This window comes from Paenibacillus taiwanensis DSM 18679 (assembly GCF_000425125.1).
In the GTDB taxonomy this organism is placed as follows: domain Bacteria; phylum Bacillota; class Bacilli; order Paenibacillales; family Paenibacillaceae; genus Paenibacillus_B; species Paenibacillus_B taiwanensis.
This window is the reverse complement of the sequence record NZ_AULE01000024.1, coordinates 1-115,343: the sequence shown is the minus strand read 5'-3', so window position 1 is coordinate 115,343 and position 115,343 is coordinate 1. Positions and strand designations below refer to the sequence as shown.

General features: G+C 44.2%; 96 protein-coding genes and 1 pseudogene (1 of these 97 running past the window's edge). 26 read left to right on the top strand and 71 right to left on the bottom strand.

All coding sequences use genetic code 11. The features are described from left to right. The 7 genes from H509_RS0104990 to adhE form a co-directional block, all read right to left on the bottom strand. Positions 1-990, bottom strand: the 5' portion of a protein-coding gene (locus tag H509_RS0104990; protein ID WP_028544108.1) for a sensor histidine kinase. 936 nt of this gene lie to the left of the window's left edge; 990 of the gene's 1,926 nt are visible here — the first part of the coding sequence; its start codon is at positions 988-990; the stop codon falls past the left edge of the window. 109 nt (positions 991-1,099) lie between these two features. After that, the gene (locus H509_RS0104985; protein WP_036696415.1) at positions 1,100-1,927 is read right to left on the bottom strand and encodes a carbohydrate ABC transporter permease; all 828 of its coding nucleotides are present in this window, start codon (positions 1,925-1,927) and stop codon (positions 1,100-1,102) included. A 2-nt stretch (positions 1,928-1,929) separates the two neighbouring features. Continuing rightward, positions 1,930-2,814 (bottom strand): carbohydrate ABC transporter permease, encoded by an 885-nt coding sequence (locus tag H509_RS0104980; protein ID WP_028544106.1) that lies wholly within the window; start codon positions 2,812-2,814, stop codon positions 1,930-1,932. Positions 2,815-2,925: 111 nt separating this feature from the next. Next, positions 2,926-4,299, bottom strand: a complete 1,374-nt coding sequence (locus H509_RS0104975; protein WP_028544105.1) for an extracellular solute-binding protein — start codon at positions 4,297-4,299, stop codon at positions 2,926-2,928. A 368-nt stretch (positions 4,300-4,667) separates the two neighbouring features. Continuing rightward, on the bottom strand, positions 4,668-5,408 hold the full coding sequence (gene pflA, locus H509_RS0104970) for a pyruvate formate-lyase-activating protein (RefSeq protein WP_036696412.1): 741 nt from the start codon (positions 5,406-5,408) through the stop codon (positions 4,668-4,670). Positions 5,409-5,584: 176 nt separating this feature from the next. Then, complete coding sequence (gene pflB, locus H509_RS0104965) at positions 5,585-7,846, bottom strand: formate C-acetyltransferase (protein ID WP_028544103.1); 2,262 nt, start codon at positions 7,844-7,846, stop codon at positions 5,585-5,587. A 509-nt stretch (positions 7,847-8,355) separates the two neighbouring features. After that, positions 8,356-10,977, bottom strand: coding sequence for a bifunctional acetaldehyde-CoA/alcohol dehydrogenase (gene adhE / locus H509_RS0104960; RefSeq protein ID WP_036696291.1), 2,622 nt, complete (start codon positions 10,975-10,977; stop codon positions 8,356-8,358). A gap of 573 nt (positions 10,978-11,550) precedes the next feature. On the opposite strand from adhE, the gene H509_RS0104955 reads away from it, so the two are divergent. Then, a complete protein-coding gene (locus H509_RS0104955; RefSeq protein WP_036696409.1) occupies positions 11,551-12,261 on the top strand; it encodes a Crp/Fnr family transcriptional regulator in 711 nt (236 codons plus the stop codon). 223 nt (positions 12,262-12,484) lie between these two features. On the opposite strand, the gene H509_RS0104945 is transcribed toward H509_RS0104955, so the two are convergent. From H509_RS0104945 to H509_RS0104895, 11 genes are all read right to left on the bottom strand, one after another. Beyond that, complete coding sequence (locus tag H509_RS0104945) at positions 12,485-13,222, bottom strand: hypothetical protein (RefSeq protein WP_028544100.1); 738 nt, start codon at positions 13,220-13,222, stop codon at positions 12,485-12,487. A gap of 165 nt (positions 13,223-13,387) precedes the next feature. After that, on the bottom strand, positions 13,388-15,334 hold the full coding sequence (locus tag H509_RS0104940; RefSeq protein ID WP_028544099.1) for an FtsX-like permease family protein: 1,947 nt from the start codon (positions 15,332-15,334) through the stop codon (positions 13,388-13,390). After that, positions 15,306-16,088, bottom strand: coding sequence for an ABC transporter ATP-binding protein (locus tag H509_RS0104935; RefSeq protein WP_028544098.1), 783 nt, complete (start codon positions 16,086-16,088; stop codon positions 15,306-15,308). The genes H509_RS0104940 and H509_RS0104935 overlap by 29 nt, the downstream gene beginning before the upstream one ends. 269 nt (positions 16,089-16,357) lie before the next feature. Beyond that, a complete protein-coding gene (locus H509_RS0104930; protein WP_028544097.1) occupies positions 16,358-17,419 on the bottom strand; it encodes a sensor histidine kinase in 1,062 nt (353 codons plus the stop codon). Continuing rightward, positions 17,416-18,132: a response regulator transcription factor gene (locus H509_RS0104925; protein WP_028544096.1), complete on the bottom strand. Its 717-nt coding sequence runs from the start codon at positions 18,130-18,132 to the stop codon at positions 17,416-17,418. The genes H509_RS0104930 and H509_RS0104925 overlap by 4 nt, the downstream gene beginning before the upstream one ends. A 266-nt stretch (positions 18,133-18,398) precedes the next feature. Next, positions 18,399-19,097, bottom strand: a complete 699-nt coding sequence (gene ric, locus H509_RS0104920; protein ID WP_028544095.1) for an iron-sulfur cluster repair di-iron protein — start codon at positions 19,095-19,097, stop codon at positions 18,399-18,401. Positions 19,098-19,229: 132 nt separating this feature from the next. Further along, positions 19,230-20,087, bottom strand: a complete 858-nt coding sequence (locus H509_RS0104915; protein ID WP_028544094.1) for a DegV family protein — start codon at positions 20,085-20,087, stop codon at positions 19,230-19,232. Between the two features lie 163 nt (positions 20,088-20,250). Then, positions 20,251-20,655, bottom strand: coding sequence for a DUF350 domain-containing protein (locus H509_RS0104910; RefSeq protein ID WP_028544093.1), 405 nt, complete (start codon positions 20,653-20,655; stop codon positions 20,251-20,253). After that, entirely contained in the window at positions 20,652-22,100 is a 1,449-nt protein-coding gene (locus H509_RS24315) for a glutathionylspermidine synthase family protein (protein WP_051286825.1), read from the bottom strand. Before H509_RS24315 ends, H509_RS0104910 begins: the two co-directional genes overlap by 4 nt. Before the next feature lie 5 nt (positions 22,101-22,105). Further along, the gene (locus H509_RS0104900; protein WP_028544092.1) at positions 22,106-22,465 is read right to left on the bottom strand and encodes a hypothetical protein; all 360 of its coding nucleotides are present in this window, start codon (positions 22,463-22,465) and stop codon (positions 22,106-22,108) included. Between the two features lie 43 nt (positions 22,466-22,508). Beyond that, on the bottom strand, positions 22,509-23,000 hold the full coding sequence (locus tag H509_RS0104895; RefSeq protein WP_028544091.1) for a hypothetical protein: 492 nt from the start codon (positions 22,998-23,000) through the stop codon (positions 22,509-22,511). Between the two features lie 154 nt (positions 23,001-23,154). Here H509_RS0104895 and H509_RS0104890 point away from each other — a divergent pair, with 154 nt between their 5' ends. Continuing rightward, a complete protein-coding gene (locus tag H509_RS0104890; protein WP_028544090.1) occupies positions 23,155-23,730 on the top strand; it encodes a GNAT family N-acetyltransferase in 576 nt (191 codons plus the stop codon). Between the two features lie 293 nt (positions 23,731-24,023). On the opposite strand, the pseudogene H509_RS0104885 reads toward H509_RS0104890, so the two are convergent. Further along, positions 24,024-24,335: pseudogene (locus tag H509_RS0104885) on the bottom strand (winged helix-turn-helix transcriptional regulator); the annotation flags it as partial. Positions 24,336-24,499: 164 nt separating this feature from the next. Between H509_RS0104885 and rbsK the strand changes: the two are divergent. Together rbsK and H509_RS24310 are read left to right on the top strand one after the other, a co-directional pair. Next, positions 24,500-25,531: a ribokinase gene (rbsK, locus tag H509_RS0104880; protein WP_245595981.1), complete on the top strand. Its 1,032-nt coding sequence runs from the start codon at positions 24,500-24,502 to the stop codon at positions 25,529-25,531. A gap of 193 nt (positions 25,532-25,724) precedes the next feature. Continuing rightward, a complete protein-coding gene (locus tag H509_RS24310; RefSeq protein ID WP_051286824.1) occupies positions 25,725-26,762 on the top strand; it encodes a LacI family DNA-binding transcriptional regulator in 1,038 nt (345 codons plus the stop codon). Positions 26,763-27,325: 563 nt separating this feature from the next. Here H509_RS24310 and H509_RS0104870 read toward each other — a convergent pair. The 5 genes from H509_RS0104870 to H509_RS24305 all read right to left on the bottom strand — a co-directional run bounded on the left by H509_RS0104870 (position 27,326) and on the right by H509_RS24305 (position 34,184). Then, positions 27,326-28,198 (bottom strand): carbohydrate ABC transporter permease, encoded by an 873-nt coding sequence (locus tag H509_RS0104870; RefSeq protein WP_036696289.1) that lies wholly within the window; start codon positions 28,196-28,198, stop codon positions 27,326-27,328. 42 nt (positions 28,199-28,240) lie between these two features. Next, entirely contained in the window at positions 28,241-29,119 is an 879-nt protein-coding gene (locus tag H509_RS0104865; protein ID WP_028544086.1) for a carbohydrate ABC transporter permease, read from the bottom strand. 116 nt (positions 29,120-29,235) lie between these two features. Next, positions 29,236-30,564: an extracellular solute-binding protein gene (locus H509_RS0104860; protein ID WP_028544085.1), complete on the bottom strand. Its 1,329-nt coding sequence runs from the start codon at positions 30,562-30,564 to the stop codon at positions 29,236-29,238. A 124-nt stretch (positions 30,565-30,688) separates the two neighbouring features. Beyond that, complete coding sequence (locus H509_RS0104855) at positions 30,689-32,293, bottom strand: helix-turn-helix domain-containing protein (protein ID WP_028544084.1); 1,605 nt, start codon at positions 32,291-32,293, stop codon at positions 30,689-30,691. Positions 32,294-32,348: 55 nt separating this feature from the next. Further along, positions 32,349-34,184 (bottom strand): sensor histidine kinase, encoded by a 1,836-nt coding sequence (locus H509_RS24305; RefSeq protein WP_036696284.1) that lies wholly within the window; start codon positions 34,182-34,184, stop codon positions 32,349-32,351. Positions 34,185-34,351: 167 nt separating this feature from the next. On the opposite strand from H509_RS24305, the gene H509_RS0104845 reads away from it, so the two are divergent. From H509_RS0104845 to nhaC, 5 genes are all read left to right on the top strand, one after another. Then, a complete protein-coding gene (locus tag H509_RS0104845) occupies positions 34,352-35,005 on the top strand; it encodes a helix-turn-helix transcriptional regulator (RefSeq protein ID WP_028544083.1) in 654 nt (217 codons plus the stop codon). Between the two features lie 4 nt (positions 35,006-35,009). Continuing rightward, positions 35,010-36,164, top strand: a complete 1,155-nt coding sequence (locus tag H509_RS0104840) for an alanine racemase (protein WP_028544082.1) — start codon at positions 35,010-35,012, stop codon at positions 36,162-36,164. A gap of 135 nt (positions 36,165-36,299) precedes the next feature. Further along, positions 36,300-37,943: an N-acyl-D-amino-acid deacylase family protein gene (locus H509_RS24300; protein WP_051286823.1), complete on the top strand. Its 1,644-nt coding sequence runs from the start codon at positions 36,300-36,302 to the stop codon at positions 37,941-37,943. 120 nt (positions 37,944-38,063) lie between these two features. Next, positions 38,064-38,531: a RidA family protein gene (locus tag H509_RS0104830; protein WP_028544081.1), complete on the top strand. Its 468-nt coding sequence runs from the start codon at positions 38,064-38,066 to the stop codon at positions 38,529-38,531. Between the two features lie 295 nt (positions 38,532-38,826). Continuing rightward, the gene (gene nhaC / locus H509_RS0104825) at positions 38,827-40,287 is read left to right on the top strand and encodes a Na+/H+ antiporter NhaC (RefSeq protein WP_342663633.1); all 1,461 of its coding nucleotides are present in this window, start codon (positions 38,827-38,829) and stop codon (positions 40,285-40,287) included. A gap of 149 nt (positions 40,288-40,436) precedes the next feature. On the opposite strand, the gene H509_RS24295 is transcribed toward nhaC, so the two are convergent. Together H509_RS24295 and H509_RS0104815 are read right to left on the bottom strand one after the other, a co-directional pair. Beyond that, positions 40,437-41,306, bottom strand: a complete 870-nt coding sequence (locus H509_RS24295; RefSeq protein WP_051286821.1) for an AraC family transcriptional regulator — start codon at positions 41,304-41,306, stop codon at positions 40,437-40,439. Between the two features lie 260 nt (positions 41,307-41,566). Further along, entirely contained in the window at positions 41,567-42,247 is a 681-nt protein-coding gene (locus tag H509_RS0104815; RefSeq protein WP_028544079.1) for a TerC family protein, read from the bottom strand. Between the two features lie 369 nt (positions 42,248-42,616). Here H509_RS0104815 and msrA point away from each other — a divergent pair, with 369 nt between their 5' ends. Continuing rightward, a complete protein-coding gene (msrA, locus tag H509_RS0104810; RefSeq protein WP_028544078.1) occupies positions 42,617-43,585 on the top strand; it encodes a peptide-methionine (S)-S-oxide reductase MsrA in 969 nt (322 codons plus the stop codon). 95 nt (positions 43,586-43,680) lie between these two features. Here msrA and H509_RS0104805 read toward each other — a convergent pair whose 3' ends face one another. From H509_RS0104805 to H509_RS0104790, 4 genes are all read right to left on the bottom strand, one after another. Further along, entirely contained in the window at positions 43,681-44,148 is a 468-nt protein-coding gene (locus H509_RS0104805) for a MarR family winged helix-turn-helix transcriptional regulator (protein ID WP_028544077.1), read from the bottom strand. 69 nt (positions 44,149-44,217) lie between these two features. After that, positions 44,218-45,174, bottom strand: a complete 957-nt coding sequence (locus tag H509_RS24290) for a protein phosphatase 2C domain-containing protein (RefSeq protein WP_051286820.1) — start codon at positions 45,172-45,174, stop codon at positions 44,218-44,220. After that, entirely contained in the window at positions 45,171-46,199 is a 1,029-nt protein-coding gene (locus H509_RS0104795; RefSeq protein WP_036696281.1) for a Gfo/Idh/MocA family protein, read from the bottom strand. Before H509_RS0104795 ends, H509_RS24290 begins: the two co-directional genes overlap by 4 nt. A gap of 158 nt (positions 46,200-46,357) precedes the next feature. Beyond that, positions 46,358-46,933 carry a hypothetical protein gene (locus H509_RS0104790; RefSeq protein ID WP_036696390.1) on the bottom strand — a complete coding sequence of 192 codons (576 nt, stop codon included), beginning with the start codon at positions 46,931-46,933 and terminating at the stop codon, positions 46,358-46,360. Between the two features lie 217 nt (positions 46,934-47,150). Here H509_RS0104790 and H509_RS0104785 point away from each other — a divergent pair, with 217 nt between their 5' ends. Then, on the top strand, positions 47,151-48,008 hold the full coding sequence (locus H509_RS0104785; protein ID WP_028544074.1) for a DegV family protein: 858 nt from the start codon (positions 47,151-47,153) through the stop codon (positions 48,006-48,008). 96 nt (positions 48,009-48,104) lie between these two features. Here the strand turns inward: H509_RS0104785 and lepB are convergent, their stop codons facing one another. From lepB to H509_RS0104735, 10 genes are all read right to left on the bottom strand, one after another. Continuing rightward, the gene (gene lepB / locus H509_RS0104780) at positions 48,105-48,596 is read right to left on the bottom strand and encodes a signal peptidase I (protein WP_028544073.1); all 492 of its coding nucleotides are present in this window, start codon (positions 48,594-48,596) and stop codon (positions 48,105-48,107) included. Between the two features lie 130 nt (positions 48,597-48,726). Next, positions 48,727-50,499 (bottom strand): cache domain-containing sensor histidine kinase, encoded by a 1,773-nt coding sequence (locus tag H509_RS0104775; protein ID WP_036696278.1) that lies wholly within the window; start codon positions 50,497-50,499, stop codon positions 48,727-48,729. Between the two features lie 15 nt (positions 50,500-50,514). After that, positions 50,515-52,095 (bottom strand): response regulator, encoded by a 1,581-nt coding sequence (locus tag H509_RS0104770; protein WP_028544071.1) that lies wholly within the window; start codon positions 52,093-52,095, stop codon positions 50,515-50,517. Between the two features lie 184 nt (positions 52,096-52,279). Then, a complete protein-coding gene (locus tag H509_RS0104765) occupies positions 52,280-53,950 on the bottom strand; it encodes an extracellular solute-binding protein (RefSeq protein WP_028544070.1) in 1,671 nt (556 codons plus the stop codon). 89 nt (positions 53,951-54,039) lie between these two features. Continuing rightward, the gene (locus H509_RS0104760) at positions 54,040-54,936 is read right to left on the bottom strand and encodes a carbohydrate ABC transporter permease (protein ID WP_028544069.1); all 897 of its coding nucleotides are present in this window, start codon (positions 54,934-54,936) and stop codon (positions 54,040-54,042) included. Positions 54,937-54,966: 30 nt separating this feature from the next. Beyond that, the gene (locus H509_RS0104755; RefSeq protein WP_028544068.1) at positions 54,967-55,935 is read right to left on the bottom strand and encodes an ABC transporter permease; all 969 of its coding nucleotides are present in this window, start codon (positions 55,933-55,935) and stop codon (positions 54,967-54,969) included. Between the two features lie 765 nt (positions 55,936-56,700). Continuing rightward, the gene (locus H509_RS0104750; RefSeq protein WP_028544067.1) at positions 56,701-57,654 is read right to left on the bottom strand and encodes an ABC transporter permease; all 954 of its coding nucleotides are present in this window, start codon (positions 57,652-57,654) and stop codon (positions 56,701-56,703) included. Next, positions 57,629-58,738 (bottom strand): ABC transporter permease, encoded by a 1,110-nt coding sequence (locus tag H509_RS0104745; RefSeq protein WP_157277465.1) that lies wholly within the window; start codon positions 58,736-58,738, stop codon positions 57,629-57,631. The genes H509_RS0104750 and H509_RS0104745 overlap by 26 nt, the downstream gene beginning before the upstream one ends. Further along, positions 58,731-60,269 (bottom strand): ABC transporter ATP-binding protein, encoded by a 1,539-nt coding sequence (locus tag H509_RS0104740; protein ID WP_028544065.1) that lies wholly within the window; start codon positions 60,267-60,269, stop codon positions 58,731-58,733. Before H509_RS0104740 ends, H509_RS0104745 begins: the two co-directional genes overlap by 8 nt. Before the next feature lie 100 nt (positions 60,270-60,369). After that, entirely contained in the window at positions 60,370-61,410 is a 1,041-nt protein-coding gene (locus H509_RS0104735) for a BMP family lipoprotein (RefSeq protein WP_028544064.1), read from the bottom strand. Positions 61,411-61,673: 263 nt separating this feature from the next. Here H509_RS0104735 and H509_RS0104730 point away from each other — a divergent pair, with 263 nt between their 5' ends. Both H509_RS0104730 and deoD read left to right on the top strand, forming a co-directional pair. Further along, entirely contained in the window at positions 61,674-62,414 is a 741-nt protein-coding gene (locus H509_RS0104730) for a Crp/Fnr family transcriptional regulator (RefSeq protein WP_028544063.1), read from the top strand. Between the two features lie 283 nt (positions 62,415-62,697). Continuing rightward, entirely contained in the window at positions 62,698-63,408 is a 711-nt protein-coding gene (deoD, locus tag H509_RS0104725; protein ID WP_028544062.1) for a purine-nucleoside phosphorylase, read from the top strand. A gap of 185 nt (positions 63,409-63,593) precedes the next feature. Here deoD and H509_RS24285 read toward each other — a convergent pair whose 3' ends face one another. After that, complete coding sequence (locus H509_RS24285; protein WP_051286819.1) at positions 63,594-64,859, bottom strand: metallophosphoesterase family protein; 1,266 nt, start codon at positions 64,857-64,859, stop codon at positions 63,594-63,596. A gap of 345 nt (positions 64,860-65,204) precedes the next feature. On the opposite strand from H509_RS24285, the gene H509_RS0104715 reads away from it, so the two are divergent. After that, positions 65,205-67,379 (top strand): HelD family protein, encoded by a 2,175-nt coding sequence (locus H509_RS0104715; protein ID WP_028544061.1) that lies wholly within the window; start codon positions 65,205-65,207, stop codon positions 67,377-67,379. 106 nt (positions 67,380-67,485) lie between these two features. On the opposite strand, the gene H509_RS0104710 is transcribed toward H509_RS0104715, so the two are convergent. After that, positions 67,486-68,298 (bottom strand): aminoglycoside adenylyltransferase domain-containing protein, encoded by an 813-nt coding sequence (locus H509_RS0104710; RefSeq protein WP_028544060.1) that lies wholly within the window; start codon positions 68,296-68,298, stop codon positions 67,486-67,488. Positions 68,299-68,740: 442 nt separating this feature from the next. Here H509_RS0104710 and H509_RS0104705 point away from each other — a divergent pair, with 442 nt between their 5' ends. Further along, on the top strand, positions 68,741-69,211 hold the full coding sequence (locus tag H509_RS0104705) for a copper amine oxidase N-terminal domain-containing protein (RefSeq protein ID WP_028544059.1): 471 nt from the start codon (positions 68,741-68,743) through the stop codon (positions 69,209-69,211). Here H509_RS0104705 and H509_RS27510 read toward each other — a convergent pair whose 3' ends face one another. Beyond that, positions 69,212-69,370, bottom strand: coding sequence for a hypothetical protein (locus tag H509_RS27510; RefSeq protein WP_157277463.1), 159 nt, complete (start codon positions 69,368-69,370; stop codon positions 69,212-69,214). A gap of 353 nt (positions 69,371-69,723) precedes the next feature. Between H509_RS27510 and H509_RS0104700 the strand changes: the two genes are divergently transcribed. From H509_RS0104700 to H509_RS0104680, 5 genes are all read left to right on the top strand, one after another. Then, positions 69,724-71,427, top strand: coding sequence for a peptide ABC transporter substrate-binding protein (locus H509_RS0104700; RefSeq protein ID WP_028544058.1), 1,704 nt, complete (start codon positions 69,724-69,726; stop codon positions 71,425-71,427). Between the two features lie 100 nt (positions 71,428-71,527). Then, positions 71,528-72,466, top strand: a complete 939-nt coding sequence (locus H509_RS0104695; RefSeq protein WP_028544057.1) for an ABC transporter permease — start codon at positions 71,528-71,530, stop codon at positions 72,464-72,466. After that, positions 72,463-73,413: an ABC transporter permease gene (locus H509_RS0104690; protein WP_028544056.1), complete on the top strand. Its 951-nt coding sequence runs from the start codon at positions 72,463-72,465 to the stop codon at positions 73,411-73,413. Before H509_RS0104695 ends, H509_RS0104690 begins: the two co-directional genes overlap by 4 nt. A gap of 12 nt (positions 73,414-73,425) precedes the next feature. Beyond that, complete coding sequence (locus H509_RS0104685; RefSeq protein WP_036696271.1) at positions 73,426-74,430, top strand: ABC transporter ATP-binding protein; 1,005 nt, start codon at positions 73,426-73,428, stop codon at positions 74,428-74,430. Beyond that, positions 74,427-75,389, top strand: a complete 963-nt coding sequence (locus H509_RS0104680; protein ID WP_028544054.1) for an ABC transporter ATP-binding protein — start codon at positions 74,427-74,429, stop codon at positions 75,387-75,389. Before H509_RS0104685 ends, H509_RS0104680 begins: the two co-directional genes overlap by 4 nt. A 15-nt stretch (positions 75,390-75,404) precedes the next feature. Here H509_RS0104680 and H509_RS27505 read toward each other — a convergent pair whose 3' ends face one another. The 8 genes from H509_RS27505 to H509_RS0104645 form a co-directional block, all read right to left on the bottom strand. Then, positions 75,405-75,557 carry a hypothetical protein gene (locus H509_RS27505; protein ID WP_157277461.1) on the bottom strand — a complete coding sequence of 51 codons (153 nt, stop codon included), beginning with the start codon at positions 75,555-75,557 and terminating at the stop codon, positions 75,405-75,407. Next, positions 75,544-75,984 carry a flavodoxin gene (locus H509_RS0104675; RefSeq protein WP_028544053.1) on the bottom strand — a complete coding sequence of 147 codons (441 nt, stop codon included), beginning with the start codon at positions 75,982-75,984 and terminating at the stop codon, positions 75,544-75,546. The genes H509_RS27505 and H509_RS0104675 overlap by 14 nt, the downstream gene beginning before the upstream one ends. A gap of 288 nt (positions 75,985-76,272) precedes the next feature. After that, entirely contained in the window at positions 76,273-77,823 is a 1,551-nt protein-coding gene (locus H509_RS0104670; protein ID WP_028544052.1) for a PH domain-containing protein, read from the bottom strand. Next, the gene (locus H509_RS0104665; protein ID WP_342663632.1) at positions 77,816-78,298 is read right to left on the bottom strand and encodes a PH domain-containing protein; all 483 of its coding nucleotides are present in this window, start codon (positions 78,296-78,298) and stop codon (positions 77,816-77,818) included. The genes H509_RS0104670 and H509_RS0104665 overlap by 8 nt, the downstream gene beginning before the upstream one ends. Positions 78,299-78,437: 139 nt before the next feature. Further along, positions 78,438-78,893, bottom strand: coding sequence for an NUDIX domain-containing protein (locus H509_RS0104660; protein ID WP_028544050.1), 456 nt, complete (start codon positions 78,891-78,893; stop codon positions 78,438-78,440). 158 nt (positions 78,894-79,051) lie between these two features. Continuing rightward, positions 79,052-79,558, bottom strand: coding sequence for a VanZ family protein (locus H509_RS27100; protein WP_211234307.1), 507 nt, complete (start codon positions 79,556-79,558; stop codon positions 79,052-79,054). Positions 79,559-79,900: 342 nt separating this feature from the next. After that, on the bottom strand, positions 79,901-81,448 hold the full coding sequence (pruA, locus tag H509_RS0104650; protein ID WP_028544049.1) for an L-glutamate gamma-semialdehyde dehydrogenase: 1,548 nt from the start codon (positions 81,446-81,448) through the stop codon (positions 79,901-79,903). Between the two features lie 59 nt (positions 81,449-81,507). Next, on the bottom strand, positions 81,508-82,428 hold the full coding sequence (locus H509_RS0104645) for a proline dehydrogenase family protein (RefSeq protein WP_028544048.1): 921 nt from the start codon (positions 82,426-82,428) through the stop codon (positions 81,508-81,510). 201 nt (positions 82,429-82,629) lie between these two features. Between H509_RS0104645 and H509_RS0104640 the strand changes: the two genes are divergently transcribed. Next, entirely contained in the window at positions 82,630-83,946 is a 1,317-nt protein-coding gene (locus tag H509_RS0104640; RefSeq protein WP_051286817.1) for a sigma-54-dependent Fis family transcriptional regulator, read from the top strand. Positions 83,947-84,201: 255 nt separating this feature from the next. Here the strand turns inward: H509_RS0104640 and H509_RS0104635 are convergent, their stop codons facing one another. From H509_RS0104635 to H509_RS0104600, 8 genes are all read right to left on the bottom strand, one after another. Further along, positions 84,202-85,629: a glycosyltransferase family 2 protein gene (locus H509_RS0104635; RefSeq protein WP_028544046.1), complete on the bottom strand. Its 1,428-nt coding sequence runs from the start codon at positions 85,627-85,629 to the stop codon at positions 84,202-84,204. 388 nt (positions 85,630-86,017) lie between these two features. Further along, positions 86,018-86,185 (bottom strand): hypothetical protein, encoded by a 168-nt coding sequence (locus H509_RS27500; protein WP_157277456.1) that lies wholly within the window; start codon positions 86,183-86,185, stop codon positions 86,018-86,020. 356 nt (positions 86,186-86,541) lie between these two features. Continuing rightward, positions 86,542-87,675 (bottom strand): alanine dehydrogenase, encoded by a 1,134-nt coding sequence (gene ald / locus H509_RS0104625; RefSeq protein ID WP_028544045.1) that lies wholly within the window; start codon positions 87,673-87,675, stop codon positions 86,542-86,544. Between the two features lie 129 nt (positions 87,676-87,804). Further along, complete coding sequence (locus H509_RS0104620) at positions 87,805-89,034, bottom strand: PucR family transcriptional regulator (protein WP_028544044.1); 1,230 nt, start codon at positions 89,032-89,034, stop codon at positions 87,805-87,807. A gap of 319 nt (positions 89,035-89,353) precedes the next feature. Further along, on the bottom strand, positions 89,354-89,980 hold the full coding sequence (locus tag H509_RS24275) for a DUF4269 domain-containing protein (RefSeq protein WP_051286816.1): 627 nt from the start codon (positions 89,978-89,980) through the stop codon (positions 89,354-89,356). A 54-nt stretch (positions 89,981-90,034) separates the two neighbouring features. Further along, positions 90,035-90,607 (bottom strand): hypothetical protein, encoded by a 573-nt coding sequence (locus H509_RS0104610; protein WP_028544043.1) that lies wholly within the window; start codon positions 90,605-90,607, stop codon positions 90,035-90,037. A gap of 945 nt (positions 90,608-91,552) precedes the next feature. Next, positions 91,553-92,824 (bottom strand): GTP-binding protein, encoded by a 1,272-nt coding sequence (locus tag H509_RS0104605; protein WP_051286815.1) that lies wholly within the window; start codon positions 92,822-92,824, stop codon positions 91,553-91,555. Positions 92,825-92,957: 133 nt separating this feature from the next. Then, positions 92,958-94,262, bottom strand: a complete 1,305-nt coding sequence (locus tag H509_RS0104600) for a hemolysin family protein (RefSeq protein WP_028544041.1) — start codon at positions 94,260-94,262, stop codon at positions 92,958-92,960. A gap of 310 nt (positions 94,263-94,572) precedes the next feature. Between H509_RS0104600 and H509_RS0104595 the strand changes: the two genes are divergently transcribed. Then, positions 94,573-95,388, top strand: coding sequence for a DUF1836 domain-containing protein (locus H509_RS0104595; RefSeq protein ID WP_028544040.1), 816 nt, complete (start codon positions 94,573-94,575; stop codon positions 95,386-95,388). 128 nt (positions 95,389-95,516) lie between these two features. Here the strand turns inward: H509_RS0104595 and H509_RS0104590 are convergent, their stop codons facing one another. The 3 genes from H509_RS0104590 to H509_RS0104580 form a co-directional block, all read right to left on the bottom strand. Further along, the gene (locus H509_RS0104590; RefSeq protein WP_028544039.1) at positions 95,517-96,455 is read right to left on the bottom strand and encodes an RNA polymerase sigma-70 factor; all 939 of its coding nucleotides are present in this window, start codon (positions 96,453-96,455) and stop codon (positions 95,517-95,519) included. 195 nt (positions 96,456-96,650) lie between these two features. Then, positions 96,651-100,586: a glycosyl hydrolase family 18 protein gene (locus H509_RS0104585; RefSeq protein WP_028544038.1), complete on the bottom strand. Its 3,936-nt coding sequence runs from the start codon at positions 100,584-100,586 to the stop codon at positions 96,651-96,653. Positions 100,587-101,130: 544 nt separating this feature from the next. Beyond that, positions 101,131-101,967, bottom strand: a complete 837-nt coding sequence (locus H509_RS0104580) for a DUF4097 family beta strand repeat-containing protein (protein ID WP_028544037.1) — start codon at positions 101,965-101,967, stop codon at positions 101,131-101,133. 183 nt (positions 101,968-102,150) lie between these two features. On the opposite strand from H509_RS0104580, the gene H509_RS0104575 reads away from it, so the two are divergent. Continuing rightward, on the top strand, positions 102,151-102,492 hold the full coding sequence (locus H509_RS0104575) for a L,D-transpeptidase (RefSeq protein ID WP_036696268.1): 342 nt from the start codon (positions 102,151-102,153) through the stop codon (positions 102,490-102,492). A 73-nt stretch (positions 102,493-102,565) separates the two neighbouring features. Here the strand turns inward: H509_RS0104575 and H509_RS0104570 are convergent, their stop codons facing one another. The 3 genes from H509_RS0104570 to H509_RS0104560 all read right to left on the bottom strand — a co-directional run bounded on the left by H509_RS0104570 (position 102,566) and on the right by H509_RS0104560 (position 104,062). Next, complete coding sequence (locus H509_RS0104570; RefSeq protein WP_028544035.1) at positions 102,566-102,832, bottom strand: YqkE family protein; 267 nt, start codon at positions 102,830-102,832, stop codon at positions 102,566-102,568. A 205-nt stretch (positions 102,833-103,037) separates the two neighbouring features. Continuing rightward, on the bottom strand, positions 103,038-103,355 hold the full coding sequence (locus tag H509_RS0104565; RefSeq protein WP_028544034.1) for an AzlD domain-containing protein: 318 nt from the start codon (positions 103,353-103,355) through the stop codon (positions 103,038-103,040). Continuing rightward, the gene (locus H509_RS0104560; RefSeq protein WP_028544033.1) at positions 103,352-104,062 is read right to left on the bottom strand and encodes an AzlC family ABC transporter permease; all 711 of its coding nucleotides are present in this window, start codon (positions 104,060-104,062) and stop codon (positions 103,352-103,354) included. The genes H509_RS0104565 and H509_RS0104560 overlap by 4 nt, the downstream gene beginning before the upstream one ends. A 151-nt stretch (positions 104,063-104,213) precedes the next feature. Between H509_RS0104560 and H509_RS0104555 the strand changes: the two genes are divergently transcribed. Continuing rightward, the gene (locus H509_RS0104555; protein WP_028544032.1) at positions 104,214-104,792 is read left to right on the top strand and encodes a helix-turn-helix domain-containing protein; all 579 of its coding nucleotides are present in this window, start codon (positions 104,214-104,216) and stop codon (positions 104,790-104,792) included. Between the two features lie 222 nt (positions 104,793-105,014). Here H509_RS0104555 and H509_RS24270 read toward each other — a convergent pair whose 3' ends face one another. From H509_RS24270 to H509_RS0104525, 6 genes are all read right to left on the bottom strand, one after another. Further along, positions 105,015-106,013 carry an ABC transporter ATP-binding protein gene (locus H509_RS24270; protein ID WP_036696264.1) on the bottom strand — a complete coding sequence of 333 codons (999 nt, stop codon included), beginning with the start codon at positions 106,011-106,013 and terminating at the stop codon, positions 105,015-105,017. Continuing rightward, positions 106,010-107,032 (bottom strand): ABC transporter ATP-binding protein, encoded by a 1,023-nt coding sequence (locus H509_RS0104545; RefSeq protein ID WP_028544031.1) that lies wholly within the window; start codon positions 107,030-107,032, stop codon positions 106,010-106,012. The genes H509_RS24270 and H509_RS0104545 overlap by 4 nt, the downstream gene beginning before the upstream one ends. After that, positions 106,999-107,991: an ABC transporter permease gene (locus tag H509_RS0104540; RefSeq protein ID WP_028544030.1), complete on the bottom strand. Its 993-nt coding sequence runs from the start codon at positions 107,989-107,991 to the stop codon at positions 106,999-107,001. Before H509_RS0104540 ends, H509_RS0104545 begins: the two co-directional genes overlap by 34 nt. Beyond that, complete coding sequence (locus H509_RS0104535) at positions 107,988-108,959, bottom strand: ABC transporter permease (protein WP_028544029.1); 972 nt, start codon at positions 108,957-108,959, stop codon at positions 107,988-107,990. The genes H509_RS0104540 and H509_RS0104535 overlap by 4 nt, the downstream gene beginning before the upstream one ends. A 79-nt stretch (positions 108,960-109,038) precedes the next feature. Further along, positions 109,039-110,733, bottom strand: coding sequence for an ABC transporter substrate-binding protein (locus H509_RS0104530; protein WP_028544028.1), 1,695 nt, complete (start codon positions 110,731-110,733; stop codon positions 109,039-109,041). Between the two features lie 597 nt (positions 110,734-111,330). Continuing rightward, complete coding sequence (locus tag H509_RS0104525; protein WP_028544027.1) at positions 111,331-113,232, bottom strand: NBR1-Ig-like domain-containing protein; 1,902 nt, start codon at positions 113,230-113,232, stop codon at positions 111,331-111,333. 107 nt (positions 113,233-113,339) lie between these two features. Here H509_RS0104525 and H509_RS0104520 point away from each other — a divergent pair, with 107 nt between their 5' ends. Both H509_RS0104520 and H509_RS0104515 read left to right on the top strand, forming a co-directional pair. Then, positions 113,340-114,593 (top strand): LamG-like jellyroll fold domain-containing protein, encoded by a 1,254-nt coding sequence (locus H509_RS0104520; protein WP_028544026.1) that lies wholly within the window; start codon positions 113,340-113,342, stop codon positions 114,591-114,593. Positions 114,594-115,132: 539 nt separating this feature from the next. Then, positions 115,133-115,343, top strand: a 211-nt coding sequence (locus H509_RS0104515) for a transposase (RefSeq protein ID WP_028544025.1), incomplete at its 3' end; no start/stop codon positions are given.

Below are 115,343 nucleotides of genomic sequence, written 5' to 3'. Positions count from 1 at the left end.
CTCTTTAGAAATCGAGTTCCAATCTCGCACCGACACTAAATGCCAGTTATACTTCGGCATTTGGTAGATGGATATAACACTTTCATGATCACTAAACTTATCTTTGTAGCTGCTATAACCATCGGCCAGTGAGATCGGCTTCGATAAATACTTAGAAATGTTGCTGCCTGCAATTTTCTTCTCGTTATCATAGAAGACAAGTCCATCATCATTTACGATAAAAAATCGTGTATTGTCCATCTGGCTAGCTGAGTAAAACTTGTTAAAAAACGTATCCAAGTCCCAGTTCTTCATCTGGACCATCGAAATACCTAAGTCTTTCATCGTATTTAAATCTTTGACGACACGTATTTGTGTAAACACTGATTCGTATCCCGTAAGCTCTGGATACTCATTAGGACCAAGCCATAACGGCTCACCCTTCCGGTTTACAACCTCTTCGAATACACGGTGTTCGCGGAACTGTTCGAATGGCATCGCACGGAAATTTTCTTTTGCAAAAATAGGAATAATGCTAGACTCTCCATACCCTCTAAAATTATATAAAAAGGCATAGCCAATCGAGGGATGGTTATAAATAAGCTTTCTAAAATTTTGTTGACGTTCAATCATCCGAATGTAATCTGCGTTGTTATAATCGGACTCCTTCTCGTTATTAGTACCTTCCGTGGAACCCGACAACTTGCTTTTCTCGATACTGTCCAGATTGGTGTCCTTATGAATATCAACTAGATGATGAACGTTATCCTTTGGTAAGTACAAAGCCTGTTGAAATACATTATTAGCAATGCCACTGTCAGTTACTTTATTAATCTCGTCAAAAATATAACCGATGCTATGCCCCATAGCGCGCATAGAAAACTCAGCCTGCTCACTATATTTCTTCTCCAGCAGCTGAAACGTAATAAAAAATGTAATTGTACCTAACAAAAACAAAGGGATTATAATAAGTAGAATAAATCCGCTAAATAATTTATAACGTAAATTCATTCTGCTCATTACCCCTTTGTTTTTGATCCTGCGTGTCATTTCGACTCTATTCATCATATATTCATTTTATCACGTAAGAGCTTACATTTCACTTATAAAGTGGATAATATTATCCTTTAACGCCACCTGCCGTCAATCCTTCAATAATTTGTTCTTGAAGCACTGCGTAAATGACCATAACTGGTACTACACTAAAGACGATACCCGCTGACATCTGTGCATAGTTCGTCTGATAGGCGTCACGGAAGCCGACCATACCAACTGGCAGCGTACGCAGGGCATCTTCCGACAGGAAGTAGTTTGCAAGCAAGTACTCGTTCCAGTTCCCTAAGAAGTTAATAATAAATACAGTAACTAGCGCGGGTACAGTTAACGGGAGCACTACCCTTGCAAAAATACCTGGTGCTCTCAAGCCGTCAACAACGGCCGCCTCTTCAATCTCTCCTGGCAAGGATCGCATAAATGCAGCTAGTATGATGACGGTAAATGGTATGGCATTCGCTATATACGGCACAATCAAAGCCATATGCGTATTCAAGATCCCCATTTTACGAATCAGCAAGTAGATTGGAAGCATTAAAGAGTTGTTAGGAATCAACATCCCTACTGTAATTAGTCCAAAGAAGAATAGGCTTAGCTTCGCGTAGCGCATTCTCGTAATAGCAAAGGAAGCCATTGCACCGATAAAGATGGATACGACCGCACACAATAAAGCGATGTACAAGCTGTTCCAGAAGTACGTGCTAATCTTGGCATTTACCCACGCGTTTACATAGTTATCCCAATAGAACTCTGTTGGAAAACCAAACGGGTTCGATGCAATAGTAACGTTGTCCGCTTTCAGTGAGGAAAAGATGACAAACAAGAACGGATACAAAATGACGAGCATATACGCTAGTAGAATGATATGATTTATACTGCTCTTCCAATTTCTCATCATTAGTACTCAATCCTTTCGCTACGTCTTGCAAGCACCAACTGATACACGAGTGTGATAATTGCAGTAAAGATAAAGATCAACACCGCAATCGTATTACCAAACCCATATTTGAAGTTTGTGATTGCATAACGAATCATGTATGTTGCCATAACGTCTGTCGAACCTGCTGGTCCGCCTTTTGTCATAACAAGCACGATATCAGCAGCTTTCATCGCACCGGCGATCGAAAGCATGATGACAACCGACACGATCGGCATAATAAGCGGAAGTGTAATCTTAAATGCACGTTGAACACCTGTAGCACCGTCAATTGATGCAGCTTCTTCCAGATCTTTAGGAATAGCAAGAATTGCAGCTAACACCATTACGACATAGAATCCGGTCCACTGCCAAGCATTTGTAATCAAAATTGCCCACATTGCATACTTCTGTTCACTTAACCAATAAATCGGATCGATACCAAAAATACCGAGCACCTGATTCATCAGACCGATTTCTGGCTGATAAATAAACGACCACAAAATACCGATTACTGCCGTTGACATAACGGAAGGCATAAAGACAGCTGTCTTATAGAAGCCTCTGAGCTTCTTCACGTTAGCGATCAAGAGCGAGAATAAAATGATCAATGGAACTTGGATAAAGCAAGAGAAGAAAATGAAATAGCCGTTATTTAATACTGATTTCCAAAACGCCTCGTCGCCCAATGCTTTTGTATAGTTTTTAAACCCGATGAACTTCATAGTGCTAGAGACCCCGTCCCAGTTCGTAAAGCTATAATATACCGCTGTAATAGTCGGATATATAAAGAACATCACGAACAAGATTAGGGCAGGCAGCAGGAAGAGCGCGTAGGTGATTGGGTTCCTTAAAGCTTTATTCATGGCTGGCAACCTCCACTAAGTATGACTTACTCCACTCATTTCTACATCCTAGATAAGAATAAAGATGTACCACCCACAGCAGGGTGAATGGTACATCTCCTTTCTTCATCGTTATTGACCGTTTGCTTCGTCTTGTACTTTTTGTACAGCTTCAGCCAATTTCTCTGGTGTTGTTTGGCCGCCGATCAATTTCTGAATTTCGATAGACAATGTTGTATTCACATCTGCTTGAACCAATGCATCAAACGCCGGGAAGGAGGAAGTTGTACCTGCCAACACCGTTGCGATTTCTTTCATAAGCGGATCAGTAACGTTGGCATCAATTTTGGCTTTGTCTACCAACATAGCAGGCAATACGCCATCTTCAACCAAACCGCGGATCTGCATATCTTCTGTGTACAAGTTTTTGATGAAAGATTTAACCGCTGCAAGTTTACGAGGATCTTCAGCTACTTTAGCGGAGAAACCGTAACCATTGTTTGTATCTTGCATCATTGCTGTTTGGTCGCCTTGGCCACCGTCGATAGCTGGTACGTTAAAGAATCCAACTTTACCGATCATCTTCTCACCAATACCGCCGGCTTTGAAGATGGAGGACTGCCATGTACCGTCAAACATCATTGCAGCTTCGCCGGAAACGAATTGAGTTTGCAATTCAGCGTACTCAAAGCCTAGCTCGCCTTTTTTGAAGTATCCTTTGTCAACCCACTCTTTATGTTTTGCAAACGCTTTAACCATTGTTGGATCTGTCCACTTAGCATCGCCAGTAGCGAAGCCTTTAGCGAATTCAGGACCTGCTGTACGGGACCACAATTGGTTTGTTACCATCAATGGAACCCAAGCTGCTTTGGAAGCGCCTGCAAGTGGTGTTTTGCCATCTGCTTTTACATCAGCCAGCAATTTTTCCCACTCAGCCCATGTTGTTGGAACTTTAAAGCCTTTAGCTGTAAAGTATTCTTTGTTGTAGAATACGCCCTCAGCGGAAGCTCCAATTGGCAATCCGTATACTTTACCATCCAAAGTGAATGGTCCCAAGCCTGTGAACTTGTCCTTGATGCCAAGTTCATCAAGAATAGGTGTCAGATCAAGCATTTTGCCTTGTCCAGCATACAATTTAGCGTCTGGGCTACCAAATACGTCGAAAATATCTGGAATGTCGCCAGCAGCCATCTCGCCTCTAAGTTTCTCTTTACGGTTAATATCAGACTCAACGCCGTCAAGCTTGATTGTCAAGCCTTCGTTCTCGCCTTGTGTAGTCTTTACAACCTCTTCCAAGATAGCGAAACGGTTTTTCTTAGCGTCACCTACTTGCGTGTGACGAAGTTTTAACTCAAATGGCTCTGCTTTTTTAGGCTCTTCTGTTTTGGTTTCAGTTCCTTTGTCCGATCCGTTAGCTTGTGTCTCTGTGTTGTTGCTACCGCAACCAGTAAGAGCAGCAGATGCTACAAAAATCAGAGTGAGGAGAAGCGTTAAACTTTTCTTCATCCTTATGACCCTCCCATTTGGTCTTGTTTTGTGGTACATCCTTATTATAGATCGGGACTATGTGTTCCGTAAGGATGTCATTTTTCTAATATGGGGATAAAAATCTCTACTATCCAAAAATAATTGTACAAAATGACCCTCGAACAGGACTTTAGTCGTATATTTTTAACGATTTGTCCCTGTTTAAACCTCTTTTTTAGTCAAACAAATGCTAATGATGTCAAATGTTAGTGTGTGCAGACATAGGCCAGTAACTTGAAGAGACTTGGCTGAGTTCCAAAACAAGATTGCACATATGCCTGTTTTATGCCAAAACAAAAACCAGAACGATGTTAGACACCATTCTGGTTACTATTCCTAATCTATATTCAAGCAAGTTTGCTTAATGTTTGTTGTCTTCCTAATTCAATCAGACGTTTTGCACGTTCTATTTCTTCCTCAGTTGGAGAATCGACACCCTCTAATGGATACTTTTCACCACATGCTTCCCATTTATATACGCCCATCTGATGGTAAGGAAGAAGCTCAAACTTTTCAACACCGTTTAGGCTGCCAATAAATCGACCCAGTTCCAGCAAATCCTCTTCATCGTCATTTTTGGTAGGCACAAATACATGGCGAATCCACATTTTTTTGCCGTGATCAGACAGCCAGCGCGCAGTTTCCAGCGTCCGAAGATTAGGAACACCAACAAGCTCCTGATGCTTTTCGTTATTAATATGCTTAATATCGAGCAGCACTAGATCCGTAAGATCATACAGTTCCTCCAGTTTGGACACTTCATTAAAGCCATTTGTGTCCAACGTCGTATGCAAATTCCAACGTTCTTTAACAGCTTTAAATATTTCTTTCACAAAAGGAGCCTGCAAAGTCGGTTCGCCGCCTGAAATGGTCAATCCTCCACCGGAGGAACGGTAATAGTTCAAATAAGGTTCAATCTCGCTTAATACATCCTCAAGAGACATCTCTTTGCCGCCCATTAAGTTCCATGTATCTCGATTATGGCAATATTGGCATTTTAACGCGCATCCCTGTAAAAATAAAATAAAACGAATGCCTGGGCCATCAACTGTGCCAAATGTTTCAACCGAATGTATACGTCCTATCATAACGATCACAAATCCTTTCCTATCCCTCTGCACGGTTCTGTTTAGTATACACGTAAAGGAAGGGGCGCAACCAGCCGAATAAACGCCCAGCAAGGTTCGTTTGTTCGGGTTGGTCGCGCCCCTGACTATAAATGTGCAGTTACTTGCGAATACTAATGAAATCTAACAAGTCCAAGTTACATCGAACCGTGGAATGTACGGTTGATGACATCAAGTTGTTGTTCACGAGTCAACTTGATAAAGTTAACCGCATAACCCGAGACACGGATCGTTAATTGTGGATAGTTTTCTGGATGGTCCATAGCATCCAACAATTGTTCACGGTCAAATACGTTTACGTTTAAGTGGTGCGCGTTGTTATGGAAATAACCGTCTAACATCGCTACCAAATTGGCTTTACGACCTTCCAAATCTTTACCAAGTGCTTTAGGCACGATAGAGAACGTATTGGAAATACCGTCCAAGCTATGCTCGTATGGCAATTTAGCAACCGAGTTCAAGGAAGCAAGTGCTCCTTTTTTATCACGGCCGTGCATTGGGTTAGCTCCAGGTGCAAATGGTTCGCCGGCTTTACGACCGTCAGGTGTTGTACCTGTTTTCTTACCATACACAACGTTAGAGGTAATCGTCAATACCGATTGTGTCGGTAACGCGTTCCGATACGTTTTGTTTTTACGAATCATGTTCATAAATGTCTCTACAAGCTCAATCGCAATGTTGTCAACACGATCGTCATTGTTACCGTAGCAAGGGAAATCGCCTTCTACTTCAAAGTCAACCGCAATACCTTGCTCGTTGCGAATTGGTTTCACTTTAGCGTACTTAATTGCACTTAACGAATCGGCTGCGACGGACAAACCTGCAATACCACATGCCATCGTGCGGAGAATCTCACGATCGTGAAGGGCCATTTCAATCCGCTCATAGCTGTATTTGTCATGCATGTAATGAATAACGTTCAACGAATTCATGTACAGCTTGGAGAGCCATTGCATCATTTGTTTGAAGCGTTTCATCACTTCATCGTAATCCAGAACATCACTTGTAATCGCAGGAAGCTCTGGACCTACTTGAACGCCCAGCTTCTCATCTATACCACCATTAATCGCGTACAGCAAGCATTTCGCCAAGTTAGCACGAGCGCCGAAGAACTGCATTTGTTTACCGATACGCATTGCAGATACACAACATGCGATACCGTAATCATCGCCAAAGTGTGGACGCATCAGGTCATCGTTCTCATATTGGATCGAGCTTGTTTCGATAGACGCTTTAGCACAATATTTTTTAAATGCATCTGGTAATTTCTCAGACCAGAGCACCGTTAAGTTAGGTTCAGGAGCAGCACCCAAGTTGTACAGTGTGTGCAGGAAGCGGAAGCTATTTTTAGTAACAAGCGTTGTGCCGTCAAGCGCCATACCACCGATGGATTCCGTTACCCATGTAGGGTCGCCGGAGAACAATTCGTTGTAATCAGGTGTACGCAAGAACTTCACAATACGCAATTTCATTACAAAATGGTCAACCAATTCTTGTGCTTGCTCTTCTGTCAACGTACCTTCTTTAAGGTCGCGTTCAATGTAAATGTCCAAGAAGGAAGATACGCGTCCAAGGGACATTGCAGCACCATTTTGTTCTTTGATTGCTGCCAAGTAAGCAAAGTACAACCATTGGAACGCTTCACGAGCGTTAGCTGCTGGTTTAGAAATATCAAAGCCGTGCATTGCAGCAAGCTGCTTTAATTCGCCAAGTGCACGAATTTGTTCGGAGATTTCTTCACGATCGCGAATTACAACTTCATCAATTACGTCTACTTCAAGATCAAGCAGCACTTGTTTCTTTTCTTTAATTAAGAAGTCGATACCATACAACGCAGCGCGACGGTAGTCACCGATAATACGTCCACGACCATATGCATCTGGAAGTCCTGTAATAATACCAGATTTGCGGGCCATACGCATATCGCTTGTATAAGCATCAAAAACACCTTGGTTATGCGTCTTACGAATGTTCATAAAAATGTCGATGACTTCTTGCGGCATTTTGAAGCCATATGCTTCACAAGCATCAATCATCATGCGGATTCCGCCGAAAGGCTGAATAGAACGACGGAACGGTGCATCCGTTTGTACACCAACGACAGCTTCCTTGTCTTTATCCAAATATCCAGGTTTGTGAGAAACGATCGTTGCAGGCGTATTAACGTCTACATCCCATACACCACCACGCTCACGTTCCTCTTTGGACAGTTGGCTGACAATGTCCCACAAATCTTTCGTATTCTGAGTTGGACCAACCAAGAACGACTCATCGTTCAAATAAGGGTTAACGTTTTTTTCAATGAAATTACGAACGTCAACATGATTGTTCCATTTTCCTGCTTGGAATCCACGCCAAGGACTAGTTGCTTCTGATACATTCTTTTCAATAACCGACATCGAAATCCCTCCATTAAGTAGGTTTTCTTTATATATAGATCTTATCCTTGATGCACTTGGTATAACCACTTACGTCTTATCCCTTCAACAAGGTTCGTAGGTAGCAGAACTGACCAAACGATGGTGCCAAGTGCAGCTAAGCAAAGAGTGATGCATCTTCGGAATCTTATCCGCTATCGATAGCGTTAACTTCTTTGCTATGAACTAATTGTACCCCTTTTCACATAGTGGTTATGTGACATTAATCACATTATTTCAATTCAGCATGAGTTTAATCACACCAATTATCTCAATTTTGTGAATTTTGTTACAAACCTCTATTCCTCCTCTATTTTTATAGCAATTTTATCCCCTAACTCATTTGGAAAAAGGGCAGCAGACATAAGTCTGCCGCCTATAAGAAAAGGTGGATGCAACCTGATGGAATGGAATCCTGATCGCGGTATGCTCGCGATCAGGAACCGATACTACCTTAAGGGAAATGAGATGAGATGCTATACACGTGTTACTTAAAATCTGCCGTAGAACGCATTGCGGTATACATCAGCTAATTCAGGTACTAGCGGCATTTTAGGATTGGCAGTCGTACATTGGTCTTCGAATGCACGGTCAGCCAAGTAATCCACACGGGATTCAAAATCTTTAGCATCAAAACCAATTTCCTGGAATGTTTCAGGGATTCCCAATTGACGGTTCAAGTCACGAATTGCATCAATTAAGCTATTCACGCCTTCTTCTGTCGTACGTGCTGGCAATCCCAAGATTCGAGCGATCTCTGCGTAGCGCACATCTGCTACGAAGTGGTCATATTTAGGGAACGAAGCAAACTTCGTCGGTTTTTTCGCATTGTAACGAATGACATGCGGCATCAAGATAGCATTTGTGCGTCCGTGTGCCGTATGGTACTGCGCGCCCCATTTGTGCGCCAAGCTGTGATTGATGCCAAGGAATGCATTAGCAAACGCCATCCCGGCAATTGTCGAAGCATTATGCATTTTCTCACGAGCGAGTGGGCAAGCTTCATTTGCCGATTTAACCAAATGTTCAAACACGAGCTGGATCGCTTTAATGGCCAGTCCATCTGTATAGTCATTGGCCATAACCGATACATACGCTTCGATTGCATGTGTCAGCACGTCCATTCCTGTGTCCGCTACTGCTACGCGAGGCAAGCTGTATACAAACTCTGGATCGATAATGGCTACGTCTGGTGTCAGCTCATAATCAGCCAGCGGATATTTGGTGTTGCCATTTTCCTTATCTGTAATAACCGCAAACGATGTAACCTCGGAACCTGTACCGGAAGTTGTTGGGATCGCCACAAACTTCGCTTTCTGGCCGAGACGCGGATATTTAAAGGTACGCTTGCGAATATCCAAAAACTTCTGCTTCAAGTTGTTGAAATCAGTATCTGGATATTCGTAGAACAGCCACATCGCTTTGGCAGCATCCATAGGGGAACCACCGCCGAGTGCAATGATACAGTCCGGTTTAAAGCTCTTCATCATATCCGTACCACGATTGACCGTTGTTGTGGATGGATCTGGCTCTACATCGTAGAACACTTCAATCGCTACTGGATTACGACGTTGGCGCAAGTAATGCTCCACACGTTCAACGTATCCCAATTTAACCATCATAGGGTCCGTTACGATCATAACGCGCTCGATATCTGGCATTTTCGCCAAGTATTGTGTAGAGCCTTTTTCAAAATACACTTTGTTCGGGACTTTAAACCATTGCATATTCACTGTACGCTTCGCCACCCGTTTGATGTTAATAAGATTAACTGCCGATACGTTGTTCGAAGTCGAGTTGCGGCCATAAGAGCCACAGCCCAGTGTCAAAGATGGAATGTTCGTATTGTACAAATCACCAATTGCTCCGTGTGTTGACGGCGAATTGACGAGAATACGTCCAGTAGGCAGGCGATCACCGAACTTTGCAATCACTTCTTCGTTATTCGAATGAATAACCGAGGAGTGACCCATACCGCCAAAAGCGACGATTTCAGCTGCACGATCGATACCTTCTTGTGCCGTTTTTACTTTGTAGCAAGCAAGCACAGGGCTTAATTTCTCCGCAGACAACGGGAACTTAGGTCCAACACCGTCAAGTTCAGCTACCAGTATTTTCGTGTCAGCAGGTACTTTGATGCCAGCCATTTCAGCGATTTTAGTTGCTGGTTGACCCACAATGTGTGGATTTACTGCACACGTTTCTGCCTTGATTGCCATTGCTTGCAATTTAGCTGTTTCTTCTTTATTAGTAAAGTAGCAGCCATAATACTGCATTAACTTTTTCACTTCGTTGTAAACCGGCTCCTCAATAATAACCGCTTGTTCCGATGCACAAATCATACCGTTGTCGAAAGTTTTGGACAAAATCAAGTCCGTTACGGCCTGATCAAGTTTCGCACTTTTCTCAATGAAGCAAGGTACGTTACCAGGACCTACACCAAGTGCTGGTTTGCCAGCGCTGTATGCTGCTCGAACCATTCCGGAGCCGCCTGTTGCCAAAATAAGCGCCACATCAGGATGATTCATCAAGGCGTTGGTAGCCTCCATCGAAGGCAACTCGATCCATTGGATACAGTGCTCAGGTGCTCCGTATTTCACTGCGGCTTCTGCCAGCACTCTTGCAGCTTCAGCACTGCACTGTTGTGCGGATGGATGGAAAGCAAAGATGATCGGGTTGCGAGTCTTAATGGAAATGAGCGCCTTAAACATCGTCGTAGAAGTCGGATTCGTAACCGGTGTGACACCCATTACTATGCCGACAGGCTCAGCAATTTTGACACAGTTGTCATAATCATTATCTTCAATAACACCAACCGTTTTAGCATATTTAATATGATTATGAATGTATTCCGTTGCAAAAATGTTTTTCGTAATTTTGTCTTCGTATACTCCACGGCCTGTTTCCTCTACTGCGAGCTTGGCAAGATGCATATGTTTGTCAAGACCAGCGAGCGCCATTTGTTGAACAACGATATCAATCTGTTCCTGATTCAGCGACATGAACGCTTCATGGGCTTTCTTCGCCCGTGTAATCAGTTGTTGAATGTGCGCTTCGACGTTTGTTGCTTCCTTCACTTCTACAGTTGGTTTCGCTTCTGCTTTTGCCATCATTCTCCGCCTCCAGTAAGGTTATATTTACCAAACACCGATCTCCGTTCTATTATACCTGTTATCTATCGGATGAGGGTGTTAGATCTAAAATTTATTATGTGAATCATTTCACAACTCAATCATAATACGAAGTTCGCTAAATGGCAAGTGATTTTTTTCACGTAATAAAATAATTTTAAAAATAACGTTTTTAACGTCGTTTACGAGCTGTTCCTCTTGTATAAAAATGCTTGCCTCACACCTGTTTAAAAGGTGGTTTGTTGTTGTACAATACAATGTAAACACCCGTAGCGGATCGATTAAATTTAGAAATTTCATACGTTTAATGGGCCTATTTATCGTTAACTTGCTGCTTCAAAATGAAAAATTTCACTATATATGCACAAAGTTCATCAATTGTTCTCACAAATTCATTTAAATTATAAATTAAATTGACAATAATCACTGGAACGTCCAATATATAAGTAACGTATTAAATAGTGAAACAAGTCACAAGGTTTCTATGAGGTAATTAACAGCTAATTCTAATATTATGAGCCAAGAGACCTACTGGAGGAGAACGGAGTGGAACATATGAGCGAACAATACGGAGACAATTCAAATATTACTTGTTTCTCGGATCAGAACCGAGAACGTATCCTTTCCATTGCAAAGGATCGCACGTACCCCGAAGGCTCTCACCTATTTTGGGAAGGCGACACGGCAGATAAGTTGTTTATGCTAAAGAGCGGGCGTGTCAAAGTAACCAAATCGACAGACGAAGGTAAAGAACTTATTTTATATATGTATCAGGCCGGAGATCTTGTCGGTCAAGTAGACCCCTTCCATAGTACAAAGCACAGCTTTACTGCTGAAGTCATTGAAGAAGGCGAAGTTGGCCTGATCGAGCAGCGTGATCTGGAGGTGCTTATTTGTCAGCACTGCGACTTCTCCATAGATTTTATGAAGTGGATGGGCATTCATCACCGCTTAACGCAGACGAAATTCCGCGATTTAATGATGTATGGCAAGCCAGGCGCATTATGCTCTACATTGATTCGGTTATCAAATACGTACGGAGAAGAGCTGGAGGATGGCGGGAAGCTTATTAATAAGAAGATTACCCATACAGACCTCTCCAATATGATCGGCGCAACTCGCGAAAGTGTAAACCGGATGCTGAGCGATCTGCGTAAAAAGGGCGTATTGGAATATGATAATGGTATGATCGTTATTCGCGAGTTGGAGCATCTGCAAGACGTATGTCATTGTGAGATGTGTCCGAAGGAAATTTGCCGTATTTAGAGATACCGGAAACAATTTGATTTATTCACCCTCCGCTGCTATACACCTCCTCCCTAGTTACGCATAATCGCGCTGCACAAGCTCACCTTGCAGCGCGATTTTTTTGCTTTTGTTTGCTCTCGTGCCATGCTTCAGCTTCGGATATAATACAAGCGGCAGCATCTCCGCATAACAAAAGCCTTGTCCTCACACAGCTTGTTCAACTGCTAAGGAGCAAGGCTACTTATGGGGTCTTGCTATCAATGTCAATCTCAATATGATCATTGGATTGGATCGGAAAAGTAAGCAACTTATCAGAATCAATAAGTTTGTTGTTTACCTTTATACGTGCAACGGTGTCTTTAGGCAGCGGCTTGTCACCGATCTGCTTAATCTCAGTACCGTTATCCGTCATTCTGATGTGTCCGAATTGCTCAAATATATCAGCCAGTGTACAGTTCTCCTGCCACGGAATCGCATACGTATTGGTTAAATGCGGCGCAAGCTTGCCGCCGTCTATGCTCAAGTCTATGCTTGGCGTCGGGACACTGCTCGTATCTACGTCATGCTCTTTCACGAAAATAAGAATCTTATCGTTGTTATTTAGCTCGGCAGACAAATCTGCTGCTGTGCGAAGTTCCGTGTCATTTAAATAAATTCCCCACGACATATTAGGGTCCAGGGATGCGTCACCAATTGAAGCGACACCAGAGCCGTCTTCCTTCAGCTTGATTGTGCCGGTTCCTTTAAGCGCTTCACTAACTTGCAAGCCATTATGCCATTCTATTTGCAACCGCTCTGATAAATTAGGGACATAAGTTCCACCTTCAATTTCGACTGACACAGCTGTGTCAGATACCACGGGAGCTGACTGCCTCATAAGTGGCTGTTCTTTCGGAACCGACGCACACCCCGCAATAAGCAGCAGCCCGATCACGAGAATAATCCCGAATCTGCCGATGCGTAATCGTTGATTGTTCATTCTGTCCACTCACTTTCTTGCATTCCTCTTCGACGGGCATCTACCTTATCCGTTATTATGCACGAATATACAACGATAAAAGTATCAAATCCGTAACAAAACGGAGATAACCGACCAAAATGTAAACAAAGTGTGGCTATCGGATGATAACTTAACCATTTGGAGCTAAATGACGATTTCCTGCATTATTTTCTTCAAATAGGTTCGTCTGGCTGCTAAAAAGTATATGAACTGCATCACAATGAATGCGCAAACAATGGTAGAAGCATACCCCATTATATTTTCTAGCAGCAAATTACTTAGCGTCTTCATGGCAAACATCGTATGGATGCTCCCCACCACACAAGGTAAAAAAAACACTAATCCAACCTGAACGTTTACGACACGACGAATCTCACTTAATGTTAAGCCGATACGAGTCAGAGAACGGAAATAGGCTTGATCTTCTTGCAAATCGCTAAATAACTTAAAGTATATAATGCTGCCGCTTGCAATAAAGAAGAGCAGACTAATAAATATACCAATAAAAAAGATAAGCGAAGTCGTCTGGCTAATTTCATTGCGTTCCTCGATTCGACTTGATACATGGTAAATAGAATCTGCTGCAAGCTGCTTTTTCAAGTTTTGGACTAAAGGAAGTGCTTCGTTGCCGTCTGTCCAATCTATGTTATAAATGATCCGTTTTTCTGCAACAGGTGCTGTGGATTGTAGCTGTTTCATTACGTCGTCTGGGACCACCAACAACAAGTCAGCCGTATACGAAGGTGACATTACAACCTGCTCTATTCGTTCAATCACCTTGGCCGTATAAGATTGTGACACGCCTTCAACCCTGATCGTCACTTTATCGAGCGCAACCGCTTTTTGATAGGAAGAATCTATATATTTGATATACTCACTTTGATCAATCCAGTAAACGCCTGCCGTGATCGGTTTCACTTTTGCAAACTGCTTATTCGCTGCAATCTCGTTGTACTTGGAAACACTAATTGCCGCAGCACCCTTGTTAAAGCTGTACACATCTTTTACATACGCCTGCACGATAGGGGTTGTAATTGCGGCCGTAATCTGATGACCGTGGCTTTCTACCGTTTCTTTGACTTTATTCATCGCCAAAGGACGGCCCTCTCCATCTCTTTGCAGTACCGAAAATTGAAACGGATTAAACGCTTCTGCTTTAATTTGCAGCCCTTTATCCACAACAAAAAACGTAGCTGAAGCTGTCAGCACAACCGCGCTTAATAACGTAATCGTATACAACACACGAGCGTTGTCCCGAATTCGATAGCTTGCTTGGGTCACGTTTAACAAGTTTGTACCGGAATACAAATACCGTTTGTTATAAGAAAGCAGCTTTACAATCGCCGTACTGCCTTGCGTATACAAGAAATAGGTCCCAATAAACGTTAAGCCAATCGTCGGGAAAAAGTTGGCCGCAATATTAAGCAAATCGGTGTTATAGGCCATATAATAACCCGTTCCAATCAAGACAAGCGAGGCGACAAACAACATCCAAGAAAATCTGGGTGGCTTTCTGGTCTGCTTTTCAGCTTTTATAAGTTGAATAATTTGAAGCTTGCCTACCTTGCGTAAGGAGAACAGTGTAATCAGCGTAAACAACACTAGATAAGCAATGATCGTAATTTGAACCGATGATAATGAGATGTAAAAAGGCAGCGGTGTATCAATTCGCAGCAACCGAGACAGAACCATAAGAAAAAGCTTTAACGTGACTGCTCCGGCGGCTATGCCACATGCAATTGCAAGCAATGAAATGATCATATTTTCGTAGATAACCATTCTTCTCATCTGCCACTTGGTCATCCCGAACAATGTAAACAGTCCAAATTCCTTCTTACGGGAACGTAAAAAGGCTGAGCTGGAATACAACACAAAGAAAAACGAGAACATCATAATCATGAACTGACTCATAACGATAAGGCCGCTAATCAATTCTCCACCACTCACCTTACCACTTACAATATCGGGATGATAGATGAAAGAGGAGTACAAGAAAAATACAGTTACTGAAAATACACAGCTTAAAAAATAGGCTGCATAACGGTGCCAGCTCTGTCGAATGTTACTGAAAGCGAGCCGTCGGAATGTCATCAAAATTGCCTCCCAGTAAACTTAAAGTATCCAGTATTTGCTGAAAAAAGGTTTGGCGATTCGTGCCGCGCCGAATTTCTGTAAACAGCTTGCCATCTTTAATAAACAAAATTCGCTTGCAGAAACTAGCGGCAAACGGATCATGTGTAACGATTAAGATCGTGCGGTGCAAATTCTCGTTGAGATCCTGCAAAGCCTTCATTACATCTTTTGCAGCCTTGGAATCCAAATTACCTGTCAATTCATCAGCTAACAACAGGCTCGGCTGATGGATAACTGCTCGTGCGATAGCCGTACGCTGTTTCTGTCCACCAGAAATTTCATAAGGGCGTCTATCCAAAATATGATCGATACCTAGCCATTTGACGGTACTTTCGAGCCTTGCTTCGATCTCTTTGATCGGCAGTCGGTCCAAAGCAAGCGGCAGTATAATATTTTCCTTAATCGTTAACGTGTCAATCAAATTAAAGTCTTGAAATACAAATCCGAGTTCATGTCTGCGAAATTTGGCAATTTTGCGATTGTTTAATTTGTATGGATTTGTACCGTTAATAAATATATGGCCTGATGTTGGCTTGTCTATTGTGGCTAGCAAGTTCAGCAAGGTCGTTTTCCCGCTACCGGAAGGTCCCATAATGCCAACAAACTCCCCTGCTTCCACTTGTAAATGTATATCCTGCAACGCTGTATAGGTCATTTTTCCGCGTGTGCCATATACTTTCGTGATCTGTTCTGCACGCAGCAATGGTTCCATGTCGTACCCTCCAATAATGTAGAGCTGAATCTAATTTGTTTAACACGATTAAAAAAGAAAAAAGGCTGCTTCACCTTTTTATTATATCCATACTACATATAAAAAAGGAAAAACGTCTTTCCGCCAGTTCAAGCAGACAAGACGCTCTTAGATGTACTTTCCTTATCCATAGCAGTTATCCATTCGGCATTTATCCGTCAAGATGGACCGCTGTCATCTCTCACTGTACCCGTCCTACAAATGGGGATATGACCCTCATTCGATAGCAGCTATATTACATCACGCTGCAAGCTATCAGATGCAAACCGAATCGTAAACGTTGTGCCTGCTTGAATCTTGGAAGTCACCGTTATCGTATGTCCTAGGCGAGCACAAACCTGTTTCACCAAATAAAGCCCCATCCCAGTTGCATCCCCTTCTTTGCGGCCATTCTCACCTGTAAAGAAAGGATCAAATACACGTGCAACATCGTGTTCTGCAATTCCAATTCCTTCATCCTTCACGTGCAGCAATATGCCGTATGACGCTTGCTCAATCTCAAACTGTAAAGTTTTCGTTCCGGGTTTGTCTTTTGAATACTTGATCGCATTGGTCACTAACTGCGTAATAATAAATTGCAGCCACTTCTCATCACTCTCTACTTGTACGTCTTCTCCACTAATTTTAGGGAAAATCTGATGGCGAATGAGCGATTTCTTATTCTGGTTAATAACTTGACGAATCGTATGATGAATGGAGATACGCGATACGTGAAGGTCAAGTTCGAACTTCTCCAACCGGGCCGTCGTCAGCATCATTTCCAAACCTCGAGCAAGCCGCTCCACTTCCTCATTTACATTTTGCAGCAAATCTTCCGTTTCAATAATATTCATCGCGGTTGGTGGCTGCTGCGTTAACAAGTGCAGTACGGAGACAGGCGTTTTCATATGATGGACCCATTGATTCGTAAAGTGCATATGCTGCTCACGCTGTTGTCTCATCACAAGCAGTTCATTCATAAAAGAGCTGTACTGCCGATTGATCAGTTCATGCATCAGCTTCTGTTCTTCGGTAACCGGATTTTGCATACAAAGGGTAAAGTCGCTGTCTGACGTATTATCCCAAGCATTGTGCAGCTCCTTATACCAATCACGCTGCCTTAAATAATCATAAACAATGCCTAGTGTTAAAATAATGACACCAAGGACAAACACATACATAAGACTGGGACTTCGAATATATTGACGCCCGATATTCAAGTCAAGGTATATGACGAACAATGACATCAGCAAAGCAAGCAGCCATGCCAAAATCAAAATGGAACGATCTTTCGCGTACTTCCACAAGGTCATGAAGGAGCACCGTCTTCAGTCCAAGTCTGAAGCAGTCGATATCCTTGGCCCCGCACCGTTTCAATGGCTTTCATCACACCGATTTCTTCCATCTTTTTGCGTACACGAGTGACATTTACAGTTAGTGTGTTATCATCTACAAAATCAACGTCATCCCAAAGCGTCTCCAACAACGTTTCGCGAGAAACAATATGGTCAACACGCTCCATCAAGCTGCCAAGCAGCAGTGCTTCATTTTTTGTCAGATCCACACGCTTGCCCTGCCACTCCAATATATTTTTGGATCGGTGCAAAGATAGACCGTGGACAACAATCTCTTCACCGTTGCCAGAACCATTGGCCGCATACTCTCCGTACGAACGACGAAGTACACCCTTAACCTTTGCAAGCAGCACATCAAGATGGAATGGCTTCGTAATAAAATCATCGCCGCCGTTCTCAATGGCCATCACCTGGTCCATCTCACCTGTGCGCGCAGACACAAAAATGATAGGTGCATTTGTTACTGACCGGAACTGCCGACACCAATAAAACCCATCATAGGATGGCAAATGGATGTCTAACAAAATAAGATCTGGTTCAAACTTGACGACCTCTTCCTTTAACAGTTTAAAGTTGGTAGGTCTGTTTACTTCGTAATCATATTTTTCAAGTGACGACTGCAAAATGGATGCAATCTTGTCATCGTCTTCTACAATAAGAATGCGGTACATAAGGTATTCCCCCGTTAATATGTTCATATAGTCTTATTAAATTCAGGTCTTTATGCTTTCCCATCATAGCATAATCTACGTTGCACATTCCATACAGAGCTACCGTGGAAGAAAGGGAGGAAGTGGGACGTTTGCTTGGCAGCAGCATTCCATCTGCTGCTTAAAAAGCAAAGGGCACCTTCCGTACCGACTCAAGCTCGGTGTATCGGAAGGTGCCCTTTTCAGCTTACCTAATATCCTATTATTTTATAACTTAAATCCGATCATCAACTTAAAAGAAATCGCGGAAACAGTACATTATTTTCAAGATGCACATGTTCAAACGTCATCGCTTCCAACTCTTCCAGTCGTGTGTACGTTATTCGATAAGTTGTGCACGCATGCTCAGGGACGGTAAATTCGGACGTAACTTCCCTTATTTGTCTCAACAGCTCCCCTGCTGCGGTATGCTCTGCTTCCAATTTAGCGATCGCTGCTGCCACATGGGCAAACTCTTTGTTCTCATGTGCCATTTCTTCGGCCCGAATGAGTGCCGGAAATTGTTCAGCTTCTTCGTCAGCGGTATGACTTTCAAGCTCTGTTCGAAGCGCCCCAAACAATCGGTACAGTTCCTGCAAATGTGGTTGTTCTGCCCCGTGTACCTGATATACACGTGCCACGTTAGCTGCAATCATAGGCAGCTGTTCTACCAAATAACGATGATGCTTGTTGACGATATAATCAATTAAGGATCTGGAGGACATGTATTTCCAATCCATCCCTGTGTGGAGGGCAGGTGCCTCGTCATACTGTATCTGCAATTGCGCAATAATCGAGGCAGGGTCCAATTGACGTGAAGCTGCTGCCTCAGCTAGCGGGCGATTGCCCCCGCAGCAAAAGTCGATTTTTAACTTTTTAAACATATCACTAGCCGCAGGATACGCAAGCACGATGTCCCGCACCATCATTTGATCATGGAATTTCATAAAAATAGCCTCCTATCGCACTGTTCCTCTAATGTATCTCGTGAAATATCTCACAGATTCAGAATAGAACAATCCGCAGGAGGCCATAGTGATTGTACGCACTTATGATGTGACCAATTCACGAAGGCTAAGTTACTTCAAGTTTGGTTCACCAAAAGCCAACAGAACACCGCCTTCACCGGCGTATGTACCGATTACGGGTCCCATATTAACAAAAAGCACATTTTCAAATGGATATTTCTCTAACAGGGCATTGAGAAATTCCTTTGCGCGCTCTTCACAGTTCGAATGAGCCAACGCGATCCAATTGCGATCAGCATGATGCCATGCCTCACCAACCTTCTCAATCATTCGCTTGAGCACCCGCTGCGTTCCGCGAATCTTCTCCATCGTCTCAATAACTCCGTCTTCATTAGCTCTCATTAATACTTTAATGTTCAGCATAGAGGCAACAGTGCCTTTAAGACGATTCAGGCGACCACCACGAATCGCATTCTCTAATGTATCCAACGTAAAATAAGTCCTTGTCTGCTGTACACACTGCTTAATTGCTTCGTTCAGGTCAGTCAAGCTCTTGCCAGCCTTCGCCATAAGCGCCGCACGGACAGCCAACAACCCTAATCCCATTGAAGCCGTCTTGGTATCGATGACCTCTACTTTGTTCGTATGCCCGTCTTCTTCATACATTGTCTTTGCCATAACAGCATGGTTATACGTACTGCTTAATTGTGAAGTTAAGCACAAAACCAAAATATCTTTGTCAGCATCCAATGATTTGTACATATTATAAAAGTCACCAGGCGATGGGCTTGAAGTCTTAGGTAATTCTTCCTCATTACGCATACGTTCATAAAATGCTTCCGAATCCATGTCTGAAGTATGAATATCCTGCCCAAAGCGAACGTAAAGCGGGACCACATTAATTCCGAATTGTTTGGCGATCTCTGGAGTCAAATCGGAGCTTCCGTCTGTGATGATATGAATGGTCATGTCATTCTCCTGTCTATCTTATTGTTGACTACACCGTCTCTGTCCGTTCTATTATACGGAGCATGTATCCCATTGACAACGGCTAAAAGAAGGCAGACCGAGCTTATTCGACAATAATGTGACATAAGTATGATGAAAACGTCAAAATATAGCCATTCAATACCTATATAAGCATCGTACCCACTACAATCGATACCCCGATAATTATTGAACGCAGCAATTGTGCGACAGCCATATTCCCCTTCTCAATTTCCTCGCATACGCGAAATTGAGGTAATAACAAATCCACAAGCACATATAACAGACATAAAATAACAATCCCGATGGCCGACCATAACAGCATCATGAGCCAAGAACTTGTACTAAAGGAAACCATCGCAACGATAATACATAAACCTAACAGTTTACTCCCCATATACATGCCTGCTGCTTCATTTCCTTTACGAATTTCCTGCTGATCGTTAAACTTTGTTAATTTGCTGAACACAAATGCACCGACAAGTAAAATCACTGCAATGACTGCGATGCCAATGCCAACGTGTCCTAAATCTACTAATAATGACTTCAACTTGACTCCCCCTCATCTATCTGTTCCTTATTTATCGTCCAATGGACATCGTGCTGGATGGCAGCTGGACAAAATCTAGCCAGATCACCCGTTATGCGTCCGCCAACTCTTGGCAGCAATCCACCGTATGTCCCGCCAGGCACATATACCCCCGTTAACAAATAACCGCTCAACTGGTTTCCCGTCGACGCCATATGTACGGCCTCCATCGGCACATATGCTTGATAAATTTTGGGCTGAGCTGCGTAATAGCGCTGGTCATCAGCATCCTCCATGTCAGCTTCTGATGGAATAAAGGGCTGCTTCTCCTTCTCTTTTGTTACAGGTTCGTTCATACCTTCCTCGCATACGCCATTTGTATCATATATTGTGGTGCCTTTCCCTTCTCTGCCCCAGATGCTCTTCGCTACATAGGGACGGCCTGTAGCTTTAAATGGCTCTGGGTTCAAATAAGTTGGCGGAATATATCGTTTAATTATTTCCCGCTCCCCTGATGTCAAAATAGGGGCGGACATCGTGCTGCTTAATTCGTCGTGATGCTCATGAATTGCCCAAATGAGCGCCATCATCGCTTTACTTTGAAGTAGAATTGACTGCAACGGGTTTAGAATAGCGAGTAGCTTGCTGGCGCTAAGCGCTAGTACTGCCCTCCCTATGGGAAATCCGTCCTCGGACTCATCCGTCATTAAATATTCTAGTGGATATAACCTGTACCATATCCCTACTTTATGGTTATTCGCATATAAGCCTTCACCTGGCACGACACGTAGATCTTCGAGTGCACAAAATTCCGCTTCCCACCCCGCTTGTTGTACAAGCTTTAGCAGATACAGCGTGTTTGCCCTGTCCTCTGCATGATCTCGATAAGCACTAAATACAATCGTTCCCGAATAACCTTGCTCCCTATAATACTGAAGCATCTTCACCAACGTATGCTGCAATTGGCTGGATAACGTATCGGATGGATTCAACAGCCGCTGCTTCTCCCCCTTGCGTTCCCACAGCATATTGCTTTCATGAATAAATTGTTCAGCCAAATAAGCAGCTTCAGGAATACCAGTAGGTGTATCGGCATTGTTCTCGATACATTTCCAGCCTTGCGGGCCTTTTATCCAATCCTGCCTGCTAATTCCACTAATCGGCTCGGCTTGCCTGGCGGCTTCCACCAGTTGTGCCGGTATTCCAAGCTGCTGCACGAGTGTTATATCAGGCAATTCATGCTGCACAAAACGCAGTACCCGTTCGAACACCTGATGAACATGTTCAGATGCTTGACGCAGCTCCATAACCTCCGTCTTGTCATAGAGGATCGCCTCTGTCATACAGTAAGGCTCATTATGCATCCAAACATAAGGAACTACGCGCAGTCTTTCATCTGTAAATGCCGCTCGCTCTTCAAGCGGGAGCTTTAGAGAGTGGCGAATACGGTTCACTTGTTGTTCCATTGTAATTATCCTCCGCTGGAATGACCGCTGCTGCCAATACCTGAATAAGAGGAATGACTGCTTTTATAACTGTTATAAAAAGCAGTGCCTGATTTGGCAGAGCTCTTTTTGGACGAGTACCCTCGAGTATGATACCAACTAGAATGATTACTGCTGCCATCATCGTCGCAGCTCCAGTTACCATTAGTCGCCTGCCGCTCATAGACACATTCATCGTAAGCGCTCGGGTTGTTGTCACCACATGCCGTTGTTGCTAATGGCATGCAGACCATTAATGCATAAGCAAGCCGCTTCTTCATTGGTGCGATGCGCTCATTTGAATCTGTCATCCCATTTTGTTCCGACAGCTTAACTTCGATATTCATTTGATCTCCCCGTTTCTCTTCCTCATCACAACTGCCTTTCTCCTTATTTCAATTGCTCTACAAACAGCAGCAGCTTATTTCGATCTGCATCAAGCACTGTCATTAACATTTCTACCTCCATACCTCGCCAATACGTATAGTGATCCAACAGTACAAATGCGGCTTGGAGCGGATCTGAAGGCCGTTCTGTACCTGCATCCTGAAACGTGTTTTGATCACGATCATATACGTACCAGACCATTTCAAACGGATCAGCCACATCACATGCTGTCTGAAAAATAGTATGCTTTACCGCGTTTGTTCTATCATTTGGCAGCTGGCCTCTGAATTCACGAACATATATAGTAGCTTGACCGTATTGATCTGTCTCATGAGACGTATGCTCCCACAATCGGTTTCTGAGCACCGTTGCATCTGCAAGCTTGCAAATAAACAAATAATTTCGCGACACACTCCAGTTAGACAACTCGCCTCGCTCCAGTTGTGCTTCTTCATCCCATTCTATATAACGGAGAGCCAACTTTGACGAATCCACCCTAACCATCTCCTTTATACTTCCTTATTGTTTAGGACATAACGAAACATATATACGAACAAAAAGGTCCATCGTTGCTCAATCGCAGTAAATAATTTTATAATGTGTAGAAATACCTATAGTAGACCGTTGATCAACTAACAAGGAGACCTACATGCAGCAACTTTTACAGTTCTCGAAAGAACAATGTCCTTTCCAATATCGAAGTCAAATTGTCGAGCTTATGCGTCAAGAATGGCCAGCCGCTTTTGACGGGAGAGATGACGATATGGAGTGGGTTCATCAAGTGGACACTAACCCCACCTCATTTTTGCTCATCGAAAATGAAATCGTCATCAGTTACCTCGCTGTCCCTTGGAAACAAGTTATGCATGGAGGGGAACGATATAAAGCATTTGCGCTTAGCGAAGTCGTAACAAATCCTATTTATCGTAATCAAGGCTACGGCCTGCGGCTCATCAAGGAAGCGATGTCATTTATACGACATCACCAGCCAGACATCAGCATTTTTACATGCAAGCCAGAGCTGATTCATTTTTATTCACAAGGCGGCTGGAGCTTCATAAAAGGGACTCATCTGATTGGCGGCACACGCCATAAACCTTTGCGCAGTGATCTATTAGGGCTGTGCACGATGATAAATCTTTTCTCAGACAAAGCTCGTCGAAATCAGTCCGACTTTAAAGACGCTGACATTTACTTAGAGCTTGGGGAACAGCTGCTGTGGTAATGTCAAGCTTCCCGCACTAGCGTTACTGCTTCGTTTGCGCATACTTGGCGTGATCTCCCCCACACGCGAAAAAAGCCTGCCATCAGTTAATCTGACGACAGGCTTTTATCTTGTCCATTTCGATGCACTAGGGCAAGCCTTATGACATCATGGTCTTCGTAACAGGTTCCATTCAACACGTTAATGACGTGAATGTCGGTTACAAAGATAAATTCATGTTAACCATTCACCGGGTTGCTCACATTGGAATCAGATTCATCGCAGCATTCATATGATGCAGCAGGTAGATTATCTACCCATGACTCCGCCCAAGTCTGGATCGCTTCCATGACAGGCTGTAGAGCAAGTCCCTTGTCAGTTAAGGCGTATTCAATACGTACAGGAGTCTCCGGATATACATTGCGGGTGACGATTCCAGAAAATTCCAGATCCTTCATCCGCTCGCTAAGCATCTTGTCACTCATCGTTGGAATGAGAGAGGAGATATCCTTGAAGCGCTTAGGTCCACTTAACAGGCCCTGAATAAGCAGGCCGTTCCAACGCTTTCCTAATATACAAAATGCAGCTTCAAATCGCGGACACATTCCCGAGTGGTCATTATCCATTCGTTATCCCTCCTTTACAACTTACAAAATGTAAGTATATAGATTTTACCATATCCCTTCTAAAAAAGAAACCGTCTTCGTTATGTTCATTTCATTTTTGATATTTACCGTTATTACCGCTAAAATAGATCGTATACGTACCTTATATAAAGGAGTCGAGCCAATTGAACTCATCCCCCTATTCATCATCTCAGAACGCCGATCCATCCCGCTCCACACGGCGACGTCCACGTATTACGGTTATTGGCAGCTTAAATATGGATCTGGTTACAGTTACCGATATCATTCCACAGGCAGGTGAAACTGTACAAGGTCTGAAATTTGGTACATTTTGTGGAGGAAAAGGAGCCAATCAAGCGGTAGCCGCGGCCCGTTTAGGAGCAGAAGTGCACATGATTGGCTGTGTAGGTAATGACAGCTTTGGCGCAGAGATGCTCCGTAATTTACAACGTGAGGGCATCAATTGTGAAGGAGTGTCCGCCATTTCCAATGTATCTTCTGGCATTGCTGCCATTACTATTGCCGATGGCGACAACCGGATTATAGTCGTACCCGGTGCAAATGAGGCTGTGACGAATGAGCTTGTCACTCAGCACAGCAGCCTGATTGCTGAATCCGACCTCGTCGTACTGCAATTGGAAATTCCTTTGGAATCTGTACGTACCGCCATTGACATAGCTAATCGGCATCATATACCTGTTATGCTCAATCCTGCACCAGCCGTGCAATTGGACCCACCCCTCCTAGATAAAATTAGCTGGGTGACCCCAAATGAGCACGAACTGGAACTAATGCTGGGCGCACCCGCAACTGTGCAAACGCAATTAGATAAGGATCAATCCACATTATCAGAGGACCAATTCGTACACACAGATGACCTCTACTATGGGATGCTGCAACAATTACCTGGAAAAGTCATTATGACTAAAGGAAGTGAAGGCGCTTACTGGTGCAGCGCAGACGGGACAGTATATCATAGTCCAGGTCGCAAAGTAGAGGTAGCCGATACGACGGGCGCTGGTGATACTTTTAACGGCGCACTGGCTGTTGCATTGGCGGAGAAACGGTCTACTGATCAAGCAATCGCTTGGGCGGTAGCAGCAGGCGCATTATCGGTGACTCGCTTTGGTGCACAGAGTGGGATGCCCACACGCGAGCAGTTAGACAACTGGTTAACGTCCAATACATCAGAATAACCTGCTTTTTCAAGTCATAATTTAGCTTAATTTTAGACTCATTCTGACGATTTTAGCACAATTCCGATAGAATGAGTCTATTTATTTCCAAATGATCCCTAGAAAACTCTTGCCCTTGCGCTACCGATAGAATAAAATAAAATCGGTATAACTTTTTTCAGCATCTATCCCACTAACGGCAGGAGAAGAGGCAATGGCTACTATTTATGATATTGCGAGGCTGGCTAACGTATCGGCGATGACAGTATCACGAGTCATTAACAACACGGGAAGAGTCAGCGAGAAAACAAGAGTCAAAGTAAAGCAAGTAATGGAAGAGATGCATTACATCCCCAATTCCGTGGCAAGATGTCTTGTCACACAGGAAAGTAAAGTGTTATCCCTCCTCATTACCGATATTACCAACCCCTTCTTTACAACGATAGCTCGCGGCGCTGAAGATGCTGCACTCAAGCATGGCTATCGACTCATGTTCGGCAACAGCGACGAGAACCTACTCAAAGAACGTCAATATGTAGAAATGATCCTTTCCATGCGGGTAGACGGTGTCCTATTTGCGCCAAGCAATGATATGTCTTTTGATCATCTGCAATGGCTAGAACGTCAAAACGTTCCCTTTGTTCTGCTTGATCGGGAAGTTCCAGGTATCGTATGCGATACTGTTCTTGGAGACAGCCGCGCAGGAGCAAAGCAGCTCGTACGCGAAATGATTCGTCAAGGACACACTCGAATTGGACTAGTTAACGGTTTGGAACATGTATCCACAGCTCGCGAGCGTCGCGCAGGCTATGAAGACGCCCTTCGTGAAGCAGGACTTCCCATTGACGAGAAACATATCGTTACAGCGAGCTATATTAAGGACAAGCAAGATCTTATTCTTAATGAATGGTTCGAACGTGCACCTGAAGAACGCCCCACTGCTATATTTGCTGCAAACAATATGCTTGCGTTAACTGTATTCCGTGAAGCGCGCGAACGCGGGCTGCGAGTACCCGAAGATATGTCCATTGCTTGCTTCGACGACCTCGGCACGGTAGAGAACATGAATTCTTTCTATTCTGTCGCCTCCCAACCGGCTTACGATTTCGGCCAGATCGGCATTCAGCTTTTGCTAGACCGTATCCGCAACCGGAATCAAGCACCGAAACTAGTCAAGCTCCCATGCGAGATCAAACACGGCGGCTCAGTCATTCCTTACGAGCCTACTCCTGTAGCGGCCAGCTCCATGTAAGGGTACGGGGTGATACGTGACATTACCCTCATCATGATGATCACCCTGTATGCATCGAACGGCCTCCGCAGAGCTCCCCTCGAGCATGTAAGCAGCATTTATTCGAGTACATTCAACTATTCCACATTTATCCGAACCTATTTCCGTGTCTATTCGTATTTTCGGTAATCGCTATTATCTGATCAATTGAGTAGAGTGCTGTTCCTAATACACAAAGCTATCGCTTGCAAAAAAAAGCCCCATGTGACGTCGCAGACAGGATCGATCGCCAAATGGGCCTATGAGGGAATGGGAATGTTTATATCAGCTTTCTCCTTTGAAACGGTGCTTCTATCGGCAGTGATAAAGAAAGTGATATAAACTTCCTGATGGGATGGATAATAAAGCAATGAGCGTAATGGATGCTCATGACATTAGTAGTTGGTAATGGACAATCTCCAGCAATCATCCATTCCGTGGAAACCCCTGCCTGAGTACCAGTGTACATGTCGTCTGCATCCAACGCCATTGCTTCTGCTTACAGCTTGCTTACAATGTTGTAAGTCATCTTGTATAAGCAGGAGCTACCCTTTTACAGCTCCTGCTGCCATCCCTTTCATCACCTGTTCCTGGAACATCAGATATACGATTATCGTTGGCAATGAGGCCATCGCTAAAGCGGCCATCGTAAGCCGGAAATCGGTTGAGTAACCTGTTGCAAACACGGACAAGCTTAGTGGAAGCGTCTTCAAATTCGGATCATTAATAAACACAAGCGCAAATGCGAAGTCGTTCCAGAAACGCAGGAAGCCTAGAATAGCAACTGTTGATAGTGCTGGCAGCGTGACAGGCAATATAATTCGGGTAAAGATGCCCGTATACCCTGAACCATCTACCAATGCTGCCTCTTCCATTTCTTTAGGTATATTGGTTAGATAAGCAAGGACGATAAAGACAGCAATCGGAAGCTCAAAGGCAGTATAAGGCAGCACAAGTGCTGCATGTGTGTCCAACAATCCTATCTTATTCATCATAATAAACAAAGGAACAAGGGTGCTATGAACAGGAATAAGCATGCCTAGCAGGAGCATTCCCGTTAACAGACGCTTTCCGCGAAACGTAAATCTGGACAAAATATACGCCGTCAAAGCACCTAACAGCAAAGTTAATACTAACGCAAGAAACGTAACCCACAAAGAATTCAATGCTGCTTTTCCCATACCAGATACTTCCCATGCGCGTACAAAGTTGTCCCAATTCCAGGAAGTTGGCAATGAAAAAGGACTCGCATAAAATTCTGCATTTGTCTTAAATGCACTCATGTACATCCAAAACAGCGGATACAACGTTAATAGTGCGTACACACCAAGTACAGTATTTCGCAAATATTGCTTCCATCTAGGCACGCCGTGCTGCTTGACACGAACTGATCTATGTCTACGGGTTGCAGTAGTCATGTTTACGGGATCCACTCCTCTCCGTTGTATGTTCACGCTGCATCAGGTTTGGTTACGGCGGCGCATAAGCAATTGCGACCCGGCAATCAGAATTAAACTTATTATAATTATAAGGGTCGATACCGCGCTGCCGTACCCGTAACGGAACACATTAAATGTACTATTGTACATATAAGAAGCCAGAAGCTCCGTTGCGTGGGCTGGTCCGCCATTTGTCATGACGTAGATCAGATCAAACGCCTTCAGACTGCCTGAAATACACAGCACAATAGTTACCTTGATCGTATCCCATATCATAGGCAGCGTAACGGAGATCAACTTCCGTGTTCCTGAGGCACCATCCATAGCGGCTGCATCGTCCATCTCACTTGGTATGCTGCTTAGAGCCGCAAGGAACATAATAAGATAAGGACCGATAAAGTTCCATATAATTGGGATTGCGATCATCCACATTGCAATTGCAGGGTCAGACAACCACGCTTTTTTCCATTCGCCTAAGCCAACCATGTCTAGCAAACCGTTCAGAAGTCCAATTTGCGGATGATAAATCGTGCTCCAGATGATTCCGATGACGACTGAGGAGAGTACCATCGGCATAAATACGGATGCGCGCACAAAGCGTTGGAACCATGTCCCTTTACGCAGCAACAACGCCAGCAGCAATGCAATCGGAACTTGGCCAAATACCGAGGCAACAACAACGATCAGATTGTTTTTTAACGATAACCAGAAGATGTCATCACCGAGCGCCTCCGTAAAATTGCCGAAGCCCATAAAACGAGCTTCACCGATACCTTTCCAATCGAAAAAACCGTAGTATGCCGACCAGAACACAGGCACAATAACAAACACCGTATAAATAATGATCGACGGAAGAAGACCGAACGTGACAAAGGCACGCTTGGCAGTAAACGTTCGCATCATGATCCTCCCTTCTCAAAGACGAGACGCTATGCCCGCTCTATGCTTATGCTTCGTCAAGCAGCAGGGCATAGCTATCGTCTAAGCAGAATAACGTTGTCCGCTCTCCATCAGCCTTACTTTTGAATGGACTTGGCCTGCGCATCCTGTATTTTCTGTGCAATATCTTGTGGTTTGCCACCCATTAGAAGCTCCTGTAGTCCGTTGTTAACTGCGTCAGCTCCTGCACTAGTTAAAATGGCATCATATACAGGCGTCCGTTGTACTGAATTCATCAGCTTATACACCTTGGCAAATAACGAGGATACTTTGCTTTCATCCAATTCAACTTTGTAACTAACCAGTTGGTTCGCTTCCAATGTGCGTTTTTGCGCGTCTGGTCCCGACATGGCCAAGATCAATTCATGCGCCGCTTCTTTTTTCTTACCTTCTACCTTCTTGCTTAAACCAAGACCTACTCCGACTACACCAGAAGTTGTGTTGGGGTCCCCTTTGCCACCAGGAACAGACGGCAGAACCGTTGCACCCATTTGATCCAGCACTTCCTTAGAAGCATTAGCAGATAAATTCGTTAAAGCCCAGCCACCATCGATCATCATCGCGGCTTGACCTTGTGCAAACATCATTTCCATCTGTGTATTATCAATACTGTTAAAACCTTCTTGGAAAGCACCCGCCTGCTGCAATTGTTGCAGCAATTCCAGTGCCTTAACAAATTCAGGATCTGTAAATTTAGCACCGTCCTGCGCAGCAGCCTTTAGGAACCATTCGCTTCCCGTCACACGATCACCAAGCGATGAGATGATGCTTGATTGCGCCAACCAGGCCGCTTTATTACCAAGCGCAATAGGCGTTACCTTGTTTGACTTCAAGCTTTCGACTGCCTTAATCAGCTCATCCCATGTCTTTGGTACTTGCAATTGGTATTTATCAAAAATGGCTTGGTTGTAATATAAAATTGACGTCGGCGACAAGCCCATCGGCGCACTGTAAATTTGGTTGTCTATCGTAAAGCCGTCAAACGAGCCTGGTAAGAAGCCACTTTTCCATTCTGATTTGCTGTCAAGCAATTCATTAATCGGCTGTAGTAAATCACCACCCTGGAACTCTTTTGTCATCGTTCCTGGCCACATCAGAAATACATCCGGCATTTCGTTTGCCGCAGCTACTGTTTTTAGTCGTGCTTTGTAACCGTCTGGCGGTATCGCCTGAATATTAAGATCTATATTCGGATGGTCATTCTTAAATTTGTCCACAATCTCACGCATCGTTCTTGCCCGAAGATCATCCCCTGTAAAGTTATGCCACAAGGAAAGTGCTACTTTCTCTTCCTTCCCCGTTCCACCATCACTTGTTCCCTTTCCTGTATTCTGACTTCCTGAACAAGCAGTAAATACAGATACAGCCACCATCATAACCAATACGAGCAGCAATGATTTGCGCATGAGAACCCCTCCTGATCTCATTATGTAATGTTCCGTTTTCATGTAACTGTGGAACTAACCTTAGTATAAGTAAGCGTTTACTAAGAGCGTGAGGGAAAATCTTCAGCTTATAGCGGGAACTTATTCAGATTTTTCCTCCCCTATATTCAGTTGGTGTGCATCCCGTATGCTTCTTAAACAACTGCGAGAAATATTTTACGTCCTCGTAGCCAACACTTCGTCCTATATCCGCAACTTTAGCTCCTGATTCCTTTAGCAGCGTACCGGCCCGCTCCATTCGTGCCTGAGTGACAAACTCAATGTAGTTCATGCCCGTCTCTGCTTTGAAGCGTTCACTTAGATGATGCGGATGAATATGAACCTCCCTCGCCACATGCTGTAGCGTCAAGCTTCCATCCGCATGTTCCCGAATATAATGCATAGCTCTTGTTACGATAGAACCTGCCTTCTGATCGGCCAAATCGCGGTAGTATTGTAATACTTCTTGCAATTGAATAAAAATAGCCCGCTCCCACTGCATGCGGTCAGCTCCAGCTGCTGACACCAAGGCATCAGCCCGCCATATGATTGGTTGCAAGGTGTCCGACAATGAATCCGCATATTTCTCCAGCCATCTTCTAGTCCCCGTAACGATGGAGTGAATATAGGCCATTACCGACTCCGGCGTCGCCCGAGGTTCATTCAACAACTGACTTATATGCATCGTTACCCACTTGCGCAACAGGTCAGGATTTCCACCCTTGATGCATTGCACACACCCCGCCTCATCTTCCGCACTAATTAGTACAGGGTAACCATCCCGTTGTTCAGTCTCATGAATATGTATGACGCGCTTGTTAGCAGACACAAGTCTAAAATCAGCAGCACGCTGCGCCTCTTGTGATGAAATAGGGACACGAGTCGGATACAAGCTCGCACTGCCTACGCCCGCAAATAAACGACATTTCAAGTGCTGTTCCACACGCTTGCAAATAGACTCCCAGTCCAGTCCCCAACTACGCTGCACCTCATAACAAACAACAATAAGCCGGCTCTCAGCACGCAGCACTGCACAGCACAAATCTTCCTTCAGCATGTTCTCAACTGCAAACAACAACAATTGCTCCTGTCCGCTGTCCCAACCATCCGCTCGGAGTACCGCCACCTCATAAGAAGGAAGTAACCCCCGCAGCGTTTCTTCCTTATACTCATTAATCATTTCCCCGGAAATACCTTGCTTTTGTTCTTTTCCTTTAAGCAGTGTGGCAGCTGCCAATTCCGCCTCTTGTGAAGATAACGTACCATTCAGCCACATGCGCAGCAGTTGGTCACGATAAGATGCTTCTTTCTTCGCTTGTTCTGCTAACTGCTGCCGCCGAACCAAAATGCGCTCCTTTGCCAGCAGTGCTGCGCGTATAATATCATCGGGTCGACTTGTTTTCAGCAAATAATCGCTAACGCCCTCTCTTAAAGCCTGTTGTGCATAACTAAAATTATCGTAGCCTGTATACACGATCGTTTGCGTGTCTGGACTTTTAGATCGGATAAATGCAGCAAGTGTTAAACCGTCCAGTCCATTCATACGAATATCGGTCAGAACGAGCTGCGGCAGCTCCTGTTCAATAACAGGCATCGCATCCTCCGCTGAGCTGCAAAGTGGAAGCAGCTCAAAGCCAAGCTCCTGCCACGGAATCACTTTAGCTAATCCAGTTCGGATAATGACTTCGTCATCAACAATTAGCGCCTTCATCTTGTCTCCTCCTCGTTCTATTTCAGCATCATTTGAACTGTATGCTCTGTCATACTTAAGAAGCGTTTAGCTGAGATTCGGTCCAATTGCTCATTAAATAAAGTGTTATGACGGTTCCTGCTCCCTGTTTACTGTCCACATGCAGTTGTGCTCGCTCACCGTAATGCAACAAAAGCCGCTTCTGAACATTGTAAAGTCCATATCCTCCGAGCGGCTTCATCTGTGCGGAGCAACCACTCGTGTCTTGTCCAACAGGTGCGTGCAAGGCGGCCTTGTCATCAAACCGATAGTGAGCTAATCGTTCGCGTAGCGCATGTAGTTCCATTTCCGTCATGCCAACGCCATTGTCACAAACACGCAGCCGAATCCAGCCTGGTTCTGGTGTTTCCGCTTCTATCGTCAGCAAACCACGCTGATCCGCTTTAGTTTTAAGCAGGCCGTGAATGATTGAATTCTCAACAAGGGGTTGCAGCAGCAGCTTAAGCATCTGATTACCCATTAATTCGTCTGGAAAATAAGTTTCTACCGTAAATCGATCAGGGTATCGAATGGACTGGATGTATAAATAATTACGAATATGTTCCAACTCCTGCTGAACTGTACACATCTGCATGCCACGATTCAAGCTAAACCGCAAAAAGTCACCTAATGCGCCTACCATATTGGCAATTTGATCGTTGCTGCTCATCCAAGCCATCCATTGAACCGAAGACAACGTATTATATAGAAAATGCGGTTGAATTTGGGCTTGCAGCGCTTGCAAATCGGCCTCAATCTTGGCGGCTTCATTCTGCTTTACCTGCTCGGTCAACTGTCTAATATTTTCATTAAGCAAATTGTAACTCGAAATTAAAGTGCCGATTTCATCCTCTGACTCTACTGGCAATGGACGATACGCTCGTTCCAGTGATACAGCAGGCAAATGGCGCGCAAGTCTAATTAGCGGCTTTGTAACTTGGCGTACAAAATAACCAACCGCACACGCCATTATGACAACTGCCAGAACGACCGCAATAGCAGTTAATTGTAAGACATATCGATTTTGTGCGCTAAACGTATGATGCGGAATTGCCAGATAAGCGTCCCAAGGTACAATGGGTACAGGCGCAGTAATAACAACCTGATTGTCTTCTCCCTCACCAACGCTATTTAATCGTTCTGTCTCATGGCTGTTTGTCATTTTATCGGTCACTATTTTAACAAATGAAGGGGTAATTGAGGTCGAGCTTGCAGCAATAGTACGTCCTTGAGCGTCCTGAACAAGCATTACGGCTCCATCGACAGCAGCATCACGCAAACGCTGTGCAATAACTGCCGTATCAATCCCGATCGACAACATGCCAATCGTCTTAAACGTGTTCATATCCCGAATCGGACGAACTAGAGAAACGGTTTGTTTGATGCCTGAGCTCGTGACCGTTGTCAAGGGAGGTGACCACCACTTCGTATTGTTTTTCCAAAATTGTGGGTCCGTATCGACTTGTTGAAATAACGTAGATTGAAGAATAGTAGTATTCGTCAGTTCTGCATTGCCGTTAAAAGGGATAATGCGGATATCAGATATGTAGGGCTTGGAAAAAGCGAGATTAGTCAGAAATCCAATCATCCGTAAATATTCGGATGCTCCTGATCTCTCTCGTGTTAAATACGATTGTACTTCCTGTTGGCCAATTAGAAACACCGACATATTTTCAACATCTAACACCATCGTCTCAATAATTGCATTAACTTGCCGGAGCGTGTTAACGCCTGTAAGTTTAGCTTTCTCTTCTGTAATCGTGGATGCTGTGTGATAAGAGACCATTCCTAGCAAGATGACGGGCACCATAGTGGCGATAACTAACACAAACGTCAGTTTTCGGTGCAGTGAGCGCGTTAACCATCTCAACATGTGATAGCTCATCCTTTCTATCCTCTCTTTCGGCCCATTATAGCATCTAAAATTTTTGTTTGATCAACAAACTTTTTGTTTGATTGCCTTTCGACATATGCTAAAATGAAAGCAATATCATTTCCAACACCATTTGATTATAACGACAAGTTGCGATGGGAGGAACTATGGAATCCATTAAAGATGAACTGCCTTTTCTACAAGCACTCGTAAAAGGCATCGCTTCGCAATTTGGCGAGAACTGCGAGGTGGTGCTTCACGATTTAACTTTGCCCTATGATCAGACGATTGTCGCTATTGAGAATGGGCACGTAACTGGAAGGTCCGTTGGCGGGCCCGGGACCAATCTGGGACTGGAATTGCTGCGAGGCTCTACCGAGGATGGCAATAAGCTGAACTATGTCACGCAGACGAAAGATGGTCGCTTGCTTCGCTCCACTTCACTGTATATGCGAAATCAGGAGGACAAGATTATCGGTTCGCTCTGTATGAATTTTGATATTACCGATTTGACAATGGCGGAGCATGCACTCCGTTCCATCACGATGAGCGGATTACAGGCAGAGGTGCGCGAATCTTTTGTTACAAATGTGAATGATCTGCTTGATGCCCTGCTGCAAGAAGCACAGGAGGCTGTTGCTAAGCCTGTCGCAGCCATGACAAAGGATGACAAGATGAGGATGATTGGTTTACTCGATCAGAAAGGGGCATTTCTGATCAAGAAATCCAGTGAAAAAATTTGTACCTACCTAGGGATTTCCAAATATACACTGTACAGCTATCTGGATGAGTCTAAAAATACGATAAACACGGGGGATTAGACGAATGACGGAACAAAAGCAAACCTACGGGCAATTAGTTGGCAATGACTCGCCGCCCCTAGATATTCCGGAAGCGGAAACACCATACGTCCTAGTAGATGAACGACGCGTAGATCGCAACATAGATACGATGGCGTTAGCCGCCAAGCGGTGCGGGGTGGCGCTCCGCCCTCACATCAAAACACATAAGATGCCTTATTTTGCACACAAGCAGATCGACCGGGGAGCTACTGGTATTACAGTTGCTAAAGTATCGGAAGCTGAGGTTATGGTGCATGGGGGCATTAAAGACGTCTTTATTGCTTATCCGACCGTCGTCCCCTCTAAAATTAAAAGAATAATAGCTTTAACCACACACGCCCGCCTCATCGTTGGAGTAGACAGTCAGGAGGGGGCTGCTATTCTGGAGCAGGTGGCCGCAGAAGCAGAGACTACACTGGAGGTGCGACTGGAAGTCGATACCGGACTCCGACGCTCTGGAGCCAGAGCATCCGATCTGACAGCTGTTGCATCGTTTATCGCAGCGTGTACACATTTGCGGTTGACAGGTATTTACACGTTCCGTGGTGCTATGCTTAACGGTGAAGCCACCGATGACCTGAAAGCCGCAGGTTTGGAGGAAGGTCAGATTATGGTCAAGCATGCCGAAACATTACGCGAAGCTGGCCATAACATCGTTGATGTAAGCGTCGGCTCCTCCCCGACCGGCATTTATGCCGCGGCAGTAAAAGGTGTAACGGAGATTCGACCGGGAACCTACATTTTTAATGATCGCATGCAATATCATTTTCGTATTGCAGCACAGCGCGATTGCGCAGCTCTTATCGTAGCTACAGTAGTCAGCTGCCCGCATCCTGATTTGATCGTCATTGACGGGGGAAGCAAAGCCTTTGCCACTGACGTACAACCGAATACCGCCCCTCTTTATATGAAAGGTTTTGGACATATTTTAGAAAGTCCGGAAGCGATACTTGAACGACTGTCTGAGGAACATGGCGTCATTCGTCTGAAAGAAGGTCACACCTTCCAAGTCGGTGATCGACTGCACATTATACCGAATCATATTTGCAGCTCGCTGAATTTATATAATTCATTGTGGCTGGTTGGAAATCAACCACCACGGCAGCTCGAAATAAGCGCTAGAGGGCATAGCTGGTAGTTAGTAGCTGTAAACATTATATGTTCATGCCTTTGTTACACTTTTCAAGCAGCATTTCACTGAGCAGCCATTGTATCCCTTTTTATATCCGTTTAGTAATCGCACTCATTACTTCTAAGTGTAGGAGGATGTATCATGCTAGACACGATCATTAAGCACGCCCGCATCGCGGACGGCAGTGGAAACCCCTGGTACTGGGGAGAACTAGGCATCAAAGATGGACGGATTACCCATGTCGGCGGAACGGGCTCCATTGACGTGGAGGCACGGCATGTGCTGGATGCTTCCGGTGATGTGCTTGCACCAGGCTTTATCGATGGCCATTGCCACTCGGATCTGATGATTATGGATTACCCAGAAAGCGGCATTAAGATGCAGCAAGGTGTCACCGCCGAAATTGTCGGCAACTGCGGCCTTGCACCGGCGCCGTTTATCCCTGAGCGCGCAGACCTGCTTCGCGAGTACATTACACCCGTTATCGGCAGTACAAATAAGCCGTGGACGTGGCGCTCCGTTGGTCAATTTATGGATGCCATTCATGCCAGTCGGCCAGCCGAGCATATGGCTACCTACGTTGCACACGGCGCATTGCGGATCGGCGTGATGGGTTTCGAGAACCGACCACCAACAGACGTTGAAATGGAAGCTATGAAGGCCATCGTCCGCGAGGGCATGGAATCTGGCGCCATTGGCTTGTCTATTGGCCTTCTGTACGCACCAGGCAGCTATGCGACCAAGCACGAAATCGCTGAGTTATGCCGTGTCGTAGCCGAATATGGCGGTCTGCTCTCCACCCACATTCGGGGTGAAGGACGTCACCTGCTGCCTTCCATTGACGAAGTCATTTGGATCGCCGAACAATCGGGTGTCTCGCTTCACGTCAGTCACCTAAAAGCTGCTGGACGCAGCAATTGGGGCAAAGTGCTTGAAGCACTCGAGCGGATCGAGTCAGCTCGGGCACGCGGCATGGACGTCACCTGTGACGTCTATCCTTATCATGCCGGCTCAACTACGCTGACAACTGTGCTACCACCGTGGATATTGGAAGGTGGTTTAGCAGGTGTACTCGAAGCACTCAAGCAGCCAGCCATTCGCAAAAAACTGCATGAGGAGTTAGCGGAAGAACAAGAGGATTGGGACAATCTGGTCGCCTCCACTGGCTGGCACAGTGTCGTAATTTCTGCCTTGCAGACGGCAGCTAACAAAATGCTTGAAGGCAAATCGATTGCTGAAGTGGCTGAGCTTCGAGGGGTTCATCCCATTGATGCAATGATGGACTTGCTGCTTGAGGAGAGCGGAAAAATAACGATTGTATATTATCACATGGATAATAATGACATCGAGCAAGTGATCCGTTATTCGCAATCACTGGTCGCTTCAGATAGTCTGCACTGTGAGACTGGTAAGCCACACCCACGGCTGTACGGGACGTTCCCACGTCTGTTTGCTAAATATGTTCGTGAGCGGAAGCTCATCAGCTTGGAGGATGCTGTGAGGAAAGTAAGTTCATTCCCAGCTGCACGTTTTAGACTTGGCAAGCGTGGACTGCTTGTGCCTGGCTATGCTGCTGATCTCGTCTTATTTAACCCGGATACGATCCAGGATCAGGCTACTTTTGAGGACCCACGACAATATCCGACTGGGATTTCACATGTGTTTGTTAGCGGACAATGGACGATGGAACACGGGCAATTCCGTGATGTCTACGCAGGTTCCATGCTGCGCGCTGCAAGTTCAGTGCAGGGCTGCTGTCAACACCATGCTCATTCACAGGCATAAAGCAAGACCTATATTAGCCGTCCTATAGGAGATATTTCTCGTATGGGGTCAATGCAACAGGTTATGCCGCATTAAGTTATGAACACATCGTTTTTTATTTTATTTAAAGGAGACATCATCATGGGACAAATTGAAACACGCTTAAAAGAATTGGGCATTACATTACCGGAGGTTGGTGAGCCAAAATTCTCCTATATTCCGAGTCGCCGTACAGGTAATTTGGTGTATACTTCTGGCATGGACTGTCGGGTCGATGGTGTACTTATTCACGAAGGAAAAGTAGGCTCTGACCTCACTATCGAGCAAGGGCAAGAAGCCGCGCGCCAATGTATTATTAATGCACTGGCCGTTATTAAGAAAGAAATTGGTTCGCTTGACAAAGTTAAACAAGTTGTTAAGATGCTTGCTTTTGTGAACAGCGCCCCTGGATTCGGTGATCAGCCTTACGTTATCAATGGCGGCTCCAATCTTTTGATTGAAGTATTTGGTGATGCTGGTCGTCATGCGCGCTCTGCGATCGGTACAAGTGACCTGCCGTTCCACACACCGGTTGAGATTGAGATTATCGTTGAAGTAGCAGATGAATAATTGTAAACTTATACGCGATTAGTCATCAGGCATCTGATTCCCGCAGACTGTTCTCTACAGTTCTAGCGAATCGGGTGCCTTTTCGATTATTTATTGACGTGTTGGCCCCCATCTTCCACCTCACACCTTTTAAACTATCCATCGTGTAATATAATACCATTTGACCATAATTAAGGTTTGGCGTTATGTTAAATACATTCATATCTCATGCTTCGCCACACAAAAGCATAGAAGCGTGTAAGCGAGAAAGCATTTCGGACATACAGCTGCTCTTTTATACAATAATGCTCGTTGTATGTACATTGCAGACTCACTGCTAAGTGGGCGTTCATATAAAGGAGAGGACATGATGGATTCACAGCACCAAACGGAAACAAAACAACCTCTAAAATCGGTTACATTTAGGCAAAGCAGCATTATTTTTATCGTTGTTATGACTTGGATCTTCTTTACGATATTAGGCTTGGGCGCAGCTCCACATATGCCGTTGTTGATTGCTGCCGCCGCAACTGGAATATTGCTCATGTTATTTGGCCAAAGGTGGGATCGAGTAGAACAAGCGCTTATTAAAGGACTTCATTCCTCTATTCAGCCTGCCATGCTGCTCATCCTGATCGGAATTTTGATTGCAGTATGGATGATGAGTGGAACAGTGCCGACTCTGCTTGTGTACGGTACTTCCTTATTTCAGCCGGAATGGTTTGCGCTAAGTGCCATGCTGCTTACTGTGGTCGTGTCTATGTGTGTAGGCAGCTCCCTTACTACAGTAGGTACATTCGGTGTTGCTCTAGTCGGTATTGCTTCATCGATGGGTCTTAATCCTGCACTCATTGCAGGCGCGGTCGTGTCAGGTGCATGCTTTGGGGATAAAATGTCCCCTTTATCCGATACAACTAATTTTGCTTCAGCCGTAGCGGGTGTTAAAATGACGGATCATATTCGTAATATGACTAAAACAACCGTCCCTGCCTTTCTGATGGCTTGTGCAGCATTTGTTATATGGGGACATTCGGACTCCGCTGACATGAATCAATTAGTGGTGATGAAACAAGCCATACAAGCTGCATTTCATATTCATCTCGTTACACTTCTGCCGCTTGTCATGGTTATGATCGCTGCAATAAAGCGTGTCCCGATCGTATTAACGATGCTAGCTGGAATTGCAGCAGGTCTACTCGTAACCGGCTTTGTCCAGCATAACTGGAATATTGGGGAATGGCTTCAAGTGATGCAAGCAGGTTATAACGGTACATTCCAAAATGAAGCTGTAGCCGCTATCGTCAACCGAGGTGGCGTGCAATCGATGATGTGGTCGATTTCTCTCATTGGGATTGCGTTTGCCTTTGGCGGTCTTTTGCAGCATGGAGGTGTCATTCAAGCACTTTTCACCCGCTTAATTGCGCCTGTAAAATCAAAAGAATCACTGGTCGTATCCAGCGGTCTCAGTTCAATCGGTGTGAACTTAATGACAGGTGAACAATATATGTCCATCTTGCTGCCAGGTCAAATGTTTAAAGAGGAATATGAACGGCGCGGTATTCCTCGCCTGACCCTATCACGGACATTGGAAGATTGCGGTACGCTCATTAATCCGCTTATCCCTTGGGGTGTGAGTGGGGCCATGATGACAAGTGCATTAGGCATGAATGTACTCGATTATACACCTTATGCCTTTTTCCTTTGGATTTCGCCTGTTTGTACATTCGCATTTGCGCTGCTTCCTGGACTGAAACGTAACACATTGCAGGAAAAATGATTTTGCATTTCAAACGTGATTTCAACAACAATACATACCACAACTGGTGTGGTGGTATGTATTGTTACATTCGATCATCTTAAATTAAAATGCTGCACTTACTACATCATGCCCCCCTTAAATTACTCTTGCTTGTCTAGCGCCTTTACCTAATCCATTTTTATTACTGGTAGCATGGCAGGCTGATATGTTTTGCGGTAGCTGGACGGCGACATGCCAAACCAACGTTTGTACATTTTTGAAAAGTACAACGCATCATTGTACCCTACTGAGGCAGCCACTTGTTCTACAGCAAGCTTCGTAGTCATTATAAGCGTACGTGCTCGCTCCATCCGCAGCCTAATGAGAAGCTGGATCGGAGACTCCCCTGTAATCTCGTGAAACATTTTAGAAAAATACGTTCGATGATAACCGAACTGCTGGGCTAAACTTTCAATTGAAATTGGTGTAGAGTAACGCAGCGTAATATAGCATACCGCTTGTTCCACTTGCCGCTCGATGTCAGAACACACGTCCTTATTCCCTAACCGTTCAAGATGCGTCGCCCTGCTAAATTCAGCTAACGCCAATCTAGCATAAGCCTCTGCCTCCAAATCACCACTAATTCCTCCTTCACAGAGCGCAGATTGTACCTTCTTGAATGCCGCTGCTACTCTCGCCGTCCTGACAGGATGTACAACGGGTGCATGAGGTCCGATCCCGATACTTGCCAGCATTCCTTCTATATGTGTGCCTCGCAATGCAATCCACCGATAAGCCCACGGCTCCGTGTCATCCGCTACATATCGGAACAGCTCGCCAGGAAAAATAAAAAAGCTGTCGCCCTTCTCCAAATGGTAAGTCGTCTCTCGCATCGTTAACCGACCGTAACCAGATTGAACGCAATGAATCAATAGGTAATCAAGTACAGCAGGACCTACATCATGACCATTATCCGTCTGCGATTGTCCGCTAAATAATACTGTAATTTCTCCTTTGCTTGGCGTATCGTTCATCATAAAATTCATCTTCTCCGACACGTCAACGCCTCCTTGATGAGGGATCTATTTCTACATTCATTTTATCGTGTGCGCTCAAAAAAGAATACATTATTCCATATGTTAAACAAATTCATTCATGCCATCACACATTCTTTACCATTTACTTCCAACATTTATATTCATCGTAACGCCAAGCGAATAACAAGCTGCAATGCAACAAAGCCGTGTATGAAGTAAACCACCTTCGTACACGGCTCCATTATATTGTCAATCGGCCTTCTGTTGGCCTTATTGCTTGCCTACACCGCTGCCTTTTCTTGCGTACGCTTCTTCTTTACAAGGATACCAACTACGAGCACAAAGGCAATAACAACAGCCTCAAAGCCGTATTTAATGACAGGGTTAACAAAGAAATCTTTCAGGAATGCTTCACCAACAAACATTTTCGCAGCCGTCCAACCTAATACCGCAGAACCGATCATAATAATCCAAGGGAAACGCTCGATCAATTTGAGTACAACTGTACTGCCCCAAACTACAATCGGAACGGAAATCGTCAGACCAAGTACAACTAGCATAATACTGCCATGAGCTGCACCAGCGACAGCAAGCACGTTATCGAGTCCCATTGCCGCATCGGCAATAATAATAGTACGGATTGCTGCCCATATACTAGTACCTGACTTGACATCATGTTCCTTCTCTTCAACGAGCAGCTTGATCGCTATCCAAATAAGAAGCAGGCCACCTACGATAAGGAGACCAGGTATTTTTAACAAATACACGACCCCCATCGTCGCGGCAATCCGAATGAGAACTGCACCGATTGTTCCCCAAATAATCACTTTTGTTTGATCTTGCTTTGGCAAGTTGCGTGCTGCCAAACCGATCACAATGGCGTTATCGCCCGCAAGCACAAGGTCGATAATGACGATCGACATCAATGCTGTCCAGAACTCTGCTGTAAATAGAACGTCCATTTCTACTCCTCCTCCTAAAACTTTACCCCTGGTATAATCACATGAAAAAGCCGCTACCCACAAGGCAACGGCAAACTAATCAATAAAAAGACCTTCACCGTTGTGGGCAAAGGTCTCGCAAACAACAAAAATCGTTGCCAGCAAAGCCGAGGATCGCGCCCGCGTATCCCGTAATGACGACTTTACTGTACCTGCTACTCCCCTTAAAGAAGTTATCATGTTTTGATGTGTAACTTATAATAGCACTAGTTATTTATAACTTCAATGCTAAAATATTTTTCATTTCAAATTATTAGTTGTTTCCCATCGTTGAAGTAGTGGTTATAATTGGTTACACTACATACATGTACGATTAAGGAGGTTGACAAAATGGACAATATAACACCACAACTGGAAAAAGCTACATTTGCTGGTGGCTGCTTTTGGTGTATGGTAACGCCATTTGAGCAGTTGCCTGGCATATACGGTATCGTGTCTGGTTATACTGGAGGTCATACGGATCAACCAACGTATAAAGAGGTTTGTTCCGAAACTACAGGACATGCTGAAGCAGTACAGATTACGTTTGATCCTCAAGTGTTCCCTTATAAGGCACTGCTTGATATATTTTGGCAGCAAATTGATCCTACTGACGCAGGCGGTCAGTTCTATGATCGGGGCTCCTCGTATCGATCCGCTATTTTCTATCATAACGAAGAGCAGCGAGTACTTGCGGAACAATCGAAGCGGGAGCTGAAAGCAAGTGGGAGGTTTGATAAACCTATTGCAACGGAGATCGTCCCTGCAAAGGAATTTTTCCTCGCAGAAGAATATCATCAAGATTACCATAAAAAAAACTACGCACATTACAAACGATACCGGACAGGCTCAGGCCGTGATGCCTTTATGGCCAAGCATTGGGGAGTTAGCGCTGAGCAGAAAGCAGACCTCAAAGATAAGCTGACTTCCATGCAATACCATGTCACACAGAATAGCGGGACCGAACCACCGTTCCAGAACGAATGGTGGGACCATAAAGAGGAAGGCATTTATGTGGATATCGTATCAGGTGAGCCCCTGTTCAGTTCCAAGGACAAATATGATTCCGGTTGTGGCTGGCCTAGCTTCACCAAGCCGCTTCGCCCTTTTCATGTGGAAGAGAAGCTGGATGTGTCACACGGAATGGTCCGCACGGAAGTACGCAGTCGATTTGCCGACTCCCATCTAGGCCATGTATTTGATGATGGCCCTGGGCCAGAGGGATTGCGCTATTGTATAAACTCAGCTTCACTCCGCTTTATCCCTGTCTCCAAGCTAAAAGAAGCGGGATATGAACAATTTCTGGCAATATTTGCTTAAACTCCTCACGTATCAGGTATAACGTATAACCTACACACCCTACGCAGCCTCGATCTGTCGTAGGGTGTTTGTTACGAATCCATGTGAATACACCATTAAATGCCTAGCTGCACAGCCTGTTCTCGTTCCATTTGGTACACCATTCGCAACAACAACTCCATCAATAATTGCTGCTCATGTCTGCTGTATGTAGACCACGACTCCTCAACAACTGCCGTACTTGCTGCTTGCCACATCGTATAACTGTTCCGAGATTGCGCAGTCAGAATCATACACTGCGAACGCTCATCCTGCGGATCAGGCAGAAGTTCAATCCAACCGTCATGTCTTAGTTGTTCCACGAGACGTGCCATCGTCGGACGATTTAGTTGCAATCTAGCGGCAATCGCAGCTACAGACCCCTTCCGGTTTCCCTCAGGCATTACTTCCTGTGCATATATCTCTCGTACGACAGCCCATTGCTGAAAGGTCATTTGATGCTCAGCAAGCAGTCGCCGCAGTTCAACACGAAGCAGCAGAGCAGACTCCTGTAGAGATAGTTCCGGCCTTACGCCTCCAATCATTATAGCCCCCCGTTTAGATCGAATCCACAGTTACGTATTAGCCGATAAAGAACATAAACTCATGTCCGTCTAACATCGAATAACGATGCCTGTCTTATCATCCGCACCTTTAAAGCGCGGTACATTCGTACATAACGAATCTGACTGTTCAAGCTGTTCCAAACGTGTCACATAGTTCTCCATCCCCATTTCCAGCAGCTCCGTGATCCAAGTGGGCGATAAGGGGGCTGGCTTTCGACTGCTATCGTTCACGCCAATGTCGCCATGAAAACGATTGCTCCACGGATATATCCCGTCACTTATGATCACGATTGCACGGATGTTATCCAGGGGAAACGAGCCATACTCCAGCAGCTTCTCAAGCTCAGGATCACCATTCATAACACTATACCCGTTAGCTGCATTAGCTTGTAATCGATTACGACACAACTGCTCTACCACCACCTCCGTCTTGACATGGCTTTGCCAAGCTGTTTCATCCAACATCCATAGAGTCAACGCCTGAGCATCAAACCGATCCACTCCATCTCGGGTTATTTCTCTTACAGAGCCGTCTTTGTACTGAACATATATCATACAATCCCCGCTCTGCACCCAATAGATACGTCGTCCTCTAACAAGCACACCTGCATGAACAGCTCCAATCCGTTGTGCAGGTTGCTCATAAGCAATGCCATGCTTAACCATCCAATTCCGTAAACGATTATTAGCAGTTAAGGTCAGCTCTTGAAGCATACGACAATCATTCAAACCGTCACCCCCCGCGTCAGTGACGTCTGGGTACCGCTCCTGAATTCCCTCTTCGAATGCCTGTTGTACAATTCGTGCTGCTACTGCCCCTGCTGTTCGACCTTGATCGTCAAGGTAGGAGGTTAATCCAGATACACCGTCTATTACTACATATAATCCTCGTGTATCATCCACTACATACCCGTCTTCATTACAAATACCCTCTCCTTGACGATACAAAACGGATATACGTTGATCCTGATTGATGAGGTTAGACTGCTTTCTATCGCTTGTCATCGCACGCCCTCTTCCCTAAGCAAACGAGCAATATCTACGCTTTGCCCTGTTCGCGAGCTTTGAATAGCCGCAAATACCATCGCCATACTGTAAATATTGTCGGAACAATCCGTTTCAGGCTCCCGTCCTGTTTCCAGCGCATCAAACATTTCATCCAAGCAACCCCAATGTCCTTCATTTACTGTCGGGTGAGCGGCCCCGCTCCTTCGCTGGATGCTCCCCTTGTGAACATCCATATATTCAGCCTCGATATGTTCTGCTCCGTCCCACAACAATGTTCCTTGGCTGCCCATCAAGCGCCAGCTTGACTCCCAGGAAGTAGGAAAGCCTTGTGTGCACCATGAACCACGGTAACAAAACCGGACGCCGTCGTCCATTTCAAAAGTGGCGACCGCATTCGCATTCCCGTTATACCACGAACCTTTAGGGTTCCACTCTTGGCAAGTAACCGTTTTGGGTGTTGCACCTGTAAGCAGCCTTGCTTGATCAAAAGTATGGATTGCCATATCAAGAATTAATGGACTCGCCATCTGCTCTCGGAATCCGCCAAATCGGGGGCCTAGAAAAAAATCTGCATTTATCATTCCCATCTGGCCGATGACGCCTGTTTGCAGCAACTGTAGCACACCTCTTAAATTGGTATCATATCTGCGATTTTGCATGATGGCATATGTTTTCTTCATTAGCTTCGACAAATTCATAAGCTCCACGGCTTCCCTCATCGTAGCAGCCATCGGCTTCTCACTGAACACATGACAACCTGCCTCCAGTGCTGTGCCAGCCACATTACGCCGCGCCGCTGGAGTTGATACATCCATAACGATATTCGCACCGCCGCGTCGAATGGCTTCACGAAGATCGGAATACAAGCCACATTTTAAATGATAGGTTTCCGCCAGATGCAAGCTTGCTTCTGGGTTGACGTCCACTAAGCCAACAATTTCGACATTTTGCCGCTGTAACGCATACTCAACCCACTTTTGAGACATTTGACCGCATCCCGCTACTACAATTCGCCAGTTCATCCAGATGTCATCCCCAATCGATGGTTAATTGATTGCTGAACATACAGCCACTTGTTTATGGTCTATGTGTCGATTTCGCCACTCATTCCCGAATTCCTGCCTGAATATACAATGTGCCGACATACAATTGAATCGTATGTCGGCACCAATGACGAAAATTATGAAGAATGTGTAATGATCGTGTCCGCTTCCTTGGCCGCCAAACCAAACAGTCCCATCAACAGGAACGTTACGATGATGTATAACATAAACATCGGAATGGACACCGCGTAAAAGATAGTCGGTGATATAAGCGCAAACCCAATCATAATTGTCGAACAAGCTAAAATAATGGAGAAATACATGCCTCTGCGACGCGCAGTGCGTGCAAGTACAGGCTTATGATAACGAATGGCCCAATCTCTTAATCCATTACAAACTAACCATACAAGCATAATGTTAAATACGGTAACTAATACGCTGCGGCCTACGGCAAACCAAGCTAAAAATGCCGCGCTCTGATAAGCTCCAAGCAAGGGCTCAATTAACTCATAACTGGCCAACACGATTAAAAGTGGCATTACTTTTTTAGCATGAGCAAAATGGGGTGATTCATTTATTATTTTCCCCAATGCATTCATCATAACAAGCAAGCCGACGATATCAGGTAAAATATCGATACCATTTACCGAATAATCAATAAAAAACAAAAAACTCCATTGCATTTGCTTAAACGCTTTCTGGATTGTGGACATGTCTGGTGACTGAGCTCCCTTTCTCAACTGTTGTCCGTACAGTATAACAATTCCGATAGGTGGCGTGCAACGAAAGTTAAAGCCGCATGAAACGTTTTCCATCATTCGGAAGCATCTTTATCGTGTAGTTGGACTACTTTTCAAGTATAATGGTACATGGTATACATACACGTACTCAATTTTATACAGGAATCAGTTCACTCAGGAGGATCAAGGCATGGCAACTATTAAGATTTTTTCGGATAGCACTTGCGATCTGCCCAAATCTTTAATCGAACAATATGATATTGGCATTGTGCCCCTATATGTTACATTTGGAGATCAAGATTTCCGTGATGGTGTAGATATCGATCCCAGGAAGTTATATGAAATGGTGGATGCGACAGGAAAGTTGCCCAAGACTGCGGCTCCCTCCCCAGGGGATTTTGCGAGCGCATTTGCACCATTTGTAAAGGAAGGCCGCGATATCATTTATATTGGCCTCTCCTCACACTTATCTTCTACCATCCAAAATGCCGGCATCGCCGCGCAAATGCTAGAGGACGAGCCGGGCAACATAACTGTAATCGATTCGTTAAATCTGGCAACAGGTGTCGGTCAGCAAGTATTAAGAGCCGCACGACTTGCTGAATCAGGACAGGATGTCTCTGCAATTGAAGCCCACATTGTTGAGATGCGCAAACATATCGAGACGGAGTTTATTATTGACACGTTAGATTATTTGTACAAAGGTGGCCGGTGCAGCGGTCTGCAAAATATAATCGGCACCCTGCTCCGCATCCGTCCCGTTATTAAAGTGGTGGACGGCAAGATGACACCTACGAATCGTGTACGTGGTAAGCGTGAAAAAGCTGTGGAGCAATTGCTTAATAACGCGCTAAGCCTCACCGATCAGATGGATAAAGATACGATCTTTGTCACTCATTCATTTTCCGATGAGGACGCTCAGTTTGTACAACAGAAGCTCAAGGAATTAACAGGTGCCAAGCATGTGTACATCTCTGACACAGGATGTGTCATATCCAGCCACTGTGGAACCAATACGATTGGTATCGTATTTGCGAAGAAATTTTAGCAGAGATTACGGATTACCAACAACTTTAAAAAGACGCTTACTGAACCTCATAATAAGGTTCAGTAAGCGTCTTTTACTTCTTGCGCCTTTCTTATACTAAAGCGGCCATAAACGTGCAATCACCTTGCCCTCAATCAGCGACAACGGGATTGCGCCGAACTCACGGCTATCTTTGCTATTTCCACGATTGTCGCCTAGTACAAAAACCGTTCCTTCAGGCACAACAATTGGAAATTGTACTTGTACAGGAAAAGTCGGACTTGATATGTAAGGCTCAATCTGCTCCACTCCATTAACGATAAGCTTCCCTTGACGAAGTTCCAACTTGTCACCTGCAATGCCTACCACACGTTTAATGAGGCGAATAGGTTCAACCGGATCTTGCAAAATAACGACATCTCCACGCTCTGGCTTCGTAAAATGATACAACCACTTGTTCTCCAGAAGTCGATCACCTTCATGATAGGTTAGTTCCATCGAATGCTGGTGTACAATAATTTGCGCATAAGCTACTTTCTGAATGACAAGACTCACACCAATAGCAATAACCAACGTAAGGGCATACTGCCTAATACTGCGCCAGTTCATTTGGTACACCTCCCATTCGATTACGATGATTTAGGTAGTGACTCCGTTCAACTAGCGGAAACACACCTCATAATTGATAATATATACCTATTATACTATCTTGAAATACGGCAATCAAAGTGCAGCAAATTTAAGGCTTTGCAGTGTGCTTACGTTTGCATTTCCGTGCAGGAATCCGAATTTGGACAGCTGTCCCTACACCTACCGTACTAAAAATCGATACCCCGTATTCCTCTCCATACTGGAGCTTAATACGTTGGTCTACGTTGCGGACACCGTATCCTGTATTCACATGCTCTTGTGGATCAAATATATGATCTATACGTTCTTGTTTCATACCAATACCATCATCTATAACTCGGAATAAAATATCATCTCCCTCTAAAACACCTACAATACGGATATGAATTCGGTCGCCACACCAAGCGTGTTTGAGTACATTTTCAATAAATGGCTGTAAAATGAGCTTGATCGTCTCGTAAGGCCATACATTAGCATCAATATCAAACATAACGGACATTCGGTCCCCATATTTAATGGTCGAAATCTGCAAATAAGCTTCAGCTTGCTCGATCTCAGAAGGGACGGGAATCATCGTTCTTCCGTCATTTAAAGTTAATCGATAAAACTTAGCAAGGCCAAATACCATCTGCTGCAACTTATCCATATCACCAAACTTCGCCAAACGATGAATAGAAGATAACGCATTGTACAAGAAATGGGGATTGATTTGAGATTGCAGCATTTCCAGCTCAGCTTCCTTTTTTTGCAACTGCGTCAAATACACTTCTTTAATTAATGACTCAATATTTTCCCCCATATCATTAAGTGCAGTCGCAATTTGCGAAAACTCATCCTTGCCCCGATATGAAATTCGTTTATGTAGATCGCCCTCGCGCATAGCGTTAAGTACAGACACAAATTTGTTAATGCGAATCGCAAAAAAGCGGGAAATAAAAATACCAACAAAGGAGAATACAATAAAACATAACAAGCACATCGTAATAATAAACATACGAACTTTAAATGAATCTTGCTCAATAATCGTGATCGGCACTAGCGCCACTAACTGCCAGGACTGTTTCCCCACCGTTTCCGTTATCGTTAAATAATTTTCGTGTAACTGCTGATCATCCGTCACATTACTTGGAAGCTCTCCTGATTGATACAATTTACGTCCGTATTCATCCTTTATAAAAAGCACGCTGCCATTGCCGATCTTCGAGTAGTTCATACTCTCAAACAGTTCCTGTATCCCTACATTTATTCGTAAAAAACCGACCTCATTTAATCGCACAGGATTGTAAGTATCAATTAATCTCCGCAGCAGCGAGATTCGGTTATTTTCGGCATCCTGCTCAATCTGCCACCATTTCATCGTCTCGCCATATTTCTCTTCTGGATAAGCCGTATACCATAATCTCTCTTTAATTCGACTCATATGATAAATATCAAACGATGATACGCTAAAATCAGGATTCTCATTGTTAAACGTATATCGGTATCTTTCATAAATCGATTCATTTTTGAGAAACACGGACATCCAGAACTTCATCCCCGTTGATTCGGTCACCGCCTGGAACTTGGGGAATATGGCGTTAATCATGCGATCGTAATTTTCCCAACCTTCTTCATAGTTTCGTAAATATTGATAAAAATCAAAATCTCCATATAACAAAGAAGAAATCCGTGTAATCTCTTGCATCCTATATTCAATATTGTCCCTTATCTGCAATAAAGTACCTTGAATATTCGTTCGCGTATGCTTGCGAATGGAATCCTCATACATCGAATGAGAAACGAAGCCGATAACGGACACTGGGATGATAATAAAAAGCATATAGGTGAGCATCAGCTTATATCCAATTGGTAAATATCCGAGTTGTTGTCTCCTCTCATTCATTGCACTCATCCCCTGTCACGTTTCCCGCTTCCGGTATTCCATAGGTGTCATGCCAAATGCCTCTTTAAACTGTCTACTAAAATAAGGAAGATAACGATAGCCTACTTGACTAGCAATCTCATAAATTTTGGTTGACGGTTCTCTTAGCAGCTCACGCGCACGTTCCATCCGAAGCTGGATAAGCACTTCACTAAAGGACTTTCCTGTCTCTTCCTTAAACAAAAATCCTAAATAGTTAGGAGAAAATGAAAATTGATGGGCTATATCTTTAAGTGTAATATTTTCGTGCATACTCCCCTTCATCGTTTGCATAATTTCACGGATCAATTTATTATTTTTGGAATTGGATTTCTGTCTTATATGCTCGGAGATTTCAAATGTTTTGCGAACTAACCAGGATCGAATATCATTAATCGTGTCAAATTGAAGCAAAATATCAAGATTGTGCAGCTCCATACCTAAAATTTCAAAGATGTTCTCATCTGCTGCTTTTAAATGCTGATCCAACTTCCAAATAATATGCATCGCCAAATTGTGTACGGTAAACTTGGACCTCAATTTACTGACTGAATCAAATAATTTATCAATCTCGTCATAAATTTGAACTAGCTCGTACTCTGTCATCGCCTTTAGCAGTGCATCCATGCGAACATCTAACGTTTGCGCGTCCAGCATTTCGGGCTTGCGACTTACTGTTTCATACATAATCAAGTTACCCTTGCCAATAAACATCTTACCATCAACAGCCTCCATCGCTTGTCTGTAAGATACTTGGAGCTGTTCTAACGTATCAACAGGCTCGCCTACTCCAACGGTCATCGTGACCGGGAACTTCTCACGTATAGCTGCATACATATCCTCCATAAAGAAGTGTCTGTTATGCTCGTGAACTAACAAAACGATTCTTTGTGACGATAACTTACACCAGTGCGGCATGTTGTGCTTTCTACTAATTTCTCCAACTTCATATAAGAAGTTTCGAGACACAGCTTGTAATGACAAGTTGTTCTCCTCTTGTACCCAAGATAAATAATCAAGTTCCAATACAGCAATACGGATCGGCCAATTCAAATTGTTTAAGCCATATGAACTTACTAGCCTCTGCACACCTTCGTGCTGTGCATCATCCCAGTCTCCCTCGAACAATCGAATTAACAGATCATTTTTGGCCATTGGAATCATGTGCTGGTAAGCTTCTTCCGTTTCCCGTCGCTTGCGCTCATCATCCAAGTCTTGTTTCACTTTCTGAAGTACAGCAATCAATTCATTGTCGTCCATTGGTTTTAGCACATAACTATAAGCTTTGAGCGAAAGTGCTTGCTTCACATAACTAAAGTCTTGGTAACCGCTTACAAATATGATACGAACCTGCGGCTTTTGCTCCATTGCTATACGTGCAAGCTCAAGGCCTGACATATTAGGCATATTGACATCACTTACTATGATGTCTATAGGATGCTGCTCTAACATCTCACACGCCACAAATGCGTTATTTACTGCGGCTACAACTTCCATACCCAGTTCATTCCAAGGAATAAATTGTTTCATCCCTTCCAAATCAAGCATTTCGTCGTCTACCAACATTACGCTGTACATGAATGCAGCCCCCCTAAGACGTGCAGTCAGACTCTTCTCTAAATTGCAACATTTCCCTTTTCCAAGTATACCAATTCCCTATTCTATTTAACAGTTTTTTTGCAAATCGGCCGATTTGTTTTTAAGGTGCTAACAAATAAAACGAAGGTTTGCCATATCAGCAAACCTTCGTGATTACTTTTACTTATTTACCCATTGCTTTTTTGTTTTCAGTCCATACTTTAGTGATGTAATCCAAGTACTTGTCAAATCCTACTTTTACGGAATCATCATGTGCTTTATCAATAATAGCTAATGCTTCCTCATCACTCTTAGCATACATCGCTTTAGCACGTGCAGTAAGCCAAATGTCTTTTACGCTTTGACGGATAATACCTTCTTCACTATCAGAGGATGGCTCCCAGTTCAAGAACTCCGTGAAGTCACCTTGCGATGCCCACGTAATTTCCATTTGCCAACGTGTACTGAAGTCAATTTTGTCAGCTGGAATAGCGGACAGCATTTGTTTCTTCGTATTGTCCATGTACACCGTGTTACCTACCCATACCAAGTTACCTGCATTTGCTTGCACGTCAGCAAGTGTTTTAGAATCGTTCAAATATTTATCTTTGTTGAATTTAGGTGTAAGTTGGTCAGCCTCAAATTCGTTCCAATACTCATTTGGACCAGGAGGGCCCCAGTTCAGTACCATCGAACCTTCTGGACCAGTCATCCAATCCAGCATTGCAAATACAGCCTCTGGATTTTTAGCATTTTTAGTAATTACAGCTACGTTCCAGCCCAATTGGTTATACGTACCTGGGAAGATTTTGTTTTGATCTAAGCCAGGCTTCGCAATTGGTTTAATGTACATGTAGCCATCATTTGGATCTTTTTTCTTCAGTTCAGCATCTGCTGCGGAAAGCATTTTCATTGGATCAAATGTTGCAATAACTGCAAATTTACCGTTCATTGCTTTTTCTCTTACTTGATCTTCTGTTTGCGTGTTGGCATCTTGAGTCATCAATTTTTCACGCATTAATTTAGCTGTGTAAACTACAGACTCACGGAAGCCAGGATCTTTGTAGATGGAAACGATCTTGTCACCATCTGGAACACCGTAGAAACGAGTGTAGGACAAGTTGTCTTCCTTAAAGGAAGAGAAAATTTGGTCGATACCGTGACCGTCTTTTGCCAATCCTGTTTCAAAAGGAATGACGTCTGGGAATTTTGCTTTAACTGCTTTCAGATATGCATACAAATCGTCAGTTGTCTCAAGCTTTGGAGAACCAAGCGCTTTGTAAATTTTAGTATTAATTGCGTATCCTGCGTTACCGTTTGGTTGCGTTGTATAGTAGTTCGGCAATTGATAAATTTTTCCGTCTGGAGAGCGCAGCAGACCTAAATGCGCTTCAGTTAAGTACTTTTTAAAGTTAGGGTATTTGTTAATATAGTCATCTAAAGGTACGAGCATATCCGCTTGACGTAAGCGCTCAACATCCATCCCTTTATCTGTCCACACCACATCTGGAAGCTCATTACCTGCGATCATCGTCTGCAATTTTTGAGCGTTGTTACCTCCAGAGCTAACCGCAGTTACGTTAAGTTTTTTGTTGTCTAAAATCCATTTTGTTGCAGGATCTTTACCCCATTTTGGCATTTGATACCAACCATAGTTACCATAGAACGATACTTCAAGTGGTTCTTTGCCAAATTCGTAAATAGCGCTTGCTTGTTCTTTGCCTGATTCTGTCTTTGTGTCATCTGGCGAAGTAGGCTGTGATGAAGTACCTGAATTGCCGCTACAGCCAACCATCAACGTAATAACCATCAAAATGGACATCACATTAAGAAGCAACTTCCTCTTGTTTTTCACTGACATTTGCCCCTTTCAAATGTTAATCTATGTTTAAAGCTTGACGCTCTAAACTCCTATTAGGATGTGAAGCTTAACTTGCATACAGACTACTCTTTCAAGGAACCAACCAAAACCCCTTTAACAAAGTACTTCTGTAAGAACGGATACACACAGACGATCGGTAGTGTTGCCACCATAATAGTAGCCATCGTCAAGGATTTCGACGTAATCGTCTTAGCTGCGTTTAATCGGGCCAGTGCGCCGGCATCCAAATTAGAAATTTGCTCGGATGCGATGTTAGAGAACAAAATTTGTCTTAATACCGTTTGAATTGGCAACAGGTTCTCATTAGTAATGTAGATACTCGCTACGAACCACTCATTCCAGTGAGCAATAGCAGTAAATAAAGCTAACGTAGCGATGACGGGTCCTGATAGAGGAAGCACAATTCGGAAAAAGGTCCCCCAGTTGCCGCAGCCGTCAATCTTGGCTGATTCTTCCAAACCTTGCGGTAACCCTTGGAAGAACGTTCGGAAAATAATCATATTCCATACGCTAATTAGTGCCGGTATAATAAACACCCAGAAGGAGTTAAATAAGCCAAGACCTTTGATTAACATGTACGTTGGAATAAGTCCACCACCGAAGTACATCGTCACGATACACATAATCATATAATATTTGCGCCCCATCAATTCCCGCTTTGACATCCCGTACGCAAATATGGATGTAGCCAATATCGCAGAAATCGTTCCGATAACCGTTCGAAGCGCAGCGATCATAAATCCATTCATTAACCTTGAATCTTCAAACACAATCTTATAATTTTCTAACGTAAACTCACGAGGCCAAAATGTAATTCCGCCTTTAGAAGTATCCATCCCTGTATTAAAGGAGATCACGATTGAGTTCCAAAACGGATAAAATGTTGAAAATGCCAGCAACGTCAGAAATACGTATATGAATGCGGTAAAGAGACGGTCTCCTATACTATCTCGTATCATTGTTCAGTCCTCCTCGAATTAAGTGATTCATTACCACAAGCTATTACCGGATCTTCTGGCAACGAAGTTAGCAAATGTGAGTAAGGTTACGCTGACGATGGACTTAAACAAGCCAATGGCAGTCGCATAGGAGTACCTGTAATTATCTATACCAATACGAACGACATACACGTCTAGTGAGTCTGATACTTCTCGAAGCGCTGGGTTGGACGCGAGAATCAAAATATCCTCAAACCCTGCATTCAACAAACTTCCGATTGCTAAGATCATAAAGATAATTACAACTGGCATAATGCTTGGAAGTGTAATTAGATACATCTGCTTAAAGCGACTCGCGCCATCCATAGAAGCTGCTTCATACAAGTGAGGATCGATACCTGCAATAGCCGCCAAATATACGATTGAGCCAAACCCAATTTCTTTCCACACATTCGTCGTGACCAGGATTGACCAGAAGTATTCTGTCATGGACAAGAAGTTAATCGGTTCATTAATTAGTTTTATTTTCTCTAACAACATATTAACACTGCCGTTATCTACCGATAGCATCGATGTTACCATAGAACCGATAACGACCCATGATAAGAAGTGAGGCAAGTAAGTTACAGTTTGGATGACCCGCTTAAACACCATTTTACGAACTTCATTCAGCATCAGAGCCAAAATGATAGGTGCTGGGAAACCAAACATAAACTTTAAGAAACTAATTACGATCGTGTTTCGCATAACCGGATAAAATTCCGGAGAATTAAAGAAATAAATAAAATGTTTAAATCCTACCCAATCGTTATTTAATAAGTTGGAACCCATCTTGTAGTCCTGAAAAGAAATAAGCAATCCGTACATTGGAATGTAAGAAAATACAAAAACTAAAGCTAATGCGGGTAAAACCATTAATTGAATATCTATTTGAGATATAAATCGTTTAAATGTACTCTTTCTAGGCTTGTCGAGATTCAATCCTGATCCCGTCTCTGGTACGGCGGATGCCTTCGCCATGCTCGAATCCCTCCTATGTAATAGAATGTCATGAAAGTACAAGCGTTTTAACTAATGGCAGCATAAAACATCTACAGTACGCATACACAATCGCCTTCTGTCTATTTAAGGCTTAACTTCCCCCACTCTCTCCCTCCATCTAAACTAATGACTGTAATCTTTTATTCAGATCTAACGCTACTGCCCGATTATCTTCCTCATAAAACAATCTCGCTTGCTTCCTTTGTTATCATTTTATTATCTAAGCGCTTTCATTGATATATGACGAATCAACGATTATTGATACTTATTAATGATCTTTATCATTTTTTTAGATTCAAGTGGTGTATTTATGAAACTGGCCGTTGTTTTTCGCTATTTATTGTAAAAAAAGGTATAGTTTGAGTTGTTGTGTCATTCCAAGTGGTGTGAGAGTCGATTTGCTCGTTACGCAAACGAATAGGAGAACATCTGAGATTGTCAATAGGCTCCAGACTGGATAACAGGTTTAAGCCACTGCCTTACTGCCTTATCCTATGCTTGTATTCGGCTTAAGTATGAGTATTTCTATGTGATACATACATTTCCATTATACAGGGACAAGGAATATGTTGGAATACCTATTTTCGAACATAAAAACAAATAAAAAAGCAGCAGTTCAAGAATAGCCTCTTGAACTGCTGCTTTGCTGTAAAAAACGCATCGTTACAGGTCTGATCCCTGTAAGGATGATTGTGATCATTAAGACACTGTAAGCTCTTGGCAACTACTAGCGTATACCTTAGCCTACCTCTTCCCTGGCTCATACGGTTCCCCAAGCGCCGCAGGTGAACTGGAACGCTTCGAGGTAAAGATAAGCACAACTAATGTTAATACGTATGGCAGCAGGTAGAACACTTCATTTGGTATAAATTTAGCTGCTTCTACGATTTGCATTTGATCCTTCAGCGCTTGCGCAAACCCGAAGAATATAGCTGCGCCCAATGCACCGATCGGATGCCAGCGACCGAAAATAACAGCTGCCAATGCAATGTAACCTTGACCGGATATCGTATGGAACGCAAAGCTGCTGTTTGCAGTTAATGTAACAGTAGCACCACCAAGCGAAGCTACCATACCACCTGCAAGCACAGCAAGGAAACGTAGGCGATTAACCCGTACGCCAGCTGTATCTGCTGAGCCTGGATGTTCCCCAACCGCCCGCATGCGAAGTCCTAGCGGCGTGTGGAACATAATAAAGTAAATGATCGCTGCGAGAATTAGCGCAATATAGGTAACCGGATATAACCGGAACAGCCCTTCCCCAACAATCGGCAGATCCGATAAAATCGGGATGTACACTTTGTTAAAGACATGATTCAGAATCGGTGTTTCAGCTGCGCCATCAAACAACAGCTTCACAAGGAAGAAAGTTGAACTTGATGCGAGCATGTTTACAACGAGACCACTGATAACTTGATTGGCTTTAAATTTAACGGATGCAACAGCATGGAGCGCTGCAAATAACAACGTAAAGATCGGTGCTGCCAGAAACCCCATCCAAGGAGACGCTGCTCCTAGTCCCGCTTGCTCTGCATAATATGACACCACACCAGCAGTAAATGCGCCGGATACCATAAAGCCTTCTAAGCCGAGGTTAATAACTCCTGTACGTTCTGTGATTAATCCGCCAAGTGCCGCAAAGATTAATGCAGTGGCAAATACAAACGTACCGTTAAGAAGAAACGCTATCATTTCCATTCGCATTCGCCCCCTTTCTGCCTTTGCGAGTACGCAGCTTGAAGAACATTCTCAGCAGACCTGGAGCCGCTGTAAAGAAAATAATAATACTAATAATCATCCGTACAACTTCACCTGGTACATCAGCACCAAAGCTCATACCTTGAGCGCCGTACATCAGTGCACCAAACAAAATAGCAGAGAAGAAAATGCCGATTGCCGTGTTCATTCCAAGCAAAGCAACCGCGATACCGTCAAAGCCGAGTCCTGAAGTGGCTGGTGCAATGGCCACGTACTTAAATACGCCAAGCACTTCAAACGTACCAACCATACCACCTAGCATCCCTGAAATAAAGAAGGCACGCAGCACAGTGCTGTTCACTTTCATCCCTGCATAATGTGCCGCATGACGGTTAGAACCGACGGCCCGAATCTCGTATCCCCACTTTGTTTTGTTCATAAAGAAGGAATAGCCAATAACAGCAATAATAGCAATGGCAAAGCCCCAGTGAATACGTGCCCCGTCCATCCAAGCGGACAAAGAATCAAGCTGAATGCTTGCGGATTCTTGAATCAGCTTAGAGCGGCCTGTACCTGACTCCTCCATTAAGGTACGAATAACAATGTGGCTTATATACAACGCACACCAGTTTAACATAATACAACTAATTACCTCGTTAATACCTCGGCTAGTCTTTAACCAGGCGACTAACATTCCCCATAGACCACCAACTAGCGTACCAACGATCATAGCAACGATGCCGTGGATTACAGGTGGAAGGCTAACGAAGTGTCCAACCAGTAATGCACCGATAGAACCCATTACGATTTGTCCCTCAACCCCGATATTAAACAGTCCCGCCCTAAATGCAACCGCGACTGCCAAACCTGTCATAATCAAAGGCACAACCGCACGTAACGTCTCACCAAAGTCGTAGCTGTTACCTACAATTTTCTCAACCAGCGATTGATAGGCGAGCAGCGGATCATAGCCGCTGACCAGCATTACAATAGCCCCGATTATTAGACCAATTACGATGGATAATAACGATATCCATACGGACTCTTGTCTTAGCCGGGTTACTAATCCCTTCATCTTAGACATGAGCAAATCCCCTTTCTAGCTTGCCTGCCATCATCAGTCCGAGCTCTTGCTCATTTGTTTGCTTAGGAGTTGTCTCGCCTACAATCTGCCCGTTAAAAATAACTAGAATTCGGTCTGCAACGTTCATAATCTCTTCTAATTCAAAGGATACAAGTAATACGCCTTTCCCTGCATCACGCTCAGCAATAAGCTGCTTGTGTACAAAAGAAATCGCACCTACATCCAGACCGCGAGTCGGTTGGGCTGCAATAAGAAGACGCGGCTTGCGTTCGATCTCTCGAGCAATAATAATTTTTTGCTGATTGCCCCCAGACAGCGAACGCGCCAACACGCCGGTTCCAGGTGTACGAATATCATAATCCTTAACGTAACGTTCCGTTTCTTCCTTGATAATGTCCGATTGAATGATACCGTTCTTTGTCCAAGGTGATTTGAAATAGGACTTCAATACGGAATTCTCTTCAATTGTAAAATCTAACACTAAACCGTGCTTATGACGATCTTGCGGAATGTGGCCAACGCCGATTTCGGACACATCACGCGGGTTGCGGTTTGTCAGCTCATCGCTGCCGAGCTGAATTTTGCCCTTTTGCGTTGGACGCATGCCGCTAATGGCCTCAACCAATTCAGTCTGCCCGTTGCCATCTACCCCTGCTATACCTACGATCTCACCAGCCTTAACTTCAAATGACAGCCCTTTCAGCATATCGTGCCCGCTATCGTCCTTTGCCCAAATATCCTGCACATGGAGCATCGTTTCTGCTGGCTTCGCATCCTCTTTATCAACCGTCAACTTCACGTTATGCCCCACCATCCGTTCAGCAAGCTGCTGTGGAGTTGTGTCTTTGACGATCAACGTATCAATGACTTTCCCCCGACGAATGACCGTGCAGCGATCAGCTGCTTCCATAATTTCTTTTAGCTTATGGGTAATGACGATAATTGATTTACCTTCTTTGGTCAGCTTACGGAAGATGCCAAGCAGTTCGCTTATTTCCTGCGGTGTTAATACAGCCGTAGGCTCGTCAAATATTAAAATGTCCGCGCCGCGGTACAATATTTTCATAATCTCAACACGCTGCTGCATTCCAACCGATATAGAATCGATTCTAGCGTGAGGCTTTAAGTTCAGCTTGTACATGTCAGACAGCTCTTGAATTCGTGCTGCCGCACTCTTTTTATCGAGACGAAGTCCTTTCTTCGTCTCCATACCAAGAATAATGTTTTCTGTTACCGTAAATGGAGGCACCAATTTGAAATGCTGATGCACCATTCCGATTCCATGTTCTATGGCAACACTGGGAGTATCCATCGTGAGCTGCTGGCCCTTAACCCATATTTCGCCCTCTTCCGGCTGATACAAGCCAAACACCATGTTCATCAAGGTCGACTTACCGGCGCCATTCTCTCCGAGAAGAGCTAAAACTTCGCCTTTGCGGAGTTCCAGGTCGATATGATCATTCGCGACGAATTCGCCAAACCGCTTCGTCAGCCCTTTTAGCTGGAGCACGATGTCATGCTGCTCTGCCATAATTATTCCTCCTTATAAAGTTCCCCTGCCTCTATTCTCAAGACGGCAGGGGAATGTGCTGAACCATGTCAATGTTGTTCAGGTTTAACCGTGATGAAGATTATTTTTCAGGAACAGTGATTTCACCTTTAATAATTTTCTCACGGAACTCTTCAACCTTTTTTAACACATCTGGAGCTACGTTTTTAGTTGACGTAGGAGCGATATCAACGCCATTTTCTTTCAGACCCAAATAAGTTGTTTTGCCACCTGGGAATTTACCGTCAATCATGTCTTTGGATACTTTAACTACGGCTTCATCTACTTTTTTAACCATAGATGTTAATGTTACTTCATCACCAAATGTCAAGGATTGGTCCATATCTACACCAATAACCCAAGCTTTTTTGTCACCTTTGGAGCGTTCTTTAGCTTCATTAAATACACCGTTTCCTGTCATGCCAGCAGCATGGAAAATAATATCCGCGCCTTCATTGTAAATAGTAGCAGCTGCGGATTTACCTTTATCAACACGACTAAAGTCACCTGCGTAGATAACTTTCATGTTTTTAGCAGCTTCAGGATTAACAGCCTCTACACCTGCACGGAAGCCAACTTCGAAACGTTTAATAACTGGCAATTCAACGCCGCCAACAAAACCTACTTTGTTGGATTTCGTTGTCAAACCTGCAATGACCCCAACCAAGAAGGAACCTTCTTGCTCCTTAAACAATACAGACGCCACGTTAGGTGCTTGAACTTCAGCATCAACCAAGCCAATCTTAACGTTCGGATTTTCTCCTGCTACTTGTTTAACCGCATCCATCATCGTGTAGCCAGTAGCCCATGTCAGATCATACTTGTTCTTTACGAACTGGTTCAAGCTTGTAATAATTTCTGTATCTTTCTTAGGCTCCAAATATTTTACTTGTACGCCTGTTTCTTTATTTAGCTTTTGCAAGCCTTCCCAAGCACTTTGGTTAAACGATTTGTCGTTTACACTACCAAGGTCAGTTACGAGGCCAGCTTTAAGTTCGCTGTGCGCTCCGCCGTTAGCAGCGCCGGATTCTTCTTTGTTTTTACCGCCACAGCCTGTAAGTGCAACGGAGAAGAACAGTGCAGCTACAAGTGTTAGGACCCAAAATTTCTTTGTTTGTTTCATGTTCAAAATCCCCCTTAGTTATGTGCGTTGCTGAGAAATTACCGCAGCATGTTACTTGAACATGGATCTGCGAACTTGCTGTGCTACTATTGTGTATGCCCTCTTGTAGCGGGCATCACCTCCTCAATAGAATAAGCAAATGTAACTTGCAATATTATACAAACCATCACTTTACTCCAATGCACTGCCAAACTGCTGCTAATTAGGTTATAATGGCGAGATGATTGCTATTTACAAAAACCTTAAATAAGGATGGATATTTGATGATTAATGACTTACGTCAGGTATTCTACTTTCAAGATCTTCCGGACGAAGCGCTGCATGCGATACTGCCGAAGTTGAAGCATAGAATATTTAACAAGAACCACACTCTAATTTACGAGGATGATACTAGCCGTGATGTGTTTATTTTGCGGTCAGGATCGGTAAAAGTATTCAGCATTCAGGAAGATAAAGAAATTATTTTTAATTTCTTCTTTCCTGGTGAAGCGGTTGGCGAACTTGAAGCCATCTATACCGACTATTCTCGGATTGCTTCCGTAGAAGCGATGGAGACGGTTCACGCTTGGCTGCTGTCACGTGATGAATTCCTAGCCATTGCCGAACAATACCCTTCGGTGCTGCGTAAAGCTTATTGTCAGCTTGTCGACCACATTCGTGTGTTAAACCGCAAGGTTGTATACTTATCTTATATGGATGTCCGCCGCAAAGTGGCTAATATGCTGCTTGACCTTGCCTATAACTTAGGCATTGAAGAAAAAGGTCGAATCCGAATTAATTTTAAACTGACTCATCATGTATTCGCTAACATGATTGGGGTAACCCGTGAATCGTTATCCAAAATTATTAAAGAATTTCAAGATGACGGATTAATTGAGATGAAACAAAAAACGATTACAATTGTAGACATTCAACGGCTTATAGACCTCTACGACTCGGATGTTGCACATCCTAAGCAGAGACGTTGGCGTGGGGATGATACGAACCAATGCCTGCTCCCCTAGCGAAATCATGTAGAGGACACACCAACTGTCAAATACTGTGAAGCGCTTTCATATGTCTAGGTTTATTGTATGTTAAAGGGCGTCCTGATGCAGTGACGCCCCTGACCTTTTTTTTGTAACCAAAATCACAAAATGAATCCCCTCCTCGTTACGGAATTGTTGACAACAATCGTGATAACCTCGAATTAATTCGATTCGAACGTGTAAAGCTAACGTAGTATGCCCGTTCAGTCGCATATAACGCTTCATACGACAACTGACGACAACGAAACGGAGGAACGTTATGAGTATTCATTTAGAAGCTCCAAATGGGGCAATTGCAGAAGCCGTTCTACTACCTGGAGACCCGCTCCGCGCAAAACACATCGCTGAGAACTTCCTAGAAGGCGCGCAATGCTACAACAATGTCCGCAACATGTTCGGTTACACTGGAACATACAAAGGCAAGCGCATTTCCGTTCAAGGTACTGGGATGGGTGTACCATCTTTCTCTATTTATGCAACAGAATTGATTAAAGACTACGGCTGCAAAACACTTATTCGCGTAGGTACGTGTGGTGCGATTCAAGAAGATGTGAAGTTGCGTGATGTCCTTATGGCACAAAGCGTTTGTACAGATTCTTCCATCGTGTCTCATTTCTTCGACGATCTGTCCTTCTCGCCGATTGCAGATTTTAATTTGCTGCATTCCGCTTACATGATCTCGCAAGAACGTAATATGAATGTTCGTGTCGGCAACATCCATTCTTCCGACTATTTCTACTCCGAGCGTCCTGAATTAAACAATAAATTAGGACAATACGGTGTTATGGCTGTAGAGATGGAGACTGCTGCATTGTACATTTTGGCAGCTAAGTATCGTGTACAAGCTTTGTCGCTCCTGACTGTAAGCGATCACATTTTGACTGGTGAAATTACTTCTTCCCAAGAGCGCCAAACTACATTTAATCAAATGATCGAAGTAGCACTGGATACTGTTGTAAGCCAAGGGTAGTCCATTCGCTATCGAACTCTAAAAAAGACCGTAAGCATCGTTTCCAATGGAGAGTTAATACTCTCTCTGTTGAATAACGATTGCCCGGTCTTTTTTTGTAAGCGTTATTAGGATTAAAGCGTCACCCAGCGTCATACTCTGTATCTTTATAAGTCATTATAAGTCCTAATAAGTTCGCTAGTTTGCTAACCCGTAGTCCGTATGTGCCCATCCTCCACACGACATGTCAACCACTCATCACTTTTGTTGCCAAAGCTGTCTACCGCTCTTACCGTTAATTTCGCAGTCGGATATATTTGAAGATCCGGCACATCACGCAAGGTGATAACTAACGGATCTGGCATCGTGTAACGGTAGGACTCCGAGAATGCCGTCCATTGTTGAAGCAATTGATCATCGTCATCAAGCAATTGAATTTCATAATGATGTACCTGCTGATCGTCGATAGCCTGCTTCCATGCAATAGTTAAACTAGATGCGTTCTTGTCCCTATTTTGAATCAATAGCCGTGCATCTGTCGGAAATACGGGCGGGTTTTGGTCGCGATTATCCGTATATGTAAACGACGAAGGGATAAATGGCATCGAAACTTCCCACGGCTCCCTAATTTCTGCCTGCTCACAAAAGTCAATCCGGCGAATTTGAACCTTATCACAATAAACTTCAACCAAGAGTCCTTGACTAAATTCACTACCTTTAAGTGGCAGTACCCCTTGGATCCTACCCTGCTCCACCTCCATATATCGGAGCGAGCCTGTACCTACAGATGTAAAATCCCGTTGATGAATACTTCTTGGGTCATTTAGCGGATAATGAGAATGACCACTAAACGTAATAACTTGGGGAAATGGGCGCAGCGCCTCATACAACGCTTCTTTATTGTGTTGAATTCCCCAGTCTTCACTGCCGTAAACTGTATCCGCTATATGCTGATGTAAAAATACAAAGATCGGCTTTTCTGGGCCCTCTTGCGCCGCCTGGGCCAATTGAGCCTTTAGCCATTCAATCTGATCAAGCGAATATCGCCCGTGAGTAGTACCATCTTCCGTTGCCAGCATAATAAAATGGTAGCCCTTGATCACATAACGCTCGTATAAATGCGTCATCCCACTCATTTGTAGAAACCGTTCTTGCGCCTCTTGAACCGGCAGGTTGTTCCAGTAATCATGGTTTCCGATCGTAATCAACAGCTCTGCATCAGGATGCTTATGAGCCCTTAACGTCTCCATATGACGGTTGTATTCTGGAACCGTCCCTTGATTGGTCAGATCACCCACAATGACCAGCACGTCCTGATCAGGTGCTAATTGACGCAGCAGCTTTAGTGCAGCAGCATATTTTTCAATATCCGTCGGCTCTTGCACATCCATAGTGTGCTGCTCTTCTTCATCTCCCGGTCCAATATGTACGTCACTAATAACGGGAAATACAAGTAAAGGTTTGTTGTTCAATTCGGTTCTCTCCTCCCTGTACCAACAACGAGTTATCGCTCACAATTAGAACTACCCTTGCCCTTTCACTGATTCGCATGTTTGTGTAATGGACTCAAGCTTCATTGTACTCCTCAAAGTAAGCGCATTCAAGACTTACATACCTATGCAAATTGATTTGATCGTTTACTCTGCTGGCCGCACGATAGCTAGGCGTTCGCTATCTCGTTCTGCTTCCCATCTCATTTACAGAAGAGGAATGAGTTGCTAGCCCCTCACCAGTATGATATAGTGAGTTCCTGTTTCCATTTTGTAGATTATGTCATGATAAAATGGACGACCATTATTCTTAGGAGGTAACTGAAGGTGAGTGACACATTTCAAAGTGCCTATCAAGAAGAGCAACAGCGACTTGAGCAGACACTCCTGGAGATCAATCAGCAATATGAAGCACTGCAACGCATTCCGGTCTACACAGGTCATGATTTCACAGAGCAAGTATTGGAGGATACTCGCGAACAGCGTCGTCAACGGTTAAAACGTGCGGCAAAAGAGCCTTACTTTGGTAAAATGAACATTCGTGAACAAAATCGGGATGAAATTATGCCGCTTTATATTGGCAAGCAAGGCGTCGATACGCACGAACTTCAGCATAACGCGGGTGTTAAAAAGGCTGCGTCTCTGTATCCCCTCGTTGTGGATTGGCGTGCTCCTGTAGCCAGCTTGTTTTATTCCTTTACGGGCGGTGATGAAGCAGCCGCTTATGAAGCACCTGAGGGCACGATAACGGCGGATGTGCACCTCAAACGTAACCTTGTCATCCGCAATGAGCAGCTTCAACGTGTCGTTGATACTTATAATCGTGAACAAGGTGAAGACCATGTTACAGATGAATTTCTAGTGTATCGCTTAGGCGAGAATAAAGATAATCGGCTGCGTGATATCGTATCCACAATCCAAGCCGAGCAGGATGCCATTATCCGTGCACCTAAGAACAAAGCCTTATTTATTCAAGGGGTTGCAGGAAGTGGTAAGACCACTGTAGCACTGCATCGTCTGGCTTATTTGCTCTATCAGTATCATGAACAAATTCATGCGGAACGGATGATTATTTTCGCGCCTAACCGTATGTTTCTCGACTATATAAGCGATGTACTTCCCGAACTTGGTGTTGGCAACATTCAGCAGCGTACGTTTGCAGATTGGGCACTTGAATTAGCGGATTTGCATCATCAGGTGCAGTTAGCTTCATCAATGGAAGAAGTAGAACGTTGGTACGGCTCCTTAGAGGAGCGTCCAACCGATAGCATGGACAGTTCGGGACGATTCAAGGGCTCGCTTGCATGGATGGAAATGCTGGATGAGCTCATTTTACATTGGGTTGAAAGCGCGATACCCGAAGGAGACTTCTCCCCTTGGGAAGGCGGAGTGCTATCGCGACGTGATATCGCCCACTGGTTTAATCAAGAATATCGATCTTATGAGCCTGCCAAACGATTAGAAAGAGTGACTGCTCGCATCCAACGTTGGATGGAAATGGAACTCAAACAAGAACGAAACAAAACAAAGCTTCAAGATAAAAAGAAAAAATCCACTGCTAAACTTAAAGCTTATTTAAAAAGGTGGCCAAACGCCAACGTTGTTCAATTGTACAAACAATTGCTGCAAGACGATACCTTCAAAGATCGGATCCCCGCAGCAGTGCGCAAACAGACGCTTGCCGATCTAAAACGTGCCGTCATCAAACATGAGGATTTGGCCACGTTAGCATATTTGCATATTCGTTTGCATGGCGTAGCGTCTGCCGAGCGGTTTGATCATATCGTTATCGATGAAGCTCAAGACTTTTCCCCGCTGCAAGTGGCACTGCTTGACCAGATGGTCCGCAGTCATTCCTTTACGGTACTCGGGGACTTATCGCAAGGAATTCATGCCTACGCAGGGATTGAGGATTGGCAGGAAATGCGTGCAGCATTCCCTGCTGATGATTCCGCTTATTATGCTTTGACCAGAAGCTATCGTTCTACAATGGAAATTATCCATTTTGCCAATACGATATTAAAACGTGGGGTTAACACCACAATGCTTGCAGAGCCTGTATTCCGAGGCGGTCAGAAAGTCCAAGTGCTGCATACACATGCAGACCGGCTTGCTAGCTGGGTCATAGATGAGCTACAGCGCCATCAAACTTCTGGATATCAGACCACGGCCATCTTGACTCGGACGACTGATGAGGCACGTTTGTGGCATGAAAAGCTAACCGACAGCGGAATTAACGCTCATATCATCGATGGACGACAGCAGCAATATGAGGGTGGCATCTCTGTTCTTCCTGTATATTTGTCAAAGGGACTGGAATTCGATGCTGTCATCGTTACACATGCCAACGAGACGCACTATGGCATTAATCCTTTAGAAGCGCGGCTGCTATACGTTGGGTGTACACGCGCACTTCACCATTTAACCTTATGTGTGGATGGCAAACTCAGCCCACTTATCCCAGACACGGATGACGAGTGGACACTGCATACAACTTGGTAACAAACTTGCCTGACAAGGAGCATCTTTGGATGCTCCTTTACTTTTATCCATTCACTACTTTTCCTGAGCGACAACTTTAACTTCGAATAGAAAATGACTAGTTGGCTTACTGGCTTTCCTCCTTTGCACATTGAGATATGATGTATTCCATATAACTTAACGCATCTGCTTTTCGTATCGCACGTGAACGATAACTAGAACCTCGTATCCCCTCACGATAGGCGATAGCATCTTTAATAATGGGATGCCACTGTTCGGGAACGACTCGCAGCGCGTATTGTCCTGCCAATCGTTTTGACGTAATATCTTGTTCCTTAAATGTATAATATAATCGACTAATGCCTAAGACTCCCCATTCAACTTGAGAGCGGAATAAATACAAGCCCAATCTATCCTTTAGCACATAGCGTGAGCGCTTGATCCACGACTTCCAATAGGTTTGTAAGTTATGCTGCATATCTTGAATTAATTGCTGCCAACTGACTTCATACGGCAGTTCGTCTGTAGTTGGCCCAATCAAGGTAATCCCGTGTGTCTTAAGTCCGTACCAAGTGACCAAGTTCATTTCAAAATAACCAGCATGGTGCATTCGTTCCTCACAATAATACGGGAAAGGCTCCACTTCTTCGGCTCTCTTCCCCAACTCCGCCCATGTGATATAAATCCCGTTTAAGTTGGGCTTCTTATAAGCCCTTCGCACCTTGCGATGTACTTCCTCTACTGCTAAAATATGCTCATTGCCCATGCGTTGACGTGTTATAGCAATAAAGTCTATATCACTAAGCTGCAAGGAATAATCGCCCATCGCTACAGACCCGTATATGTATAAGCCTTCGAGTAAACCTGGCTGGACTTCATCTATCAATTCCATATATAATTTTAAAATGTCTTGAATGCTGTGATGTAGGTCTTGAAACATATTTCAATCTCCTTTTATAGGCTCAGCTATCACGAAATATCTACTTCTCACTGTTCAATTCTGGATCGAGTTTCTACTATACGGATATACGATGGGTATACGGAAACCAAAAATGCTGCCACCATGAAATTTAAATGTAGCCTCACGCTCCCACTATTAAACTAGTATGCCGTGATTACATCATTCTCCCACACGTGTGAAACTCAATAAACTAGATTTTACGCAAAGAAATGGAAATATTCAACTGCACATATTTATTACGTGTATTCCTTTTAAAAGTCCAAAACATATAAAAGCTCAACCCAATCACGTGATGTATCCCACGGAAAATGTAGGGTGAACACTATTTCTCCACAATGGAAACAATTAACAGTTACTAATGTTCCCATTTGCGAAACTTTTTGGGCAATTGCCTCGTTTAAACGATAAGGAGGTATTTACTATGCACAAAACATTAGCCTCAATTATAGCGCTCCTATTATTTTTTACCCTTATACCTGTGCATGGACATGCTGCCGCCACGTACAGCGCAAAGCTATCGACTTCTGTTGTCCCCCAAGTTGTGATTGTTACAGCAGAAGGCCGGATCAAAGCAGAAGACTTCAAGATTATAAACGGCATGACCTATATCCCAGCTAAAGATGCTGCTCCTCTCATACAAGCTGTTGTTCGCTGGTCGATCAGTACACAAACAGTGTCCATTGAGAATAGACATGTCAACGTGACTTGGAACACTAAATCTGACGTTTTAAAAGTAAACGGGAAAGATGTTACCCTTACAACCAAGCCGCTCCTGCTAACTAACCGTACGTACATCCCCTTGGCGCTGCTTCAGCAAGTTTTCCAACTCCACTGCAATTGGGATGCGCCTACAAAGACTGTCACCATTACACCTGACAAGGCAGGCTCGTAATTAACCGTAACGATGACGATAAATCGTGCCGTGGCTGCGAACATATCGGCACGAGGTCATCGAGGCAAGAAGCACTACTGCGAACAGACGCTCCCCTCCCATTTTCATCCGAGACTTCATCATCAGCTTACTGCGATGTCCGCCTTTGGTCCATTCCAATAGCTCAGTTGTACATTTTATAGCTACAACTCACCTGACTACAACCATACTTCAACGACGTTCACTTATATATTTTTCCAATCTAAAGCTTTACAGCGATTGCGCAATTATACGACAATGCATGACATATTTTTTTATATTTTTTGTAATTTTGTCGTCTCTTGAAGGATCACTGCATCTGTTGAGTAGACATTTTTAAAATTTTTTTGAAAAAAAGAGCAGACGAAAAGAAAAGCATGTGCTATTATATGGTACAAACCAGCTGTCAATTATTTCCCTCGATGCCTAGACAGCCTTGCGTAATTTGACGATGGTTATCAACGATATTACCTAGAGAGGGGAACACACAAAGCATGAAAAAAAAATCCATGCTGCTAGTCCTGACGTTGCTATTGGCAGTAAGTGCGTTTGTAAGCGCTTGCGGAGGCAGCTCCACACCAGCCAAAGAAGAGGCAAAGAACGAACAAAAATCAAATGAAAACAAAAATGAACCCGCCAAAGAGCAAGTATTCCGCTTTAATTCAATTTCAGAGCCGCCATCTCTAGACCCGGGTCAAGCCCAGGATTCCACCTCGTTTGCTTTGCTTGGAGCCGTATTTGAAGGTTTGACACGTTCTGATGAGAATGGAAAACCGCTCGAGGGTACTGCTGAGAAATGGGAGATCTCTCCCGATGGGACCAAATATACCTTCCATCTCCGTAAAGACGCCAAATGGTCCAACGGCGACCCTGTCACCGCAAATGACTTCGAATTCGCTTGGAAACGAGTGCTAGACCCTGATTTTCAACCCGCTCCTCCTTACGCCTACCAACTTTACTACATCAAGAACGCCGAAGGGTACAATAAACATAAAGATGCTGCCTACACCAAAACTAAAATTACAGACCCGAACGAAGTCGGTGTAAAAGCGCTTGACGCCAACACACTTGAAGTCCAATTAGAAAGTCCGACAGCTTATTTCTTAAGCTTATTGTCATTCCAAACTTTTTTCCCTGTACATCAATCTGTAAAAAGCAATCCAAAATGGGCTTCCGATGCTAATTCAATTATTTCAAATGGGCCCTTCAAAGTAAGCAAATGGGTAAAACAATCTTCCCTTGAATTGGCTAAAAATGATAACTACTACGCCAAAGACGAAGTTAAATTTACGAAAGTACAAGTGTCTATCGTATCTGAGGGCTCGTCTGAGCTTAACATGTATGAAACTAACGTACTTGATTACAGCGGTATGCCAACCGGTGAAATTCCTACTGAACAAATTCCAGTCCTTCAACAAACCAAGAAGGATGAGCTTCATATTAAAGGGGTAGCTTCTTCTTATTACTATTTGTTTAACAATAAGCAGAAACCTTTCTCCAATAAGAAAATACGTCGTGCCTTATCTATGGCGATCAACCGTCAGCTGCTCATAGACAAAGTCACATTAAGCGGAGAACTTCCTGCATTCGGAATCGTATCACCAGGGATCGCCGGACTAAATGGCGAATACCGTTCCGAAGTAAAAGATAATTACTTCCAGGAAAACGTGGAAGAAGCCAAAAAGATATTACAAGAGGGGCTGCAAGAAGAGGGACTAACCACACTAGAATTTGATCTGGCTTACAATACGAACGACAAGCACAAAAAGATTGCTCAGGCAATCGCTGATATGTGGAGTAAAAACCTTAACGTTAAAGTGAAGATTCAAAATCAAGAGTGGGCCGTATTCTTGAAAAACCGTACGAACTTGAACTATCAAGTTGCACGTGCAGGCTGGTCTACTGACTACAATGATCCCATGTCATTCCTTGATCTGTATATGACAGGCGGCGGCAATAACGATATTGGCTTTAGCAACCCTAAGTATGATGAATTGTTGAAAAAAGCGAAGACCTCGATGGATGCCAAGGAGCGTATGGATTTGATGGCGCAAGCGGAGAAAATTCTTATCGAAGACGAGCAAGCTATTCTTCCGATCTACTATTACACTTCCGTGGGTCTCACGAAGCCTAATGTGAAAGGCGTGTTTATCGACTATCAAGGCATGATTCATTTCGATCGCGGCTATTTGGAATAAGATAAACTAATGAGAAGCATGTCGGGTTGCATAGAGCGCAAGTTCTATGTATCCCGACTTTTGCCATGATGATTTTACAGAGGAGTAGTGGTGTAATGTGATGACTCGTTATATCTTAAACAAGGTGTTCTTCTTTATCCTCTCCTTATTTATGCTTGCGTCGATTACCTTTATGCTAATGAAGTCCATTCCAGGCGATCCTTTTATGTCAGAGAAAAATATACCGCCCGAAATTAAAGCTCGAATTATGGCCCATTATGGCTTAGATAAACCTATACATGAACAGTATGGCATCTATTTAAGCAACTTGGTACAAGGCAACCTCGGCATCTCCATGAAAATGCAAGATCGTGAAGTAGTCGAATTTATTCGTGACTCCTTCCCTTTCTCGATGAAGCTTGGTATTGTCGCTGTTATCGTATCCGTGCTCATAGGTGTTACCCTTGGGATGACCGCCGCCTTTAACCATCGCAAAATGCTGGATACTTCCGCAATGGTGCTGGCTGTTGTAGGGGTATCCGTTCCGAGTTTTGTGATGGCCTCCATTTTACAATGGCTGCTTGGTGTGAAGTTTCCGATCTTTAATGTTGTTGGCTTGCAGGAGGCCAAAGATTATGTACTTCCTACGATTGCCCTGGCGGCGCTGCCTATTGCGTTTATTGCACGCTTAACCCGCTCGAATATGCTTGAGGTACTTCACTCCGACTATATTAAAACCGCTAGATCAAAGGGCTTAAGCACTTGGACTGTCATGCAGCGACACGTACTTCGAAACGGTATATTGCCTGTTGTCACTTATCTTGGTCCGCTTACAGCCAACGTCATTACAGGCTCATTTATTATTGAGCAAATATTCGGTATTGCAGGTCTCGGCAAAATTTACGTCATGAGTATCGGCAATCGGGATTACTCGCTTATTATGGGGATTACGATCTTTTACGGTTTAATATTGATGTCCGCCCGATTTATTACCGATCTGGCCTACGGTTTTATTGATCCACGAATTAAGCTGGGTAAACGAAAGGAGAAAGCGGCATGATCTCATTCAACAAACAAAGGCCCCTTTCGGACAAACAGTATTCAGCAGAGCAATTCACCAAAGTACCGATCGACGAACATGCGGCGGAGGCGATCGAACGCGAAAGCATTTCTGCATGGCGTGATGCCTGGTATCGATTGCGAAGTAATGTTGGGGCTATGTTCGGCTTATCGATATTAGTGTTATTAATTGTTATGGCCTTTATAGGTCCCCTCATAACACCGTATGACTACTATACCAACAATCTGGAACTTACCAATCAGCCTCCTTCAGCAGAACATTGGTTTGGCACTGACGATCTCGGCCGCGACATGTTCGCCCGTACGTGGATGGGTGCCCGAATCTCCTTAATTGTTGGATTTTCCGCTGCCCTTATTAATCTTATTATCGGTGTCATATATGGCGGTATTATGGGTTACATCGGCGGACGACTAGACGATGTCATGAACAAAATTTCTGAAATCATTTATTCTGTTCCTGATATGCTTGTTGCCATCCTCCTTGTTGTTGTCCTTGAGCCTAGCTTATTTACGATAATTATGGCGTTATGCATTACAGGCTGGATTAACATGTCCTGGATTGTACGTGGACAGATGATGCAGCTAAAAAATCAGGAATACGTGCTTGCTTCTCGCTCTCTTGGTGCATCCGGTACCCGAATTCTGTTTCGACATTTAGTCCCGAATTCACTAGGCCCAATAATCGTAACGTTAACATTGGCGGTGCCGACTGCTATCTTTAGTGAAGCGGTGCTCAGTTTCCTCGGCTTGGGCGTACAGCTTCCGGCCGCATCATGGGGCACGATGATTAACGATGCACTCAAAGCTATGATTTTATATCCTTGGCGTATGTTGTTCCCGGCTATTCTGATTAGCTTGACGATGCTTGCATTTAACATGTTTGGTGACGGTCTGCGTGATGCGCTTGATCCAAAGCTGAAGAAATAAGGAGGCATAGACATGCATAAAACAGTAAAACCCTTGTTAAAAGTAAACGACTTGCACGTCTCCTTCCATGTTCGTGCCGGTGAGGTTAAAGCCGTACGGGGTGTGTCCTTCCATGTTAATCCTGGTGAGGCTGTAGCGATCGTAGGCGAATCTGGCTGTGGAAAAAGTGTTACCGCTCAGTCTATTATGAGATTGCTGCCCTCACCTCCCAGTAAAGTGAAGCAGGGGCAAATTGTATTCAAGGGCGAAGATTTACTGAAGCTTAAACCAGCGCGGATGCAAAGTGTGCGTGGAAAAGATATCGGCATGATCTTTCAAGACCCGATGACTTCACTAAATCCAACGATGACAATTGGACGGCAAATTACAGAAGTATTGGAAAAGCATAAACAGATGTCTGGCCGCGAAGCCAAGCAGGTCGCGATTGATATGTTAAATTTGGTCGGCATTCCTAACGCTGCATCACGCTTTGGTCAATATCCTCATGAATTTTCCGGTGGTATGCGGCAGCGTGCGATGATCGCAATAGCGCTCGCATGCAATCCATCATTACTTATTGCAGATGAGCCCACTACAGCGTTAGACGTCACTATTCAAGCTCAAATTCTGTCCGTTATGAAAGATTTGCAAGCCAAGTTTGGCACTTCCATTATTTTGATCACTCATGATCTTGGCATTGTGGCTGACTTGTGCGATCGAGTGATCGTGATGTACGCGGGTAAAGTGGTGGAAACGGGGACGAAATGGGAAATATTTAAAAACCCCAAGCATCCATATACCAAAGGACTACTTCGTTCCTTGCCGCGGCTTGATCAGAAAAAAAATGAGCCGCTAATTCCTATTAACGGAACGCCACCTGACCTCATTAAGCCGCCAGCAGGCTGTGGATTTTGCGCACGCTGCGACTATGCGATGCAAATCTGTAAAACCGAGGACCCCGAAATAAGCGAAATTAGCGGTTCTCATCAAGCACGCTGCTGGCTTTTGCATCCATTGGCACAGGAGGTTTCCGTATGACAAAAACAGATGCCATGCTAAAAGTTGAAGGACTCAAAAAATATTTCCATGTCAATCGCGGTGGTATTCTCAAAGCAGTAAATGATGTTAATTTTGAAGTAAGAAAGGGCGAAACGCTGGGGATGGTCGGTGAGTCCGGCTGCGGTAAATCGACTGTAGGTCGAACCGTACTGCGGCTGTATGAGCCAACAGCAGGCAGTGTTACCTTTAACGGAACCAATATAAACCAACTTAATCATGTGAAAATGAAGGCTATGCGCCGCCAAATGCAGATGATTTTTCAGGACCCCTATGCTTCGCTTAATCCACGGATGACGATTACAGATATTATTGGCGAGGCATTGGATATCCACCGGCTTGCTAACAGTCGCGCAGAACGTAAACGCCGTGTTGAGGACCTTTTGGACCTCGTTGGCCTTAATCCTGACCATGCTACCCGCTACCCGCATGAATTTTCAGGCGGTCAACGACAGCGGATCGGCATCGCGCGTGCTCTTGCAGTTGATCCGCAATTTATTATTTGCGACGAGCCGATATCTGCACTTGACGTCTCCATTCAAGCCCAAGTCGTCAACCTGCTAAAAGAACTGCAACAGAAGTTCGACCTTACTTATCTGTTTATTGCACATGATCTGTCGATGGTCAAACATATTAGCGATCGGGTAGCCGTTATGTATTTGGGTAAAATGGTCGAGCTAGCTGAAAGCGGAACTTTATATGCTGACCCGCTCCATCCCTATACAAAAGCATTAATGTCTGCTATTCCTGTGCCTGATCCCGAAATCGAAGCCTCCAAGGAACGTATCGTCCTGAAAGGCGAACTGCCTAGCCCGATCAACCCACCATCAGGCTGCTACTTTCGTACACGCTGTCCTGCTGCGACAGATCGCTGTGCAGTGGAAGAACCTTTATTCAGGGAAGCCAAGCCGAATCATTTCGTAGCGTGCCATGAGGTCTAGCATGCCACGCTACAGCTAACATAACAAAGGCAGCGCCGCTCCTGACGGAGAACGAGCACTGCCTTTACTCATTTGTGTGATACCGCTCAGCTTGCGAGTCAATTCGTTCGTTTCATATACAGTTGCAATCGACTCGCCACCCCATTGTTGCCAACTACAACTTCGCAACAAAGTCGCGACCAAATTGAGCACACTGTTCTTCTTCATCCTTGGACGGAGACAGCTCAATCTTCAAACCTTCCAGTACAACTTCACAGCCTATAGATTGAAGCTTCTCAATCAGTAAATCAACTGCAGCGCCATAAGCGTGATAAGAAGAATCACATGATCCGAATACAATCGCTTTCTTGCCTGATAAGCTGAGTTCATCCATATCGTCATAGAAGTCCAAGAACTCGTCTGGCAGTTCTCCGTCTCCCCAGGTGTATGCTCCTAATACGATCCCATCGTAGTTGGCCAATTCAGACGTTTCCGCATCCATAACTTCCTTCACCGTAAGTTCAGCTTCTGTACTTCTAATTCCGCGCTCCACGGCCTTAGCAATGTCTTCGGTATTACCTGTCATACTTGCAAAAATCATGATGATGTTGCTCATCAATAAGTTCCTCCGTTCCGATGGTGGCTTCTCCCAAGCATATGCAGTCTTATCTTTTATGTATGATATTGATAATCATTTTCATTAAAAGTATACATCCTTCTGACTAACTTGGCAAATGAAACTTCAATTTTTATTCATCTTTCCAAGTCCATACAAAAGAACCTCCACACCTACTTCATGCAGAGGTGGAGGTCCTTCTATATCAAACGATCCAAATCAAAGCAAATATCAAAAAAGCAATAAAACTTTGGTGACATCATTCTTTCGAATTATGCTTCTCCATGATTACACATGTCGTCTGCGACTAAACCATTTATATACCCGCTCAACGTCGGCCTGCTCCATATGCTTAACAGCCCAAGTCGTTCCCGCTATATCCCCCATCAGCTTCACATTCAAAGATAACAACTTGCGTCTTCGTTGAAATACCGTTCCCTTCATTACGATTGACACCATCTGGGATCGGGGCACGATATACGTACTTCGGGCTATTTCTCGACACTGCAACGTAATCTGCTTCTCTGATAACGTCATGCCAGTATCACGATGCTGCAATAGATCCCATATGATCGTTAAAGGTACGATCAAGAGCGACCATAACCCTGCCTCACGCCAAAATCCAATAGCAGCCGTGCATAGCGCCATCACGATTAGAACATCGATTCGGAGAAAAAACCATTTAGCCCGCGGGGGACATTGCGTTTGAATCGGCACTACTTGGAGATGCGGGATACAATCTGACATCATCGCCCCCCAAGCCTGCTTGCGCATAAAAGGATGGAGCACGATCATCTCCTGCTTGGAGGATGAAACGACGTGGAGCATCAATTTTCCGTATCCGAACGCCTGCTGTAACAAGCTCTCTTTAAAAATGACAGCCTGAACACGCTCCGCCTGAAACGTATGTGCTTTCTTCTCGATTAACCCATATGAAATGGCGATATGAGTACCCTCGCGTGTAACACGGAACTTTCCGTATTTTACAATATACAATAGCGCTGACAAGAGCCATGCTAGTATAAATCCAACGATCGCCATCCCCCACCAGCCGGGCAGCAGCTCCGTTGCTTGTTCAATCGTCCGCTCGTACACCTTCTTTGGCAAAATATCATCAGCCAAGGAGATGACACCCGCAATAAACGTCATTACTAATCCTATATTAATGGAAGTAAAGGCTGCCATAACGATCTGCTTACCCGAAATATTAAATATCGTTTCTTGCTTAGGCTGCTGTGGCACGTCGTCACGTAGAAAAGAGCCTACAGCATCGCCGCTCGCAATATTAGAATCGAATTCAGTCAAGCTTGCTTGTTGACTGCGTAATACATCTTCTGGATCAACATTCGCACCATTTCCTGCAATTGTACTGCTTGCTTTCTCACTCACCGCTTTATTCATCTGCTCCCTTATCCACGCCTGCAGACGGATAGATTCCGCCGCAGAAATAGCCGGTAATACGCCATCACCGTCCGCCTTACCTCCAGGGAGCTCTATTTTGAGTTGTACAACGCCTAGTATTCTCTGCAATAAAGGCTGTTCGGTATTGACCGAATGGATACGACCATAGAAGATTGAGCGCTCCTCAAGGAAAAATACCCCTTTTCGAATGACAAGCTTATCCGCCTCAAGCTGATATGTATGCCTGCGCCATCCCATTAAGCCAAAGGCAAGAACCGCCGCTACAACGACCGTTGCCCCGGCATACCAAAACCAAGGAAGTTGAAACCAATTTATTTCTTTGAACACCAAAATGATGGCGAGTGGCCACAGGGCCTTTGCATAAGTAATCAAATTAAACAGCATGTATACGGGATGCATTCGTTTCGGTTCATTCATCTGCATCCACCACTCTTGCCAGTTTGCCAACCTGTAACTTTAATTGTTCGGCGTGTTCGAGCTTCAGCCCTTTAATCCGATGTGTGCTAGCAGCTGTTACAATCTTTACTTCTGCCAAGGCATAACGCCGCATTAGCGGACCACTCTCTAACTCCACGTGCTGAACTTTTACCATCGGAATGAGTACATCGCGGATCCAAATCAGTCCGGATCGAATTTCAACCTCTTCCTCAAACACTTCATATTTAAACCGCTCATATTCTACTACGGGTACAATCCACGTATAAATAACAAGCGTCAACACAAATAAGCAAAGTGCTGTCCATCCTGGCCATAGTACCCAGTCCTTTTGATGTGCGATTAGTAAATATGCGGCCGAGCCTGCTATTAACACCATATTGGTTATACAGCCAGAGATGCGTGATACTTGGATATAATGAGGATGAAGCCGTTGTGTAAGTCTGTCCATTTCCATTTGATGCCTCCACGTTGCATTTTATTATTCATAGGAGCTGGCATGAAAAAAACACCGCAAATTGCGGCGTCCTCTTCATAACGTCCTCCTATTATATAACGGAAAATTCGCTCTTACGTTTCCAAATCTTTAAAAATAACTAATTCGTATCTCCCAAGTAACAAACAGCAGGCTTCTTTCCCTGCAAAATAAGACCTAGTTGTGCTGGAAATAAACGAATCTCATGCAGTTTGTCGATAGCAACCCATTCCACACCAACTTGATACTCATCGGGATTGGTGCCCTCAAAGTTGTCTCCCTCGTGTTCCAATTCACAAGCAAAATAAAACTCCACTTGGTGAGCGTCACCATCCACTTCACTAAATTGATGATGCGCACCAATATACTCACGGATATGGGTTAACTCCCCTACCACTACTTTCTGTCCGATCTCTTCCATGCACTCCCGCACAAGTGTTTCACTTAGCTGTTCGCCGTGTTCTTGCCCGCCACCTGGAAACAAATAAAACAAGCCTTCTCGGTCCATATTCTGAGTTAGCAACAAATAACCTGAACGCTGTATAATAGCTTTTGTTGAGTTACGAATCGGTTTCATGTTCATATTCCCTTCTGTATTATCCTAACGGACTGCTTATTACCAGACTCGTCCCTGTCAAACCGTATAAACGCGTGTACAACGCTATGCTTTAGTTTGGGCACCCATGATTAAATAAAGAAAAGATCGTCCGGGGATATGGACTGATGGAGGAAAGCTTATGGTAAAGGAGGAGCTTGCTGCGGACCTACACGTGATAACGAAATAAGGAGCATACGAACGAGCTTATAACAGCCGTAACCAATCATACCACCGCATACATTTAGCAGCATATCATCAACGTCAAGCGTTCCGACTAAAAGCATATACTGCATCACTTCAATAAACAACGTCATCAAGAAAGAGATCAGCATCATTCTTCCCCACCTTCGGCAGCTTCTAACCAGTAGTGGAAGAAGGGCTCCAAGAGGCACAAACAACAAAATATTACCAACCAAATTGTTAAACCATACATATACAGGATAATCTGCTATGTGCACCACATACTCCATTATCGTTGTAAATGGTACCAAATTTACAGGATAGTACCCTTCACTTAAACCATAACTGCGATAGAAACCAAAAAATAATAAGTATGTACTGTACAGCACATATAATATAAAAACAAGCCAACCCACAATGGTGAGACTTGCCTTCCATTTGATTCTGCGTTGTAAAGGAGTCACTAGTATCAACCTACTTTCTCAGCAGCAGGAAGAAAGCTACTTATTCAATAAAGATGCCACATCCCCACTAGCGGCCAATCCTTTGTCTGCATCATGTTCCGGTTAGGTGATGCTGTACACAAAAACGGTCTTCATATCGATATTATATATAATCTCGCTAACAAGCAAGCAAAATGTTATACAATTAAACCGACCTCTTTCCATAAACGTACAATATGTGAATAATGGTACAATCTTACGTAAAAGTCTGACACCTTCAATGAACGATTTCTAATCTTTGCATTGGGGCCACCAAAAAAACCTCCGTCGGCTTTACCCGACGAAGGCTTTTCGTTGTCTTAATTAATACTTCTCCGATACCAGCTTTGCTTGTGTAAAGAGCAGCAAATAATCACGGCCACCAGCCTTGGAATCGGTACCTGACATATTAAATCCACCAAACGGATGCACTCCAACCAACGCGCCTGTACATTTGCGGTTAAAATACAGGTTACCACAGTGCATACGCTGGCGCGCATACTCCAAATGCTCGCGATTGCCGCTAAAGACAGCGCCAGTTAACCCGTACTCCGTGTTGTTAAATATGTCAATCGCATGCTTGTAATCCGCTGCCTTACAGACGGCGAGCACAGGGCCAAATATTTCTTCCTGCATTACACGAGCATGCTCGCTTACATCTGCGATAACGGTCGGCTGAATGTAGTAGCCGTTGCCTTCTGCTACATCTCCGCCAGCTACTACTCTTCCTTCTTCAGCGCCTATCGCAATATATTCCAATGTTTTGCGATAAGCATTTTCATCAATAACAGCACCAATGGCAACGTTTGCGATTGCCGATCCGACTTGAAGCTGCTTCGTTTTGGCGATCACTAGTTCCAGCACTTCATCATATACGTCCTGATGTACAATTGCACGGGAACCAGCGGAACATTTCTGTCCTTGGAATCCAAAGGCCGACTGCACAATCGCAGCTGCCGCTTCTTCCACATTTGCCGTATTATCAACTACAATGCCGTCTTTTCCACCCATTTCAGCAATTAAACGTTTCATCCAGATTTGCCCTTCAGCAGGCTTCGCCAGACGTTCATTGATACGCAAGCCAACATCACGCGAACCTGTAAAAGATACAAACCGTGTACGAGGATGATCAACGATCAAGTCACCAATCTCTGCACCAGAACCAGGGATGAAGTTCAACACACCTGCCGGCAAGCCGACTTCTTCCATTAACTCCACAAATTTCGCAGCAATAACTGGTGAGGTGGAAGCTGGCTTTAACACAACTGTATTACCCGTCACAATCGCTGCCACAGACATTCCCGCCATGATCGCAAGCGGGAAGTTCCACGGAGGAATTACGATCCCTACACCAAGCGCAATATACGTTAGGCGGTTATCTTCGCCTGCTAGCTTTGTTAATGGCTGCGGGCCACTCAGACGAATCATCTCGCGTGCATAAAATTCGAGGAAATCGATCGCTTCTGCTACATCTGCGTCTGCTTCGCCCCAATTTTTACCCACCTCATATACAAGCCATGCTGCATAATCAAATTTACGACGTCGCATTATAGCTGCGGCTTTAAATAAGTATCCGGCACGTTCTGTTGGATCAACATACTGCCACTCTTGGAACGCTGCATCCGCAGCAGCAATAGCCTTTAGCGCCAGCTCACGATCTGCTTGCGCCACATAACCGATAATTTGATCGGTATTGCCAGGGTTAATAGATGTGCCAAGACGATCAGTGCTAATCTTCTCACCGTTTATGACTAGAGGATAAGTGCTGCCAAGCTGCGCTTCTACACGTTGTAATGCTGCCTCCATTGCCTGCTTGTTCGTTTCAATAGTAAAGTCCGTAAACGGTTCGTTACGATATTCAATCATGCTCATAGGTCGTACCTCCCAATAATAATAAATGGATATTATGAAAAATTCGAATTTTTGTTATATCACGACTTAAACATTGACTTGAGAACAAAGCCTACATTGGCAGGTCGCTCCGCCAGTCTACGCATAAAGTATCCATACCAATCGTCCCCGTAAGGCACATATACTCGCATGGTATACCCCTGATTAGCCAGCTCCTGCTGTGCTTGAACCCGTATTCCGTACAGCATCTGGAATTCAAACTGGCTATTCGGAATGCGGTGATCCTTTACAAATTGCTTAACGTGATTAATGACGTTATCATCATGCGTCGCGATAGCCGCATAGTGGCCATCCAGCAGGTGCTGCTCAATAATCCGAATAAAGTTCTGATCTACATCTTCCTTACGTGGAAATGCGACTTCTTGTGATTCCTTATAAGCCCCTTTTACAAGGCGAAGATTCGGCTTATAAACCGCTAATTGTTCCATATCGGCCTGACTTTTGTACAAATAAGCCTGTATAACTAGTCCAACAGTCGTGCCATATTCTTCTCTTAATTCACGGAAAATGTCTAGGGTGACTTCATTGTGAGCGTAATCCTCCATGTCAATGCGTACAAAGTTTCCATGCTGCTTGGCTGCGTCCAAAATTTGACGCATATTGCTCATGCACAGCTCTCTTGAGATGTCGAGACCAAGCTGAGTCATCTTTAAGGACAGGTTGGACTTAACTCCGCTTGCGGCAATCTCATGCAGCGTACGTACATTGTAAGCTGTCGCTTCAATGGCTTCCTCACGTGTGGAGATGAATTCGCCAAGGTGATCCAAAGTAACTACGATCCCCTTCTCGTTTAACATTCGCACAGTTGTAACCGCTTCCGAAATTTGAACGCCAGCTACGAACCGTTTGGCGCCAAAGCGGAGACCGTATTTCTTAGCGGTGCGGTTAGCCACTTTATTTTTCGACAGAAATAGAAACGCATTTCGCATTAAGCTTTCCATGTCGAACAGTTCCCCCTAAACTTTGAAGTGTTCAATTTTTGTACACATTTAACCTCGATGATTAATTATAATCACAATTGGTTGAACATGTAAATAGATTTTGAAGAAATAGTTGGAAAAGTTTTACGCATTAGATGGATTGATTTTCTAGGGGGCGTTTGCCATAATAGTTGAAAGACAGCAGAAACCGGAGTGGAAATCATGGGACAAGAGACACATACCTGGTCTGGCAGGCATGTAAATGCACTGCTGCAACGACTATTAGACACAACAAATGACGCAGTAACGATCGTGGACACTGATGGAATTGTGCAGTACTGGAATCGAGTATCGGAAGAGACCTACGGAATCCCACGATCCGAAATTGTAGGTAGACGAATTGGAGACTTCTTCCAACGAGAATCTATTATGTTATTTCAAGTGATGGAAAGCGGCACTGAAATACAACACGTCTATCACGAACCTCGTCCTGGCGTACATGTTATGATTAATGCCGCCCCTGTACGAGATGAACAGGAACAGTTAATCGGTGCCATCTCTATCGAAAGCAACGTCACACAATATGTAAAGCTAAGCGCTGAAATGTACAACAAGCCGGATGCTGAGGAATTATCTTCTGCGGTGTTTCCGTTTAAGCCAGAAGAAGTACAAGCAGCCTTGCTTGTAGTCGAGCACAAGCGTCCATTACTACTGCTCGGTGAATCAGGAGTCGGTAAGCGTGCGATCGCACAATGGATACATAAGCAGCTTCAGCTAGAAGGGCTATTTGTTACGGTGAGCTGTGGAGCGCTTCCACATGGGCTGCTGGAGGCTGAGCTATTTGGCTACCAAGGTGATGAACTCCGCCTGGGAAAGCTGGATCAAGCGAAGGATGGAATCTTATATCTTAAGGACATTCATTTGCTGCCCCAATCGCTCCAAGAAAAGCTCTATCAGATGCTGCAAGATCGGAAATTTTATCGATTAGGCGGGATGTCAACTGTATCGTTATCCTGCCGAATTATCGCTTCTGCCGCCAATGGACTCGAGGAACACGCATCGTCACAGTGGCTGCCTGAGCTGTACTATGCGATGATGCATCACGAGGTGCCTGCCTTGTGTGAACGTAAGCAGGACATTCCTGAGCTGTGCCGTATGTTCTTAAACGTCGCAGCAGAGAAGTTGAATGCACAGTCGCCGCCCTTAGGCTCTGACGCTTTAACAGCACTGACTTCGTTTGATTGGCCTGGGAATATGCCGCAGCTCGCCAATGCTATGGAGCATGCCTGTTTTATGGCCCATTCTAACCGAACGAGCGCAATATCTGTGCGCGAACTACCTGATTATGCTAGGCTGACCACACTTGTCGAGTTGACGGAAGCGGATATTCCGCTAAGTGTACACTCAGAAGAGATGGAACGGGTCCGGATTGCGGATGCGCTGAAACGAGCGGCTGGGAACAAAGCAAAAGCTGCACGTATGTTGAGCATTTCACGAGGGGCTCTCTATTATAAAATGCGCCAGTATGGGCTTGAGTAACCACTACCTAACAATGAGTCATCTTCCTTACCTTATATAGAAACACAAATAAGTGCCCTGCATTCCGCTTAGCTTACAGTGGAACATAGGGCACTTTGTTATAGTTTAAGCAGCAAATGAGAGTGCTCACAGGGTGAATAACTTAATAGGCAACCCTACAGACGCCCATATGTTAACATGTCTTCAGTGATTCTCTTTTCAACATATCTTAGTCAGTGAATCTGGTCAGTGAACCTCATCAGTGAGCTTAGTCAGTTAGTTCCCAACGGGAGCTGGATCAGCAAAAGACGAAGGTATGCTTGGCTTGCTGGCCGCTTTAACTACTTCTATTATAATATACTCACCCATCTGATCCTGGATCTCACAGCTTAAATTGTTGCTCCGCAATATAAGCTCGATTTCATCTATGCTGTGCCAAGTCCAGCCAGCGACGTTGGCGAGATAAGAAATATATTCTTTGTGGTAGATCAGAATTAATCGTTTGGAAATGCGGAACCATTCTTTGAACATTAAACCAGCAAGCGGCTCACTAAACATGCGGTAATAATCCGTTACTACTATCGTATCAAAATGCCCCCGAGCATACGGTGTATCAACCCCGAGCAAATATACAACTTCCCTTGCAGCAAATCGCTCCGTGTAAGCTTGGTGTAAATGTTTATTTTGGATAAAAATGTGAGATGTATGAAGCGCAGAAAGATGTGCAATACTGTCCTCACCAATAATAAGTGAACATTCGGAACCGGTAATGTAGTTGGCATTCAGGCTTTCGATAAAGGATAGCTCATATTCCGGCGTATAGTATTTCACCACGAGATGATTAAATTTAGAAATGACTTGATCGTAATGCATGTCAGCTGAATACGGATAAATTTCCGTATCGAATTGATAGTTTTTCACGTGCATTTTTTTGCGATTAAGAAAGCTTGACTTAATTTTCAGCTGCTTCTGATCATCAGCACGATGCGGCAAATGAAGGACACATATATTTTCGGTTGCACGCATAATAGCGCCATGCTTATGCAGCTGATAGGAGAAATCGGTGTCCTCTGCTCCCCAGCCTTTGAACGATTCATCAAAGCCGCCTGCTTGTACTACAATGTCTCTGGACGCGCTTATTGCCCCGCTCCAGCCCATCGTCCACGGTACATCCATTTGGTTTAAATCATTGTTAACCAAATGAAAATGCGACGTCCTCATGTCTTCCCAGGCCGGATGGTATTTCAACCGCTCACTTATTTCCTGTAAATTGTGTGGTGTAATGCCGTCAAGAACCGACATATCTTCCTTGTCAGGGTCCGTAAATGCACCCAAAATATAATGGTACAATACAGTATTGTGGCTTGAGCCGATTTGCTCCGCAACTCGATCCACAAAGTGAGCTGGAATCACGATTCCACAATCCAAAAACACCAGAATATTTCCCTTACTCTCTTTAATTCCTCTGTTTCTTGTTCTGGAGCGGCAGGAAAATTTGTCGCGTGGAATGAACGAATATTTTAACGCTTTAATTTTCGACACAAACGAATCTACAACCTCTTTAACTGGTTCTGTTGAGCCGTCATCCACAACAATAACTTCGTACGATAGGTCGTCGCGGTGCTCCTGCTCACTAATAAACGCCAAGGTCTGTTCCAACTGCTCCACTTTGTTGTGAACTGGAATAATAATTGATATATTCAATTGTACAGTCTCCCTCCACGATATATGTATCTATAGGTTTAATCTTGATGTACGAGTTAAAATAAAACTGTGATGAAAGTATACTACGTAGTGTGAAAATAAAATTGGAAGGAAAAATCTGAAGCATGGAGCAGCAGAGGGGCGGCTTACATGTGGCTTGTATGTTATGTGACTTGCACCTGTTAGACATGTAAGGGGCCGTTCACTGGAATAGTTGTCGTATTAATTCTAATAGGTTCTCTTCCATGTACCAGTAGCAACCTTAATCTATGCTCCTAGTATTTATTCTATATAATGTACTTGTTTTGTACAGCAATTCTCAATTTCTTAATCAAATCTTTAACAAACAGCAAGAAGAAGACGTAACCACTGACTATCCAACATATATTCATCCAGATACAAAGTGATCTGGCTCCCTTATCCGCCTGCTTTCAAGCTGCTCAATCCGAAACAGAAGTTCGTCATTCTGCTCTTCTAGCAGCCTGATCCGTTGAAATACACGATAACATATCCATGCTAGACCAGCCGCCAGCAATGCCGAAATCGTATACCACATGACGATCATCCTCCTTTCTAATCAAAAATAGTGGTTAATCCCCCTTAAAAGTAAAGCAACTGCAACGATTCCAATAGCCCACGAAAACGACTATGAACGGTGGTCTCGCTTACAGTTCCAATGTCTCTAATTATTTGCCATAAAGTGGTGTTTTCGTTATTTTACCAGATTCATGCACGGCTGCATATACCTAAAGCGATTTCGATAGCAAGGCCATATGTCTGACACAAGTTGAAAAGCGAACTCGTGTATGGGTCACGAATTCGCTTACCAAACTAATGTATATAATTGCTGAGGGTTGCAACATAAAGGAATATTTCGTACCACGTCTACCTTAAATCTCTCTGACTGGCATGCTACAAATGAACGCTAACATGCTTTAAAGCTTCTGCTGCTGGCACGTAGTCGAGATGCAAATCACGGGCAACTGCATAATAAGTAACCGCGCCACCTGCCGTATTTACGCCTGCTAATAGCGCTTTATGTTCCCGCAGTGCCTGTTCCAATCCTTTATTTGCAATTAACACTGCATAAGGAATCGTAGCATTTGTGAGTGCTATCGTGGAGGTGCGTGGAACTGCTCCTGGCATATTGGCCACAGCGTAATGAACGACGCCATGCTTTACATACGTGGGATGATCATGTGTTGTAATGTGATCAACCGTCTCAAATATGCCTCCTTGATCGATGGCCACATCAACAACAACAGAACCAGCCTGCATCGTCTGGATCATCGACTCCGTCACCAGCTTAGGTGCCTTTGCTCCGGGAATCAGAACCGCTCCAATGACCAAGTCTGACTCGGCGACCGCTTCGGCAATCGTCAGTGGATTAGACATCAAAGTATGAATGGATGAACCAAAAATATCTTCCAACTGCCGCAGTCTATCCGCGTTCGTGTCCATGATCGTTACGTCAGCACCAAGTCCTACCGCAATCTTGGCAGCGTTCATCCCGACGATACCACCACCGATGACAGACACTTTGCCGCGTCTTACACCAGGCACGCCCCCTAACAAAATTCCTTTTCCACCATGTGACTTTTCGAGAAATTGTGCCCCAATCTGGGTAGCCATCCGCCCCGCAACTTCACTCATTGGTGTTAATAAAGGCAGCGACCGATTAACTTCTACGGTTTCATATGCAATAGCTGTTACACCGTGCTTCGTCAACGCTCTCACTAATGCAGGCTCTGCCGCCAGATGTAAAAATGTAAACAAGATGAGACCTGGACGAAAATAAGCATATTCTGAAGGAATAGGCTCTTTTACCTTTAATATCATATCCGCCTGCCGCCATACATCCGATGCACTCAAGCCTATTTCCGCTCCGGCTCTAATATAGTCTTCATTCGAAAAACCACTGCCTGTGCCTGCTCCGTCCTCGATCAGAATGTCATGACCTGATTGATACAAAGCAACTACACCAGACGGTGTTATGGCAACTCGATTTTCATTATTCTTTAATTCCTTTGGCACACCAATACGCATCTTAAAGCCTCCTGAAATTAAAGCCGTTTCTTTCCAGTATAAGACAGTTTGCACGCCACTTCTTTATCTTTATTTCCAAAAACAAGCACCTATCTTTGTAGTTTTACACAAAGACAGGTGCTATATAGTTTACTTCCATTTATTTAGCTTCAACTCTAAATACATCGTTACTTTCTGATCCATATTGTTCAAGTCAATATCACCGATTTCCATAACCCGCTTTAAACGGTACATCAACGTGTTAGTGTGCACATGCAGTACCTCTGCTGCCTTTTTTACATTGCTATCTTGATTCAGAAATATTTCTAATGTATACGATAAATCGCTGTTATGTTCCTCGTCATATTGCCGCAGCCGATGGAGACTTTCGTTAATAATCGGTTTACGTTCTCTGTCCACAACAAGAGTTGGCAAATAGCGATAATAACCCAATTCGTTATAGTCATAAATTCCACTTAGCGCTTCTGGATACGTGTTTCCCATTTGAATGACAACTAATGCCTCTTGATAGCTCTTCTCCACGAAGACATACTGCTCATAAAACAACCCCCCGCCTCTACGAACAGGAACAGCCCCAAAGCGGAGCTTTAATTGTGTAATAAACTTGCTGCATTCGTCCTTGTATTGCAGTTCGGCATGCTTCCCGACGCCAGGGGCACACATCATAATTAAACGGTTATTGTGAATCACGTGCAGCGCAATCCGAATCTGCTGAACCGTTCGAATCGTGTATTGGATCTGCTGATTCAACTTCTCGTTAATATCCGTTTCAAATTCCAGTACGATAACTTGGTACCGCGGTGGCAACGAAATACCCAATTGCGAGGCACGCTCTTTCGTTTCCGGCTCGGATGGGTTTTTATGAGTGAGCAAATGCCAAAAGAAATCATGATGATGCTGCTCCTGCTTGCGATTTTGTGTCTGCAATTGAACAAGCTTTGTTCGCGCCGCCTGTGCTGCTTGTTGTAGCAGTTGCAGAGATGTCTCATTTGTACGTTGATTGTTATCTAATATATAAATATAGCCAAGTACATCCTGATTATTGCGTATTGCTATCGCAATGCGATCACCTAATCCCACCTCACTAATTTGTGAGATGCGGATGGGTTCGTGACTGGTCATAATTTGCTGGATAATTCCTTCTTTCCAAAGGGCACTTATGACATTCTCGGGAACTCGTCTTCCGATAATGGTAGCAATCCGAGCAGGGTCCGTCTCGGGATCATGCGAACTATAAGCCAACAGCTTATGACTAGCGTCCTCGATCGTAACCGGACACTGTACAACCTCACTGATCGTATCTGCTATAGATTCTAGGCTGTCAAAATGTCGGTCAAACGGATTGTGATCAACACTCATACATTGTACTCCTTACACCAAAATGAACGCTCCCATTGTAACATGCAAAAGCTTGGTTTTACTATGATATCGTGTAAATCCCTTCATGATATTAGAAGAAAATGAATTAAAAGTACAGTTTTAATTTTTTTATGAGGGATAGAAATTTCAATTAGTAGTTTTGCCACACATTATTTACTTGTTATTTCCAGATAGATCTGATCCATACAAATCTCCCCCATCGCTTCCTTTACACAGGTACAAAATTATTGACAACACCTATGTTCAAAAAATAAAAAACACTGGAAACCAGTGTCTTAAAATTTAGCTGCTATACCATTTAGTTGAACCGTTTCTTCATATAGGAAGTCTCTTTATGATGACAACGTTCATCTCCGCTTGATCGTGCTGCTTCTACGAACTGCCGTAATGCAGTGTTATCTAGGTTCGCCAGCATTAGCAGAGCCACGTACGGGTTGCCTGTTAACTTCAAGTACTCCGCAAAAGCAGGCTCTGTCTTGAAACCGGCGCGCTTCATGCGAAGTATATCCCGCTTGCCATTCTCCCCTATAAGCTCCAGCAGACGCCATTCCACGATCATATGCCGATAGCTGTGTTGGAGTATCGTTCGTACTGGCTGTCCAAATATTTCAATATTAAAGCACTTATATGTAAAGCTGATTGTCATATAGGGTTGTTCATTTATGATTCCTATCGCTAGCTGTAAGGGGGCAAACGCTTGAAGCCTTGCCTCCATCTCCAGTCTAAAGCTATAAAAATCATGTACTTCACATGCGATATCAAGATCGCTGTGCGGAAGATCAATATCCAGTGGAATTGTCCCAACCAGTATAGGAGTATATGGGGCTAATAAATCCATAAGAATGGATGAGGACAGCACTTTGTATGCTGCTTGCTGTCGGTAGGATCCGGTACGCAAATAACTGATATTAAGAAACTTTTGCATCTTCTTCCCCTTTCTCCTCTAGCTGCACTTCACTTCAATTCGAGACTGCTCAAATTAGCATTTGGCCTCATTAGACAACAAACGTTCGGTCCTTGCGATTGCTGCCACAGTCGCTGCAAGCGCTTCTTGATCCTTTTTAATCTCACCTAATCGTTTGGCCTCCTTCAAGAAGGATAATGCCTCTTTATAATGACCTTGATCAACTTTTACTTCACCAGTTACGTAATAGATCACATCTAACAAATCGACCGCTATATGCTCACGCTCCAACGTTGTTTTTAAGTTTGACAATATGTCAGTCGCTTCGTTATATTCGCCTTTCCAGTGTAAAATGCGAGCAAGTCGAATTTTGTTTACGTATACGCCTCTTGGCCGCTTCTCCTCCCGATATGCTCCGATCGCCAAACGTGCGTATTTTTCACCCTCATCCAATTCACCTAGTATTCGCAAATAGATACTAATCCGCCCTGCCGTAATCTCGTCTTCCGTCTTTTCATAATGAGCAATCATTGCTGCTACACCCATTCGCATCTGTTCAGGATTAGTAGCGATTTCCCGATATCTCTCATCCCTGCTATAGGACATGTCGTATGTGATAACCCGGTCCTGTTGAACGTGTTGACTCATAAACAAGCCTCCATTAATTTAAATAATTGTGAATATCATGGCAGAAAGGCTAGGAACACCGCTGGCACCACTGGCCAATAGTCTATATAGCCTATCTGAAAGACACAACACAAACCACTTCCCAGACGATTCCTAACATTCGTGTTGTGCCCACTTACGTTTAGCCCGCTAGCATATTACGTATAGTTATCCGTTATTCCGGTTAAACCAACCTAACTATGGTACACCTCGCCTAGTCATTATATCGGTCTCGTTGTTCTCGAAATCGAGATACCTATCAGGCCTAGTCTTCGAACCTGCACTTACGCTGCAAAGCAACGTTCCTTTAGTTGCTCTCCTCTATGTACATCTTTCAGTGGATCTTTGTATTGGTCGCAAAATGTGCACCTAGCGCAGATTCAGACTGTGCGCTGCCAACAGACAACTAACTGAACAATGGTTACACGTAAAATGCTGATTAGATATTATTATGTGCAGCATGACCCTCTGGCTAACAGCATCTGACCAGACAAGGTCAACTGTGTCTATGCATAGCGGATACGTACGGGGAGCATATGCAGCAATCGTGCGCGCTAATATAGCGGGTACAATAAAGGTATGAAGCACACCGTGCATAACTGGCCAATTGGAAGATGATCCGAAATACGAAGATTATTCTTACAAACACACATTTCTTTTGGGTGTTATTTCCTTTTTACAACATGTTATTTACTTTAGCATATAATACTCTTCTTGAACATATGTTAGATTCCAGATTTAACGATAACAATTGTGAATGAATTTGTAGCCTTGTACATTTTTAATGTAGACACTAATCATAAAATGGCGAGTGGCAGATGGTTCAGGCATAGGCTGAACCGAAAAAGAGCGCTAACTATGTCCCAGTCAGCGCTCTTACCTATATACGCTAGTACGTCTGAAAGCAGCCCCCTAGTCAATCATTTCCTACCTTATGTCCGCACCTATTTCTTGTATCTCCACTTGATCTAATGCCTGATCCCAAGATGGCAGCGGGTCATGAAAACAACTCCAATCCAGTTCAACTTCATCTTCCCGCAGCACACAGTCTGCCAGCCGCTTCTTCATCTCTTCACGATCAAAGTCGATGCCGATACAGACAAGCTCTGTCAGTCGATCTCCCCAACGCGAGTCCCAACTTGCCGCCAAATCCGGCTCCGCATCCAGATAGCTCTGTCGTTCCTCGTCAGGTAATGCTGCCATCCAGTAGCCCGCTGGACCAAAGCGGATCGAGGCTCCCGCCTGACTAATGGATGCTGCAATATCATTTCTCGAAGCAATCCACAATATACCTTTGGCACGTATAATCGCCTCTGGCCATTCCTCAAAGAGCATACTTAAACGCTCAGGGTGGAATGGGTGCCGACTTCGGAATACCATAGATCCAATCCCATATTCCTCTGTTTCCGGTACATGCTCTTCACGCTGCAACTCTTTCATCCATCCAAGGGAGCTGCTAGCCGCCTCAAAATTAAACAAATGTGTATGGACTATATCTTTCACATCCACTTGACCTTGAACGGTACGAATAATTCGCGCCCTTGGTTGCAGCTTACGCATAAGCTGCTCCAACTGATCCAGTTCTTCCATTTGCACCATGTCACACTTGTTTAGCAGCAGCACGTCACAAAATTCAATTTGATCGATAAGCAAATCCACGACATCACGCTCATCTTCATGACCGACTGCTTGCTGGCGCGCCAGTAGACTATCACCAGATGAGAAATCATGCCAGAAGCGATAAGCATCTACTACCGTTACCATCGTATCCAATCGACAACGCTCAGATAAGTTAATTTTTAAATTGTCATCTTGATACGTAAATGTCTGTGCGATCGGAATAGGTTCCCCTACTCCTGTTGACTCAATTACGATTGCGTCAAATCTGCCTTCCGCGGTTAATCTATTCACTTCTTGAAGCAGATCGTCACGAAGCGTACAGCAGATGCAGCCATTGGATAATTCAATCAGCTTCTCGTCTGTACGTGACAAAGCGGAGCCTGATTGAATTAGCTTTGCATCGATATTCACTTCGCTCATATCATTTACAATGACAGCAACACGCATCCCGCCTCGCTGCTGAAGGATATGGTTAAGCACGGTCGTCTTACCAGAACCTAGATAGCCGCATAACACCGTAACTGGAATCGGCTCATAGCCTTCTCCCGCTTCCCATTCACCTGTACTCAATCTGATCATCCTTTCTCCTAAGTTTTATTCGTAATTATTACGATTAAACACATAAGAGCATTCTATCCATCTCCCCAACAAATGTCAAGCAGAGCACAAAAAAACCTGCCCCCAATGGGGACAGGCTCCTTATCAACTTCAGTTACTCCATACCCTCCGTCGCTCGCTTGAGCTCAACCTTACGGATTCGATGTCTTTCCTTTTCCAAGATCGTAAATTCTACACCCTCAACCGTTATCTTGCTGCCACGCTTTCCATCTGGGAAACGATCATACAACCATCCGGCAATGGTGTCGAAATCAGCACTTTCAAGATGGGTGCCTAACAAATCATTCACTTCAGACAATAATACTTTCCCATCTACACGATAATGACCTTCTGCTACTCGCTCTACTTCAGCGCGCTCTTCCGCATCAAATTCGTCTCGAATCTCGCCAACGATCTCTTCCAATATATCTTCTATCGTAATCATGCCCGATGTTCCCCCGTATTCATCAACGAGAATCGCCATATGCGCACGTTCCAACTGCATCTTGCGCAGCAGCTTCTTGACAGGCATCGCTTCTGACACCGTCATAATCGGTTGAACCAATTGCTCAACCGGAACGTTTGCAATGATCTTGTAATCAAGGAACATCTGCTTCGTATTAACCATTCCAATGACGTTATCTTTATCCTCTTTAATAACGGGATAACGTGTATATTCTTCTTGCTTCATAACGCTCATATTTTCATCGACCGTTAGATCAGCGTCCAGTGCAATCATATCGGTTCGAGGAACCATAATTTCTTTAGCCAACAAGTCGTCAAATGCAAATATGCGGCTTACATAACCATACTCCGTATTGTTAATCTTACCGCTTTCAAAGCTCTCACTTAAAATAATTTGCAACTCTTCCTCTGAATGGGCTTCTTCATGTTCACTAGCAGGCTTCATACCGAACATTCGTGTAATCGCATTGGCAGAGCCGTTCAGCATCCAAATAAACGGATACATGATCTTGTGGAACAGAATAAGCGGCTTGGCAAAAAGCAATGTCACTTGCTCTGATTTCTGGATAGCGGCTGTCTTCGGTGCCAATTCACCAACCACCACGTGTAGAAACGTTATTAAAACAAACGCGACAATAAACGACAATACTTTGTTGATCTGCTCCGGGAAACCAGCAATTTCAAACAACGGATGGAGCAGCTTTTCAACGGTAGGCTCACCCAACCATCCTAAACCAAGTGCTGTAATCGTAATGCCAAGCTGACAGGCGGACAAGTAGCCATCCAAATTGCTAATAACCTTTTTGGCGGCTAATGCGTTAGCCTTACCTTCTAGCACTAGCTGGTCGATACGACTTGTTCGTACCTTAACGATGGCAAACTCGGCTGCTACGAAAAACGCAGTCATTGCAATTAATACAGCGATAAGAATAAATTCTAGGGTGGGAACTTCCATTGTTAAATGATTCTCTCCTTTGAGATAGCTATTTTTAAGTTCATTTGAACTTATTATATGAACTTATCTACAGAATCACAACGTCTGAATCGGTTCATATTAAGTCATAATTAACCCGTAGCGGTTGTTATTCAATCTTTAAGCGGTCGGCATGCTTTGTATTTCCCTTTGACTTGCGATTAGTCGTCTTTGTATGATGTAAGGGCAGTTCTTAGCAGGTATGACAAGCAAACTTGATTGTACACTCGCCTAGTGCTACCGTTAATCATATATCACACACGTTATGTATATGCGTCGAAGGAGGCAAGCAATGGAGTCCTTTATGCTAACGCGGAAACAAATGTCCGCACTGCTTCAATTTTTGTACCGCTCTCACTCAGGAGAATCAGCCGAGTCCGCTATTAGTGGCAAAAGCCCACTCCTTATCCTCCAAGAAGTGTGGCGTCGATACCAGCAATTCAAAGGCACTGATACCGCAAGTATGACGATGATGCCGTCCAAGCTGCCTATCATATTAGAGAAATTGATTCGAAGCAATCTTCATACCGAGGGACTTTCGCTAAATGAGATCGTGTCACTGGGCAATCAGGTTGAATATACGAGCTTCTCCATTACTTCCATACAAAATTGGGTGAAACGGGACATCAAAGAATTGATCTGTTCTCCACGCGTTGGTAAAAAGTATGACTTGCAGCAAGCAGCTATCATCCTTATTGTAGAGGATTTGCGAGCAACGCTCAGCTTCGATGCGATACGGCAGCTTTTATCCGTATTGTTCGAGCAGCAGGATCAGGATGGGGAATACCCCATTCGTCCGTTAACTTTTTACCAGATCTACTCTTCTTTGTATGAGGAGCTTGATCAAAATAATGATCAGGTACTGGACGTTCACGGTCATGACCCGCTACGGCTTCATCATGACGATGTACTTGAACTTATTATCGTCAAAAAAACAGATGAATATATGACAAAGTGTGCCCAAATTCAGGACAAACATCGCATCCTGATTCGAAATGCGCTGGTGATCGCTATTACTTCCGTGCAGACGACGTACTTCCAGCATCTAGCCAAGCGATACTTGCATACGATGATGCTAGCTCAGCCTGATCATTTCACCTCTACTTGACGACAATCCCAACTGTTCAGGGAGCCCGTCAAGCATTAAACCATCCATTCGGCTCAGCGGGAATAATAGCCGAGTTGAACAAACAGGCAGCCGCCATGTAAGATGCGGCTGCCTGTTTCGGTTCAACGCTAACACAAAGGATGAACGTGCGTTAATTTATCAGGATTTATGACGATGTATATTCCTCTGATACGATCGCTTGCGGCAGCAAACGAGACAACACCTAGTGGCTGCTTGTTCATATACAGCACCATTCCTAATTCACCATTTACATTGGCTGTTGTAGAGATCAAATCTGTCGGCATTTTAGTAAGAAGACCAGCCAGAAAGCGGGAAATCCGATCTGCGCCTAATATCGGTTGGAGCGCAGCTCTAACTTTGCCGCCGCCATCGCTCATGAGAACAGCATCTGATGCGAGCAGGCTTACACTGGTCGTGACATTACCCGCAGTTAGGGCGTGGATAAATTGCTCGACAGTATTCGATGTGCTGCTGACAGGAGCGATCAATGGAGACTCATTTTCGATATTAGTAGAAAATGGTTGTTGCTCCTGATCAAGCTGCGCGGGCATCATCTGAACAGCACGCTTTGCCCGATGGAAAATCTGTCTGCAATTAGTTGGTGTTTTGTTAACGACTTCAGCAATTTGATCGTAATCAAACATCAGCACTTCGCGCAGCACAAATACTGCACGTTCCACACCTGATAATTGCTGAAGCAGCAGCAAATAAGCAGTTGACAAAGATTCTTTATGTGTCATTTGATTCGAGGGCTCATTCATATCTATCGTGTCAAGAAGCGGCTCCGGAATCCATTGTCCGACATAACTTTCTCGTTTTCTGCTTGCAGACCGCAAACGATCCAGACAACGATTGGTGACCATCTTACACAAATAACTTTTTACATCCTTAATTTGCGCCGGACGTTTCTCATTCCAAGAAAGAAATGTATCTTGTACCATATCCTCCGCATCTGTTACTGAGCCAAGCATCCGATAGGCAATTGAAAACAATAGCGTCTTATATGTACCGTAAATCCACTCTGGAGATGTTGTATCTGCTCCCATCGCACGAGGTCCTCCTGCTCCACATTTTGCCTGCAAAAGAAACAACTGCTTATTAAAATATCGTGCAGCCGTCCTCTATCACTTCAATTATAATTCGTTAAGAAGACGGTTAGACATCCGACTTTGTGACAAACTGTAGATAGATAATGTAAACAACTATACAAATAGCCCGGCATAACCCGGGCTTCATACTCATTATTTCTTTCTCCATAACGCGGGTACATTGGCAGGTTCCCAACCTTGCAAGGAAGTATGCCCTTGTACGCAAACATATACCGCGTTGTTGTAAGTCACCTCATCGTTGGTTTTATACGCTGTACCTGCCTTCCAGGCTGCCGTACCACTCGCAGCATCAGTTGTCACTTGGATCGCTGCTGCGGGAGAAACATTTCCGGCTTGATCTTTTGCTGTTATGGAGAACGAATACAACGTATTAGGAGTCAGTCCTATGGTCATAGCCGATGGTGTTGTTACACTCATTGTATTTGCTCCATAACTCACCAAATATTCAACAACTGCAACGTTATCCGTGGACGGTGTCCAGCTTAACGTTATGCTTGTTGCCGATTTTGCTGTAACTTGCACGTTGCCAGGCATCGTAGGTGGGATGACGTCATCACCGTTGTCCACAAGGGTTGTCACCTGAATAGCCTGACTTGCAGAAGATACATTGCCCGCCAAATCTCTTGCTCTAACGTGGAAGGAGTAGGTCGTAGCTGCGGTTAATCCCATCGCTTGATACGTCGTTCCGGTAACCGTTGCTGTCTTAACGCCCCCCTGATACACATCATAAGCGATAACACCTACGTTATCCGTTGATGCACTCCACACCAACTTAACACTATTTGAGGTTACTCCATTTGCCTGAAGATTAGCCGGCATCGATGGTGGTTGTGTATCTGGACCTGTCTGATAGCTGTCGAGATAAATGCGGTGTTTGGTGGAAAACTCAAAATTATTAAATTTATCCCAATTAATTGACCACGTCATTAATCCCCGGACGCCCGCATATCCAGTTGGATTAGCCAGCTTATAACGCCCATTAAAAGATTGGCCCTTCATCAAATAATTCATCGCCTTTTGTACTTCCGCTACACTCGTATAGCCGCCGCCTGCGTTAACGTTTGCCGGAAGACCGATGACCACCTGATCCTGCCGCAGTGCCGGAAAAACCAAATTTGGGTTGTTGGCAACTGTAAAGCCACTTAATACCATATCAGCCATTGCTACGTGGAAGTCCGCATCCCCCATATTGTAGTAGGTGCCGTCTAATGCCGTAATCGGCCCAGAATTATAATGCTGGACTTGCAGCCAATCTAATACATCACGCAATCCATAAATAACGGGTAAGTATGCGCCTGCTCGGCTATCGATCCCATTTCCATTGCCACCATAGAAACTGTGACCTACTTGAACAAAAAACGTCTCAGGTGCCATCGTCACCATAAAGGAATCCCCAAAGTGACTGTGCAAGCTTCGTACAGCTGCAATCAAATTCGTAATGACTGGTGTAGTCGGGCTTCGAAAATCTTTATCCCCTACATTCAAATATAAAGAATGACCTTCGAAGTCGATATCAAGACCATCAAAACCATACGTAGTTATAATATTTGTCATTGAAGTTACAAAATTATTTTTGGCTTGTTCTGAAACAAGCTGTACTTGACCATTTGCACCACCAATGGAGATCAACACCTTTTTGCCTTGTGCTTGCAAATATTTCACGTCAGCTTTGAAATCCGACACTGTGTAGTTGTATGGCGTGAAGCCTATCGTCCCTCCCGATGGACCACTCACTGGCTCAGCAAAGGAAACGTTTATTACATCAAAATTAGGCGAGACATCACGCAGACGGATAAATCCGGAGCCGTTATCAAAGTTGTGCCAGTAGCCGACAAGCACTTTTTTGTCGGCTGGCAGCGCAGCTGTAACTGGCTCTGCTAGTGCGGATTTGCTTGAAAGGGACAGAAAAGCGGGCGAAATGCCCGCTCCTCCAACTATTGCTGCTCCTGTTGCTTCTAACTGTTCCGTAGGCTCAATGAGCGCTGGCGTCGAACTGCATGGACCGATTAGCTTCCACACACCCCAGTCTCCGCCTTGATCTGGACGATCACCTTTCGTCCACCATTTTGCTTCATACACTTTACCGCTGTAAGTTACGCGATTGCCACCTGTGTATACAGCTGCTGCATCCCACGCAGGCGCACATACACCGCCACTGTTTGCATCCGTAGTGACTTGTATCGTTGCTGCCGGCGACACGTTGCCCGCCGCATCCTTCGCTGCAATTGCAAATGTATATGCAGTATTTGCGCTTAATCCTGTTAGGGCGGCGCTAGCTCCTGTGACGTTTACTGTATTGGTGCCATAGGCGACTGTATAACCGATTACACCTACATTGTCTGTCGAGGCCGTCCAGCTCAAGTTGACGCTAGTCGCCGTCTTGGATACAACTGTTACGTTGCTTGGTGCCGTTGGTGGGGTCACATCAGGCACACTTCCACTGTCAGTAGTGACTTGTATCGTTGCTGCCGGCGACACGTTGCCTGCCACATCCTTCGCTGCAATTGCAAATGTATATGCAGTATTTGCGCTTAATCCTGTTATGGCGGCGCTAGCTCCTGTGACGTTTACTGTATTGGTGCCATAGGTGACTGTATAACCGGTTACACCTACATTGTCTGTCGAGGCCGTCCAGCTCAAGTTAACGCTAGTTGCCGTCTTGGATACAACTGTTACGTTGCTTGGTGCCGTTGGCGGGGTCACGTCTGGTGGCGTTCCACCTCCACCCAAGTCGTTAACTAATTTATTTTGCAGCGTCTTATTCCGATCGCCACTTAAATCCCAAATCATCGCTCCACCAAGGCCTTTCGACTTCAGGAAGCTAACTTTGTATCCAAATGACTCCACATCATCATATGAAATATAAGTTTTATTTGATTTATTGTACAAGTATGGAACTTTCGAAGCATCGTTCCAATAACGTACATATCCATTTTTGTTAATATAGTTCGCCTCAAGATCGTAGAAATCAAACGATCCCTTCTCCCATGTGCCTACCTGCGCAGCGCCCGTACATTGTTGATATTGGCCGTTCGCTGCATCCGTACATCCGCCCATCCCGCGACCGTATAGGGGCATGCCAAGCACAATCTTACTTGCAGGAACACCTGCATTCAAATGTCCTTGAACCCCTTCTACTACGTTAAAAGTTTGCGCATTAGGCAAACCGGCTGCTGTGGCCTGCGGATCATAATAAAGCGGCGCGTTATGTCCACTCATCTTTTGCCATCCGCCATTAAAGTCATAAGTCATAATGTTAATCCAATCTACAGCATTGGCAATCTGCCCAAGTTCTGTATTACTTGCATAGGTTGGGCTAGCACCAGAAGCGATCGTAAGCAAATACTGCTTGCCATCAGCTGTTCCTGCGGCGTTCAGTTTTTCCCGAATTGTCTGCAGCAGCAACGTATAATTTTGTTTATCCTCAGGACGAGCGCTGTTGCCAATCAAGCCTCCCCCAACAGGATATTCCCAATCGAGATCTACCCCGTCAAAATTGTATGTCCGTATGAAGTTAACAGCCGAGTTAGCAAACACCTCTCGTGTCGCAGCGGTTGCCGCTACATCAGAGAACCTGTTTGACCATGACCAGCCGCCTACAGAAATAATCGTCTTCAAGTTCGGATTGGCTTGCTTGAGTAAATTTAATTGTTTAATGTTACCGCGGACAGGCTCATCCCATTTATCTCCAGGAAAGCTCTTCTGCACATCTATCCACGGATCACCGAGCACAATTGTCCCGTTTGGTACGTTAATATTGCCGTTAGCATCTTGGCAAGCCCACGTTTGCGTATTTGGACTTGTAGGATCTGGATTGCCGTGACGCCCATTCCAGCAAATGTCTGCAAAAGCGTAGTTGATATGTGTTACTTTAGTCGTATCAATAGAACTCACTTGATAATTCCGACCATACGCTCCCCAAGAAGGATAATAACCGATAACCTTGTAAGACGAAGCAGCAGACACCGTCTGTGCAGGGACAAAAGAAGCAACCAATACAGATAACATCATGGCAAAAGCGAGTAACGTAACGGCAGATTTACGAATCAAGGCCGTTGGAGCATACATCATTAAATTCCTCCTTTGTAGTTGTAATACACGTTGTCGTTCCTTTTGGAACAACAACAAAATAAAGTAGTGTAAGTCCACATCACCTCCTAGGTTGATTGGGCGGCAAAAGAGTTCGCCGCTTATATGCAGCAGCCTGTTCACTCCGACAAACCTGTTAACGCAGTTCGTCAAGCAAACGGGCTGATTAGCATCAGACTTGAAAATATATAAAAAGGGAGTCGTCGGGACAAGCCGTTGTAAGCGATTACATAAATGTTTGTGCTAGAGTCATGCATACTTGGTAAAAGGGAGACACCACCTAGATGTATGAGCTGGGGGGCGTGCGATGAGTAGACGCTAGGCGGCCGTTTATACTTTTATTTTCAATGAATATCCGCTACAGTGAAAGGGATAACATTTTATAAACAGGGGTAACTTTATCCAGTTCCCGATTTTTGACACCACGTCAAAAAACCTTTCTTCTATGCACCGAAACGATGCTTTACAGAAAGGTTATTCGATGAGAATCTATCCCTGACATCATTAATATGTAATGATAAATTTATTGCTTGAGGCTAAATTTTCCAGATGTCGTTTTTACGTAAAATGAAGCGTCATCAGCTGACGCATTGTTCAAAATACCTTCAACGTGTCGCTTATCTTGACTTGTAATTGTAAATGGAGCGTCTATTTGCATCTTATCCCATTTGGTATCCGCCTTCACTCTCGCCTTAGCGTCTTTAGGCACCGTAATCGTCACATTGCCTGAAGTCGTCTCCGCTGTCAACGGTTTACCGACCTTTTCTAAATCGACACTTATATTTCCTGAAGAGGCTTGGATAGATGCATCCGCGGCCAACTTATCCACTTCAATATTACCGGAACTTGACTCTGCTTTGAACTTCTCCCCTTCAAACTGCTCAATCTTGATGTTTCCTGAGGATGCACGCGTATTTAAGTGATCGACTTCCAGTCGCTGCAAGTCAATATTACCCGAAGAGGTCTGAACAGATAATTGTGCGTAGTGACGACTTGGTAGCTCAATATCCAGCATAAGATCGTTAGCGGTAACTAATAAGCCGTTTGAATGCTGCATCTGAATATTTAGACTCGTCCCTTCAGCATCTACATGAAGCAGCTGTTCTAATTCCTTCTCATCTCCACTTATGTTCCCAGTAAGATGAACCTTTGCTTCCTCCACGTTCGTGGCCGCAACCTTTATATTGGCACTAAACGCCTGGATGGACACCGTGTTAACGTTTGTAACCTTGGCATTCATTTGCACATCAACAGCGGTGCTGTTTAACAACGGAATACCATTACAGGAGGACAAACTAAGCACGATAACAGCTAGCAAAATGAAATGACCTATTTTCTTAAAAACACGGGTCAATTTCATCCCCCTCTCCCATTTGATTTTCCTTATTTCAAGGATCAAGCATAAGACGACCGCATGATGTTTATCCCCTTCATCCTCATCTGACAATAGAAGATGGGATAATTTCTTATCCTATGGTAAAGACCATCCGCCTAAACCGAGATACTCCCGCTCACATACACTGCAATTAAAGGAGTGACCTGTATGCCGCCGAATTACCGCATTATTGTGGATTTATCCGATCGAAGGTTATATTTGCTGGACAATAACATTGTGATCCGTGGTTTTCCAGTAGGCATTGGCAGGATGGTGACGTCAACCCCTGTAGGCGATTATGTCATTATTAACAAGCAGCCAAATCCAGGCGGACCTTTTGGTGCATTTTGGATGGGATTATCGAAGCCTCATTACGGCATCCACGGTACCAATGATCCTTCTTCCATCGGACAACTGGTGTCTCACGGGTGTATCCGCATGTACAATTCTGACGTATTGCAGTTGGCGAGCATCGTCCCCGTCGGGACCCGCGTTACGATTCGCCCCTGACAGCCAGATGGGGTCACCTACAAAGTAGAGACGCATAGCAGGCAACCCCTTCTTCGTACTAGCATGCGGCAGCTTACTTATGCTTGCGCCAGTCCATACTGCTGTTATTGAGCAAATATTCGAAGTTGTTGTCTAGCTGCTTTTGCTCTGCTTTGCGGACTTCTTCCAGTCGCTTCCGCTCGTCATCCTTCTGCTTCGCCGCTGTTGCCTTAAGTTCTTCAGACTGCGCCTTTAACTTGTCTAACACTTCGGGACGGAGCAAGTCTTTAAGTGTGGCCGGCTTCTCTTCCGAAACAGACTTTGCATATGGGGCAGGACGCTTATTATTAGCTTTTGCCATTTTGAAGATCACCTCAATTCATCTCTATTTATTATATCAGCATATAGACTGCAATCGGAAGGTGCAGATTTTTAGCTTCTTGCAGGGTCAAGCGATAACCAACAGCTTGGGCGGAGGGTTGCACGCCAGCAAAAAAAACCTTGGCAGCTCACGCTGACCAAGGTTATCTTATTTATAAAAGCAACTAGTTATTTCGAATTTATACCTATAACATACGTAGTAAGGCGATAATCAGTACACCTGTCACCATCGCCCACAACGGACTCTTCGCAAGCCACGAAGTAACCGCAGCTACCAGCACAGCAATGTAAAATGCCCATTCTATTTTGCCGTCAACTGTAGGATGGTAAAAGATAGAAGGCGCAACTAGCGCGGCAAACACGCCGATGGGTACGTAACGGAAACCTCTTTCGATGTCAGGTGACATCTTGATATAGCGACTAAGCGCAAAGCTTGGGTATCGGGTCAAATAGGTAGCAGCAGCGGCTACACAAATGACTACTAATAAGGTTGAGGATATCATTTCGATTTCACCCCTACTACAAACGCAGCAACAGCTCCGGCAAATACAGCGCCAGATGTGCCAACCCATTGGTATGCCACTACTGATGCAATAACCGCTAATGCCGCAGCCAGGTAGTGGCTGCGCTGCTTCAACAGCGCAATCAAGAGGCCAAGGAAAGCAGCCGTAAAGGCAAAGTCAAGACCATATCGCGTCGGGTCTTGAATCAAGCCACCTAGCTGATACCCTGCAACTGAGCTTAATATCCATGACAGAAACACAATAATGCCTGCCCCAGCAAAGTAACTTACGCTAAGCTTACTCTCCTGTGCTTGTATCGTGCCTACACTATAGCTCTCATCTGTAATAATATGTGACATCCATAACAGATGTCCCCGCCGGCAATCATCTAAATCCCGACCTAACGACAAGCCATAAATAACATATCGGGCATTTATTAGAAACGTACTGATGGCAATCGCCCATAACGTAGCATCCTGCTGAAGCAAAGACAAGATGGTAAATTGTCCTGCTCCGGAAAACACAAACATTGACATTGCAACCGTTTCCCATAACGTGAAATGATTAGCATTGTTTGCAAGCGCTCCAAATGCCAGCCCATACGTAAATACGCTGAGTGCAAGCGGAAACACATCAAAAGACGCCTTCACAAACCCTTTTCGCGAGGGGACATCTTTTGTTATTCTAGATGATACATAGCCCGCCATCCGTAACTTCTCCCTTGATATGCTATAATAACTGCCAAGATATAATATAGCATACTTAAAGGAACGGTCAACCCATTTTATTGACTAAATATAATCATTTTTTGAGGTGTCTGTTTATTATTAATCATATCGTCATTTAATGGAGGTAATTATGGAAAAAGACCTTATTTCAGATCGAATTGGCAAGCGGCTCCGCCACTATCGTCAACAGCTAAACATGACACTCGATGATCTAGCTGAGCTCACTGGAGTAAGTAAGCCAATGCTAGGACAAATCGAGCGCGGCACCTCCAACCCGACGGTAGCCACACTTTGGAAGATTGCATCTGGACTACAGGTTCCATTGACGGCGTTTATTCTTGAAAATCCTTCATTAAAAGTTGTGCGTGCAGACGATCAGCCCCAGTTTCGAGAGGACAACAAGCGCTTTGAAGCTCATAATACTTATGCGGCGCCTGGTATTTCAATGGAGACCTTCCGTGCGCGCCTATTACCTGGGTGCGCTTACGTTTCTGAACCGCATGGGCTTGGTGTCATTGAGTCCATAACGGTGTTTTCAGGTACGCTCACACTGGAGATCGGGCCGGAGACCAGTACGTTAGAGAAGGGAGATGCGATTTCCTTCTCGGCTGATGCGGGGCACGTGTATCAAAACAACACAAACGAGGTGTGCGAAATATCCGTTGCGATTTTGTATTCAAACGTCACCACTACAAAGACGTCCATCTAATTCACTGACCAATGTTTCAGCTTAACTGCTTGCAGCCCGATTCATACAACAAGCCTTTGGACGATCACTACTGATCCTCCAAAGGCTTGTTTGTTATTTCTAATTACGTGACACCTTCCTCTTAACACCTAATACACATTTACACATTACTTATTACCTAGTACATGTTACTTGATATCTCAGCCTAATCTTAGGCCTGCACATCTGGATGCTAGCCCGCAATTAAATAACTTCTGAATGTGAAAGTGCCTCCAATGGATAGTGGCAAGCAACTTGGTGTTCTGATGCCAACGTAACAAGTTCTGGTGATAGGACGCGACACTTGTCCTGCGCATAAATACAGCGCGGATGGAAGCGGCAACCTGCCGGCGGATTGGCAGGAGAGGGAACATCTCCTTGCAGTACAATCCGCTCCTGCTTCCGATGCGGAGAAGGACGCGGGATCGCGGATAACAGTGCCGCGGTATAAGGATGCCGCGGATTAGCAAACAGTTCCTCCGTGCGCCCAACTTCTACGAGCCTGCCTAAATACATCACGCCAATGCGGTCTGATATATGACGGACCACATTTAGTCCATGCGCAATAAAGAGGAACGTTAATCCGAGTTCCTTTTGGAGCTTCATTAATAAATTTAATACTTGCGACTGGACGGACACATCTAATGCTGACACCGCTTCATCTGCTACAATAAAGCGTGGATTCAACGCGATGGCCCGGGCGATACCGATACGCTGCCGCTGTCCGCCTGAGAACTCATGCGGATAACGATTACGTCTTGTTGCATCCAGACCAACAAGCTCCATCAGTTCCACGACTCGTTTATCAATTTCCGCAGCCGATACTTGTTGATGAACACGTAAGGGCTCTCCAATAATATCTCGAATATGAAACCGTGGATTAAGTGACCCGAACGGATCTTGGAAAATAATTTGCATATCCTGTCGCAAATGACGTAATTGCTTTGCATTCATTTGCTGAACACTACGCCCGTCGAACAAAACTTCCCCGCTCGTCGGCTTTTGCAGCTGCAAAATGGCTCGCCCGAGCGTTGACTTCCCACAGCCGGATTCGCCAACAAGTCCAAAGGTTTCCCCTTGATGAATACCAAAGGTAACATCGTCTACCGCCTTTACATGACCGACTACCCGATTAAACAGTCCTGTCTTGATGGGAAAATATTTTTTAAGATTACGGACATCGATAAGTGGCTGCTGTGTCATAAGTGGTTCACCTCCGACGCGGAACCAGCTGTGTTCCTTGCTCCCTCAGAGCTATACAGCCAACAGGCAACATGATGATCGGTTCGATATTCATTTAATCCCGGCTCTTGGTGACGACATCTGTCTTCCGCCTTTACACAGCGAGGGTTAAAGCGGCAGCCTGCTGGTAGATTATTAATGCTAGGTATCGTTCCTGGGATCGTATACAACTCCTCACCTCGTGTGCCCTCTAATCCTGGGATGGAATTAAGCAATCCAATCGTATAAGGATGTGACGGGTGATCAAAAATATCCAATACGGTTCCCTCTTCCACAATCTTCCCTGCGTACATGACCGCAATCCGGTCTGCCATCTCTGCTGCTACCCCCATATCGTGGGTAATAAGCACTATCGCCATTCCTAGCTCATCCTGTAAACGTCGCAGCAGTTCAAGAATTTGCGCTTGCACCGTTACATCAAGTGCTGTCGTAGGCTCATCGGCAATAAGCAGCGCAGGCTTGCACACCAACGCCATCGCAATTACGACCCGCTGCCGCATTCCGCCTGACATTTCATGCGGATACTGCTTAGCCCGCAGCTCCGGGTCCGGTATTCCGACCATTTGCAGCATATCAATCGCTTGCCGCCAAGCCTCTGGGCGACTAATTCGCTGATGCAATTGAAGACTTTCCGCGATCTGATCACCAATCGTAAAGACAGGATTAAGCGCAGACATCGGATCTTGAAATATCATCGCAATATGCTCACCGCGAATATTAATCATATCCTTCTGTGATTTGGCAGCCAAATCATCTCCATTAAAACGAATGCTGCCTTCAAAGATCGTGCCGCCGGCATAATCGACCAGCCGCATAATAGATAACGAGGCAACACTCTTGCCGCTGCCGGATTCGCCTACGATGCAGAGGGTTTTGCCCTTTTCCACGCTTAATGATATGCGGTCTGTGGCTTTGGCAATCCCTTTCTCTGTGACAAATCCCGTCGTTAAATTTTGGATTTCAAGAAGCTTTCCCGCCATTGCTGTAACCTCCTGCGTGGAATTTTCACTTTCTTACGCGGGTCGAATGCGTCGCGAATCCCATCCCCGATAAAGTTAACAGCCAGAACGACTAGAAAAATACAAAGCCCTGGATAAAGCGCTTGCATTGGATCTACTAACATAAATTGCTGCGCATTACTTAACATAAGTCCCCAACTCGTATCCGGTAGCTGGACACCTAAACCTAAATAAGACAAGCCCGACTCCGCTAATATTGCTCCCCCTACCATTAACGTAGCGTTAACAATAATAGGAGCTGTTGAATTTCGGAGCAAATGCCTTCCAATAATAGACCAACTGGATACGCCGATTGCTCTCGCTGCCTCGACATATTGCATTTCCCGCAGCTGCAGGAACGTACCACGGACGAGTCGTGCAGAGCCCATCCAACTTGTAAATCCCATAATGAGGATCATATAACTGAACTTAGAGCCAAAAATAGAAAGTACCAAAATATTTAGAAACAAAGTTGGAATGGAATTCATCACATCTACGATACGCATAAAAAATGTGTCAACGAAGCCCCCAAAATAGCCTGAAACCGATCCAATTATCGTGCCAATCACGACAGAAATTAGCGCCACAGAAAATCCAACTAATAGAGATACTTGACTGCTGTAGATCAAACGTGTCAAAATGTCTCGTCCTAGTTCATCCGTTCCAAACAGATGGTTAGGACTGCCTGCTGGCAAATTCGCGTTTAATAAATCGATGGCAGCCGGATCATAAGGGGCGATAACACGGGCAAATACCGCAACGATTACAAAAAATAGCACAACAACTAACCCTGACACCGCAAACGGATTGCTCATAAATTTCTTAAATGCCATATGCCACAAGCCAATTGGTTTCTCAGAGGGAGGAAGTGGAAGGATTGGTTGAAGATCTGTGTCGTGTCCTGGCTCAGGCTGAATTTCTTTGAGGTTGGCCACGCTCATGACGACACGCCCCCTTTACGACCTATCTGTACACGAGGGTCTACGATAGCGTACAAAATATCTGCAATTAAATTACCGACAACAACGATAACGGCTGTTATGACCGTAATGGCCATTAATACCGAGTATTCCCGTGCTACTGCCATCTCAATAAAAAGCCGTCCCATGCCTGGCCAGTTAAATACACTTTCTGTAATGGCAGCACCCGCTACTAGAATAGGTAAATCCAGCCCTAAAATCGTAATAATCGGTATCATCGCATTTCGCAACGCATGACGGAACACGACTCTTCTTTCCTTCATACCTTTCGCTCGCGCCGTACGAATGTAGTCCTGATCTAGTACCTCCAACATGCTTGTGCGGGAGTATTTTACATAAGAGGCCAAAAATCCCAATGTCAGTACGGAAACAGGAAGAACCAAATGCATAAAGAGGTCGCCCATGTCTCCTTCTTTTCCCATCGTGTACATATCTGACAAAGGAAGCAAATCCCACTTGATAGATATCAGTTCTTGGAGCATAATACCAAACCAAAATACAGGCATAGCGAACCCGATATAGGAAATCATCGACGCTGTCTGATCTGAGATTCCATATTCGGACGTACTGTTATAAATCCCCCAAGGAATTGCAATTAACATCGCGAACAGCCAGGCCACTCCCATTAAAATGACTGTATTTTGTACAGTGGGCCAGAGAATTTCCGAGACGGGGAGATTGTTCTTAAACGTCTGTCCAAGATCTCCTTGCAGCATGCCGCCCAGCCATCGTACATATTGAATATATACCGGCTGATCCAGTCCCAGGTTATGTGCTTGAATTCTGCCCGCTTCTTGGGATAAACCTGGTGATAAAAAGATCTGTGTTGGTCCCCCTGGGGCCGCATGGATGAGACCAAAGGTCACAATCGAGATCAGAAACAAAACTAGCAGCGACTGTAATACACGGCGGATCAGGAATTCCGTCATGAAATAATCCTCCTAAACCATATAGGGGAGGGAGTTTACTCCCCTCCCCTCGTCCGGTGTTGTCTAATGGTTGTTGACCTTATTCAACCCACCAGTTGATAATGCGGAACATATAACCGTATGCAAGTGAAGGTTCTGGTTTATCTTCTTCTGCATATTTGACTTTAGGACCTAAGCCTTGCGGTGTTCCGTATTGATACAGAAATACATAAGGAAGATTAGTAGAAATTTCTTTGCCAATTTCCTGATACACTTTCTTACGCTCATTCTGATCGACGACAGAGTACCCCTTCACCCACAATTGATCCAGTTTATCGTTTTTATACCAGCCTGCATTTTGTCCTGGAGGGAAATATTTTGAAGAGAAAATACTTTCCGAGTTCGGATCAGGATCTGTCAAAGACCAAGCGGCTAAAATAGCCTGATATTTCCCTGGATTAATGTTCTGTTCCTGCCATGCTGCGAAGTCGATTCCTCTTGGCTTGACCTCGATACCTACATCTTTTAGGTTTTGTTGAATAACAGCTGCCACTTGCTCACGACGATTGTTGCCTGTATTGTATTGCAACTCAAAGGAGAAGCGATTGCCATCCTTCGTTAAAATTCCATCGGCACCGGCTTTCCAGCCGTCTTCTTCCAGCAGCTTCTTAGCTTGTGCTGCATCATAGCTGTAATTGACGGCAGCTTCTCCAGGATCTGCCCACGAGCCTGGCAGGAATGGGGAATTCATCAGCTTTCCGGTTCCTTTTAAAATGTTGTCAACCATACCTTGACGGTTAAGCGCGTAGGCGATTGCCTGCCTTGTCTTCTCGCCTGTAAACAGGCTTACGTTACCTGGGAAATTCTCGCCCTTAAAGTTAAAGCCAAGGTATTCGTACAATGGGCCTGGGGCAAGCACGACATTCAGATTTTCTTTGCTCTGAACGGCGGCAAGCTGTGTAACCGGAATAGCCGAGACGCTATCAATGTCACCTTTGATCAATGCCTGGACTTCCGTATTTTGATCTGCGTATATTTTGTACACGACCTTAGCAATATGAGGTTTCTTAGCTCCCCAATAGCTTGGATCGGCATCAAAGCTTAAGTACTGTTTCTGTTTCCATTCGGTCCATTTCCACGGGCCGTTGGTTACTGTCTTCGTTGGGTCTGCACCAAATGGATGCTTTTTGAGTTCTTTTGCGGGAACATCTTTCAAGATGTGGTTAGGGATAAGACTGAGTCTAAGGGAGTAGAGGAATGGGGCATATACTTGCTTCAGCTTGATTTGAACCGTATTGGCATCCACTTTGGTCACAGTGTCTACCTTATCGAAGGAGCTAATACCTGGTGAGCCAACATCCGGGTTGCGGGTAGTATTAATGGAAAAGATAAGGTCATCAGCCGTAACCGGTTGACCGTCACTCCATTTGGCTTCCGGCTTTAATTTAATCGTATAAGTCTTGGAGTCCTCACTGATCTGCGGCAGTTCTGCCGCTAGCGACCAAGGCTCTGCTACAACATTGGCTTTACGGTCAACATCGTACAGATTAGCAAAAATCAAGTTAATGGCGTCGCCTGAAGAAGTGTCGCTGGCAAATAGCGGATTCGCTGTCACAATGTCTGAGAAGGTGCCAAGCGTAATGACCCCTCCATCTTTCGGTGTCTGCGCCGTATTTTCCTTTACTGGTTCGGTCTTGGTGTCGGATGGCTTAGGTTGTTCCTTAGGTGGGTTCGTAGTTGAATTTGAACTACTGCACGCGGATAACAAGCTCCCAATAAGTACCACAATCAGCATTAAGGACGTCCACTTCTTTTTTACCACATTATTTCCCCTCTCAAATTTGTACTTTGTGTGAAGGTTATATTTTCCTCAACATTGTACCACCTCCTCTATTGTACGGGTAGTAAAATGATGGAAAATATTTATAAATGATTCATATTATTTTGAAGATTTTTACGAGTTCTCTTTTTACAGCTCCATAAAGCTGAAACTCCTTGCACTGGCGCAGCATTCGACACATTTCAGCATGCACCCTGTAGATACGTTCTTAGCGTCCAAGTAAGCTAAATCGTAAGATATGGATACATATTCGCCTTAGAGAAAGCGCATTCATAAAATTTGCTGAAATCTCCTAAAACGTGCTTATTCCGCCTTCCGTGAAGAGAAAAAATGCGTACTATCCACCTCCTGCAAACAATTTACAGCGTCATCGCTTTGCTTGATTTGAGCGTAACACTGGTAAAATATTAACGAGAAAATGAGCATGGATAGTATGATTATGAAGGACGCTACGAACTCCTTTTTATGTTATGCGTATGTTGGTTTTATCTCAGCAAGGGTGGTCAAATCAGTTCCTTCGTTATACGAACGCAAAAAAACTAGCTTAATCCGCTAGTTTTTCGCCCGCTCTAATTTAATATTGTCCGCATATGCTGTCCCAGTTGCACCGCTATCTGCAACTACTCGTACGAGCACATGCACGGTTTTACTATTTGTCACAAATGCTACTGTGCCATGATTCCACTTATGCTGTTCTCCCGAATAATAGCCTGCATGATCCAGAACTACATTATTGCTTTCATCCAGCTCTAACATATCAACGTAAAAGCTGCCTTTCGTTAAACTGTTAAAAAGGCTTGCACTTAGGACATACTTTTGAGAAGAAAGTACTGGGATAAACACAGAATCTGACGAGGTACCGATGACTTCATGTTCTGACTCAAACTTGATTGACTTCCCGCCATCGCTCGACTTTAATGAATCATATCTCATATGAGGAGACAATCGCCATAAATCTGGCCGCTCAAAGCTGTGATTAGGAATAAGATTACGACTTGTAGATACAGAGCGCAGTCGTCCTAATTCATCATATACATACTCTTTTTTCTGATTAGCCGATATTATATACGCCAATTGGTTATTGGAATCATAATAATACGTGCTTAATTTGTCCTTGTTTACATTTACTTTCTCTTTTACCCTAACCTGCTTGGTCACCGTATCCCCAAACCAACTCACTCCATCTTGAACCATACGCCAATCTGTCGTATATACACCAGGCTTATCTGGTGCCTTCATGGGAAATGTAAAGGTATATGTAGACCCGTACTTGATCTTGTGTCCTGCAGGAATAAAATGTCTACCTAACGCAAAAGGATCTCCATCGTCCACAGCACCCAAGCGCACGCTTGAAGACTCTGACCACTCGTGAGTACCCGTATTTTCCACAGTAATGCTTGCCGTATATTCTTCTCCTGCATACAAGACATCAGGTAATTTATGTGTCGTTATCTTGGCGTTTAAAACCTCTCTTTCCTGTACCTTTACCTGCTTGGTTACCGTATCCCCAAACCAACTTACTCCATCTTGAACCATACGCCAATCCGTCGTATACACACCCGGCTTATCTGGTGCCTTCATGGGAAATGTAAAGGTATATGTATCACCGTACTTGATCTTGTGCCCTGCAGGAATAACATGCCTTCCTAGCGCAAAAGGATCTCCATCGTCTACAGCACCTAAGCGAACGCTCATTGATTCCGACCATTCTTGAGAGCCCGCATTTTTAACGGTGATATTAGCGGTATATTCTTCACCTGCATATAGAAAGTCAGGCAACTGACTAGTCAAAATCTTGGCATCTAGCGCTTGTGATGGTCCAATATAAATATCATCTAAATAGGCTCGGAAGGAGCCTACTTCATCATTTGTGAGGTCATCATATCCTACTAACACCTTTTTTATCTTCTTGCCGCTGAACGTATCCAGCTTTATTTGCACAAAATGCCACTCGCTTAACGGCATATTTCGAAATGCAGGATGAACACCACGTCCATTCTGGTCTGTTACACCGGAATCACGTAAGGTCGTATTATCGTCAAATATGAGATCTATCGCGATTTTTTTACTTTGCTGCCCACCATGATGATAAATCCAATAACTAAGAACCATTCCCTGATCTATTCTAAGATCCAGCTCATCATATAACTTAAAATATATAAAACTATCTTTGATCGAGCTATTATCTGTACCTGCTATCCTGTAAAAATACTGTCCATTCTTCGCATAGACTCCCATATCCGGACTTGGTACTGTAGACCCTTCAGGTGGTAAACCTGACAAGTATCCTCCAACCTCACTTTGTTGCTCAACTACCATCCCTAAGCTGTCATTGACATCTTTCTCAAATGTATTATGCAAAGTATTAGCAGATACCGTCGCATGAGCGGTGTAGTCTGTAATCAAGAGCATAAAACTCAATATGAATACCATTGCTACTCTTTTTTTCCTCATAGATCCCCCTACTTTTTTCATAGTGCTTCATCTTAATATATAGTATGTTATTATGTTGTAACAGGTAATATTATCTAATTACGAATTGATTTCAGGAGGAGCAAACTGTGAAAAAATTTTGGCTCAGATTACGAAAAAGGTGCTTACTACTATTTTCCCTAGCACTATTATTAATGACTAATTCTATTACTTACGCTAGTCCAATCTATCAATACAAGTATGATGCCAATGGTAATCTTATTAAGGTTGTCAAAGCAGATGAGGATTTGTCCGGTTATTCATCACAGCCACAAACGTATAAAACTTTTAATCATGATTTAAAGCTTCCTATTTCGGTTCCCAAAGTCAGCCAACAAGAGGGAGCAATGACAACCGTTCAATTTTGGATGAAATGGAATGGTGTTGATGATGTCATGCCATTTACTTGGAACTCAGGATATAATATTTGGTTAAATAGTGGAGTTCTAGGATTTAATACTTCCAATGGAGACTTATATGGTGTCCCGGTTAGTAATATTGAAAACAAGTGGGTACTAGTTACAGCGGTATTTAGCAATGGAGATGTTAAAAAAAGCAAAGTTTTCATAAACGGTAATGAGCAAAAGCTGCAATCTTATGGGACACATGCTAAGATATCCGTTTCGCAAGAAGCACTTATTGGCGGATGGGAACGGAATGATACGTATCGTTACGGAGGAGATCTTTCGGAGTTACAAATTTGGAATACAGAGCTCTCAAAAGGTGAAATATTAACTTATATGCAAAAGCCTGACACCCCCATTCAGAAAGGGCACCTCTTAGGTCAATGGGTTCTATTTGATGCCCCTAGCGCATCGCTTGCCTTTAAAATGAACAGTAGATACATGCTGGACAATCTTCCTGTTAATAAAGAACGAGCTGGTAAAACTACCGTACAATTTTGGATGAAATGGGAAGGGATAACCGAGCAAATGCCGTTTAGTTGGGATTCTCCTTATACTTTGTATTTAATAGACGGCTTATTTGGCTTTAATACTGGCAAGGGCGATATTTATGCAACAATTAGTGACCCTCTAAAGAACAAATGGGTACACGTAACAGCCATCTTTGCTAATGACAATGTGTACGATAGTGAGTTGTACATTAACGGAAAAAAGCAAAGCCTTACAAAGTATGGGGAGGCGGCAGCTCCAAAAGTAACCGACAGTGCCGTAGTATCTGGCTGGATTCACGACAAGAATTACCGATTTAAAGGTAATTTGTATCAAATAAAAATCTGGAGCCGTGCCTTGACAGAATCGGAAATGAACAACGAGATGTTCACAGCAAATACGACCGCTGAATACGTAGATTTTGAAATGAACGAGGAGGGATTATCATAAAGTAATCAGCGAGAGAAAAACATTAGACATTAAGGCCAATCATGAATGAAGCGTTCATGATTGGCCTTTTGTTTATGGGCGGTTTCTAACAGTTACTTCACTTCTTTACGCACGATATTACCATTGGCATCATAAGTATAAGTAATCTCAGACCTATAAGGAAACGAAGCTGAATTAAGTCTATTATTCGAATCGTACTGATATTCATTTTTTTGGATAATAACATCGTCGACTGACAATGCTCCCCCATTATGTATCCGTCCACCAATCATATGGTATAAAAATAACCTGGAGGGTCAACATGTCGTAATAGGTTATTTGATTATTTGATACATACGTATCCAAGTCAATAAGCCATTCATTTTAATAGAAGATGTATCAATAAACTAATAATTAGAATTGTAAAAACCACACAAAGTAACAACCTCATGCGGGAGAGCGTAAAATATCTTGTGTAAATAGATAAATAGCAAAAAGGAAGACCTTTTCTTGTAGAATTAAGTCACCACAACACAATTCACAGAAAAGAGGTCTTCCCTATGAATCATTTTACATCAGATTTAGTCCAAGCTCTAGTCGCCAAGCAAGATGTGACTGAAGTTTTTCGTTCTCATCTAGAAGCAGCCATGAATCGTTTATTAGAAACCGAATTGACTGCATTTCTTGACTATGAGAAGTATGACCGCATTGGAGTGAACTCAGGAAACTCGCGTAACGGTGGATATACGCGTACACTTCACACGGAGTATG

Coding starts and splice junctions, on each gene's coding strand:
- H509_RS0104985 (WP_036696415.1), bottom strand. CDS start 1,927: ATGAGAAATTGGAAGAGCAGTATAAATCATATCATTCTACTAGCGTAT.
- H509_RS0104980 (WP_028544106.1), bottom strand. CDS start 2,814: ATGAATAAAGCTTTAAGGAACCCAATCACCTACGCGCTCTTCCTGCTG.
- H509_RS0104975 (WP_028544105.1), bottom strand. CDS start 4,299: ATGAAGAAAAGTTTAACGCTTCTCCTCACTCTGATTTTTGTAGCATCT.
- pflA (WP_036696412.1), bottom strand. CDS start 5,408: ATGATAGGACGTATACATTCGGTTGAAACATTTGGCACAGTTGATGGC.
- pflB (WP_028544103.1), bottom strand. CDS start 7,846: ATGTCGGTTATTGAAAAGAATGTATCAGAAGCAACTAGTCCTTGGCGT.
- adhE (WP_036696291.1), bottom strand. CDS start 10,977: ATGATGGCAAAAGCAGAAGCGAAACCAACTGTAGAAGTGAAGGAAGCA.
- H509_RS0104955 (WP_036696409.1), top strand. CDS start 11,551: ATGAGCGAACAATACGGAGACAATTCAAATATTACTTGTTTCTCGGAT.
- H509_RS0104945 (WP_028544100.1), bottom strand. CDS start 13,222: ATGAACAATCAACGATTACGCATCGGCAGATTCGGGATTATTCTCGTG.
- H509_RS0104940 (WP_028544099.1), bottom strand. CDS start 15,334: ATGACATTCCGACGGCTCGCTTTCAGTAACATTCGACAGAGCTGGCAC.
- H509_RS0104935 (WP_028544098.1), bottom strand. CDS start 16,088: ATGGAACCATTGCTGCGTGCAGAACAGATCACGAAAGTATATGGCACA.
- H509_RS0104930 (WP_028544097.1), bottom strand. CDS start 17,419: ATGACCTTGTGGAAGTACGCGAAAGATCGTTCCATTTTGATTTTGGCA.
- H509_RS0104925 (WP_028544096.1), bottom strand. CDS start 18,132: ATGTACCGCATTCTTATTGTAGAAGACGATGACAAGATTGCATCCATT.
- ric (WP_028544095.1), bottom strand. CDS start 19,097: ATGAAATTCCATGATCAAATGATGGTGCGGGACATCGTGCTTGCGTAT.
- H509_RS0104915 (WP_028544094.1), bottom strand. CDS start 20,087: ATGACCATTCATATCATCACAGACGGAAGCTCCGATTTGACTCCAGAG.
- H509_RS24315 (WP_051286825.1), bottom strand. CDS start 22,100: ATGGAACAACAAGTGAACCGTATTCGCCACTCTCTAAAGCTCCCGCTT.
- H509_RS0104900 (WP_028544092.1), bottom strand. CDS start 22,465: ATGAATATCGAAGTTAAGCTGTCGGAACAAAATGGGATGACAGATTCA.
- H509_RS0104890 (WP_028544090.1), top strand. CDS start 23,155: ATGCAGCAACTTTTACAGTTCTCGAAAGAACAATGTCCTTTCCAATAT.
- H509_RS24310 (WP_051286824.1), top strand. CDS start 25,725: ATGGCTACTATTTATGATATTGCGAGGCTGGCTAACGTATCGGCGATG.
- H509_RS0104870 (WP_036696289.1), bottom strand. CDS start 28,198: ATGACTACTGCAACCCGTAGACATAGATCAGTTCGTGTCAAGCAGCAC.
- H509_RS0104865 (WP_028544086.1), bottom strand. CDS start 29,119: ATGCGAACGTTTACTGCCAAGCGTGCCTTTGTCACGTTCGGTCTTCTT.
- H509_RS0104860 (WP_028544085.1), bottom strand. CDS start 30,564: ATGCGCAAATCATTGCTGCTCGTATTGGTTATGATGGTGGCTGTATCT.
- H509_RS0104855 (WP_028544084.1), bottom strand. CDS start 32,293: ATGAAGGCGCTAATTGTTGATGACGAAGTCATTATCCGAACTGGATTA.
- H509_RS24305 (WP_036696284.1), bottom strand. CDS start 34,184: ATGTTGAGATGGTTAACGCGCTCACTGCACCGAAAACTGACGTTTGTG.
- H509_RS0104845 (WP_028544083.1), top strand. CDS start 34,352: ATGGAATCCATTAAAGATGAACTGCCTTTTCTACAAGCACTCGTAAAA.
- H509_RS0104840 (WP_028544082.1), top strand. CDS start 35,010: ATGACGGAACAAAAGCAAACCTACGGGCAATTAGTTGGCAATGACTCG.
- H509_RS24300 (WP_051286823.1), top strand. CDS start 36,300: ATGCTAGACACGATCATTAAGCACGCCCGCATCGCGGACGGCAGTGGA.
- H509_RS0104830 (WP_028544081.1), top strand. CDS start 38,064: ATGGGACAAATTGAAACACGCTTAAAAGAATTGGGCATTACATTACCG.
- nhaC (WP_342663633.1), top strand. CDS start 38,827: ATGTACATTGCAGACTCACTGCTAAGTGGGCGTTCATATAAAGGAGAG.
- H509_RS0104815 (WP_028544079.1), bottom strand. CDS start 42,247: ATGGACGTTCTATTTACAGCAGAGTTCTGGACAGCATTGATGTCGATC.
- msrA (WP_028544078.1), top strand. CDS start 42,617: ATGGACAATATAACACCACAACTGGAAAAAGCTACATTTGCTGGTGGC.
- H509_RS0104805 (WP_028544077.1), bottom strand. CDS start 44,148: ATGATTGGAGGCGTAAGGCCGGAACTATCTCTACAGGAGTCTGCTCTG.
- H509_RS24290 (WP_051286820.1), bottom strand. CDS start 45,174: ATGACAAGCGATAGAAAGCAGTCTAACCTCATCAATCAGGATCAACGT.
- H509_RS0104795 (WP_036696281.1), bottom strand. CDS start 46,199: ATGAACTGGCGAATTGTAGTAGCGGGATGCGGTCAAATGTCTCAAAAG.
- H509_RS0104790 (WP_036696390.1), bottom strand. CDS start 46,933: ATGTCCACAATCCAGAAAGCGTTTAAGCAAATGCAATGGAGTTTTTTG.
- H509_RS0104785 (WP_028544074.1), top strand. CDS start 47,151: ATGGCAACTATTAAGATTTTTTCGGATAGCACTTGCGATCTGCCCAAA.
- lepB (WP_028544073.1), bottom strand. CDS start 48,596: ATGAACTGGCGCAGTATTAGGCAGTATGCCCTTACGTTGGTTATTGCT.
- H509_RS0104775 (WP_036696278.1), bottom strand. CDS start 50,499: ATGAATGAGAGGAGACAACAACTCGGATATTTACCAATTGGATATAAG.
- H509_RS0104770 (WP_028544071.1), bottom strand. CDS start 52,095: ATGTACAGCGTAATGTTGGTAGACGACGAAATGCTTGATTTGGAAGGG.
- H509_RS0104760 (WP_028544069.1), bottom strand. CDS start 54,936: ATGATACGAGATAGTATAGGAGACCGTCTCTTTACCGCATTCATATAC.
- H509_RS0104755 (WP_028544068.1), bottom strand. CDS start 55,935: ATGGCGAAGGCATCCGCCGTACCAGAGACGGGATCAGGATTGAATCTC.
- H509_RS0104750 (WP_028544067.1), bottom strand. CDS start 57,654: ATGGAAATGATAGCGTTTCTTCTTAACGGTACGTTTGTATTTGCCACT.
- H509_RS0104745 (WP_157277465.1), bottom strand. CDS start 58,738: ATGTCTAAGATGAAGGGATTAGTAACCCGGCTAAGACAAGAGTCCGTA.
- H509_RS0104740 (WP_028544065.1), bottom strand. CDS start 60,269: ATGGCAGAGCAGCATGACATCGTGCTCCAGCTAAAAGGGCTGACGAAG.
- H509_RS0104735 (WP_028544064.1), bottom strand. CDS start 61,410: ATGAAACAAACAAAGAAATTTTGGGTCCTAACACTTGTAGCTGCACTG.
- H509_RS0104730 (WP_028544063.1), top strand. CDS start 61,674: ATGATTAATGACTTACGTCAGGTATTCTACTTTCAAGATCTTCCGGAC.
- deoD (WP_028544062.1), top strand. CDS start 62,698: ATGAGTATTCATTTAGAAGCTCCAAATGGGGCAATTGCAGAAGCCGTT.
- H509_RS0104710 (WP_028544060.1), bottom strand. CDS start 68,298: ATGTTTCAAGACCTACATCACAGCATTCAAGACATTTTAAAATTATAT.
- H509_RS0104705 (WP_028544059.1), top strand. CDS start 68,741: ATGCACAAAACATTAGCCTCAATTATAGCGCTCCTATTATTTTTTACC.
- H509_RS0104700 (WP_028544058.1), top strand. CDS start 69,724: ATGAAAAAAAAATCCATGCTGCTAGTCCTGACGTTGCTATTGGCAGTA.
- H509_RS0104695 (WP_028544057.1), top strand. CDS start 71,528: ATGACTCGTTATATCTTAAACAAGGTGTTCTTCTTTATCCTCTCCTTA.
- H509_RS0104690 (WP_028544056.1), top strand. CDS start 72,463: ATGATCTCATTCAACAAACAAAGGCCCCTTTCGGACAAACAGTATTCA.
- H509_RS0104685 (WP_036696271.1), top strand. CDS start 73,426: ATGCATAAAACAGTAAAACCCTTGTTAAAAGTAAACGACTTGCACGTC.
- H509_RS0104680 (WP_028544054.1), top strand. CDS start 74,427: ATGACAAAAACAGATGCCATGCTAAAAGTTGAAGGACTCAAAAAATAT.
- H509_RS0104675 (WP_028544053.1), bottom strand. CDS start 75,984: ATGAGCAACATCATCATGATTTTTGCAAGTATGACAGGTAATACCGAA.
- H509_RS0104670 (WP_028544052.1), bottom strand. CDS start 77,823: ATGAATGAACCGAAACGAATGCATCCCGTATACATGCTGTTTAATTTG.
- H509_RS0104665 (WP_342663632.1), bottom strand. CDS start 78,298: ATGGAAATGGACAGACTTACACAACGGCTTCATCCTCATTATATCCAA.
- H509_RS0104660 (WP_028544050.1), bottom strand. CDS start 78,893: ATGAAACCGATTCGTAACTCAACAAAAGCTATTATACAGCGTTCAGGT.
- pruA (WP_028544049.1), bottom strand. CDS start 81,448: ATGAGCATGATTGAATATCGTAACGAACCGTTTACGGACTTTACTATT.
- H509_RS0104645 (WP_028544048.1), bottom strand. CDS start 82,428: ATGGAAAGCTTAATGCGAAATGCGTTTCTATTTCTGTCGAAAAATAAA.
- H509_RS0104640 (WP_051286817.1), top strand. CDS start 82,630: ATGGGACAAGAGACACATACCTGGTCTGGCAGGCATGTAAATGCACTG.
- H509_RS27500 (WP_157277456.1), bottom strand. CDS start 86,185: ATGTGGTATACGATTTCGGCATTGCTGGCGGCTGGTCTAGCATGGATA.
- ald (WP_028544045.1), bottom strand. CDS start 87,675: ATGCGTATTGGTGTGCCAAAGGAATTAAAGAATAATGAAAATCGAGTT.
- H509_RS0104620 (WP_028544044.1), bottom strand. CDS start 89,034: ATGAGTGTTGATCACAATCCGTTTGACCGACATTTTGACAGCCTAGAA.
- H509_RS24275 (WP_051286816.1), bottom strand. CDS start 89,980: ATGCAAAAGTTTCTTAATATCAGTTATTTGCGTACCGGATCCTACCGA.
- H509_RS0104610 (WP_028544043.1), bottom strand. CDS start 90,607: ATGAGTCAACACGTTCAACAGGACCGGGTTATCACATACGACATGTCC.
- H509_RS0104605 (WP_051286815.1), bottom strand. CDS start 92,824: ATGATCAGATTGAGTACAGGTGAATGGGAAGCGGGAGAAGGCTATGAG.
- H509_RS0104600 (WP_028544041.1), bottom strand. CDS start 94,262: ATGGAAGTTCCCACCCTAGAATTTATTCTTATCGCTGTATTAATTGCA.
- H509_RS0104595 (WP_028544040.1), top strand. CDS start 94,573: ATGGAGTCCTTTATGCTAACGCGGAAACAAATGTCCGCACTGCTTCAA.
- H509_RS0104590 (WP_028544039.1), bottom strand. CDS start 96,455: ATGGGAGCAGATACAACATCTCCAGAGTGGATTTACGGTACATATAAG.
- H509_RS0104585 (WP_028544038.1), bottom strand. CDS start 100,586: ATGTATGCTCCAACGGCCTTGATTCGTAAATCTGCCGTTACGTTACTC.
- H509_RS0104580 (WP_028544037.1), bottom strand. CDS start 101,967: ATGAAATTGACCCGTGTTTTTAAGAAAATAGGTCATTTCATTTTGCTA.
- H509_RS0104575 (WP_036696268.1), top strand. CDS start 102,151: ATGCCGCCGAATTACCGCATTATTGTGGATTTATCCGATCGAAGGTTA.
- H509_RS0104570 (WP_028544035.1), bottom strand. CDS start 102,832: ATGGCAAAAGCTAATAATAAGCGTCCTGCCCCATATGCAAAGTCTGTT.
- H509_RS0104565 (WP_028544034.1), bottom strand. CDS start 103,355: ATGATATCCTCAACCTTATTAGTAGTCATTTGTGTAGCCGCTGCTGCT.
- H509_RS0104560 (WP_028544033.1), bottom strand. CDS start 104,062: ATGGCGGGCTATGTATCATCTAGAATAACAAAAGATGTCCCCTCGCGA.
- H509_RS0104555 (WP_028544032.1), top strand. CDS start 104,214: ATGGAAAAAGACCTTATTTCAGATCGAATTGGCAAGCGGCTCCGCCAC.
- H509_RS24270 (WP_036696264.1), bottom strand. CDS start 106,013: ATGACACAGCAGCCACTTATCGATGTCCGTAATCTTAAAAAATATTTT.
- H509_RS0104545 (WP_028544031.1), bottom strand. CDS start 107,032: ATGGCGGGAAAGCTTCTTGAAATCCAAAATTTAACGACGGGATTTGTC.
- H509_RS0104540 (WP_028544030.1), bottom strand. CDS start 107,991: ATGAGCGTGGCCAACCTCAAAGAAATTCAGCCTGAGCCAGGACACGAC.
- H509_RS0104535 (WP_028544029.1), bottom strand. CDS start 108,959: ATGACGGAATTCCTGATCCGCCGTGTATTACAGTCGCTGCTAGTTTTG.
- H509_RS0104530 (WP_028544028.1), bottom strand. CDS start 110,733: ATGCTGATTGTGGTACTTATTGGGAGCTTGTTATCCGCGTGCAGTAGT.
- H509_RS0104525 (WP_028544027.1), bottom strand. CDS start 113,232: ATGAGGAAAAAAAGAGTAGCAATGGTATTCATATTGAGTTTTATGCTC.